The organism is Novosphingobium resinovorum (assembly GCF_036352595.1).
In the GTDB taxonomy this organism is placed as follows: domain Bacteria; phylum Pseudomonadota; class Alphaproteobacteria; order Sphingomonadales; family Sphingomonadaceae; genus Novosphingobium; species Novosphingobium resinovorum_B.
Genome location: NZ_JAZFAX010000006.1, coordinates 115,343 through 228,370 on the forward strand (window position 1 = coordinate 115,343; position 113,028 = coordinate 228,370).

At 68.0% G+C, this 113,028-nt stretch carries 90 protein-coding genes (1 of these 90 running past the window's edge); 46 read left to right on the top strand and 44 right to left on the bottom strand.

The window, feature by feature from the left end; all coding sequences use genetic code 11:
* Window positions 1-45 carry the final stretch of an SDR family NAD(P)-dependent oxidoreductase gene (locus V2S85_RS08120; protein ID WP_419198178.1) on the top strand. Its footprint begins 720 nt before the window's first position, so the window shows 45 of its 765 coding nt (coding positions 721-765); its start codon lies off the left edge, out of view; its stop codon occupies window positions 43-45.
* Between the two features lie 18 nt (window positions 46-63).
* Here V2S85_RS08120 and dmeF read toward each other — a convergent pair whose 3' ends face one another.
* Window positions 64-999 carry a CDF family Co(II)/Ni(II) efflux transporter DmeF gene (gene dmeF / locus V2S85_RS08125; protein ID WP_330702361.1) on the bottom strand — a complete coding sequence of 312 codons (936 nt, stop codon included), beginning with the start codon at window positions 997-999 and terminating at the stop codon, window positions 64-66.
* A gap of 14 nt (window positions 1,000-1,013) precedes the next feature.
* Window positions 1,014-1,289 carry a metal/formaldehyde-sensitive transcriptional repressor gene (locus V2S85_RS08130; RefSeq protein ID WP_330702362.1) on the bottom strand — a complete coding sequence of 92 codons (276 nt, stop codon included), beginning with the start codon at window positions 1,287-1,289 and terminating at the stop codon, window positions 1,014-1,016.
* A 208-nt stretch (window positions 1,290-1,497) separates the two neighbouring features.
* Here V2S85_RS08130 and V2S85_RS08135 point away from each other — a divergent pair, with 208 nt between their 5' ends.
* Window positions 1,498-2,655, top strand: coding sequence for a mechanosensitive ion channel family protein (locus V2S85_RS08135; RefSeq protein ID WP_330702363.1), 1,158 nt, complete (start codon window positions 1,498-1,500; stop codon window positions 2,653-2,655).
* 86 nt (window positions 2,656-2,741) lie between these two features.
* Window positions 2,742-4,853, top strand: a complete 2,112-nt coding sequence (locus tag V2S85_RS08140; protein ID WP_330702364.1) for a transglycosylase domain-containing protein — start codon at window positions 2,742-2,744, stop codon at window positions 4,851-4,853.
* A gap of 142 nt (window positions 4,854-4,995) precedes the next feature.
* Here V2S85_RS08140 and V2S85_RS08145 read toward each other — a convergent pair whose 3' ends face one another.
* Window positions 4,996-5,460 carry an Lrp/AsnC family transcriptional regulator gene (locus V2S85_RS08145; protein WP_330702365.1) on the bottom strand — a complete coding sequence of 155 codons (465 nt, stop codon included), beginning with the start codon at window positions 5,458-5,460 and terminating at the stop codon, window positions 4,996-4,998.
* Between the two features lie 142 nt (window positions 5,461-5,602).
* Here V2S85_RS08145 and V2S85_RS08150 point away from each other — a divergent pair, with 142 nt between their 5' ends.
* Window positions 5,603-7,942 carry a transketolase gene (locus V2S85_RS08150; RefSeq protein ID WP_330702366.1) on the top strand — a complete coding sequence of 780 codons (2,340 nt, stop codon included), beginning with the start codon at window positions 5,603-5,605 and terminating at the stop codon, window positions 7,940-7,942.
* Between the two features lie 61 nt (window positions 7,943-8,003).
* On the opposite strand, the gene V2S85_RS08155 is transcribed toward V2S85_RS08150, so the two are convergent.
* Together V2S85_RS08155 and V2S85_RS08160 are read right to left on the bottom strand one after the other, a co-directional pair.
* Window positions 8,004-9,353 (bottom strand): HAMP domain-containing sensor histidine kinase, encoded by a 1,350-nt coding sequence (locus V2S85_RS08155; protein ID WP_330702367.1) that lies wholly within the window; start codon window positions 9,351-9,353, stop codon window positions 8,004-8,006.
* Window positions 9,350-10,036, bottom strand: coding sequence for a response regulator transcription factor (locus V2S85_RS08160; RefSeq protein ID WP_330702368.1), 687 nt, complete (start codon window positions 10,034-10,036; stop codon window positions 9,350-9,352). The genes V2S85_RS08155 and V2S85_RS08160 overlap by 4 nt, the downstream gene beginning before the upstream one ends.
* 154 nt (window positions 10,037-10,190) lie before the next feature.
* Here V2S85_RS08160 and V2S85_RS08165 point away from each other — a divergent pair, with 154 nt between their 5' ends.
* The 6 genes from V2S85_RS08165 (at window position 10,191) to V2S85_RS08190 (ending at window position 17,948) form a co-directional block, all read left to right on the top strand.
* Complete coding sequence (locus tag V2S85_RS08165) at window positions 10,191-10,517, top strand: hypothetical protein (RefSeq protein WP_330702369.1); 327 nt, start codon at window positions 10,191-10,193, stop codon at window positions 10,515-10,517.
* Window positions 10,518-10,602: 85 nt separating this feature from the next.
* On the top strand, window positions 10,603-11,019 hold the full coding sequence (locus tag V2S85_RS08170; protein ID WP_330702449.1) for a DUF2147 domain-containing protein: 417 nt from the start codon (window positions 10,603-10,605) through the stop codon (window positions 11,017-11,019).
* Window positions 11,016-13,631, top strand: a complete 2,616-nt coding sequence (mprF, locus tag V2S85_RS08175) for a bifunctional lysylphosphatidylglycerol flippase/synthetase MprF (protein ID WP_330702370.1) — start codon at window positions 11,016-11,018, stop codon at window positions 13,629-13,631. Before V2S85_RS08170 ends, mprF begins: the two co-directional genes overlap by 4 nt.
* Complete coding sequence (locus tag V2S85_RS08180) at window positions 13,628-14,371, top strand: AcvB/VirJ family lysyl-phosphatidylglycerol hydrolase (RefSeq protein WP_330702371.1); 744 nt, start codon at window positions 13,628-13,630, stop codon at window positions 14,369-14,371. Before mprF ends, V2S85_RS08180 begins: the two co-directional genes overlap by 4 nt.
* On the top strand, window positions 14,368-14,532 hold the full coding sequence (locus V2S85_RS08185; RefSeq protein WP_330702372.1) for a hypothetical protein: 165 nt from the start codon (window positions 14,368-14,370) through the stop codon (window positions 14,530-14,532). Before V2S85_RS08180 ends, V2S85_RS08185 begins: the two co-directional genes overlap by 4 nt.
* Before the next feature lie 101 nt (window positions 14,533-14,633).
* The gene (locus V2S85_RS08190; protein WP_330702373.1) at window positions 14,634-17,948 is read left to right on the top strand and encodes a glycosyltransferase; all 3,315 of its coding nucleotides are present in this window, start codon (window positions 14,634-14,636) and stop codon (window positions 17,946-17,948) included.
* A gap of 393 nt (window positions 17,949-18,341) precedes the next feature.
* On the opposite strand, the gene V2S85_RS08195 is transcribed toward V2S85_RS08190, so the two are convergent.
* The 3 genes from V2S85_RS08195 to V2S85_RS08205 form a co-directional block, all read right to left on the bottom strand.
* The gene (locus V2S85_RS08195; protein WP_330702374.1) at window positions 18,342-18,668 is read right to left on the bottom strand and encodes a hypothetical protein; all 327 of its coding nucleotides are present in this window, start codon (window positions 18,666-18,668) and stop codon (window positions 18,342-18,344) included.
* Window position 18,669: 1 nt separating this feature from the next.
* Window positions 18,670-21,915: an amidohydrolase family protein gene (locus tag V2S85_RS08200; RefSeq protein ID WP_330702375.1), complete on the bottom strand. Its 3,246-nt coding sequence runs from the start codon at window positions 21,913-21,915 to the stop codon at window positions 18,670-18,672.
* 247 nt (window positions 21,916-22,162) lie between these two features.
* The gene (locus V2S85_RS08205) at window positions 22,163-24,337 is read right to left on the bottom strand and encodes a TonB-dependent receptor (protein ID WP_330702376.1); all 2,175 of its coding nucleotides are present in this window, start codon (window positions 24,335-24,337) and stop codon (window positions 22,163-22,165) included.
* Between the two features lie 288 nt (window positions 24,338-24,625).
* Here V2S85_RS08205 and V2S85_RS08210 point away from each other — a divergent pair, with 288 nt between their 5' ends.
* Together V2S85_RS08210 and V2S85_RS08215 are read left to right on the top strand one after the other, a co-directional pair.
* Window positions 24,626-26,317, top strand: a complete 1,692-nt coding sequence (locus V2S85_RS08210; RefSeq protein WP_330702377.1) for an amidohydrolase — start codon at window positions 24,626-24,628, stop codon at window positions 26,315-26,317.
* Complete coding sequence (locus V2S85_RS08215; RefSeq protein WP_330702378.1) at window positions 26,314-26,892, top strand: FMN-binding negative transcriptional regulator; 579 nt, start codon at window positions 26,314-26,316, stop codon at window positions 26,890-26,892. Before V2S85_RS08210 ends, V2S85_RS08215 begins: the two co-directional genes overlap by 4 nt.
* A gap of 271 nt (window positions 26,893-27,163) precedes the next feature.
* Here V2S85_RS08215 and V2S85_RS08220 read toward each other — a convergent pair whose 3' ends face one another.
* Both V2S85_RS08220 and V2S85_RS08225 read right to left on the bottom strand, forming a co-directional pair.
* On the bottom strand, window positions 27,164-28,630 hold the full coding sequence (locus V2S85_RS08220; RefSeq protein ID WP_330702379.1) for a PLP-dependent aminotransferase family protein: 1,467 nt from the start codon (window positions 28,628-28,630) through the stop codon (window positions 27,164-27,166).
* 82 nt (window positions 28,631-28,712) lie between these two features.
* A complete protein-coding gene (locus V2S85_RS08225; protein ID WP_330702380.1) occupies window positions 28,713-29,777 on the bottom strand; it encodes an oxidoreductase in 1,065 nt (354 codons plus the stop codon).
* A 568-nt stretch (window positions 29,778-30,345) separates the two neighbouring features.
* On the opposite strand from V2S85_RS08225, the gene V2S85_RS08230 reads away from it, so the two are divergent.
* The 3 genes from V2S85_RS08230 to rutA all read left to right on the top strand — a co-directional run bounded on the left by V2S85_RS08230 (window position 30,346) and on the right by rutA (window position 35,065).
* Window positions 30,346-32,460, top strand: a complete 2,115-nt coding sequence (locus tag V2S85_RS08230) for a TonB-dependent receptor (protein ID WP_330702381.1) — start codon at window positions 30,346-30,348, stop codon at window positions 32,458-32,460.
* A 137-nt stretch (window positions 32,461-32,597) separates the two neighbouring features.
* Entirely contained in the window at window positions 32,598-33,962 is a 1,365-nt protein-coding gene (locus tag V2S85_RS08235; protein WP_330702382.1) for an amidase, read from the top strand.
* Between the two features lie 23 nt (window positions 33,963-33,985).
* A complete protein-coding gene (gene rutA / locus V2S85_RS08240) occupies window positions 33,986-35,065 on the top strand; it encodes a pyrimidine utilization protein A (protein WP_330702383.1) in 1,080 nt (359 codons plus the stop codon).
* 129 nt (window positions 35,066-35,194) lie between these two features.
* Here the strand turns inward: rutA and V2S85_RS08245 are convergent, their stop codons facing one another.
* Window positions 35,195-36,427 carry an MFS transporter gene (locus V2S85_RS08245; RefSeq protein ID WP_330702384.1) on the bottom strand — a complete coding sequence of 411 codons (1,233 nt, stop codon included), beginning with the start codon at window positions 36,425-36,427 and terminating at the stop codon, window positions 35,195-35,197.
* A gap of 99 nt (window positions 36,428-36,526) precedes the next feature.
* Here V2S85_RS08245 and V2S85_RS08250 point away from each other — a divergent pair, with 99 nt between their 5' ends.
* Window positions 36,527-37,762 (top strand): amidase, encoded by a 1,236-nt coding sequence (locus V2S85_RS08250; protein WP_330702385.1) that lies wholly within the window; start codon window positions 36,527-36,529, stop codon window positions 37,760-37,762.
* A 13-nt stretch (window positions 37,763-37,775) separates the two neighbouring features.
* Here the strand turns inward: V2S85_RS08250 and V2S85_RS08255 are convergent, their stop codons facing one another.
* Complete coding sequence (locus tag V2S85_RS08255; RefSeq protein ID WP_419198174.1) at window positions 37,776-39,404, bottom strand: AMP-binding protein; 1,629 nt, start codon at window positions 39,402-39,404, stop codon at window positions 37,776-37,778.
* A 242-nt stretch (window positions 39,405-39,646) separates the two neighbouring features.
* Between V2S85_RS08255 and V2S85_RS08260 the strand changes: the two genes are divergently transcribed.
* The 3 genes from V2S85_RS08260 to V2S85_RS08270 all read left to right on the top strand — a co-directional run bounded on the left by V2S85_RS08260 (window position 39,647) and on the right by V2S85_RS08270 (window position 42,191).
* Window positions 39,647-40,825, top strand: a complete 1,179-nt coding sequence (locus V2S85_RS08260; RefSeq protein ID WP_330702387.1) for an aromatic ring-hydroxylating oxygenase subunit alpha — start codon at window positions 39,647-39,649, stop codon at window positions 40,823-40,825.
* A 207-nt stretch (window positions 40,826-41,032) separates the two neighbouring features.
* Window positions 41,033-41,824 carry a sugar phosphate isomerase/epimerase gene (locus tag V2S85_RS08265; RefSeq protein WP_330702388.1) on the top strand — a complete coding sequence of 264 codons (792 nt, stop codon included), beginning with the start codon at window positions 41,033-41,035 and terminating at the stop codon, window positions 41,822-41,824.
* Window positions 41,825-41,840: 16 nt separating this feature from the next.
* Entirely contained in the window at window positions 41,841-42,191 is a 351-nt protein-coding gene (locus tag V2S85_RS08270; RefSeq protein ID WP_330702389.1) for an EthD domain-containing protein, read from the top strand.
* Between the two features lie 26 nt (window positions 42,192-42,217).
* Here the strand turns inward: V2S85_RS08270 and V2S85_RS08275 are convergent, their stop codons facing one another.
* The 5 genes from V2S85_RS08275 to V2S85_RS08295 form a co-directional block, all read right to left on the bottom strand.
* Window positions 42,218-42,514 (bottom strand): hypothetical protein, encoded by a 297-nt coding sequence (locus V2S85_RS08275; RefSeq protein ID WP_330702390.1) that lies wholly within the window; start codon window positions 42,512-42,514, stop codon window positions 42,218-42,220.
* A 214-nt stretch (window positions 42,515-42,728) separates the two neighbouring features.
* Window positions 42,729-43,232, bottom strand: a complete 504-nt coding sequence (locus tag V2S85_RS08280) for a VOC family protein (RefSeq protein ID WP_330702391.1) — start codon at window positions 43,230-43,232, stop codon at window positions 42,729-42,731.
* A 117-nt stretch (window positions 43,233-43,349) separates the two neighbouring features.
* A complete protein-coding gene (locus V2S85_RS08285) occupies window positions 43,350-44,129 on the bottom strand; it encodes an SDR family NAD(P)-dependent oxidoreductase (protein ID WP_330702392.1) in 780 nt (259 codons plus the stop codon).
* An 85-nt stretch (window positions 44,130-44,214) separates the two neighbouring features.
* Window positions 44,215-45,036 (bottom strand): SDR family oxidoreductase, encoded by an 822-nt coding sequence (locus V2S85_RS08290; RefSeq protein WP_330702393.1) that lies wholly within the window; start codon window positions 45,034-45,036, stop codon window positions 44,215-44,217.
* On the bottom strand, window positions 45,033-45,812 hold the full coding sequence (locus tag V2S85_RS08295) for an SDR family oxidoreductase (RefSeq protein ID WP_330702394.1): 780 nt from the start codon (window positions 45,810-45,812) through the stop codon (window positions 45,033-45,035). The genes V2S85_RS08290 and V2S85_RS08295 overlap by 4 nt, the downstream gene beginning before the upstream one ends.
* 146 nt (window positions 45,813-45,958) lie before the next feature.
* On the opposite strand from V2S85_RS08295, the gene V2S85_RS08300 reads away from it, so the two are divergent.
* Together V2S85_RS08300 and V2S85_RS08305 are read left to right on the top strand one after the other, a co-directional pair.
* Window positions 45,959-47,404, top strand: coding sequence for an aromatic ring-hydroxylating dioxygenase subunit alpha (locus tag V2S85_RS08300; protein ID WP_330702395.1), 1,446 nt, complete (start codon window positions 45,959-45,961; stop codon window positions 47,402-47,404).
* Window positions 47,401-48,174 carry a ThuA domain-containing protein gene (locus V2S85_RS08305; protein ID WP_330702396.1) on the top strand — a complete coding sequence of 258 codons (774 nt, stop codon included), beginning with the start codon at window positions 47,401-47,403 and terminating at the stop codon, window positions 48,172-48,174. The genes V2S85_RS08300 and V2S85_RS08305 overlap by 4 nt, the downstream gene beginning before the upstream one ends.
* Window positions 48,175-48,333: 159 nt before the next feature.
* Here the strand turns inward: V2S85_RS08305 and V2S85_RS08310 are convergent, their stop codons facing one another.
* Window positions 48,334-49,455 carry an acyl-CoA dehydrogenase family protein gene (locus V2S85_RS08310; protein ID WP_330702397.1) on the bottom strand — a complete coding sequence of 374 codons (1,122 nt, stop codon included), beginning with the start codon at window positions 49,453-49,455 and terminating at the stop codon, window positions 48,334-48,336.
* 164 nt (window positions 49,456-49,619) lie between these two features.
* Between V2S85_RS08310 and V2S85_RS08315 the strand changes: the two genes are divergently transcribed.
* Window positions 49,620-50,393: a helix-turn-helix transcriptional regulator gene (locus tag V2S85_RS08315; RefSeq protein WP_330702398.1), complete on the top strand. Its 774-nt coding sequence runs from the start codon at window positions 49,620-49,622 to the stop codon at window positions 50,391-50,393.
* A 13-nt stretch (window positions 50,394-50,406) separates the two neighbouring features.
* Here V2S85_RS08315 and V2S85_RS08320 read toward each other — a convergent pair whose 3' ends face one another.
* Together V2S85_RS08320 and V2S85_RS08325 are read right to left on the bottom strand one after the other, a co-directional pair.
* Window positions 50,407-51,588 carry an SGNH/GDSL hydrolase family protein gene (locus V2S85_RS08320; protein WP_330702399.1) on the bottom strand — a complete coding sequence of 394 codons (1,182 nt, stop codon included), beginning with the start codon at window positions 51,586-51,588 and terminating at the stop codon, window positions 50,407-50,409.
* A gap of 68 nt (window positions 51,589-51,656) precedes the next feature.
* Entirely contained in the window at window positions 51,657-52,733 is a 1,077-nt protein-coding gene (locus V2S85_RS08325; protein WP_330702400.1) for a TauD/TfdA family dioxygenase, read from the bottom strand.
* 298 nt (window positions 52,734-53,031) lie between these two features.
* Between V2S85_RS08325 and V2S85_RS08330 the strand changes: the two genes are divergently transcribed.
* Genes V2S85_RS08330 through V2S85_RS08340 form a run of 3 tightly spaced genes read left to right on the top strand, consistent with a single transcriptional unit; the run spans window position 53,032 to window position 55,817 of the window.
* The gene (locus V2S85_RS08330) at window positions 53,032-53,667 is read left to right on the top strand and encodes an isochorismatase family protein (RefSeq protein WP_330702401.1); all 636 of its coding nucleotides are present in this window, start codon (window positions 53,032-53,034) and stop codon (window positions 53,665-53,667) included.
* The gene (locus V2S85_RS08335) at window positions 53,664-54,569 is read left to right on the top strand and encodes a hydroxymethylglutaryl-CoA lyase (RefSeq protein WP_330702402.1); all 906 of its coding nucleotides are present in this window, start codon (window positions 53,664-53,666) and stop codon (window positions 54,567-54,569) included. Before V2S85_RS08330 ends, V2S85_RS08335 begins: the two co-directional genes overlap by 4 nt.
* A gap of 42 nt (window positions 54,570-54,611) precedes the next feature.
* Window positions 54,612-55,817 (top strand): CoA transferase, encoded by a 1,206-nt coding sequence (locus tag V2S85_RS08340; RefSeq protein WP_330702403.1) that lies wholly within the window; start codon window positions 54,612-54,614, stop codon window positions 55,815-55,817.
* 235 nt (window positions 55,818-56,052) lie between these two features.
* On the opposite strand, the gene V2S85_RS08345 is transcribed toward V2S85_RS08340, so the two are convergent.
* The 6 genes from V2S85_RS08345 to V2S85_RS08370 all read right to left on the bottom strand — a co-directional run bounded on the left by V2S85_RS08345 (window position 56,053) and on the right by V2S85_RS08370 (window position 64,795).
* Window positions 56,053-56,694, bottom strand: a complete 642-nt coding sequence (locus V2S85_RS08345; protein ID WP_330702404.1) for a GntR family transcriptional regulator — start codon at window positions 56,692-56,694, stop codon at window positions 56,053-56,055.
* A 275-nt stretch (window positions 56,695-56,969) separates the two neighbouring features.
* Complete coding sequence (locus V2S85_RS08350) at window positions 56,970-58,367, bottom strand: TolC family protein (protein ID WP_330702405.1); 1,398 nt, start codon at window positions 58,365-58,367, stop codon at window positions 56,970-56,972.
* Between the two features lie 154 nt (window positions 58,368-58,521).
* Complete coding sequence (locus tag V2S85_RS08355) at window positions 58,522-61,701, bottom strand: multidrug efflux RND transporter permease subunit (protein WP_330702406.1); 3,180 nt, start codon at window positions 61,699-61,701, stop codon at window positions 58,522-58,524.
* Between the two features lie 265 nt (window positions 61,702-61,966).
* Window positions 61,967-63,235, bottom strand: coding sequence for an efflux RND transporter periplasmic adaptor subunit (locus tag V2S85_RS08360; RefSeq protein ID WP_330702407.1), 1,269 nt, complete (start codon window positions 63,233-63,235; stop codon window positions 61,967-61,969).
* On the bottom strand, window positions 63,232-63,624 hold the full coding sequence (locus V2S85_RS08365) for a hypothetical protein (RefSeq protein WP_330702408.1): 393 nt from the start codon (window positions 63,622-63,624) through the stop codon (window positions 63,232-63,234). Before V2S85_RS08365 ends, V2S85_RS08360 begins: the two co-directional genes overlap by 4 nt.
* 547 nt (window positions 63,625-64,171) lie before the next feature.
* Window positions 64,172-64,795 (bottom strand): TetR/AcrR family transcriptional regulator, encoded by a 624-nt coding sequence (locus tag V2S85_RS08370; protein ID WP_330702409.1) that lies wholly within the window; start codon window positions 64,793-64,795, stop codon window positions 64,172-64,174.
* Between the two features lie 191 nt (window positions 64,796-64,986).
* Between V2S85_RS08370 and V2S85_RS08375 the strand changes: the two genes are divergently transcribed.
* Window positions 64,987-66,678: a sulfatase-like hydrolase/transferase gene (locus V2S85_RS08375; protein WP_330702410.1), complete on the top strand. Its 1,692-nt coding sequence runs from the start codon at window positions 64,987-64,989 to the stop codon at window positions 66,676-66,678.
* A gap of 159 nt (window positions 66,679-66,837) precedes the next feature.
* Here V2S85_RS08375 and V2S85_RS08380 read toward each other — a convergent pair whose 3' ends face one another.
* Window positions 66,838-68,475, bottom strand: coding sequence for a GMC family oxidoreductase (locus V2S85_RS08380; protein WP_330702411.1), 1,638 nt, complete (start codon window positions 68,473-68,475; stop codon window positions 66,838-66,840).
* Between the two features lie 151 nt (window positions 68,476-68,626).
* On the opposite strand from V2S85_RS08380, the gene V2S85_RS08385 reads away from it, so the two are divergent.
* The 14 genes from V2S85_RS08385 (at window position 68,627) to V2S85_RS08450 (ending at window position 81,371) form a co-directional block, all read left to right on the top strand.
* On the top strand, window positions 68,627-69,022 hold the full coding sequence (locus tag V2S85_RS08385) for a Zn-ribbon domain-containing OB-fold protein (RefSeq protein ID WP_330702412.1): 396 nt from the start codon (window positions 68,627-68,629) through the stop codon (window positions 69,020-69,022).
* A complete protein-coding gene (locus V2S85_RS08390) occupies window positions 69,019-70,182 on the top strand; it encodes a thiolase family protein (RefSeq protein ID WP_330702413.1) in 1,164 nt (387 codons plus the stop codon). The genes V2S85_RS08385 and V2S85_RS08390 overlap by 4 nt, the downstream gene beginning before the upstream one ends.
* Window positions 70,182-71,390 (top strand): acyl-CoA dehydrogenase family protein, encoded by a 1,209-nt coding sequence (locus V2S85_RS08395; protein ID WP_330702414.1) that lies wholly within the window; start codon window positions 70,182-70,184, stop codon window positions 71,388-71,390. The genes V2S85_RS08390 and V2S85_RS08395 overlap by 1 nt, the downstream gene beginning before the upstream one ends.
* Window positions 71,391-71,541: 151 nt before the next feature.
* Window positions 71,542-72,531, top strand: a complete 990-nt coding sequence (locus V2S85_RS08400; RefSeq protein ID WP_330702415.1) for a thiamine pyrophosphate-dependent dehydrogenase E1 component subunit alpha — start codon at window positions 71,542-71,544, stop codon at window positions 72,529-72,531.
* Between the two features lie 17 nt (window positions 72,532-72,548).
* Window positions 72,549-73,562, top strand: coding sequence for an alpha-ketoacid dehydrogenase subunit beta (locus V2S85_RS08405; RefSeq protein ID WP_285018162.1), 1,014 nt, complete (start codon window positions 72,549-72,551; stop codon window positions 73,560-73,562).
* 13 nt (window positions 73,563-73,575) lie between these two features.
* Window positions 73,576-75,018, top strand: coding sequence for a 2-oxo acid dehydrogenase subunit E2 (locus V2S85_RS08410; RefSeq protein ID WP_330702416.1), 1,443 nt, complete (start codon window positions 73,576-73,578; stop codon window positions 75,016-75,018).
* A gap of 120 nt (window positions 75,019-75,138) precedes the next feature.
* Window positions 75,139-75,699: a VOC family protein gene (locus tag V2S85_RS08415; RefSeq protein WP_330702417.1), complete on the top strand. Its 561-nt coding sequence runs from the start codon at window positions 75,139-75,141 to the stop codon at window positions 75,697-75,699.
* Entirely contained in the window at window positions 75,699-76,913 is a 1,215-nt protein-coding gene (locus tag V2S85_RS08420) for an acyl-CoA dehydrogenase (RefSeq protein ID WP_330702418.1), read from the top strand. Before V2S85_RS08415 ends, V2S85_RS08420 begins: the two co-directional genes overlap by 1 nt.
* Window positions 76,910-77,971: a phosphotransferase gene (locus V2S85_RS08425; RefSeq protein ID WP_330702419.1), complete on the top strand. Its 1,062-nt coding sequence runs from the start codon at window positions 76,910-76,912 to the stop codon at window positions 77,969-77,971. Before V2S85_RS08420 ends, V2S85_RS08425 begins: the two co-directional genes overlap by 4 nt.
* A gap of 136 nt (window positions 77,972-78,107) precedes the next feature.
* Complete coding sequence (locus V2S85_RS08430) at window positions 78,108-78,287, top strand: hypothetical protein (protein WP_330702420.1); 180 nt, start codon at window positions 78,108-78,110, stop codon at window positions 78,285-78,287.
* Window positions 78,284-78,895, top strand: a complete 612-nt coding sequence (locus V2S85_RS08435; RefSeq protein WP_330702421.1) for a hypothetical protein — start codon at window positions 78,284-78,286, stop codon at window positions 78,893-78,895. Before V2S85_RS08430 ends, V2S85_RS08435 begins: the two co-directional genes overlap by 4 nt.
* Before the next feature lie 84 nt (window positions 78,896-78,979).
* Window positions 78,980-79,324: a DNA-directed RNA polymerase subunit omega gene (gene rpoZ / locus V2S85_RS08440; protein WP_008829533.1), complete on the top strand. Its 345-nt coding sequence runs from the start codon at window positions 78,980-78,982 to the stop codon at window positions 79,322-79,324.
* A 119-nt stretch (window positions 79,325-79,443) separates the two neighbouring features.
* On the top strand, window positions 79,444-80,223 hold the full coding sequence (locus tag V2S85_RS08445) for a ParA family protein (protein ID WP_330702422.1): 780 nt from the start codon (window positions 79,444-79,446) through the stop codon (window positions 80,221-80,223).
* 62 nt (window positions 80,224-80,285) lie between these two features.
* Complete coding sequence (locus tag V2S85_RS08450; protein ID WP_330702423.1) at window positions 80,286-81,371, top strand: DUF3667 domain-containing protein; 1,086 nt, start codon at window positions 80,286-80,288, stop codon at window positions 81,369-81,371.
* Window positions 81,372-81,377: 6 nt separating this feature from the next.
* On the opposite strand, the gene V2S85_RS08455 is transcribed toward V2S85_RS08450, so the two are convergent.
* Both V2S85_RS08455 and V2S85_RS08460 read right to left on the bottom strand, forming a co-directional pair.
* Window positions 81,378-82,295: a ribokinase gene (locus V2S85_RS08455; protein ID WP_330702424.1), complete on the bottom strand. Its 918-nt coding sequence runs from the start codon at window positions 82,293-82,295 to the stop codon at window positions 81,378-81,380.
* 82 nt (window positions 82,296-82,377) lie between these two features.
* Window positions 82,378-84,744, bottom strand: coding sequence for a TonB-dependent receptor (locus V2S85_RS08460; protein ID WP_330702425.1), 2,367 nt, complete (start codon window positions 84,742-84,744; stop codon window positions 82,378-82,380).
* Between the two features lie 480 nt (window positions 84,745-85,224).
* On the opposite strand from V2S85_RS08460, the gene treF reads away from it, so the two are divergent.
* Complete coding sequence (gene treF, locus V2S85_RS08465) at window positions 85,225-86,865, top strand: alpha,alpha-trehalase TreF (RefSeq protein WP_419198175.1); 1,641 nt, start codon at window positions 85,225-85,227, stop codon at window positions 86,863-86,865.
* 262 nt (window positions 86,866-87,127) lie between these two features.
* On the opposite strand, the gene V2S85_RS08470 is transcribed toward treF, so the two are convergent.
* Window positions 87,128-88,180 carry a sugar phosphate isomerase/epimerase gene (locus tag V2S85_RS08470; RefSeq protein ID WP_330702426.1) on the bottom strand — a complete coding sequence of 351 codons (1,053 nt, stop codon included), beginning with the start codon at window positions 88,178-88,180 and terminating at the stop codon, window positions 87,128-87,130.
* Window positions 88,181-88,202: 22 nt separating this feature from the next.
* A complete protein-coding gene (locus V2S85_RS08475) occupies window positions 88,203-89,321 on the bottom strand; it encodes a Gfo/Idh/MocA family oxidoreductase (protein WP_330702427.1) in 1,119 nt (372 codons plus the stop codon).
* Window positions 89,322-89,552: 231 nt separating this feature from the next.
* Between V2S85_RS08475 and V2S85_RS08480 the strand changes: the two genes are divergently transcribed.
* The 4 genes from V2S85_RS08480 to V2S85_RS08495 all read left to right on the top strand — a co-directional run bounded on the left by V2S85_RS08480 (window position 89,553) and on the right by V2S85_RS08495 (window position 94,551).
* Window positions 89,553-90,503, top strand: a complete 951-nt coding sequence (locus V2S85_RS08480; protein WP_330702428.1) for a sugar phosphate isomerase/epimerase — start codon at window positions 89,553-89,555, stop codon at window positions 90,501-90,503.
* On the top strand, window positions 90,500-91,801 hold the full coding sequence (locus V2S85_RS08485; RefSeq protein WP_330702429.1) for a glycoside-pentoside-hexuronide (GPH):cation symporter: 1,302 nt from the start codon (window positions 90,500-90,502) through the stop codon (window positions 91,799-91,801). The genes V2S85_RS08480 and V2S85_RS08485 overlap by 4 nt, the downstream gene beginning before the upstream one ends.
* Before the next feature lie 9 nt (window positions 91,802-91,810).
* Entirely contained in the window at window positions 91,811-93,436 is a 1,626-nt protein-coding gene (locus V2S85_RS08490) for a GMC family oxidoreductase (protein WP_330702430.1), read from the top strand.
* Between the two features lie 89 nt (window positions 93,437-93,525).
* Window positions 93,526-94,551 (top strand): LacI family DNA-binding transcriptional regulator, encoded by a 1,026-nt coding sequence (locus V2S85_RS08495; RefSeq protein WP_330702431.1) that lies wholly within the window; start codon window positions 93,526-93,528, stop codon window positions 94,549-94,551.
* Window positions 94,552-94,589: 38 nt separating this feature from the next.
* Here V2S85_RS08495 and V2S85_RS08500 read toward each other — a convergent pair whose 3' ends face one another.
* From V2S85_RS08500 to V2S85_RS08560, 13 genes are all read right to left on the bottom strand, one after another.
* Window positions 94,590-95,852 (bottom strand): amidase, encoded by a 1,263-nt coding sequence (locus tag V2S85_RS08500; RefSeq protein ID WP_330702432.1) that lies wholly within the window; start codon window positions 95,850-95,852, stop codon window positions 94,590-94,592.
* On the bottom strand, window positions 95,845-96,612 hold the full coding sequence (locus V2S85_RS08505) for an HpcH/HpaI aldolase family protein (protein WP_330702433.1): 768 nt from the start codon (window positions 96,610-96,612) through the stop codon (window positions 95,845-95,847). Before V2S85_RS08505 ends, V2S85_RS08500 begins: the two co-directional genes overlap by 8 nt.
* A 124-nt stretch (window positions 96,613-96,736) precedes the next feature.
* Window positions 96,737-98,575, bottom strand: coding sequence for a diguanylate cyclase (locus V2S85_RS08510; protein ID WP_330702434.1), 1,839 nt, complete (start codon window positions 98,573-98,575; stop codon window positions 96,737-96,739).
* A 78-nt stretch (window positions 98,576-98,653) separates the two neighbouring features.
* Window positions 98,654-98,926, bottom strand: coding sequence for a DUF3325 domain-containing protein (locus tag V2S85_RS08515; protein ID WP_330702435.1), 273 nt, complete (start codon window positions 98,924-98,926; stop codon window positions 98,654-98,656).
* On the bottom strand, window positions 98,923-100,482 hold the full coding sequence (locus V2S85_RS08520; RefSeq protein WP_330702436.1) for a PepSY-associated TM helix domain-containing protein: 1,560 nt from the start codon (window positions 100,480-100,482) through the stop codon (window positions 98,923-98,925). Before V2S85_RS08520 ends, V2S85_RS08515 begins: the two co-directional genes overlap by 4 nt.
* Window positions 100,479-100,802, bottom strand: a complete 324-nt coding sequence (locus V2S85_RS08525) for a hypothetical protein (protein ID WP_330702437.1) — start codon at window positions 100,800-100,802, stop codon at window positions 100,479-100,481. The genes V2S85_RS08520 and V2S85_RS08525 overlap by 4 nt, the downstream gene beginning before the upstream one ends.
* A gap of 84 nt (window positions 100,803-100,886) precedes the next feature.
* The gene (gene treY, locus V2S85_RS08530; RefSeq protein WP_330702438.1) at window positions 100,887-103,172 is read right to left on the bottom strand and encodes a malto-oligosyltrehalose synthase; all 2,286 of its coding nucleotides are present in this window, start codon (window positions 103,170-103,172) and stop codon (window positions 100,887-100,889) included.
* Window positions 103,173-103,177: 5 nt separating this feature from the next.
* On the bottom strand, window positions 103,178-104,902 hold the full coding sequence (gene treZ, locus V2S85_RS08535; protein WP_330702439.1) for a malto-oligosyltrehalose trehalohydrolase: 1,725 nt from the start codon (window positions 104,900-104,902) through the stop codon (window positions 103,178-103,180).
* The gene (gene glgX / locus V2S85_RS08540) at window positions 104,902-107,019 is read right to left on the bottom strand and encodes a glycogen debranching protein GlgX (protein ID WP_330702440.1); all 2,118 of its coding nucleotides are present in this window, start codon (window positions 107,017-107,019) and stop codon (window positions 104,902-104,904) included. The genes treZ and glgX overlap by 1 nt, the downstream gene beginning before the upstream one ends.
* A 446-nt stretch (window positions 107,020-107,465) precedes the next feature.
* Window positions 107,466-108,332, bottom strand: a complete 867-nt coding sequence (locus V2S85_RS08545; protein ID WP_330702441.1) for a sigma-70 family RNA polymerase sigma factor — start codon at window positions 108,330-108,332, stop codon at window positions 107,466-107,468.
* Complete coding sequence (locus V2S85_RS08550) at window positions 108,329-108,784, bottom strand: carboxymuconolactone decarboxylase family protein (protein ID WP_330702442.1); 456 nt, start codon at window positions 108,782-108,784, stop codon at window positions 108,329-108,331. Before V2S85_RS08550 ends, V2S85_RS08545 begins: the two co-directional genes overlap by 4 nt.
* Before the next feature lie 283 nt (window positions 108,785-109,067).
* Window positions 109,068-109,886, bottom strand: a complete 819-nt coding sequence (locus V2S85_RS08555) for a ferredoxin--NADP reductase (protein ID WP_330702443.1) — start codon at window positions 109,884-109,886, stop codon at window positions 109,068-109,070.
* Between the two features lie 29 nt (window positions 109,887-109,915).
* On the bottom strand, window positions 109,916-110,350 hold the full coding sequence (locus V2S85_RS08560) for a hypothetical protein (protein ID WP_330702444.1): 435 nt from the start codon (window positions 110,348-110,350) through the stop codon (window positions 109,916-109,918).
* A gap of 233 nt (window positions 110,351-110,583) precedes the next feature.
* Between V2S85_RS08560 and V2S85_RS08565 the strand changes: the two genes are divergently transcribed.
* On the top strand, window positions 110,584-112,857 hold the full coding sequence (locus V2S85_RS08565) for a glycoside hydrolase family 3 N-terminal domain-containing protein (protein WP_330702445.1): 2,274 nt from the start codon (window positions 110,584-110,586) through the stop codon (window positions 112,855-112,857).
* Window positions 112,858-113,028 lie beyond the last annotated feature (171 nt).

Consider the following 113,028-nt stretch of genomic DNA (forward strand, 5'->3'; position numbering starts at 1 on the left):
ACCGGAACCAGCATGATCGTGGACGGGGGTTGGACGGCTGACTAGAGTCCGTCCGGCCCGGCGTCAGTGTCGCTCGATCGAGACGTGGCGCAGTTCGTGGACGGGGGCGAGGCGTTCGCGCAGTTCGGTCTGGTCGCGCGATGTGGCGGCGGCGATGATCGCGGCATGGGCGTCAGGGCCGATGCGCCAGACGTGCAGGTCGGTGATGCGCGCGTCGCCCGGCCCCTCGATCGCCTCGCGCACTTCCTCGGCGATATGCTCGTCCGTGCGGTCGAGCAGGACGGCGGCGGTGTCCTTCATCAGCGACCATGACCACCGCGCGATGACGACCGCGCCGATCACGCCTATCAACGGATCGAGCCAGGTCCAGCCGAGATAGCGCCCGGCCAGCAGCGCGGCGATCGCCATGACCGAGGTGAGGGCGTCCGCGAGGACGTGAAGGTAGGCCGAGCGCAAGTTGTTGTCGCCATGCCCATGATGTCCGGCATGGCCGTGATGGTGGTCATGGCCGTGGTGATGACCATGATGGTGCCCGTCGCCGGAAAGCAGCAGGGCGCTGACCACGTTCACCGCAAGGCCGATCACCGCGACGAACGTGGCCTCGCCGAAGGCCACCACGCCGGGATCGAGCAGGCGCTCCACCGATTCCACGCCGATGCCGATCGCGAACAGCGCAAGCACCAGCGCAGAGGCGAAACCGGCGAGATCGCCGACTTTGCCGGTGCCGAAGCTGAAGGCGGGATTGCGGCTGTGGCGCCGCGCGTAGGCATAGGCGAGCGCGGCGACCCCCAGCGCTCCGGCATGGGTGGCCATGTGGAAGCCGTCGGCGAGCAGCGCCATCGATCCGGTGGCGTAGCCGGCGGCGATCTCTCCCACCATCATCACCGCCGTGAGCACCACCACCCAACGCGTGCGCCGGGCGTTGGCATCGTGCGACGCGCTGAGGAAATCATGGTGATGGGTGCCGGCTTGGGCGAAGGAGTGAGGCAGGGATGCCATCGGTATCGTGCTTTCTATTTCGCGTAACGGCGGATGGCGGCGATCACGGCCTGCAGGCCTTCCTCGCGCTCGGCATCGGAGAGGTCGGGGGCGGCGACGTGGGTGCGCAAGTGATCCTCGATCAGTTCGTCGATGAAGCCGTTGACTGCTCCGCGAACGGCGGCGGCCTGCAGCAGTACCTTCGCACAGTCCTCGCCCTCGTCGAGCGCGCGTTCCACCGCCTGCAACTGGCCGACCATCCGGCGTACGCGCATGACGAGTGCACGATTATCGCTGTTCAAATGTCCCATACCCATACCCCCCTATGGTATATTTTGCGGACGCGCAACATTTGACCCTGCGCGCCGGCGCCGATACGGGAACAAACCGGACGCCGGGCCGTTGCCCTTGCCCGCGCCGATGCTTCGCCTGGCCGAGCCGGGCGAGCGTCATTTTCCTGCCGGCATGGGTCGCACCGTCACGCAGCCGGCATCACAGACGCAGGATCATGAGCACGCGATGAGCGCCAGCAAGACTCTCCCCACGGCCGCCACCCCGGCGAAGCACCCGCTGCCCGACGTGCAGACGCAACTGCGCGATCTCCTGAACTCGACCCTCGCGTGGTTCCAGGCCTACTGGCTGCAGATCATCATCGCCGTGGCCATAGCGGTGGCGATCGTTTCTGCGCTCTATGCCCTGCGGCGGCTGGGCGCGCGTTTGTGCCGGGAGGAGCGTGGGCGCGGTGACTGGCTGACCATCGTTGGGCGCATAGCGAACAAGACCACCAACTATTTCATCATCATGGTCGCGATCCGGGCGGTCGATGGCTATGCGCAGACGCCGCCGATCCTCGACAAGCTGGTGACCTTCCTGTTCACCCTGGCGGCGGTCATGCAGGGCGCGATTTGGGCGCGCGAGTTCATCCTGGGCGCGATCGAGCACAAGACTTCCGCCGAGCATTTCCGGGGTGAGGCGATCATCAATGCGATGGGCCTGATCCGCCTGCTGGTGAGTGTGGCCGTCTTCGCGGTGGCTACGGTCGTCCTGCTCGACAACCTGGGCGTCAACGTGACCGGGCTCGTCGCCGGTCTCGGCGTCGGCGGCATCGCTATCGGCCTGGCCGCGCAAGGCATCTTCGCGGATCTTTTCGCGGCGCTGGCGATCATCTTCGACCGCCCTTTCAGCAAGGGTGACCAGATCAGCTTCGGGACCAGTTCGGGGACGATCGAGGCTATCGGCCTGAAGTCCACGCGCATCCGTGCCTATACCGGCGAATTGCGGATCATCGCCAACAAGAACTTGCTGGACAAGGAAATCCTGAACGTCAGCGGGCGCGATCACATCCGCCTGCCGTTCACCATCGGCGTCGCCTACGAGACCCCGCCCGAGACGTTGGCGCGTATTCCCGCGATCCTGACCGAACTCGTCGAGGCGGAAGGTGGAAAGGCCGCGAGGGCAGGGTTCGAGACCTTCGGTGCCAGTTCGCTCGACTTCTCGCTGCTGGTCGATGTGCCGGGCAGGGACTGGGCCGTTGCGCATCCGCTGCGCGATCGCCTGCTGGTCGCGATCATGAAGCGTTTCGCGCAGGAGGGGATATCGATCCCCTATCCGACCCAGACGACATTTACCGCCGCGCCCGACGGGACCATCATCATGCCCTACGCCGATCATCACTGAACGCTTCGTCGCGGGTCGGGCTATGGGCGACCTTCGTCGAATGTGCGGATGCGTTCGGTCCGAGAATCGGCTAGATGCATGGGTCAATGGAGCTTTCCCGCCACATAGCCGCAGACCCCGGCGAGCCTGAACTGGACAACGTGCTCGTCGAGACCCCGATCGCCGGTGCGAGAGGGGTGCGCGGCCATGCGGGACGGGCATGGCGCTGGGCATGGAGGCGATTGCCCTGGCACCGCTGGACGTGGCGGCAGCGGATCGTGCGCACGACCTCGGCGCTGCTGGCGCTGTTCGTGCTGACCATCGGCTACCTGGCGGTGACGGCCCCGCTCTCCAAGTCGCTCCAGCCGATCGCTCCGCCCGAAATCACGCTGCTGGCGGCCGATGGCACCCCGATCGCGCGTAACGGCGCGGTGATCGACAAGCCGGTCACGGTGAAGGATCTGCCGGCCTACGTTCCCCAGGCCTTCCTTGCCATCGAGGACCGGCGGTTCTATTCGCACTGGGGCGTCGATCCGCGTGGCATCGCCCGCGCCGCCGTAAGCAACCTGACCGGCGGCAGTACGCAAGGCGGGTCCACGATCACGCAACAGCTCGCCAAGTTCACCTTCCTCAGTTCCGAACGCAGCATGACCCGCAAGGCGCGGGAGGTGCTGATCGCCTTCTGGCTGGAAGCCTGGCTGACCAAGGACGAGATCCTCGAGCGCTATCTTTCGAACGCCTACTTCGGCGACAATACATACGGCATCCGCGCCGCCGCGATGCACTACTTCCATCGCCAGCCCGAAAAGCTGACCGAGGGGCAGGCAGCGCTGCTGGCGGGGCTGATGAAGGCGCCTTCGCGGCTGGCCCCGACCAACAATCTTGCGGCTTCGCAAAAGCGGATGCGGCTGGTGCTGCAGGCGATGGCCGACGCCGGGTACATGACGCCGCAGGCGGCCAGGGCCGTCCCGAATCCAAGGCTGGACGTGCGCAATCGCGCGGAGCTTCCCACCGGCACCTATTTCGCCGACTGGGCGCTTCCCCAGGCGCGCCAGATCCAGGCGGCCGGCTATGCCGGGCAGACCTATCGCACCACGCTCGATTCGCGTCTCCAGGCGGCGGCGCACCGGGCCACGCGGCAAGTGGGGGCGGGAAGCCAGGTGGCGCTGGTGGCGATGCGCCGCAATGGCGAAGTGGTCGCCATGGTGGGCGGGCGCGACTATGCCCAGAGCCCGTTCAACCGCGTCACCCAGGCGCGGCGCCAGCCGGGCTCCACCTTCAAGCTGTTCGTGTACCTTGCCGCCCTGAAGTCGGGGATGAGCCCCGAGGACACGGTGCCGAACACGCCGATCGATAGCGGTGCCTACCGTCCGCAGAACGCCGGGGGTGCCTATTCGCCGACGATCACGCTGGAGGACGCCTTCGCTCGGTCGAGCAACGTCGCGGCAGTGCGCCTGTTCAACCGGGTCGGCGACGAGGCGGTGATCGACATGGCGCGGCGGCTGGGGGTGACTTCGCCCTTGCCGAAGGGCGATCCCAGCCTTGCACTGGGCACCGCGACGATGACGCTGCTGGAACTGACGTCCGCCTATGCCGGGGTCGCGGCGAACAGCTTCCCGGTTGAGCCGCGCGCGTTTCCGGTGCCCGAGGCGGGTTGGTTCGACTGGCTGCTGGACGGCAAGCGCTCGTTCTCTTCGCGCGATCACGAGGCGATCGAAGGCATGCTGCGCGCGACGATCAATCGCGGGACCGGCCGCGCCGCGATGCTGCGCGGGCCCAACTTCGGCAAGACCGGTACCAGCCAGGAGAACCGCGACGCGCTGTTCGTGGGCTATTCGGGCGATCTCGTCGTCGGCGTCTGGGTCGGCAAGGATGACAACACGCCGCTCAAGGGGGTTTCCGGCGGGACGGTCCCCGCCCGCATCTGGCGCGATTTCATGAGCGAGGCGCTGGGCGAGAAGCCAGCGCCGCCGCCGCGCAAGGCGGCCGATCCGGACGGTCCGGTGCAGCCGCTCGACGTGCCCGATCTGGGGGATATCCCGGTGGGCGACGACAACCGCATCCGTATCGAGAACGGGCAGGCGGTGCTCAGCACGAAGCTGGACGGAGTACCGCTCGACGTCACGCTCGACGGGCAGGGATTGCGCGTGGAGCCGAGCGGGACGGCGTCAACCGCACCGAGATCATCGGTCACGCCGGGCGCGTCGCCGACGCCGTGATCAATTGCCACACCATTCGTCATTGCGAGCTTAGCGAAGCAATCCAGGGCAGTCTTGAGCCGCTCTGGATTGCTTCGCTAAGCTCGCAATGACGATGAGTGGGGAGCAAATGTTGCGGATTAGCAGGTGCAGCCCGGCACCATCACACCGGGATTTTCGTCCGGTACACCACCGGCCTTAGTGCAAAGCTGGTGGTGACTTGCGAGACTCCCTCGATCCGGGTCAGCTTGGTGCGCAGGAAATCCTCGAAAGTGCCCAGCGAAGGCACCAGCAGCCGCAACTGATAGTCCGCCTCCCCGGTCATCAGGTAGCATTCCATCACCTCGGGAAACTGCATGATCGCGGTCTCGAAGGCTTCGAGGTGGCGGTCGTCCTGCTGGTCGAGCCGCACGCGGACGAAGGCGGTGACGCCAAGACCTACCGTCTCGGGATCGACCAGCGCGACGTAGCGGGTGATCACGCCTTCGCCTTCCAGCTGCTTGAGCCGGCGCAGGCAGGGGGAGGGGGACAGGCCGACCCGCTCCGACAGTTCCTGATTGGTGATGCGCCCGTCCGACTGCAGCTCGTCGAGAATCCGGCGGTCAATCGAGTCCAGCGGTGATGGCATGATTATGGCGTCCATTGTGGAATTATCGGCAGGTTCTGCCAATGGATACGCGTAGAGAGGCCGAACACGCAAGGACATGCGCAGCCCGCCGAGCGTATCCTTCCGCGATGGTGCTCGAGCGCCATTCAGGGAGCATGAGCAGATGGCCGACACGATCACCCAGACCCGCGCCGACCTTGTCGCGACGCTGGAGGCACTGGAGAAGCGGCTGCTGTGGCTTTCGGCATGGACGATCCACAACGCCAACCACCTGCGCCCCAAGCGCGATGGCCTGAAGGTCGGCGGGCATCAGGCCAGCTGCGCCTCGATGACGGCGATCATGTCCGCGCTCTACTTCCATGCGCTGCGGCCGCAGGACAAGGTGGCGGTGAAGCCCCACGCGGGGCCGGTGCTCCACGCCATCCACTATCTGCTGGGCGAGCAGACGCGCGAGAAGCTGGAGCGCTTTCGCGGCCTCGGCGGCGTGCAGAGCTATCCCTCGCGCACCAAGGACACGATCCCCGTGGACTTCTCGACCGGCTCGGTCGGCCTCGGCGTCGCGGTGACGGCGTTCTCCAGCCTCGTGCAGGACTACCTCGTCGCGCATGGGCAGGTCCGCGAGGAAGACGCGGGCCGGATGATCGCGCTAATGGGCGATGCCGAACTCGACGAGGGCAACATCTACGAATGCCTCATCGAAGGCTACAAGCACGACTTGCGCAACTGCTGGTGGGTGGTGGACTACAATCGCCAGTCGCTCGACAGCACGACGGCCGACCGCATGTTCCGCCGCTTCGACGACATCTTCGAGACCTGCGGCTGGCGCGTCGTCACGCTCAAGTACGGCAAGCTGCAGCGCGAGGCTTTCGCAAAGCCCGGCGGCAAGGCGATCGAGGAATGGATCGACCAGTGCCCCAACGCCGACTTCGCGGTGCTGACCTATCAGGGCGGCGCGGCGTGGCGGGCGCGGCTGATGGCCGACATCGGCGGCAAGGCGCAAGTGCGCAAGCTGCTGGACAGCTACGACGACGATGCGCTGGCGGCGCTGATGACGAACCTTGGCGGCCACTGCATCGAAAGCCTGATCGACGCCTTCGATGCCTGCGACGACGACCGGCCGACGCTGTTCATCGCCTACACCGTCAAGGGCCACGGGCTGCCGCTGGCGGGGCACAAGGACAACCATTCGGGCATGATGAACCCGCCCCAGATGGAGCAGTTCCGCAGCCTGATGGGCGTGCCGGAAGGGCAGGAGTGGGAACCCTGGGGGGGGCTTGGCGACAATGCCGCCGCCGCGCTCGACGCCTTCGTCAAGACCAGCCCGATCGCCCGCAAGCCCGCCGAGCCCCTGGCGCCGATGGTTGCCGTGCCCGCGCTGCCGGCGCCCGAAGGCGCGGAGCAATCGACGCAGGCGGCCTTCGGGCGCATCCTGCTTGACATCGCCAAGTCGGGTGAGGAACTGGCCGACCGCATCGTCACCACCGCGCCCGACGTGACGCAGACCACCAACCTCGGCGGCTTCGTCAACCAGCGTGGGCTGTTCCGGCGGCAGGAACTGGCCGACGTGTTCCAGAAGGCGAAGATCCCCTCGGCGCAGAAGTGGTCGGCGCACGGGGCGGGCCAGCACATCGAACTGGGCATCGCCGAGAACAACTTCTTCATCATGCTCGCCTCGCTGGGGCTGGCCGGGCCGCACTTCGGCACGCGGCTGCTGCCGGTGGGGACGGTCTACGATCCGTTCATCTCGCGCGGGCTCGATGCGCTGAACTATGGTTGCTACCAGGACTCGCGCTTCCTGCTGGTGGGCACGCCCTCGGGCCTGACGCTGGCGGCGGAGGGCGGCGCGCACCAGTCGATCAATACGCCGCTGATCGGCATGGGCCAGCCGGGACTGACCGCCTTCGACCCGGCCTTCGCCGACGAACTGGCGCTCATCATGGGCTGGTCGTTCGACCACATGCAGCGCGAGGACGGCGGCTCGGTCTACCTGCGCCTCTCCACCCGCGCGATCCCGCAGGTGGAGCGCGAGGACGACGACTGGCAGGCCGATGCACTCAAGGGCGGCTATTGGCTGAAGCAGCCGGGTCCGGACGCGCAGGCGGCGATCGCCTTCTCCGGCGTCGTCGCGCCCGAGGCGCTGGCGGCGTGGGAGCAACTGGCGGAAGACCTGCCGGGTATCGGCCTGCTCAACGTGACTTCGCCGGACCTGCTCCATCGGGGCTGGTCGGCGCGGCGGGCGGCGCGCTGGAACGGGCAGAAGCAGGCGCCGAGCCATGCGGAGACCTTGCTGGGCGCGCTGGCGCCGGGGGCGGGGCTGGTGACGGTGCTCGACGGGTCGCCGGGGGCGCTGTCGTGGCTGGGCGGGGTCAAGGGCATGCGGGTCAGCCCGCTCGGCACCGACCGCTTCGGGCAGACCGGCGACCTCTACGACCTTTACCGGACCTACCGCCTCGATGCCGACGCCATCATCGACGCCGCCGCAGAGCTGTTCCTGGAGGATTGAGCGCGGGCCGTGCCGCATGGGGCTTCGACCTACTCCGCCTGAGCGGGCCGGTGGCCGTTTCCTAGCCCTCGACCAGCCTGATCCGCACTGCCAGTCCCGGCGCCGCGTCGCGCAGTTCGACGGTGCCGCCGTGGAGGTGCGCCACCGCCTGCACCAGCGAAAGGCCCAGCCCGGCGCCCCAGCCGCCGCGCGCCTCGTCGAGACGGCTGAACCGGCGCAGCGCCTGTTCGCGGCGTTCGGGGGCGATGCCGGGCCCCTCGTCGGCGACGGTGATCGCCGCACCGTCGGCATCGGGAACTGCCGTGAGGGTGATGGTGCCGGCGCCGTACTTCAGTGTATTGTCGAGCAGGTTGCCCAGTGCCTGGTCGAGCAACTGGCGATGGACGCGCATGTGCAGCGCGGCGGGGGCATTCACGACCACGGCGCGGCCCTGGTCCTCGACCAGCGGCGAATAGATTTCCGCCACCGTCTCCAGCAGTTCGGAAAGGTCGCTTTCCGCGAAGCTCTCGCGGCCCATGCCGGCTTCGGCGCGGGTGATCGAAAGCGCGGTCTCGACGATCGCCATGAGCCGTTCGCTTTCGGTCAGGGCCTGGTCGACGTAGGGCTGGGCCTGGGGGTCTTCCACCGCCTGCGCCGCCCGGTCGAGCGCGGCGCGCATGCGGGTGAGGGGGGACTTGAGGTCGTGCGCCAGCGCGTCGGTGGCGATCTTCAGCTCGGCGTTGAGGCCGGCCATGCGGTCGAGCGCCTGGTTCACCTCGCTGCCCAGCAGGGCGAAGGCGTCGCCGGTGTCGTCGGCGGGCACGCGGCGCGAGAGGCGGCCTTCGCGCACGTCGCGCAAGGTGGCGATGCTGGCGCGCAGCCGGTTGAGGATCAGCCGCGTCGAGACATAGGCGGCAAAGGCGGCGAAGACCACCGAGAGCGCCAGCGCGATCATCGCGTTGCGTTCGAGCAGGGCCAGCACCTGCCGCTCGCTTTCGACCACCGTGCCCGTCACCAGCAGCGATCCGTCGCGCAGGCGTACCGCCTGCAGCAGCATCGCCTCGGGTGCGGCATGGCCGGGCCGGGCGAACTTGAGCAGGGCGTAAGGCGCCCCCGGCGCGAGGCCCGGCGGCATGCGGTCGAGGTCGCCGGTGACGGGGGTGCCGTCGGCGCGGGCCAGCAGCAGCACCGTCGCGCGCTCGATCCGGCGCGAGGCGCGGGCATCGACGGCGTGGGCGAGGGCGCTGGTGCCGCCATCGGCATAAGCATCGAGCAGGTCGTCGCGCAGCGTCTCGGCCACCGCGACGGCATCGGCGTGGTTCTGCGAGCGCAGCAGCAGCGCCGGGCCGAGCAGCAGCACCGCCGCCGCGACGATCTGGAACAGGAAGACGAGCGCGGCGAAGCGGAACGTCGTCGAATGCCAGATCTTCACGGTTCCGCGCCGATGCGATAGCCGGCGCCGCGCACGGTATGAAGCAGGCGGCGCGCCTCGCCCTCGTCGATCTTCTTGCGCAGGCGGCTGAGGTGGACGTCGACGACGTTGGTGCCGGGATCGAAGTGGTAGTCCCACACGCCTTCGAGCAGCATCGTGCGCGTGACGACCTGGTCGGCATGGCGCAGCAGGAATTCGAGCAGGCGGAATTCGCGCGGCTGCAGCTCGATCGCCCGCTCGCCCCGGCGCACGCGGCGGGCGAGGAGGTCCATCTCGAGGTCGTCGCAGCGCAGCACGGTCTCGGCGGCGGCGGCGGGCGCGCTGCGGCGGATCAGCAGGCGGATGCGGGCGAGCAGTTCGGCGAAAGTGAAGGGCTTGACCAGATAGTCGTCGCAGCCGCTGGTCAGTCCCTTGATGCGGTCCTCGGGCGAGCCGAGCGCGGAGAGGATGATGACCGGGGTGTCCAGCCCGGCCCCGCGCAGCGCCGCCAGCACCGCCATGCCGTCCAGCCCCGGCAGCATGCGGTCGAGCACGATGCAGGCATAGCCGCCGTCGGTCGCCAGGAACAGGCCGTCGCGCCCGTTGGCGGCGCGATCGACGGTGAAGCCGGCCTCGTCGAGGCCCTTGGCGATGAATTCGGCAGTGGCCTCGTCATCCTCGACGAGCAGGATCTTCTGGCTCAACGCGGCTTCCTCATGTTCCGGTCCTGCCGCTGGTAGGGGCCGATGCCCGTCCGCGCGGTGGGGAGCGGATTAACTTTCGCTCATGTTCCCTCCAGCCGGGGGAGGGCGGGCACATCGTATGCACCTTGCAGACGTCACGACAAGGCTGCACCCCATGGAAACCGACACTTCTGGTCTTGATGAGCGGACCTGCCGCCTGATCTGCCCGATCGCGTCGGGCATGGTGGGGGTGTGCATGACCGGGATCGGCCTGCTGCGCGTCGCGGTATCGGTGCGCGGGCACGAGACGATCGCCGACGACCTGCTCTCGATCGACGCGCTGCTGTTCCTGCTGGCGACGCTGAGTTCGTACTTCGCGCTCAGGGTGCAGTCCTCGACCCGGCTGCACGGGCTGGAGCGGGTGGCGGACGCCGCATTCATCCTGGCGATGTCGCTGCTGACGGTGGCGTGCTTCGTGATTACCTATTCGCTGGGCGGATGAGCCGGGTGGGGCCGGTGACCATTGCCGATTGTTCATGTGGCGGCGAACGTCCCGCAATCCGGCCCGGTCCACAAGCGGCGGCATGATGCTGAGAACCGCCTTGCTCCTCCCGCTCCTTGCCGCGCTGGCCGTGCCGGTCGGCGCGAGCGCGGCGCCCTCGCCGGCCGAGGGCGTGTGGCTCAATCCCTCCGGCAGCGTCGCCGTGCGCACCGGGGCCTGCGGGCCCGGCCTGTGCGGCCGCGTGGTATGGGCCAGCGCCAAGGCACGGGCCGACGCGCAGGGCAGCGGCATCGCCTCGCTGATCGGCACCGAACTGCTGCAGGACTACCGCCCCGCCGGCCGGGTCTGGCGCGGCACCGTCTACGTCCCCGACATGGGCCGCCGCTTCGATTCGCGGATCGAGCCGCTTTCGCCCACGCAGCTGAAGATCAGCGGCTGCGTGCTGGGCGGGCTGCTGTGCCGCTCGCAAGTGTGGACGCGGATCGCGCAGGTGCCGGCATGACCGCGCTGGTCGCTCTGCTGTCGCGGCACCGGCGGCTGGTCGAGGCCGGCGCGGTCGTCGTGGTGATCGCGCTGGGCTTCGCCGCGCTCAATGCACTGACGCACGAGATCCGCTATTCGCAGGTGCGCGCCGCCGTCCACGCGCTGAGCCCGGGCCAGATCGCGCTGAGCCTCGCGCTGACCGCCGCGAGCTATCTGGCGCTGACGTTCTACGATTACCTCGCGCTGCGCACGATCGGGCGGCCGCTGCCGTGGCGCACGGCGGCGCTGGCCTCGTTCACCAGCTATACGCTGAGCCACAACCTCGGCCTCTCGCTGCTGACCGGCGGGTCGGCGCGCTATCGCATCTATGTCGGTGCCGGGCTCGACGGGCCGGACGTCGCCAAGGTGGTCATGCTGGCGGCGGGCAATTTCTGGGCCGGGGTGCTGGCGGTCTCGGGCGCGGCGATGCTGGTCCATCGTGGCGGGCTGGACTTCGGCGCCGTGGTTCTGGGTGCCCGGACGACGCATGCCATCGGCGCCGCCATGCTGGCGCTGCTGGGCGCGGCCGCCTTCGCGGTCGGCCGCGCGCGGCAGATGGCGCTTGGCGGCCTCCGCCTGCCGTTGCCCTCGCTGCGCGAGATCGGCATGCAAGTCGGCGTCAGCGTGACCGACCTCGCCTGCGCCGGGGCGGCGCTGTTCGTGCTGCTGCCCGGCGCCGATCCGGCGCAGCTGCCCGCCTTCGTGCTTGCTTACGCGCTGGGCATCGTGGTGGCGCTGGTGACGCACGTACCGGGCGGGCTGGGCGTGTTCGAGGCGGTGGTACTGGCGGTCGCGCCGGGGGACCGGGCGCACCTGTTCGCGGGACTGATCGCCTATCGCCTGGTCTACTACCTGCTGCCGCTGGCGCTGGCCGCGCTGCTGCTGGCCTGGCGCGAGGGTACGCGCAGCCGCCGCGTGGCGCGGCTGGTGGGCGGCGTGCAGAGCGTCGCCACCGGCCTTTCGCCGCTGCTGCTGGCCAGTTCCACCTTCCTGGGCGGGGCGATGCTGCTGCTGTCGGGCTCGCTGCCCGCGATCCACGCGCGCATGGGCCTGCTGGCCGACGTGATGCCGCTGCCCTTCATCGAGGCGAGCCATATCGCCGCCAGCCTCGTCGGCACCGCGCTGCTGCTGCTGGCGCCGGGGCTCTACCGGCGGCTCGACGGGGCCTTCCTGGCGACCCGGCTGCTGCTGGTGGCGGGCGCGGTGTTCTCGCTGACCAAGGGGATCGACTATGAGGAAGCCATCGCCTGCCTCGCCCTTGCCGGGCTGCTGCAGTTGACGCGCGGCGCGTTCTACCGCCGCACCGCGCTGACCGAGACGCCGCTGACGGCCGGATGGGTCGCGGCGGTGGCGATGGCGACCGGGCTGGCGCTGTGGGCGGGCCTGTTCGCCTATCGCCATGTTCCCTACGACGACGACTTGTGGTGGAAGTTCGCCCTGCGCGCCGACGCCCCGCGCTACTTGCGCGCGGCGCTGGCCTGCGGCGTGTTCCTGGCGGGCTTCGCGGTCTGGCGGCTGTTCGCGCCGGGCGCCGCGCGCGCCGACCGGGGGGCGACGACGCAGGACGGCCCGGCGATCCGCGCGATCCTGGCCACCAGCCCGCGCACCGAGGCGATGCTGGCGCTGACCGGGGACAAGCGCTTCCTCGTCTCGGCGGCGCGGGACGCTTTCCTGATGTACCAGGTCAAGGGCACCAGCTGGGTGGTGATGGGCGATCCGGTGGGCGCGGAAGGATCATGGGGCGAACTGCTCTGGACGATCCGGGACATGTCGCACCGCCAGCAGGGGCGGCTGGTGCTCTACGAGATTTCCGCGGCCATGCTGGACCTTGCGATCGGCATGGGCCTGCAGATCGTCAAGTACGGCGAGGAGGCGGTGGTCGATCTGACGACCTTCGAACTGGAGACCCCGCCGCTGCGCTCGATCCGCAAGTCCGAGCGGACGGCGGCGCGGGCCGGGGCGCGGCTGCGCGTGGTCCCGGCGGCGGCGGTGCCGGTGATCCTGGACGAGCTGGAGGCGATCTCCGACGAATGGATGGCGGCCAAGGGCCAGCGCGAAAAGGGCTTCAGCCTCGGCGCCTTCGACCGCGATTACCTGAGCAATTTCGACATGGCGCTGGTCATGGTCGAGGACCGCATCGTCGCCTTCGCCAACGTGTGGCGCACCGACGACTTGTCCGAGGCTTCGGTGGACCTCATGCGCCACCGCGAGGACGCGCCGCGCGGGACGATGGACTTCCTGTTCACCAACCTGCTGCTCTGGGCCAAGGCGCGCGGATACCGGCGCTTCACGCTGGGCATGGTGCCGCTTTCGGGGATCGAGGGCGGGCACCTTGCGCCGGCCTGGGCCAAGGCGGCGGCGCTGGTGTTCCGCCATGGCGAGCGCTTCTACGGCTTTCGCGGCCTGCGCGGCTACAAGGAGAAGTTCGCGCCGCGCTGGGAATCGCGCTACGTCGCCGGCCCGCACGGGATCGGGCTGCTGCAGGGCCTGCACGACGTCTCGCGCCTGATCGGCGGGGGCGGCGGAGCCGGTGAGGCGGCGGGCCGGATCGCGCCGGTCGCGGTTGCCACCGATGCGATGGTGACGGCATGAGGCGGCGCCAGCCTCCCGCCGTGCACGGCATCGCGCTCGGCCTGCTGCTGGCGGTGACGCTGGGCCTAGCCGCGCTGGCGGCGCCGGTGCTGGGTCTGCTGGGCAGTGCGCCGATCGTGATCTTTCCCTCGGCCGCGGCGCATCCGCGCGTGGCGGCGGTGTTCCTGTCGGGCGACATGGGCTTTCGCTTCGGCATGGGCGACAAGGTGGCGGCGGCGGTCGCGGCGCGGGGCATTCCCGTCGTCGGCGTCGCCTCGCCGGTGGTGTTCGCGGCGCATCGTACGCGGGACCAGGCCGACGCCGTCCTCGCCGGCGCGGTGCGGCTGGCGCTGGCGCGGACCGGGGCGAGCCGGATCGTGCTCATGGGCCAGTCCTACGGCGCCGACATCCTCGCCACCGCCGCGCCCGATCTGCCCGCCGACTTGCGCGCGCGGGTCGCCGCGATCGACCTGACGGTGCCGGCGCACGACGTCTACTTCCGCGCCGACCCGGTGGGGCTGGCCTATCTCGGCCGGCCCGACGCCTGGCCGCTGCTCGGCATGCGGCGGATCGACTGGGCGCCGGTGGTCTGCGTCTACGGCCTGGAGGAGCACGGCAGCCTGTGCCCCGCATTGCAGGGCCGGGCGCGGGTGATCGGCCTGACCGGCGACCACTACCTCGGTCACGATGCCCCGCGCCTGATCGCCACCACCTTGCGCGCGCTGCATGCGGCGGCGCCCGAACTGGACCTGCGTTCATGAGCGGCACTCTCGACGATTGCCGCCACGAGCGCCACGTCGCCTCGCGCAAGATCTTGGTCGATCCCTCGGGCGTGGAGCTGTGCCGCTGCAAGGTCTGCGGCTGCGACCTTCGGCGCATGCCTGCGATGCGGCGCTGGTTCCGCTCCGGGATGATGGGGTGATGCGCGCCAACATGACGAAAATTTAAGGCGCCGATCAGGTCGCGAAGATCGCGCCGGGCCTATTGCGCGGGCCAGTTCCCTTTCGCCGGACATGGACCGTCATGAGCAAGCCGATCTTCTACGACCCCACCGGACGCCGCAGCCGCTGGGCGCGCGGTGTCCTCGCCGTGCTGCTGGTGGCGGTGCTGCTGGGAGCGGCGGCCTTCGCCACCACGCTCGTCGCCGTGCCCGCGCAGCAGGAGCTGGAACTGCCGACGCCGCGCCTCAAGCCCTCGACGCTGCACGGCTCGCGCCTGAAGCACGAACTCAAGGCCTGGCTGCCGCGCCTGCACACGCCGGGGGCGCAGAAGCCGCTCAGCATCGGCTTCTACCTGCCGGGCAACGACGCCAGCTTCCTCTCGCTGGTCCACCACGGCAACGACCTCGACTGGGTGGTCCCGGCGCTGGTCAACGTCGCCGGGCCGCAGCACCAGGTCACCGTCGAGCCCGATGCCCGCTTCGAGCGGCTCGTCGCCGGCCAGCCGCACCGCTTCAAGGTGCTGCCGATGGTCCAGAACGTCGGCAACGAGAGCTGGGACGGCGCGGGCACGGCGGCGCTGATCCACGATCCGGCCCAGCGCGCCGCGCTCGCCCGCCAGCTCGCCGCCGTCGTCGCGCAGCGCCATGAGCAGGGGCTGGTGATGGACTTCGAGGCGCTCCCCGCGCGCGCCATGCCCGATTACCTCGCCTTCCTGCGCACGCTGCACGCGGCGCTGCCGGCGGGTTCCTCGCTCGCCGTGACCGCACCCGCAGGCGACGAGGGCTGGCCGCTCGCCGCTTTCGCCAAGGTCTGCGACAAGGTCATCTTCATGGCCTACGACCAGCACTGGGAAGGCGGCACCCCCGGCCCGATCGCCTCGCAGGACTGGTTCGTCCACGAAGTGCAGGACGCGCTGCACAAGATCGGCCCCGATCGCATCGTCGTCGCGCTGGGCAGCTACGCCTACGACTGGCATGGCGACGACACCGACGCGCTCGCGATCGAGGATGCCTGGCTCGCCGCGCATGACAGCAGCGCGAAGATCACCTTCGATCCCGCCAGCGGCAACGCCGCCTTCGCCTACGACGATGACGATGGCGACAAGCCCCGCCACCACACCATCTGGATGCTCGACGCGGCGACCAGCTGGAACGAGATGGCCGCGCTCAGGCGGCTGGGCATCCAGGGCATGGCGCTGTGGCGGCTGGGGACCGAGGATTCGGGCTTCTGGGACGACCTTGCCGCCTTCCGCAAGGGCGGCACCCCGGACCTTTCCACCCCGCGCGCGCTCAGCAGCGCCGACATCGAGGGATCGGGCGAGATCCTGCGCATCACCGCCACCCCGCGCGATGGCCAGCGCTCGGTACAGACCGACGCCAGCGGCGTGATCCGCGGCGAGACGTACGGCGCCCTGCCCACGCCCTTCGTGGTCAACCGCTCGGGCGGGGCCGATCCCAAGCGCATCGCGCTGACTTTCGACGATGGCCCGGACCCGACCTGGACGCCGAAGATTCTCAAGGAACTGGAGGCCGAGCACGTCCCCGGCACCTTCTTCGTGATCGGCGAGAACGCGCTCGGCAGTCCGGGCCTGCTCAAGCGGATCATCGCCGACGGGGGCGAACTGGGGAACCATACGTATACCCACCCCAACCTCGCCAATGCCGGGCCGCAGCAGACCCGCCTCCAGATCAACGCCACGCAGCGGCTGGTCGAAGCTTATACCGGCCGTTCGATGACGCTGTTCCGCGCGCCCTATTTCGGCGATGCGGAGCCGACCACGCCCGACGAACTCGGCCCGGCGCTGGCCGCGCAGCAGGCGGGCTACACGATCGTCGGCCTGCATGTGGACCCCAACGACTGGCAGCGCCCCGGTGAGGACGAGATCGTCGATCAGGTGCTGCGCCAGGTCCACACCGCATCGCCGCAGAACGCGACCAACGTGGTGCTGCTTCACGACGGCGGCGGCGAGCGGTCGCAGACGGTGGCGGCCTTGCCGCGCATCATCAAGGCGCTCAAGGCGCAGGGCTATCAGTTCGTGACGGTGTCGCAGCTCGTGGGCATTCCGCAGGCGCGGGCGATGCCGGCTATCTCCTCCACCGACCTTGCCGCCGTGCGGGTGGACGTGGGCGCCTTCGTGGTGCTGATGGCGATCTCCGCCGCGCTGGCCTGGCTGTTCTACGTCGCGATCTCGCTCGGCATGGCGCGCGCGGTCATCATGGCGGGCCTCGCGTGGTTCCAGAGCCGCCGCAAGCGCGCCGAGCCGCCGCACCATGAACCCTCGGTCTCGGTCATCATCCCCGCCTACAACGAGGAGCGGGTGATCGCCGCCTCGGTGGCGCGGGTGCTGGCGAGCGATTACCCGGCGCTGCAGGTGATCGTGGCCGACGACGGCTCGAAGGACGGCACCAGCGAGATCGTGCGCGCCGTCTTCGGCGACGATCCGCGCGTGACGCTGCTGACGCTGGCGAACGGCGGCAAGGCCAGCGCCTTGAACCGCGCGCTGCTGCAGGCCACGGGCGAAGTGGTCATCGCGCTCGACGCCGACACCCAGTTCGAGCCCGAGACGATCCGCCGCCTCGCCCGCTGGTTCGCCGACCCGGAAATCGGCGCGGTCGCAGGCGATGCGCGGGTGGGCAACCGGGTGAACCTCGTCACCCGCTGGCAGGCGGTGGAATACATCACCGCGCAGAACCTGGAACGCCGGGCGCTGGCGGGCTTCGACGCGATGACGGTAGTGCCCGGCGCGGTCGGCGCGTGGCGGCGCGCGGCGCTCGATTCGGTCGGCGGCTATCCGGAGGACACACTGGCCGAGGATCAGGATCTCACCATCGCCATCCAGCGCAGCGGCTGGCGCGTCACCTTCGACCCGCGCGCGGTGGCCTGGACCGAGGCGCCCGAGAGCTTCACCGCGCTGGCCAAGCAGCGCTTCCGCTGGGCCTTCGGCACGCTGCAGTGCCTGTGGAAGCACCGCGCCGTGATCCGCGATCGCAAGCCTGCAGGCCTCGGCCTCGTCGGACTGCCGCAGGCGTGGCTGTTCCAGATCGGCTTCGCGGCGATCTCGCCGCTGATCGATCTGGCGCTGGTGCTCTCGATCGTCGGCACCGCGCTGCGCGTCTCGGCGCACGGCTGGGCGCAGACCAGCGGCGACGTGGGGATGATGGCGACGTACTGGGTCGTCTTCACCGCGATCGACGTGCTGTGCGGCTGGGTGGCCTATTATCTCGATGGCGGCCGGGCGCGCTATCCGGCGCATCTGCTGGTGGCGCAGCGGCTGGTCTATCGCCAGATCATGTACTGGGTGGTGATCCGCGCCATCGCCTCGGCCGTCGCCGGGTGGTTCGTGGGCTGGGGCAAGCTGGAGCGCACGGGCCGTGTGACTGCGCAGGCGGCGGGGTGAGGGGTGGCCGCACAATTCAGCTTCGAAAGTTGAGCGGCCTTGGGCGCTTCGTTCCAAGAGCGTGAATGGCGACAAAGGGGTGGGGTGGTGTCGTAGCCTCACCCACCCCGCTCAGCCTGAGCTTGTCGAAGCATGGGGAGCACAGCGCCCAGCCTCGGTGCCTTCGACAAGCTCAGGCTGAGCGGGGTTGGAAGGACGGATTTGGGTGGTGATTGCCAATACCAAATTCGTCATTGCGAGCGCAGCGAAGCAATCCAAGGCGGCTCAAGACTGCCTTGGATTGCTTCGCTGCGCTCGCAATGACGAGCCGGGAGAAGCGCCGCAAAGGGGCGGTCACCGCCAGCCCGGAATTCGGGATCCGGGGGTTGGAAGCGGACGCTGTGCAGCTAGTCGCTATACATGCACCTGCACGCTTAAGACCTCGCCGGTAATGCGTGAAACGGAGGTGCTCGTAAGTACCACTGCGTCAGAAGGCTTCTCACCGGCAATATAAAGCTGAAAAATAAGGAGATCGTCTTCGATTAACGTTCCAAGGGTCAGGTTTCGATCACCTTTGAAACGAACCAATGCAACCGATTCTTCGAGCACACCGCGTGTTGCATCCCTAGCCACTGGCTCCAGTTCGCGAACGGTCAAACGCCTTTTCATGTCGGCATTATCCACCATCGACAAATGACCGCAAGGGGCGAAACCTGCCGCCGCGCAATTCGCCCCCGCCACCCTAAGGCTTCGCCTCTTCCGCGAACCACGGTGCGGGCTGCTTGCGCTGGCGCGGCCAGATCTCGTCTAGCGTGGCGGGATCGTAGAGCCGCCCGTTCTTCATCACCGCGCCAATCCGCCGCGTATTGCGGATATCCGCGCGCGGGTCGGCGTCGAGGATCAGCAGGTCGGCCAGCTTGCCCGGCTCCAGACTGCCGATCTCGTCCTTGCGGCCGATCACTTCGGCCGAGCCGATCGTCGCCGCGTGGAGCACTTCCATCGGCGTCGCCCCGCCCGAGGCATACATCTGCAGTTCCCAGTGGTAGCCGATGCCCTGCATCTCGCCGTGGCTGCCCATGCCGACGAGGCCGCCCGCGCGCTGCACTTTCAGCGTATCGGCGGCGAAGCGCTGGTAGGTCTGCGCCTCGGCGGGCTGCCAGTGGCGGTTGGTCAGCTTCTGCACCAGCACGCCCGGCGGCATGAAGCGGCGCACCTTGGGATCGTCCTGTGGCCGCTCGTTGACGATGTAGTCGAACAATGCCGGATAACCGCCGTAGAGCACCCCCAGCGTCGGCGTGTAGCTGGTGCCGCTGAACGCCATCAGCCGCACCACGTCGTCGCGCAGCGGGCTGACCGGCAGGGCGTGCTCGTTGCCTGCGAAGCCGTCGATGAAGTGCGTGAGGTCGAGGTCGAGGTCGCTGGCGCCCTCGGTGGTGGCCATCATGCCGACTTCGGCCGTCGCCGCGACCATCGCCTGCCGGGTGGCGCGGTCGCCAACCATGTAGGACTTGATGTTGCGGGTGCGGTAATGGTCGCGGTAGCGGCGCAGGACGGCGGCGATGTCGGCCTCGGTGGCGTTGGGGCTGTTGCGGAACACCCCAGGACCGACCGAATAGGCGCGCGGCCCCGGCATCATCCCGGCGTCGATCATGTCCTGATAGACGAACACGTCGGGGGTGAAGGCCTGCACCTCCAGCCCCGAGGTGACGCCGTAGGCGAGGTTGATCTGGAAGTCCCAGTGCCCGGCTTCCTGCACGCCCTTGCGCACCTCGAACCAGTGCGCGTGGGTATCGACGAAGCCCGGCACGATGACTTTGCCCGAGACGTCGCGCACCGCCGCGCCGCGCGGCACCCTGACGCTGCCGCTGGGGCCGACCGCAAGGATGCGGTTGCCCTGCACGACGACGTCGGCGTTCGGGATCGTCTCGTCGCCGCGCATGGTGAGCGCGGTGGCGCCGCGCAGGACCACGGTGCCGGTCGGCACGTCGCGCGGGACGGTGACTTGTGCAGCCAAAGACGTTGCGCGCACCTCGCTGGCGCCGGGCGCGCTGCGGTCGATCCTGGCGAGCGGGAGCATGCGCCAGGTCGAGCCGACCGACCACTCGACCGTGCTGCCGTCCGCGCTCCAGCGCGCGGTGTCGGCGCCCTCGCGGGTCAGGCGGATGGCGGGGGCCGAGGCATCCATCAGCAAGACCGAGGGCGCGTCCTTGCCGCCGCGCGCGGGCACGTCCACCACCGAGACCTGGAAGCCGTGGCGCACCAGCGCGTGCGTGCCCGCAGGATCGAGCGAGACTTCGTCGGCGGGCAGCGGCACGCCGACATATTGCCCGGCGACTTGCGCCAGCACGGTCAGCTCGTCGCGGCGGTCGGTGCCGTCGGGGTTCACCGACTGGACCTTGCCGTCGGCGTAGAAGCGCAGGCGTCCTGAGGCGGCATCGAGCTGGCGGGCATTGCCGGCGTGGAGGACCAGCGCCGGGGTGCCGCCACCGGCGGGGAGGCGCACGATGTCGGTGGGACGGTCGGGGCTGATCTCGTTCACCGCGCGCAGGCGGTCGTGGTGCGAGGCGCGCAGCACGGCGATGCTGGCGGCGTCCACGAAGACCGGCTCGGTGTAGAAGCCCGCCTCGCTCGTCAGGCGCGTGGGAGTGCCGCCGCCTGCGGGGATGGACCAGACCGCGCCGCCGTCCCGTGCGGTCCAGGTGACGTAGACGAGGGTGCGGCCGTCCGGCGACCAGCTCGGCTGGAACACCGCGTCGCCCGCCGCCGCCACGCGCTTCGGCTTGCCGCCCTTCACCGGCTGGAGGTAAAGCCCGCCGAGCGCGGTGAAGGCCAGCGTGCGGCCGTTGGGCGAGCGGTGCGGAGCCTGCATCATGCGCACGCGCACCGGCCCGGTCTCCTCCGGGATCGCCTGCCGCGTCCTGGGGCCGAGGCCGAGGCTGACCGGCGCGGTGAAGGGAATGTCCTGCGCGGTGCCGGTGCTCACGTCCATGCGCGCCAGCTTGCCGTTCACGCTCAGGATCAGGCTGCGGTCGTCCGGCGCGAAGGTGAAGCGGGGGGTGAGGCCATAGTAATAGCCCTGGTTCTGCGCGTCGGCATCGATCGGGCCGAGCACGCGGTCCTCGCCGGTGGTCAGGTCGCGCAGGCGGATCACGTCGCCGGAGGTGCCCTCGACGGCGATCCGCGCGGCGTAGGCGAGGGTGCGCCCGTCGTGCGAGAGCGCCGGGCTCATCGCCCCCCCTGCGCCCTCCACCACGGTTTCCTGCTTGCCGCTCGCGATCTCGCGTCGGGCGATCGACCAGACCGGCGGGTCTTTCTCGGTCCAGGTGTGGCCGAGCTTGGCGGCGAAATAGAGGTACTTGCCGTCAGGCGAGGGCGCCGTGCCCAGCGCGTTGGGGCGTGAATCCCAGTCGGGAACATTCGCCTTCGTGATCTGCGCGCCCGCACCGCCGTCAGCGGGGAACGACCACAGCTCGAACGCCAGCACCGAATGGACCATGCGCGAGACGTAGACGGTCTTCCCGTCCGGACTCCACGCGGGCAGCGACATGACGTTGAGCGAGGTTTCGGCCGAAAGCTGCTTCAGGCCGGTGCCGTCGACGTTGGCGGTCCACAGGTTGACCACGCCCGAACGGTCGCTGACGAAGGCGAAACGCTTGCCGTCAGGGGAGAACACCGGGTGCGTCTCGAAGGCCATGCCGGTGAGCACCGGCCGCGCGGTGCCGCCCGCGACGTCGAGCGCGTAGATGTCGCCGAGCAGGTCGAACAGGATGGTGCGGCCGTCGGGCGAGAGGTCCGGCTGCATCCAGGTGCCTTCGTGCGCGTCGAAGGCGAGGGTGCGGGCGGGCTTGAGGGATAGCCCGCCGCCCAAGCTGGTTTGAGTCTCCGCGCTTGCCGCCGGCGCGAGGGTGGTCAGCGCCAGGGCAAGCGCGGAGGCGATACCGATGCGCAGTCGGCCCGATGTGTTGGGAAGGTGGGCCGGCTTTCGCATCGTATCGATCCTTGGTCTGCGCGTATCCGCGGCCCTTTTCCGGGGCACGGACAGATTGGGCTACAACACCTTATCGTCTAAAACACCCTGTCGTCATTGCGAGCGAAGCGAAGCAATCCAGGGCCATATAAACCGCCCTGGATTGCTTCGCTTCGCTCGCAATGACGATTCAAAGGCCGCAATGACGATTCAGGGTAAAGTCATCGCGATCCGGAGCGGCGCTTGCCGCTCCGGATGCATGTCCCGCTCAGCGCAGCGACCAGTTGGCCTGCAGGCCGAAGGTGCGCGGGCGGACGTAGAACTGCGTCTGCCCGTTGATGTCGCTGCCGTAGCCGAAGGTCACGGCGCGCTTGTCGCCGATGTTGTTGATGAAGGCCGCCACCGTCACCGCGCCGACCTGCACCGAGGCGCGGGCGTCGAAGATGTTGTAGGCGGCGAACGTCGTGTCGTCGTTGAGGTAGCCCGGGCTTGCCGAGACGTAGCGGTGCATCAGCGTGACCGTCGGCTGGTAGTCGCCGCCCAGGTTGTAGCTGGCGGTGTTCGACAGGCGCCACTTGGCGGACGAGGGCAGGCGCTTGCCCGCCGGGATCACGCCGCTCGAGGTGTCGATCTCGTCGATGATCTTGGCGTCCAGATAAGTGCCGTTGAAGGCATAGCTGAAGCCGCCGAAGTTGGCCGAAACGCTGGCCTCGACACCCTTGATGCGCGCCTTGCCGGCATTGGCGCCGTAGGTAAAGTCGTCCGGACGGGTCAGGCGGACCTGGATGTCCTTCCAGTCGATCTTGAAGGCGGTCAGGTCGATCAGCACCTTGCGGTCGGCCAGCGAGAGCCGGGTGCCGACCTCGTAGTTCCACAGCGAGTCCGACTTCGTGCCCGGCGGGGTGTAGAAGTCCTCAAGCGGGATCAGGCCGAGGTTGGGCGAACCGAAGCGGAAGCCCTTGGACGCCAGCGAGTAGAACATCAGGTCCGGGCTGACTTCCCACTTGATCGAGGCCTTCGGCGCGAAACCGTTGTCCTTGAGCATGTAGCCCGGGGTGATGCTGTCGCCGGGGTAGAAGTAGCCATAGAGCGCCACGTAGCGCTTCTGCTGGTTGTGGAACAGGCGGCCGCCGCCGGTCACCGTCACGGGGCCGAAGTGCAGGTTGGCCTCGCCGAACAGCGCGGTTTCCAGCCCCTTGGTGTCGCCGATGCCGAGGTAGTATTCATCCGGCCCGGTCAGCTGGGAGGCATCGAGCACTGCGCCGATGCCCGGCGAGGTCAGGTGTTCCTCGAAGGTCTTGTGGGTGTCGATGTAGGTCGCGCCGACCAGCCAGTCGAAGGTCTTACCGGCCGGCGAGGCGAGGCGCGCCTCGACCGAGTAGGTGTCGCTGTAGCCCGCCTGCAGGAACGTGTGCGCCTCGCCGGGATTGAGGTAGTCGTAATAAGGCGAATAATCGAACTTCAGGTCGCCGGTCTTGCGGCTGTACGCGCCGATCATCGTGAAGTTGTAGCCGTAGAAGTCATGGTCGAGGCGCAGCGAGTGGATCTGCGTCTCGTACTTCTCGGTCGGGCGGAAGTACGACGAACGCGCCAGTTCGCCCACGTCGAGCTGGGCGTAGGAATTGTCGTCCGCCTTGGTGCGATAATACAGTCCGAGGTAGGTCAGCTTGGTATCTGCATCCGGCGTCCACACGATCGAGCCGCGCAGGCCGAGGTTGTGGATGTCGTTGGAGCCGTTGGTGCCGGTGCCGACGTTGTCGATGTAGCCCGCGTCCACGCGCTGCGTCGCGGTGAAGCGCACCGCCAGCTTGTCGCTGATGATCGGCACGTTGACCATCGCCTTGGCGCGGTAGCTCAGCTGCCCGCTGGCGTTCTTGGTCGACGAAATACCGCCCTCGGCCGCCGCGTCGATGCCGCTGGCATCGGCCATGTTGGCGACGTAGTTGATCGCGCCGCCCAGCGAGGCCGAGCCGAACAGCGAACCCTGCGGGCCGCGCAGCACTTCGACGCGCGCCACGTCGAAGGCGTCGATATCGGGCACGACGATCGCGTAGCCGGGTTCGGTCAGCGCGATCTCGTTGATGAAGTAGCCGGTCGTGCCCTGGCCCTGGTCGAGCCCGGCGGTGGTGCCGACGCCGCGGATGACGGCGGTGGAGTTCTGCGGCGGACCTTCGTTGAAGGCGACGCCCGGCGTGCGGGTCAGGTAGTCCTTGAACTCCTGCGCGCCCATCTTGACCAGCTCGTCGCCGGTCAGCGCGGCGACGCCGCCGGCGATCTCGCGCAGCTTCTCGTTGCGCTTGGTGGCGGTGACGATGATGTCGCCGTTGCTGCCGCCATTGTTGTCGGAAGAGGCGCCGTCGGCTTCATCGGCAAGCGCGGGCGCGGCCATGGCCAGGGCCATGACGGCGGCGGAACAGGAGAGCATGGTACGAACGATGGTCATGGCATTTCCCTCATCTGTGTCGCGCCGCGCGCCCTTCCCCGGGGCCTTGCGACGGACTGGACATGAACCCGGGCGGCCCGCTGTCGCGGTGCTCGCCTGAAGCTGTGAGGGTGAAGTTCGATCCTCGGGCGGTTCCCGGAAACATCCAATACTGCGAAGGCGAGGGGTCCAAGTGGTCCAATCGGGGTCCAACCTGCTTGGTCCCTTGGTCCGGTGTGATATTGGATGTTGGCGGGACCGCGTCGCCGGGCGATGGCGGATGCACAGGGAAATCGAGAAGGGACCACCATGTTCGATCGTCGTCAGTTTCTGGGCTCGGGTGCGGCCATGTTGGGTGCAGGCGCGCTCGCCGGCTCGACGTTCGCGCGCCATGCCTTCGCCGCCGACGCGCCGCTCGACGTCGCGCTGGTCGGCGGCAACGTGTGGACCGGCACCGCAGGTGGCCGGGCCGATGCGATCGGCATGATCGGCGATCGCATCGTCGCGGTCGGCGCGCGCGCGGTGAAGGCGCGGATGAAGCGCTCGACCCGCGTGGTCGACCTCAAGGGCGCCTTCGCGATGCCCGCCTTCACCGACAACCACACGCATTTCCTTATGGGTTCGGCCGCGCTGCCGCGCCCGGACCTGCTCGAAGTGAAGAGCCGCGAGGAATTCGTCGCGCGCATCGGCGCGGCGGTGAAGGCGCAGCCCGATCGCTGGCTGCTCGGCGGGCCGTGGGACGAACAGCGCTTCGGCGGCCAGCTGCCGACCCGCGAATGGGTGGACGCGGTGACCGGCGACACGCCGATCGCGCTGCCGCGCACCGACCTGCACAGCTACTTCTGCAATTCGGTGGCGCTCAAGCTGGCCGGGATCACCCGCGACACGCCCGATCCCGCAGGCGGCGTCATCGTGCGCGACGAGAAGGGCGAGCCGACGGGCGTGGTCAAGGATCTCGCCAAGGCGCTGATCGACCGCGTCATCCCGCCGCTGACTCACGCGCAGCAGGAAGACGCGGTGCGGGGCGGCATCGCCCATGGCCTGAAGAACGGCTTCGCGCAGGTCCACGTCCCCGATCCGTTCGACTGGGACTGCTTCGACACCGTCCGCCGCCTGCGCGCGAAGGGCGAGACCGACATGCGCTTCTACAACTTCGTGCCGCTGGCCGATTGGGAGAAGGTGGTCGCCCTCGTCAAGGAAGAAGGGCGCGGTGACGACTGGGTGCGCTGGGGTGCCTGCAAGGCGCTGGTCGACGGCTCGCTCGGCGCGCGCACGGCGCTGTTCCACGATCCCTACACCGACGATCCGCATACCCGCGGCGTGCGGGTGATGCCGCTTGCCGAACTGCGCGAGAAGGTGATCGCCGCCGATGCCGCCGGTGTCCACATCACCGTCCACGCCATCGGCGACGAGGCCAACGACGATATCCTCGACGTCTATGCCGAGGCGGTGAAGCTGAACGGGACACGCGATCGTCGCTTCCGCGTGGAGCACGCGCAGCATATCCTGCCCGCCACGATCCCGCGCTTCGCCAAGCAGAAGGTGATCGCCTCGGTCCAGCCCTACCACGCGATCGACGATGGCCGCTGGGCGGTGAAGCGCATCGGCGAGAAGCGGTTGGACGGCACGTATGCCTTCGCTTCGCTGATGAACAGCGGCGCGACCGTGACGTTCGGTTCGGACTGGCCTGTGGCACCCTTGAGTGCCGTCGAGGGCATCTATGCCGCCGTCATGCGCGAGACGATCGACGGCGCCAACCCGCACGGCTGGCTGCCCGACCAGAAGGTCACCGTGGAGCAGTCGCTGACCGCCTACACGGTCAACAACGCCTTCGCGGGTTTCATGGAGGACCGTTCGGGCCGCATCGCGCCGGGCATGCTGGCCGACGTCGTGGTGCTCGACCGCGATCCCACCGCGATCGATCCCGAGACCTTGCCCAAGACCGAAGTTCTGCGCACTTTCGTCGGCGGGCGCGAGCGCTACACGGCTTCCGCCGCGTGAGCCTGTTCTCTCCGAGGAATGCCGCCGAAGTGGCGGCGCTGGTCGCGCGCCATCCGCTCGCGTGGGTGGTGTCGGGCGGCCATGCGACGCCGCTGCCGCTGCTGGCGGAAGTGGACGATGATGGCGCGGTGACCGCGCTCGTCGGCCATTTCGCGCTGCGCAACCTACAGGTCGAGGCGCTGCGCGCCGATCCGCGCGCGCTGATGCTGTTCCAGGGGGCCGAGGGCTATATCTCGCCCGAGCTGGTGACGCAGGAGAAGTGGGCGCCGACGTGGAACTATGCGGTTGCGCGCTTCACGGTGGACGTGGTGTTCGAGCCCGAGCAGAACGGCGAGGCGCTCGACCGCCTGATCGCGCACATGGAAGGGGACCGTCCCGGCCGCTGGAGCGTGTCCGCGATGGGCGAGCGCTACGAGCCGATGGTGGCGCGCATCATCGCCTTCCGCGCGAACGTGCTGTCGTGCGACGCGACCTTCAAGCTGGGCCAGGACGAGCGACCGGAGACTTTCGCGCAGATTCTTGCGGCGCATCCCGACGCCGCGCTGGTCGCGGCGATGCGCGAGGCGGCAGACTGATCCGTCTCCCGTCCCCCCTCGTCACCCTGAAACACGTTCAGGGTGACGAGGGGGGAATGGAAACGTCTGATGCGATAGCCCTCCCGCTTGCGGGAGGGCCGGAAGGCTAGAGCATGATGACTTTACCTTGAGTCGTCATTGCGAGCGCAGCGAAGCAATCCAGGACGGTTTACGCGGCCCTGGATTGCTTCGCTGCGCTCGCAATGACGACGAGTGGTTCAATTTAATGTCATCTAGCTCTAGCCGCACGGGGTGCGCCGCGCGGGCGCTCTCAATCCAGTATCGAACGCAGCGCCTGCAGCGCGCGGCGCGCTTCCTGTTCGTCGAGGCTGGCGAAGCCGATGCGCAGCCCGCGCGCCGCACCCGGCCGCGTCATGAACGAGCGCGACGAGGCGAAGCGCAGACCCGCCCCGGCCGCCCCCGCCTCGATCCGGTCCAGCGTCTGTTCGGAGGCGAAGCGCAGCCAGAACGCGAGGCCGCCGGGCGGCATCTCGTAGCTCACATGGTCCCCCAGCGTCGCGTCGAGCGCTTCGGCGAAAGCCTCGCGCCGCTGGGCGTAGACCTGCCGCACCTTGCGTGCGTGGCGGCTGAGTTCGCCGCTGTCGATCAGTTCGGCGGCGGCGTTTTCGGTCAGGGTGTTGCCCATGCCGTCGACCAGCGAGACGACGTGCGCCAGAGCCTCGATCACTTCCACCGGCGCGGCGATGTAGCCCACGCGCAGCGCGGGCAGCAGCAGCTTCGACAGCGATCCGGCATAGATCACCCGCCCCGGCGCATAAGCCGCCATCGGCAGCAGCGGCTGTGAGGCGAAGTGGAATTCGTGGTCGTAATCGTCCTCGATCACCGCGAAGCCGAACTGCCGCGCGAGGTCGAGCAGTCGCAGCCGTCGTTCGGGCCGCAGCGCCACGGTGGTGGGGAACTGGTGGTGCGGGGTGACGAAGACGGCGGCCACGCGGTTGCGGCGGCAGGCGGCCTCCACGTCGTCGAGGCAGATGCCGTCGCCGTCGAGGCCGACCGGTACGATCTTCGCCCCGCGCGCGGCGAAGGCGGCGACGGCGGGCTCGTACGTCAGTTCCTCGACGATCACCGCGTCGCCGGGCCGGATCAGCAGGCTGGCGGCGAGGAAGATGCTGTTCTGGCTGCCGCGCGTGATGCAGATGTTGTCCGCCGTGACCGGCAGGCCGCGCTGGCTTTTCAGCATTTCCGCCACGCTTTCGCGCAGCGCCGGGGCGCCGCGCGGGTCGCGGTACTGCAGGCCGTTGCGCCGGGTCAGGCGCTGGGCGGCGGCGCGGTAGGCGCGCGAGAGCAGCTCGATCGGGAACAGCCGCCCGTCCGGCGCCCCCTCGTCGAGCTTGAGGCCCGGCCCCTCGGGCAGCGCCAGCGGGCTGGCAGGCGCGGCGGCGAAGCGGTACTCGGCCTGCGCGGGGGCATCGGGCTCGGCCACATCGCGGCTGGCGGGCAGGCCGGGGTCGGGCAGCGCGGTCGAGACCATCGTGCCGCGCGTCCCCGCCGAGGACAGCCAGCCCTGCGCGATCAGGTCTTCATAGGCGAGCACCACCGTCTTGCGGTTGACGCCGAGGCTGGCGGCCAGTTCGCGGCTGCTCGGCAGGTAGCTGCCCGAGGTCAGGCGGCCGCTTTCGATGTCGCGGATCACCGCCTGGATGATCTGCATGTAGACGGGTTCGGACCGCGCCGCGTCGATGCGCTGGCTGAGGCTGATCTGCCAGGGGCGCAGCATGGTCAGGCGGGTTCGCGCAAGGTCATCGCACCGGCCTAGCCAAGCCGGGGGGCGGCTGGCAACCGCCGTGTCGTGCCCGTACTCACCATGCCGCGCGTTCCGTGGCGGTCAGCGGCACCGGCATGGCGCGACCTTCGCGGGCGGAGGCGGCGCCGGCTTCCAGCACGGCCATCACCGCCAGCGCCTCGACCGGGCGGACCGGCGGCGCACTCTCGCCCCGCAGCGCGGCGGCGACGGCGGCGTAGAAGCCGCGCTGGTCGCCGGGGGTGGCGGGAACCTGCCGCTCGCCCCCCTCTCCGTAGAGCAGGAGCGCGTCGCCGTCCTCGCCCCATCCGGGCGCGCCGGGGCGCATGCCGGCCAGCAGCTGCGCCTCCTGCCCGTCCGCCGCGCGCTTCACCGCGCTGCCCGCCGTGCCGTGGACCACGAACCGCGCGGAACCGCCCGCCACCAGCATGCCCGCGTGGACCAGCACCCGCCGCTCGCCATAGGCCAGCACGGCGTGGGCCCAGTCGTCGGTGAGGGCGCCGTCACGCTGCAGGGCGAGGCTGGCGAAGACGCTGTCGGGCAGCCCGAACAGCTGCAGCGCCTGGTCGATCAGGTGCGGGCCGAGGTCGAACCAGATCCCCGCGCCGGGCACCGCCTGCTCGCGCCAGCGGTCGCGGACTTGCGGGCGGAAGCGGTCGATCTTCGTCTCGAAGTGGGTGACCCGGCCCAGGGCCCCGCTTTCGATCGCGGCGCGCACGGTCAGGTAGTCGCTGTCCCAGCGGCGGTTGTGGAACACCTGCAGCTGCCGCCCGGCCCGCTCGGCGGCGGCGATCAGCCCGCGCGCCTCGGCAAGGTCGAGCGCGAAGGGCTTGTCGACGACGACGTGTCGGCCCGCCGCCAACGCCGCATGGGCGAGCGGGGCATGGGTGCCGTTGGGGGTGGCGACGACGACGAGGTCGATCGCATCGTCGGCGATCAGCGCCTCGGGCTTGGCGTGGACCCGCACCTCGGGAAAGTCCGCATGGACCTTGCCGGCATCGCGCGAGGCGACGGCGTGGAGCGACAGGCCCTCTACCGCGGAGACGAGCGGGGCGTGGAAGGTCTTTCCGGCGAAGCCGTAGCCGAGCAGGCCGACGCGAAGGGGCCGGGAAGGAGTGGGCATCGAAGGCTCCTGACTGGGTTCGATTGTGGCTTTAGGCCCTGTGGCGGACCGATCAACCGTGGTGATGGCTCGTGGATTAATGGTAACGTTTTCATAAGCTGGATCATCGGCCGATCCCCGGCCTGGAGCCGGCGCCGATACTGCCGACGATGCTGGCGGTGGCGTGCCGCGAAAACGCCTGTTTTGTCGGAGCAGAACCCCGCGATCGCAGTCGGATCGGCGGCGATCGGGCTTGGCTGGAACACAGTACCGGCTGCATCCTGACGCTGGTGAATATCGCCCGAATCCGCTTCAGGCCGAGGAGCGGGCGACGGGATCGCGCATCCACCGAGCGAAACGCCCTTGCTTCCAAAGGCGGTGTATAAGGCGCGGGAAAACCGTCGGGATGGTGCTTTTTGTCGGAAATGAAAACGTTATCTATCGAAATGCCATCAAAAAACCTTTATTATTCAATCATATAAAATTTACGCATCAGCATGGCCCAAACGACCCGCTTGCAATCATCCGCGAATCGGTCATTGTAATGAAAACGTCAATCATTCAGAACGGGTCACAGGGAGTTTTCATCTTGCTCAAGCGTCTTTCGCTCACCGCCAGCGCGTTCTCGATCGCTGTCGCATTTGTCCAGCCTGCATTCGCGCAGGACACCGCCGCCCCGGCCGCCGAGGGACTCGGCGAGATCGTCGTCACCGCCACCAAGCGCGAGACGAGCGCCCAGAGCACCCCGATCGCGATGACCGTCGCGACCGGTGAGGAACTGTCCAAGCAGGGCGTCGCCGACGTCAACGCGATTTCCAACATCGCGCCGACCGTCAACATCGCCCAGAACAACGCCAACACCATGATCACCATTCGCGGCGTGTCCAGCCGCGACTACTCCGAAACGGGTGATCCGGCGGTCGCGGTCTCGGTCGACAACTTCTACCTGCAGCGCGCCTTCGCCCTCAACGCGGCGATGTTCGACGTCGAGCGCATCGAAGTGCTGCGCGGCCCGCAGGGCACGCTCTATGGCCGCAACGCCACGGCGGGCGCGGTGAACATCGCCACCGTCAAGCCGACTGACGACTGGAAGCTCGATGCCGCCGCCGAGATCGGCAACTACGGCACGCTCAACCTCGACGTCGGCGCGACCATCCCGGTCAGCGACACGCTGAGCTTTCGCGTCGCCGGCACCCGCAAGACGCACGAAGGCTACCGCAACAACCCCGGCCTCAAGGACGGCGACGATGCCGACGTGACCGGCGGCCGCGTCCATGCGCTGTGGACCCCGACCAGCCGCCTGTCGATCCTGCTGACCGGCGAGATGACCCGGGTGGACGGCGTCGGCTCGACCATCAAGGCGGTGCCCTATTCGGACGTCAACGACGACGGCTCGCTCGACATCGGTTCGTCCAAGACTTACGCGCTGAACAACCAGGGCTACACCCATATCCGCACCAAGGCGGTGCGCGCGGCGGTATCCTACGACATGGACTTCGCGACGCTGAGCTTCTTCGGCGGCTTCCAGAAGTCCACCCTGCATCGTGACAACGACCAGGACGGCGGCACCTCGTACAGCTACGGCTTCCAGCAGAACGAGGCGGTCAAGGACCAGAACTACGAACTGCGCCTCAGCTCGAACAACAAGACCGGCTTCACCTGGCAGGTCGGCGGCTACTTCTTCAAGGAAACCGACGCGCTCGACACCTACTTCCAGGTGCATGGCGAGGCGGGTACGACGCCTTACAACTACTATACCTTCGACTACGACGTGGGCAGCAAGTCCAAGGCGGTCTTCGCGCAGGTCGCCTACGACCTGACCGACCAGCTCAAGGCCGAGGCCGGCGTTCGCTATACCAAGGACAACAAGTCCCAGGTCGGCTACAACATCATCGCCGGTACGTATTCGGACCTCGACAACCACTATTCGGGTGATCAGGTCACCTGGCACTTCGGCCTGAACTACCAGGTTACGCCGGACAACCTGATCTACGCCAAGGTCGACAAGGGCTACAAGGCGGGCGGTTACACCACCAACAACTCGTTCGGTCCCGAGACGATCATCGCCTACGAAGTCGGCACCAAGAACCGCTTCTTCAACAATGCCCTTCAGGTCAACCTGAGCGCGTTCCTCTACGACTACTCGGACCTGCAGACCCAGCAGGAAGATCCCGACACCGCGCTGGTCTACACCCTCAACGCGGGCAAGGCGCGCGTGAAGGGCGCCGAGCTTGAAACCATGTGGCTGGTGACGCCCGATACCAAGATCGACGCCAATGTCGCCTGGCTCGACGCCAAGTACACCGACTTCTGCGAAGTGACCGCGGACACCTGCCCGGCCGCGTCCGACCTGTCGGGCAACCGTCTGGTCCAGGCGCCGGAGTGGACGCTGTCGGCCGGTATCCAGCATGACTTCCACCTGCTGGGCGGCACGCTGACCCCGCGTCTGCAGACCCGTTACCAGACCAAGACCTACTTCACCTTCTACAATACCGCCGCCGAGCAGATGGGCGCGTACTGGAAGAGCGACGCGCAGATCACCTACACGCCGGACAACGGTCCCTTCTCGATCACCGCCTATGTGCGCAACATCGAGGACAAGACCATCCTCACCGCCAATTCCGAGGCCGGCTACGCGGGCGGTTACCTGCTGCAGTTCGCGCCGCCGCGCACGTACGGCGCCCGCCTCAGCTACGCGTTCTGAGGAACTGCGGGGTGGTCCTTCTCTCCTCCGGACCGCCCCGCTCCCCCTCCCGCCCCGTGCGAGCGCAAGCGCGCGGGGCGGGAGGAACCACCATTCCCACTGCCGACCCCGGCGCGATTTTCGCGAGCAGGACAGCCATGCCCCATGATCTCGTGGAACTCGCCCGGGCCATCGCCACCGGCGCCCTCAGCGCCGAGGAGGCGGTCACCGACGCCCTCGAACGCGCCGAGGAATGGGCCGGGCTCAACGCCTTCGTCGCGATCGAGGCCGATGCGGCGCTGCGCGCGGCCCGCGCCTGCGACGCGCAGCGGCGGCAGGGCGCGCTGCGCGGGCCCCTCCACGGCGTGCCACTGGCGCACAAGGACATGTTCTTCCGCGCCGGGGTGCCGACCGAAGCCGGATCGAAGATCTGGCGCGGCCACGTTCCGGCCGAGACCTCGCCGCTGATGGCGCGGCTGGCGGCGGCGGGTGCGATCACCATCGGCCGCCTGCACATGGCCGAATTCGCGATGGGCCCGACCGGGCACAACGCGCAGCTCGGCCGCTGCCGCAATCCGTGGAACGCCGAGGCGATCTCGGGCGGTTCTTCGTCCGGGTCGGGCGCAGCCGTCGGCGCGCGGATCGTCACCGGCGCGCTGGGATCGGACACCGGCGGCTCGGTGCGTCTGCCCGCCGCGTTCTGCGGCGTCGCGGGGCTCAAGCCGACCAACGGGCTGCTGCCCGATACGGCGATGATGCCGCTGTCGCACACCCTCGACACCGCCGGGCCGCTGTCGACGTCGAGCCGATCGCTGGCGCGGCTGATGAGCGTGCTGGCCGAACGCGACTACGAAAGCGCGCTGACGGCCGACTGCGCGGGCCTGACCATCGGCGTGCCGACCCGCTACTTCACCGAGGATCTCGACCCGCAGGTCGCCGGGGCCTTCGCCGCCGCCCGGCAGGTCTTCACCGACCTGGGCGCGCGCGTGATCGACGTCGCGATCCCCGACCATGCAGACTATCCGCAGATCGCCGCCGAGATCTGGGCGCCCGAGGCCGCCGCCTTCCACGCCCGCCACCTTGCCGAGCGGCCGCAGGACTTCGGCGAGCAGGTGCGTAACCGCCTGCTGGCGGGCGCGGCGGTCACGGCGCACGCCTATCTCGCCGCGCTGGGGCGCCGCAAGTCGGCGCAGTCGGACATGCTGGCGGGGCCTTTCGCGCAAGTGGACCTGCTGCTGACCCCGGCGGCGCGCTTCCCGGTGCCGCTGGCCGATGATGTCGGTGCGACCGGCGGCGCCGCGATGCAGGCGATGGTGGCCGAGCTTTCGGCACTGACGCGCACGATCTCGATGCTGGGCTTCCCGGCGCTCGTCACCCCGATGGGCTTCGACGCACGCGGGTTGCCGCTGGCGCTGCAGCTGATCGGCCGCCCGCATTCCGAGCAACTCCTGCTGCGGGGAGGCTTCGCCTACGAAGCGGCGACCTCCTGGCTGGCCCGAGTACCTTCTCCTCCTCTCCCTTAACCTCTCTCTCCCAGGAGCAATGCATGGATATTGGTCTGTTCATCCCCATCGGCAACAACGGTTGGCTGATTTCCGAGAACGCTCCGCAGTACAAGCCCAGCTTCGCCATGAACAAGAAGCTGGTGCAGACGGCCGAGAACTACGGCTTCGACTTCGCGCTCTCGATGATCAAGCTGCGCGGCTTCGGCGGCAAGACCGAGTTCTGGGACTACAACCTGGAAAGCTTCACCCTGATGAGCGCGCTGGCTGCGGTCACCAGCAAGATCAAGCTGTTCGCCTCCACCGCGATCCTCACCCTGCCGCCGGCGATGGTCGCGCGCATGGCCGTCACCATCGATTCGGTGGCGCCGGGCCGCTTCGGCGTCAACATCGTCACCGGCTGGGCCAAGGGCGAATACGAGCAGATGGGCGTCTGGCCGGGCGATGCCTATTTCGGCTATCGCTATGATTATGCGGGCGAATACGTGCAGGTGATGAAGGACTTGTGGAACGACGGCAAGTCGGACCTCAAGGGCGCACACTTCCAGATGGAAGACTGCCAGATGCTCCCCAGGCCCGAAGGCAAGATCGAGATCGTCGGCGCCGGCCAGTCCGCCAAGGGCATGGATTTCGTGTCTAACTACGGCGACTACAACTTCATCACGGCGGGCGGCATCAACAAGCCGACGCAGCACCGCGCCCAGGTGGAAACGCTGGTCGAGGCGGCGGCGAAGACCGGCCGCGACGTCGGCGCCTACATCCTGTGCATGGTCATCGCCGACGAGACCGACGAAGCCGCCTTCGCCAAGTGGGAAAGCTATCGTGCGGGTGCGGACGTCGATGCGCTGGCATGGATGAGCGACCAGGGCAGCGCCGACACCACCGCCGGGGCGGACTCGACCGCGCGCCACATCAACCTGCCCGAGGGCGCGGTGAACCTCAACATCGGCACTTTCGTCGGTTCCTATGAAACCGTCGCCAGGCTGCTGGACGAGGCCGCCGCGATCCCCGGCACCAAGGGCATCATGCTGACCTTCGACGATTTCCAGCAGGGCCTGGAAGACTTCGGCGAGAAGGTGCAGCCGCTGATGGCCTGCCGCCAGGACCGCCTCGTCGCGGCGTGAAGCGCATGATCTGACGGACTGGCCGGCCACGCACCCCTCGCGCGGCCGGCCTTTTTCGTATCGGGGCAGGGCGCGTCCACGCCATCATTTCCTTCATCGCCACCCGCGAGCGAAGGGTGCGGCCAAGCTTCAGCCCGCCATCGCCGCGCGCGCCGCCAGCAGCGCGCCCAGCCCGGCGACCCAGCTCACCAGCAGGAAGCTCGTCCCGTAATCGCCGCAAAGCGCGTAGATCGTCGCCATCGCGGCGGGGCCGATCATCACGCCGATGAAGGTGTAGACCAGCGCTCCGCCGATCACCCGGCCGGCATCCTCGGGCGCGCAGTGCCGCGTGCATTCCGCCATCACCACCCCGTTCCAGCCGCTCATGCAGAAGCCGAACAGGCACAGCACGGCGACCTGCACGGCGGCGGGCAGGGCATCGAGTTGCCACAAGGCAATCATACAGGCCATCGATATGGCGCCGATCACCGCCAGCACCGTGAAGCCGCCGAAACGGTCGCCCAGGCCGCCCCACGACACGCGGCCCAGCGCACCGCAGCCCTGCAGCGCCCCGGTGACGAGCCCGGCCGCGACCAGCGACCAGCCATGCTCGACCAGCATGACCACCGCGAAGGCGGAGAGCGAGAGCTGCAGCGAGGAATAGAGCATGCCCAGCAGCGCCAGCACCCGCAGCGGCGCCTTGCCCCAGACCAGCCGCTGTTCGTAGAGGAAGCCGCGCCATACCGAGAGCGCCGCCGGCGCCGTGCGGGGCGGGCCATCCTTCAGCGCCAGCACCCCGATCATCGCGAAGCAGGGCACCGCGCCGATCACCAGCGTCGTGCGCCAGCCGATCGCCGCCGCCAGCGCGGGCACTGCCAGCGCCGCCAGCACGCCGCCGATCGGCACCCCCGCCTGCTTGATCGAGAAGATCAGCGAACGCCGGTGCGGCGGCGTCACCGCGCCCAGGATCTGCGCCGAGGCGGGGTTCTGCACGCCGTAGCCCAGCCCGATCACCATCGAGGCCAGCAGCGCCGCCCAGGGGCTGGCGCTGGTCAGCAGCAGCAGCGCGATGCCGAAGCAGGCGAGCGCCATCTGTTCGACCTGCACCGGCCCGCGCCGCTGGATCAGCGTCCCCGCCATCGCCGATGCGAACGTGCCGGCGGCATAGATCACGCTGATCTGGTAGCCGACATAATGCGGCGCCAGTCCGAATTCGCGCGCCACCACCGGCGCGATGCCGGTGAGCGCGAGCGCGGTCATCGTCGAGAGGATCTGGATCGTCGTCGTCGTCGCCAGAACCGATGCGATCGAGGGCTGGGCGATCGAGGGTTGGGCGATCGGGGGCTGTACGGCGGGATCGGGGCGTGGGGCGGTTTCACTCATTGCTGCCCTGCATAATGTAAAGCTTTACATCGGCCAAGCGGGAAGTCACAATCCCGCTGCGCCGCCGGATGCGGCGATCGTTCAGGAGCCGAATTTTCCATGGTGCAGCCCTCCTACGCCTCCGCTGCCGCGAATGTCCATGCTGCACTGCAGCGCATCGGCGCCCGTGACGCCCAGGTGCGGGCCTGGCTCCATGTCGACGACGCCGGGGCGCTGGCGGCCGCGCGCGGTCTCGATGCCGCGGAGCCGGGGCCGCTCCACGGCATCTGCGTGGGTGTGAAGGACGTCATCGCCGCCCGCGGCATGCCGCTGACGCACAATTCGCCGCTGTTCTCGGGCTTCGTGGCCGGTGCCGACGCGCCGTGCGTGGCGACGCTGCGCGCGGCCGGGGCGGTGATCCTGGGCAAGACCGATACCACCGAATTCGCCGCCGCCGGCCGCAATGCCGCCAGCGCCAACCCGCACGACCTGTCGCGCACGCCGGGCGGCTCCTCCGCCGGATCGGCGGCGGCGGTGGCGGATGGGCACGTCCCGCTGGCGCTGGCCACGCAGACCGGCGGCTCGACTATCCGCCCCGCCAGCTTCTGCGGCATCCACGGCTTCAAGCCGAGCTGGGGCCTCGTCAGCCGCGAGGGGGTGAAGACTTATGCCAACAGCCTCGACACGGTGGGCTGGTATGCCCGCGACCTCGACCTGATCGAGCGGGTCTGCGCCGTCTACGGCCTGGCAGAGGCACCGCCGCGCGCCGCCGGCCGCTTGCGCATCGGCCTGTTCCGCACGCCCTGGTGGAACGAGATGAGCGCCGCCGGGCAGGCCGCGCTGGAAGGCGTCGCCGCGCGGATGCGGGTGGCGGGCATCGATCTGGTCGAGATCCCCGAACTGCCCGAATTCGCGCACCTGAACGACGACCACCGCGCGATCCTGTTCCGTGAAGGCGCGGCGGCTTTCCTCGACCTCGCGCGGACGCAGCCGGACCTGCTCCACGCCGACTTTCATCTGCGGGTCGATGCACTCTCGCAATACTCCGACGCGCGGCTGCGCGAGGCGCATGATCGCGCGGCGGCGGCGCGGACCGGGTTCGAGCGGGCGGTGGCCGGGCTCGACGCGGTCATGGCTCCCAGCGCGCCGGGCATCGCCCCGATCGGCCGCACGCCCGGGGAGCCGAAGTTCAACCAGCCCTGGACGCTGCTGCATGCCCCGGTGGTCAACCTGCCGCTGGCGCAGGGCGAGGGCGGGCTGCCGATCGGCGTCTCGCTCGTTGCCCCGCGCTATGACGACCGGCGGCTGATCGCGGCCGCGCGCGAAGTCGAGGCGCGGCTGGCGACAGGGGACTGAGGCGCGGCGTTCGCTAGACCGCCTCGACCAGCGCCTTGACGTCGGCGCGCAGCATGTCCTTGCGCACCTTGCCGGAGGCGGTGCGGGGGAAGTCGGCGCGGAATTCGAAGCGTTCGGGGATCTTCTGCCGCGCCAGCCCGCTGGCGGCGACGTGCTCGGCGAGTTCCTGCGCGGAAGGCAGCGCGTCCCCGGCGATCACGTAGGCGCAGACCCCTTCGCCCAGCCGCGCGTGGGGCATCGCCACCACCGCCGCCTCGCGCACGAGCGGGTGGGCGTGGAGCACGTCCTCGATCTCCTTGGCGGAGATGTTCTCGCCGCCCCGGATGATGAGATCCTTCTTGCGGCCGGTGATGGTGATCGCGCCGTCCTCGCTGCGCACGCCGAGGTCGCCGGTGCGGAAGAAGCCGTCGGGAGTGATCGCCTCGCGCGTCTGGCCCTCGTCGGCATAGCCCAGCATCATGCCCGGCCCGCGCGCCAGGATCTCGCCCTCGCGGCCGTTTGGCAGATCGTGGTCCTCGTCGTCGACGATGCGGATCTCGTAGTCGACCACGGCGCCGTCGGTGGTGGCGGCCAGGCTCTCGACATTGGGCCAGCCGAAGGTCACCAGCGGCACTTCGGACGCGCCGAAGACGCGGAAGGCGCGGCAGTGGTCGAAGGCGGCGTTGGCGGCGGGGATCAGGTCCGCCGGAACCGCCGCGCCGCCGCAGGCGAAGAAGCGGAAGCTGTGCAGGCGGTTGCCGCTCTCCCTTGCTGCTGCCGCCAGTTCGACGAGGAACGGCGTCGCCGCCACCGTGCCCACGCATTGGTGCCGGTCGATCAGCGCCAGCGCCTGCTGCGCGTCCCAGCTTTCCATCAGCACCGTGCGGGTGCCGCAGATGAACGGCGCCTCCAGCCCGTTGGCATAGCCCGAGACATGCGTGACCGGAGAGGGCATCAGCGTCGCCTCGCCCTCGGTCAGGCCCCAGTAGGCGCCGCTCTCGCGCAGGATGCGGGCGATCGAGACGTGGCTGTGCAGCACGCCCTTGGGCCGCCCGGTGGTGCCCGAGGTGTAGAGCACCATCTTCACCCCCAGCGGATCGACCGTGGGCCGCGCGAAGGCAAGGCCGCGCCCTTCCGCCACCAGCGCGGCGTAGTCGTCCGGTCCGTCGCCGCGCACGGTGAAGACATGGGCGAGGGCGGGCAGCGCATCGGCCAGCCGCCGCGCCATCGCCGCATAATCGAACTTGCGGAACGAGGACGCCACGAAGAACGCCCGCGCGCCGCAGTCCGCCAGCATCAGCGAGACTTCGTGGTCGCGGTAGATCGGCACGATCGGGTTGACCACCAGCCCGGACATCGCCGCCGCCAGGTTGATGACCATCGCCTCGCGCCAGTTGGGCACCTGGAAGGCGATCACGTCGCCGGGCCGCAGCCCGCGCGCGTGGAGCGCCGCGCTCAGCGCCTCGGCATCGGCCACCACTTCGGCACGGGTGACGGTCACGTCCCCCTCGACCAGCGCCACGAAGCCGGGGTCGGCCTCGGCCAGCGCGCTTGCCTGCTGGGCGATGGTGCGTTCGTCCCAGCACCCCGTCCCGGCATAGGCCGCGAGGTGGGCGGGGGGTGTCTCAAGCCATGCCCACGGGGGGCTTATCCTCTCCATCATGGTTCCTACTTGCTACCGGGAGGACGCAAAGGCCAACTGGCGAAAGTGCCAAGACGCAGCTCTGGTTCGCCGGCGCCGGCCCGCTCCCCCACCCGGCCTCCCAACGATAGTACCCTATGGGAGGCCGGGTGGGGGAGCGGGCCGGTGCCGCCAACAGACAATGTCTCCTATCACCTTGCGCAGGTTGCCGCCACGGGGCCACTCGCGCAGGATCACGCTCATAAATTTAACGGGAGACGACCGTGGAACGGGTGAAGCGCATCGGCGACGTGGCCGAGATCATGCTCGATTACGTGGCGAACAAGAAGACGTTCCAGACCGACAAGCCGCTGCGCGTGCCGACCAGCAGCTACACCGACAAGGACCAGTTCAAGGCCGAGCTGGAGCTGGTGTTCAGGCGCGTGCCGCTGATGCTGGCCTTCACCGCCGAACTGCCGAACCCCGGCGATTACAAGGCGATGGATGCGGTCGGCTCTCCGGTGCTCATCAACCGCGACAAGGCGGGCAAGGTCCGCGCCTTCCTCAACGTCTGCTCGCACCGCGGCGCGCCGGTCGCGCCCGACGGCAAGGGCAACTGCGCGCGCTTCACCTGCAAGTACCATTCGTGGACCTACGGCGCCGACGGCAAGCTGATCGGCATCTCGGAGGCGAGCACGTTCGGGCAGGTCGACAAGAGCGAGATGGGCCTGCGCGAACTGCCCTGCGAAGAGCGCGGCGGCATGATCTTCGTGTGCCTGACGCCCAATGCGCCGATGGACCTCGACCACTATTTCAAGGACTTCCTGGAGGATTTCGACGCGCTCGACTTCGCCAACTGGACGTACCTGGGCAACCGCACGATCCACGGCGCCAACTGGAAGATCGCCTTCGACGGCTATCTCGAAGGCTATCACTTCAAGTCGCTCCACCCCGAGACGATCTTCCCGCGCACCCCGTCGAACTGCACGCATTACGAAGGGTTCGGGCCGAACATCCGCATCGGTTTCCCGCAGCATTCGATCGCCGACCAGCTCAAGGACGTCCCGCGCGAGGAGTGGGGCAACCGCGAGAACTACGGCTACGATTTCGTGCGCATCTTCTTCCCCAACGTCTCGATCTTCATCGCGCCCGAGATCACGCAAGTGGCGCAGCTGTTCCCCGGACCGACGCCGGCCGAGAACCGCACCGTGCTCAACTACCTGCGCCGCGCGCCGGTGACGGACGAGGCCGACCGCGAGGCGGTGGAAGGCGCGATGAACTTCTTCCGCGACGTGACGTACGAGGAAGACTACGTGATCGGCCTCGAGATCCAGAAGGGCCTCGAATCGGGCGCGCACGATGACCTGACCTTCGGCAGGAACGAGCGCGGCAACCAGTACTTCCACGAATGGCTGAACTGGTATCTGGCCGACGACGCCTCGCTGCCCGAACCGGTGCTGTGACAGCGGGGCGGTGCTCGCAAGCTGCCGCCGCCTTGTTCTTTACCGTCATCCTGAACGTGTTTCAGGATCCATCGGGCAGTTGGTGCCGGAAGGTCGTGTCGCCAACGGCCCCGTCGGTTTGCTGATTGAGAAACGCGCTTGGTGCACGATGGACCCTGAAACACGTTCAGGGTGACGCGGTGTGATACGCGCGGTTTGGGAGATGGAATGAGCCACAAACTATCCCTCGCCTCCGGCGTGCTGCCCGAATTCGGCGCCGTCGACGTCATCGAGGCCGGCGCAGCAGCGGGCTATGATGCGGTGGGGCTGTGGGTCGATCCGCTGGAGTGGACGGCGCAGCATACCCGCGATGCGCACGCGGCATTGCAGCGCACCGGCCTGCCGGTGCTCGACGTCGAGGTGGTGTGGATCCGGCCGGACACCGCGCTCGACGATCATCGCAAGGTGCTGGACGTGGGCGCGCGGCTGGGCGCCGCGAACGTGCTGTGCGTGTCCTCGCACGGCGAGGCGGAGACGATCGAGCAACTGACAGCGCTGTGCCGCCATGCCGAGGGGTCCGGGATGCGCGTGGCGCTGGAGTTCGGTATTTTCACTGAGGTGAAGACGCTGGCGCAGGCGCTGGGCGTGCTCGACCGGGTGGGCCATCCGCTGCGCGCGGTGCTGGTCGATCCGATCCACGTCGATCGCTCGGGCACCACCGCCGCGCAGATCGCGGCGATCGATCCCGCGCTGCTGCCTTACGCGCAGTTCTGCGATGCGCGCGCCGCACGGCCCGATCCGGCCGACTTCGATGCGATCATCCTCGATGCGGTGGACTTGCGCGAACAGGCGGGGGAGGGCGCGCTGCCGCTGGCGGCGATGCTGCAGGCACTGCCGCAGCATATCCCGCTCTCCATCGAACTGCGCTCGGCCGCCCTGCGCGCGGCATTCTCGCACCCGGCGCTACGGGCGAAGGCGGTGCTGGACGCGACGCGCGGCTGGCTGGAGACGCTGTCATGAAAAGGAAGCCGGGGGCGTGACGGTCACCGTACTCACCCTGCTCAAGCGGCGCGAGGGGATGAGCGCCGAGTTTCGCACCTATTACGAAAGCCGCCACCGGGTGATCGGCGAACAGGTGCTGGCGGGCTATGCCACGCGCTATGTGCGCCGCTTCCTGACGCCGCTGGACGGCGCCGACCAGCCGGGCGATTTCGATGTGGTGATGGAGATCGATTTCCCCGACGCCGCCACGCGCGACGCCTGCTTCGCCGCACTGGGCGAGGGGCCGACCCATGCGATGATCGTCGCCGACGAGGAAAAGCTGTTCGACCGCAGCCGGATCAGGGCCTTTTCAGTGACTGAAAGCGCCTCACGGATGACCCGTTAGGAGCAGGCCGAAACGCGAGGCCGCGTTCAGTTCTGCCGCGTCGGGCGGAAGCCGATTTCCGAGAGCAGGTCGATCAGCCGCTGGCCATCGGCCCGCACCCGGTCGCGCCATTCCTGATGGTCGAGGTGGCCCAGCACCGAGCGCTGGAACAGCCCTGCCTCGCGCACCGCATCGCGCAGCATGCGCGCGGAAAAACCATCGGTGTCGAGTTCGCGGGCGGAGATTTCGGGCACCAGCCGCACGACCGCCGTGCGCTCCTTGGCAATCGCGTCGCGGCGGGGCGGGGTGGTGTCGGGCCGGCGGTTGAGGGTATCGGTGTTCACGTCCCAAGGCTCCCGAAGAGGCGGCGGCTTTGCCCGCGCTGCTGGATGGCTACATCCGGGGAACACGGTTCGCCGGATTAAGTTGCCGTTCAGGTCGCCTTTTGCGGTGAAGCGTGGATATTTTTTCCTTTGCGTTCAAATGTGAACGCGCGAACGGGGTGGGGGCGTGGGCCGGTGCCGCGAAATTCGCTTTCGCGAATTTCCAGACAGTTCTTCAGATCGGCAGGATCTCCGGCGTCTGGTGGATCTCCAGGATCTCGAAGACGTTGCCGAAGAAATCGCGGCAATAAGTACCGGCATAGCCGTGCTTCACGCCGTTCGCGTCCACGGTGATCCCCTCCATCGGCGGCGGCGCGTGGACGGGCAGGCCGGCGGCGACGATGCGCTCGTGGACCCCGGCGATGTCCTCCACCTGCAGCGCGATATGGGTATAGCCGTATTCGTTGACGCCCCGGCGCGGATCCTGCGGCGCCTGGCGCGGCGCGTCGTACTGGAACACCTCGATCTGGACGTTGCCCAGGCGGCAGAAGAACTGGTTGGCGGCGCTCCCCTCCAGCCCGACGATGCGGTCGATGAAGGGATTGTCCGACCAGGTCAGCGGTTCGACTTCCTCCACCGCGCCAAGGATGTCGATGTAGAACGTCCGCGCGCGGGCGAGGTCGGGCACGGAAATCCCGATGTGGTGGACGCCGATGACGCCCGGAATTCGTTCCGCCATGCCCGTGCTCTCCTGCAAGATCTGTTTGAAGTGTCAGAGGCCGTTTGAGAATGCGCCTTTCGGCGCATTGCGGTACCGCTCATGAAATCGCTCTTCCGCGCTTTCTCAAACGCTCTCTCAGACCTGGCTGAAGCCGCCGTCCATGACCAGTTCGTCGCAGGTCATGAAGCTCGATGCCGAGGAGGCGAGGAACACCACGCCGCCGGCCATCTCGTCGGGCGTGCCGAGGCGGCCGATCGGATGGGTCGCGTGCATCCCCGCGATCGCGGCCTCGCGTGAGGGCGCGGCGCCGAGTTCAATGTAGCGGTCGATGATCGAGTTCAGCATCGGCGTGTCGATGCCGCCGGGGTGCACGGAGTTGACGCGGATGTTGTACTTGAGCGCGGCGAACTCGGCGCCCAGGCACTTGGACAGCATCTTGATCGCCGCCTTGCTGACGCAGTATGCCGCGTTGAACGCCGCGCCCTTGAGCCCGCCGACGCTCGAGAAGTTGATGACGGAGGCGCCCGACTTGCGCGCCTTGCCGCCTTCCCTGAGCAGGCCCAGCAGCACTTGCGTACCGATGATCGCGGAATCGACGTTGATCGCGTTGACCTTGTGGAATTCGCTGAGCGGGGTGTCCTCGAACTTCGTGACGATCGAGAAGCCGGCGTTGTTCACCAGCACGTCGAGGCGGCCGTAGGTGTCGCGCACCAAGGCCTCCAGCGCGCGCCAGTCGGCCTCGCTGGTGACGTCGTGTTTCAGGTAATGGTCGGCGCCTTCGATGTCTGCGCTGTCCTTGAGGTCGGTGGCGACCACGGTGGCGCCGGCGGCCTTCATGGCCTTGACGATCTCGCGGCCGATGCCGCCGGCAGCGCCGGTGACGACGGCGATCACGTCGGGAAGGGCTATGGTCATGGTCTTGTCTCTCCCAAGGGCCTCTGTGTGCCGCTGTGGTGGGGTTGTGGTATCGCTAGGTGCCGTTGAGTGCCGCTTTGTGCCGCTATTGCGCGGTCCATCCGCCGTCGATCACCAACTCCGCTCCGGTCATGTACGAACTGTCTGAAGACGCTAGGAAATAGACCGCGCTTGCCAGTTCGGCGGGGTCCGCCAGGCGCCCGATCGGGGTCTTGCTGGACATCAGATCGACCAGATCCTGCGCCTTGCTGGCGACGCCCTTGTCGACCCAGCGCTGGAATCCTTCCTTGAGGAGGGGGGTCAGAACGAAGCCGGGATGCAGCGAATTGGCGCGGATCGGCATTGATTTTTCAGCGAATTCCAGCGCGATCGACTTGGTGAACAGCCGCACCGCGCCCTTGCTGGCGTTGTAGCCCGAAACCTCGCTCAGGCCGACGAGGCCCATGATCGAACTGACGTTGATGATCGAGGCGCCGCCCCGGAAATCCGCCCCGCTCGCGGCCATCAGCGGCACGAAAGTCCGCACGCCGAGGAACACGCCATCGACGTTGATGCTCATGATCCGGCGCCAGCCTTCAAGCGAGGTCTCGGCCACCGGGCCGGTCAGGTCGATGCCCGCATTGTTGACCAGGATGTGCAGTTTTCCGTGCCTTTCGGTCACGGCGGCGAGCACTTTTGCCCAGTCGTCCTCGCTGGCGACATTGGCGCTGACGTAGCTGGCGGCCTGCCCCAGACGGGCGAGCGTGGCGCTGGCATACTCGGTGTCCGGCGCCTCGAGGTCGGTCAGGACCACTTCGGCGCCTTCGGCCAGGAAACGCTCGACGCAGGCGAGGCCGATGCCGCGAAGCCCGCCGGAAACCAGCGCTACGCGGCCCTTCAGCCGCTGCGAACCCAGTTCTTCGCTCATACGCCGTTCATCCCTGCAGTGGACGCGCCGTCCATGGTGAATTCGCTTCCCGAACAGAACCTTGCCTCATCGCTCGCAAGCCAAGCGACCATGCCGGCGACTTCCTCCACGGCGGCCATGCGGCCCATCGGAGACAGCCCCTCGTAGGCGGCGCGGGTGGCGACGGGGTCGCCCGATTTCTCGATCAGGCCCACGATCAGGGCGGTCTCGACGACGCCCGGCAGCACGGCGTTGACGCGAATGCCGTACTTCTGGTTGCCCGAGTGCACCGCCGACGCCTTGACCAGCGCGATCACGGCGGCCTTCGACACCGAATAGGCCACGAAGTTGCCCATCGCCCGGTGCGCGTTCATCGAGGAGTTGACGATGATCGAACCGACCGGCCCCTCCGGATTCTTCGCCATGGCCCGCATCGCGTGCTGCACGGTGAGCATGACGCCGGTGAGGTTCACCCCCATGACGTTGTTCCAGCCCTCGATCGAGATGCTCTCGATGCTGCCGTCGCCGCTTTCTGTCCCGGCGTTGGCGAAGGCGATGTCGAGGCGCCCGTGCTTTTCGAGGATCTGCGCGATCAGGCCGTCCCACGCCGCCGCGTCGGTGACGTTGTGCTTCACGAACTCGGCCCCGGTCGCGGCGCACAGCGCATCCGCTGCCGCCTGGTTGGAGCCGGTGAAAATGACTTTAGCCCCGTCGGCGCACAGACGCTCGACAGTGCCGGCGCCGATGCCGGAGGTTCCTCCGGTGACCAGCGCCACCTTGCCTTCAAGCCGCTTCACGGCATTCTCCCAATAACCATTCGGAGCCAACATGGCCCATCCGCGCCGCTCCACAACCTATGATTTTGAGCAAGGTGACTTGTGGTGCAGCGGGGTGCAGAAATGGCGACAAACAGGGAAATGCGTTCTTGGGAGATTGAACGACCATGGCCGATCGAGATCCGGAAATCGCCGGAAAGCTGGGTGAAGACCGCAGCGAAGGCATCAGCTGGGCGGAACTGATGGCGCAGGATTCGCGCACTCCGCCTGCGATTCTGACTGACGAGAGCTATACCTACCGCGGTTCGGAGGCGATTCCCGCCGAGCGCTACACCAGCGAGGAATTCGCGAAGCTCGAACGCGAGCGGATGTGGCCCTACGTCTGGCAGTTCGTCGCGCGCGAGGAAGACCTGCCCGATCCGGGCGACTTCATCGTCTATGAGAACGCCGGGCGTTCGTACCTCGTCAGCCGTCAGGGCGACGGTTCGATCCGGGCGATGCACAACGTCTGCCTGCATCGCGGCCGCAAGCTGCGCACCGAGGAAGGTGCCGCAGACAAGTTCGTCTGCCCGTTCCACGGCTTTGCGTGGAAGAAGGACGGCAGCTTCGATTCGATGCCCTGCCAGTGGGACTTCCCGCACCTTGCCGAAAAGGACCTCGACCTGCCCGCCGCCGAAGTCGGCCGCTGGTCGGGCTACGTCTTCATCCGCGAGGAATCAGGCGGCCCCAGCCTTGAGGAATTCCTTGCCCCGCTGCCCGAGCACTTCAAGCGCTGGCGGCACGAGGAATGCTCCAGCGTCATGCGCGTGGCCAAGGAAGTCCCGGCCAACTGGAAGGTCACGATGGAGGCCTTCATGGAAGCCTGGCACACCATCGTCACGCACCCGCAGCTGCTGCCCTTCACCGGCGATTCCAACGCCGCGTACTGGACCTGGGGCGACAACGTGAACGTCAATCTCGTGCCCTTCGGCGTGATGAGCCCGCACATCGCCGAAGGTCAGGGCGAGCAGTGGATCGTCGACGAGTTCATCAAGTACAACGGCCGTTCGGGCGACAACTACGAAGGAGAGGCGCACGCCAACCCGATGGCGATCAAGGTGCCCGAGGGCATGACCGCCCGCGCCGCGCTGGGCGCCGCCATGCGCGCGGCCTACACCGAGAGCACCGGCTATGACCATGCCGACGCGACCGACGCCGAACTGCTTGACGGGCTGGTCTACAACGTGTTCCCGAACTTCGCGCCCTGGGGCGGGTACATGCCGAACATCGTCTACAACTGGCTGCCCGGCAAGACGCCCGACACCTGCATCATGGAAGTGCGCATCCTCGCGCGTATTCCCAAGGGCCAGCCGATCCCGCGCGGCGCCCCGCTCAAGATGCTGCGGCTCGACCAGAAGTGGACCGAGGCGCCGGAACTGGGCATCCTGGGCGACGTGTTCGAGCAGGACATGGATAACCTGCCTTACGTGCAGGACGGCCTCCATGCCTCGAAGAACGGCAAGGTGAACCTCGGCAACTACCAGGAAATCCGCATCCGCCAGTTCCAGGACACGATGATGAAGTACATCAACGGTGATCTTGGGGGCGACCTCGGCGGGGCTCCGAAGGCATGAGTGAAGCTGAAGGCGCGCATCCGCCGCGCATCAACTGCGTCCTCATCTGCGGCGGCGTGTGGCATGACATGGACTTCGCGCGGCTGGAGCTTCTCAAGCTCCTCGCCGAAGACCCCAGCGTGCGCACCCGCGTGTTCGAGGATTACGAGAACCTCGACGCGCTGCGGCAGGCGGACATCCTCATCACCTATACCTGCGACGTCACGCCCTCGCTGGCGGCGCAGGAGGTGTTGCGCGACTGGCTGCAGGCGGGCGGCCGCTGGCATGCGCTGCACGGCACCAACTCGGTGCTGCGCCTGCTGTCCGAAGGGCCGGACAAGGGCCTGTGGGACGCCCCGCGCTGGGCGCCGCTGTTCATGGACATGCTGGGTTCGCAGTTCATCTCGCACCCGCCGATCGCGCCTTACACGGTGACCGTGGCCGACCCCGAGCACCCGCTGGTGGCGGGCATCGAGCCGTTCGAGACGACCGACGAACTCTACCACATGGAGACGCACGGCCACCTGCACGTCCTGCTGGAAACCGATTGCACGGTGGAGGGCACCGGCTTCGTCGAAGCGGCCGATGCGCTGGGCAAGCAGCCGGTGATGTACCTCAAGGACCACGGCAAGGGCGCTGTGCTCTACAACACGCTGGGCCATTGCCGGGGGCACTACGACCTTCAGCCGATGCTCGACTGGTGGCCGACGGTGGACCGCTGCGCCTGGGACTTGCCGGTGTTCTATGAGCTGCTGCGGCGCGGGATCGCGTGGCTGAAGGCGGGCGGCTGACCCTTCGACAAGGCTCAGGGCGAGCGGGAGTAGAGTAGCCCTCCCGAACCCGTTCAGGCTGAGCTTGTCGAAGCCCCCGGCGGCAAGGCGCATCATGCGAATAAAAAGAGGGGCGGCTCCGTTACCGGGGCCGCCCCTTTCGTCAGGTTGTGGTTTCGTTCAGTTCAGCAGCCCGGCATAGCGATCGAGCGCCGCCAGAGGCCCCTCGGGCCAGCGCGAGAGCACCAGCAGGCGCTTGTGGCCGCCGCCGATGGCGAGTTCGTCGGTCACGCCCATGCCGCCGTGGAACTGGATCATCTCGTGGCCGAGCGTCACCGAGGCCTCGGCGATGTAGGCCCGTGCGCCGTGCACCGCGCTGGCGAACCCGTCGCTTGCCCATGACACCAGCGCGAGGTTCAGCAGCGCGCGGCTCTGCTCGATCGCGGCGTATTGCGCGACCATGCGGTGCTGGATCGCCTGGAACGATCCGAGCGCCGAACCGAACTGGTCGCGGGTGCGCAAGTAGTCGATGGTTTCGGCGAAGATGCGCTCCATGATGCCGAGCGCCTCGGCGCTGCGGGCCAGGGCGGCAAGGTCGCCGGCGGCGGCGATGGCGGCAAGTCCGTCGCCGGACAGCTTGTGATCGGCCGAAACCGTGACCTCGTCCAACGTCAGCGAGGTCGCGACGCTGCCGTCGGCCATGTGCCAGTCATGGGTGGAAACCCCCGGTGTCCCTGCGGGAACGAGGAACAGCGCGATGCCTGCCGTATCTCCCGGCGGACCGGATATGCGGGCCGAGACGATGAATGCGTCCGCCCCGCCGCCCGCCGCGCAGTATGGCTTGGAGCCTGCGAGCAGCCAGTCGCCGTCCTGCGCCGTGGCGCTGGTCTCCACCCAGGCCAGCCCGCCGCGCGCTTTCGCCTCGGCATGGGCAAGGGCGAGGCGTCGGCCGCCGGTCAGCAGGTCGCCGAGCCATTCGTCCTTCAGCGCATCGGATGCGGTGGCGGCGAACAGTCGGCCGGCCATCACGACGGCCTCGGCCAGCGGTTCCACGACCAGCCCGCGCCCCAATGCCTCGAAGACCGTGGCGATGCCCGTGGCGTCGAGGCCCAGCCCGCCGAGGTCTTCGGGGAAGGGCGCGGCGATCAGCCCGAGTTCGCCCAGCAGTTCCCAGTTCGCGCTGGAGAAACCGCCCGGCTCGGCCAGGAAGGCGCGGCGGCTGTCGTGGTCGTAATGATCGGTGACGAAGCGCTCGGTCAGGGCCTTGAGCATTTCCTCGTCTTCGTTGAGGTCGAAATTCACAATCCGCTCCCCACGGGTCGTTCCCGGTTATGAGCCTTGCTCTATCACCGGGGACGCAGCGTCGCCGCTGGGCAAAAGACTAGTCATGAAAACGTGATATTTCCGGGCTTCAAGCGATTGTGCGCCCCGATGGCGCGGGCTAAGAAGGGGGCGAGAGGACATCAATGCAACTTCTGTCACAGGAAAACATCGACGCCGTCCGCGTGACGTCGCCCGAGGGTATCCGCCCTGCCGCCGAGGCGCTGCACCGCATCGCCATGGACTTCGGCATGCGCGCCGCGCCCGCGCACGACATCGCCGACAAGCGCACCCCGGTCGATGCCGAGGGCAACCTGCTCGCCACCACGGTGTTTGGCTGGGAAGACGAGGCACGGGTGTGGTGGCGCAATTCGCGTATCGCGCTCGACAGCCCGCTGACCACTGCCTGTCGTTTCGAGAGCCAGCCGTTCTGGGCCAACGCCCAGGGCTTCCGCACGCGCGAGCCCAATGGTTACCTGTCCTCGATCGACATCGCCAACTTCGAGACCCGCGCGCTCACCCGCGCCGCGATCGGTGTGCCGGTGCACCTGCCGTTCGGCCAGATCGGCGCGGTGAGCTTCAACCCGCTGGACCGCGACCAGACAGACCTTTCGGAAGAGTTCGCACGGCTCGGCGACGCGCTGGGCCTCTATGCCCGCACGTTCATCGCCACGTATGTGCAGGTCATGGGGTCCACCCAGGCGCTGCCGCCGGAATCACGCCTGTCCAAGCGTGAGGTCGAATGCCTGCGCTGGGCCGCGATCGGCAAGACGGACCTGGAAATCAGCATGATAATGTCGCGCAGCCGTGCCACGGTGCGGTTCCACATCCACAATGCGGCGACCAAGCTGAACGCGGTGAACCGCAGCCAGACCGTCTTCAAGGCAGCGCAGCTCGGCTACATCTCGCTGCAGAATTGACGGCGTCGGCGCGTTAGAGGCCGCGGCGCAGCAGCGACAGGTCCACCGCGTCACCCATCGCGCGAAGCCCCGCGTCGTTGGGATGGAGGTGGTCGCCCGGATCGAACTCCGCGCGCAAGTCTCCTGCGGCTGCGGGATTGCGCACCGCCGCGTCGAAATCGACGATTCCGTCGAAGATCTTGCCGCTGCGGATCGCGGCGTTCACTGCCTGGCGCACGCGCTCTTTCGTCGGCGACATATAGCCGGCCCGCAGCGCCGGCGTCATGGTGCCGCCGATGACCTTGATCCCCAGCGCATGGGCGCGCTCCACGAACTGGCGATAGCCGTAGACGAGCTGTTCGGCGGTCACCGCGTCAGGCCCGGTTTCGGCGCCGGCGCCGATATCGTTGATGCCCTCCAGGAAGATCACATGGGTGACGTTCGGCACGCTCGCCACGTCGCGCCAGAAGCGGTCGAGCGCCGAGGTGGCGCGGCCTTGCCGGAGTACCTTGTTGCCGCTGATACCCATGTTGACGACACCGCAGCGCTGCGGCGCCGGCAGTGCGGCCAGGCGCTCCGCAAGCCGTCCCGGCCAGCCACGGGTCTGGGGCGAGAGGCCGAGAAAGCCGTCGGTGATCGAATCCCCGAAGGCGACGACCGTGCAGGGCGCCTGCGCCGACCGCACCGAGACCAGCGAGAGATAGGACCGCACCTTGATCGGCGTGAAAGTCGCGCCCGGCGTGGCCGGGGCGAAGGCCATCTCGAGACCGAGGTTGGTCCGTCCGGGCCGGGTGGGGGTAGCGAAAGTGACGCTGACGATTATGTCCTGGCCGTTGTGGAACGGTGCCTGGATCGGATCGCTGACGACGGTGCCGCCCTTGGGCAGCGCGACAGCCTGCAGGCCGGAGAAGCGGATCGCGTGGACCGGATTGGTGCCGATCTCGGTTCCCACCGGGTCGGAAGGGCTGGCGATCGTCACCGCGCCGATGCCGAGCGGTCTGTCGCCTTCCGCATTGCTGAAGCTGAGTTGCAGGGCATCGCCCGCCTGGGTCAGCCGCACGCGATAGCGATAAGTGCCGGCGGGTTGTTCGGGCTCGCTGGCGCCGCTGTCGGCCGGGGCATAGCCCCAGGCACCGGCCCACTTCGGGGCCGCATGGGCAGGAACGGAGATCAGCGCCGCGCAGCAGAGGGCGGCAAGCAGAGTGGGGGACTTCATGGCTCCTCTCTTGTCGGAGCAGCCGGCCGGTTGTCCAGCCCCACTTCTGCCTCCACGGGCTGAATCCGCTACGAAAGCAGGCGCGGCACCGACATCGTTCGGATCGAGAATCGCGCGTCGGCATGCTCCAGCCCGTCGCGATGAGCGGAGCGGTGCTGGACGACGCCGTTCTTGCCGAACCCCTCGACCACCGGGCGGTCCGTCCTGCTCGACAGCCACAGGCGCAGCAGGTGGCGCTTGCGCTGGGGTTCGGGCCAGTCGAAGAACTCGGTGCGCGAATGCAGCGCGGCGTAGTTGGAGAGCCACTGGATGTCGCCGGGGCGGAAGTCCATGGCGATCGCCATGCCCGGCTCGTACGTGATCTCGTCGAAGAGGCGCAGCACTTCCAGCTGGTCCCCGGTCAGCTTGGGGACGCCCGGATAGTCCTGCGCCGTGACGATGTAGAGAGAGCCCGCGTACATCGAGAACACCCCGTCCTCCACGCTCACCACCGGCGAGGTGTACGTGTCCGCCGGGGCTTCCTGGTCCTGTCGTCGCCAGTCCCAGTGGAACGGCTCGAGCAACAGATGCGCCAGGTCCGGGCGGCGCCGCAGGATCTCGTTGTAGATCTCCGCGCCCGAGACGAGGCACGACAGCCCGCCCTCGCGCGCGCCGCGCAAGCACATCAGCGCGACGATGTCCGAGCTGTCGGAATGGTAGACCAGCTTGTCGCGCACCTTGGAGGACTTGGCGGTGGGATCGTCCATGGTCTTGTCGCTGGTGGCGTAGACATGGTCGAGCAGGTCGCCCATCTCGTTCTGGCGGATCGGATCGCCCATGTGCAGGCCCAGCACGTAATAGATCGCGCTCGACAACGCGTCGGAATAGCGGTCCGAGCGCAGTCCGCGCACCAGCACGAAGCCGCGTCCGAAATCGACGTCGTCGCGCCAGGACTTCACGGCATCGGCGCAGGCGACGAGGGGGTACTGTTCGGCCTGGACGAAGCGCAGGTCGGGATCCTCGTCGAGGAAGCGCTTGCCGAGTTCCTCCAGTTCGGCAAGCTGGGCGGCGTCGAGTTCGTAGACCCATTCCTGTCCTTCCATCAGCCGGTCGCCACGCCAGGCAGCGGCGGTCAGGACGGGGGACGGGACTTCGGCGACGGTCATGCGGGAATCTCCTGGGCTGCTGCAGCCGACCCTAGCGTCTCGTGAAGTCCCGGTCTTGATGCTGGACGCACGGGAACGTGCGTGCGCCACGCCGGGCAAGAGCGCTTGCACGTAAGTTCTGCATACAAAATGGAATTTGAGCAAGCGGCGCATCGAGCGGAATTTGCCAGATAACAGCCATGAATTCGCTTCTGCAATGGAGTGGTGGGATTGACCACTTTGCATTCTGTATACTAAAAAAGTAAAATTGCCGCTCGATCGAATCGGGCATCATGCGGACATGGGGGCCGGGCCGGACATGAGTGAAGAGCTTCAGCAGAACTATGCCGCCGCGTTCGGGGGGTGGGCCGGGTTCGGCCGCTCGCCCGCGCTGATCCTCATCGATTTCGTCGAGGCCTATTTCGCGCCTGAAAGTCCGCTCTATGCCGGCGTCGAGGCGGCGCTGGCCTCGGCGCTGCGCGTGCGGGAGGCGGCGTGCCGGGCGGGCGTGCCGGTGATCCTGACCAACGTCGTCTACCATCCCGGCGGCATCGACGGCGGCCGCTTCTTCGAGAAGGTGCCCGCGCTCAAGGCGTTCGAGGCGGGCAATCCGATGGGCGCCTGGCCGCAGGGGCTGGAGCCGCAGGCCGACGAGATCGTCCTGACCAAGCAATATCCCAGCGCCTTCTTCGGCACCTCGCTGGCGGCCATGCTGACCGCGTGCGGGATCGACCAAGTGATCCTGACCGGCCTGTCCACCAGCGGCTGCGTGCGCGCCAGTTGCGTCGATGCGATGTCCCACGGCTTCCGCACCGCCGTCGTCGCCGACGCCTGCGGGGACCGTCACCCGGGGCCGCACGAGGCCAACCTGTTCGACATGAACGCCAAGTACGCCGACGTCGTGTCCGAAGAGGCCATCATCACGTACCTCACCTCGCTGGAGCCGCGCGCATGATCGAAATCGTCGAGGTCGCCCCGCGCGACGGACTGCAGAACGAGAAGGTGCTCGTCTCGCTGGAGGACAAGGCGCAGCTCGTCACCCGCGCGATCGACTGCGGCGCCCGTCGGATCGAGGTCGGTAGCTTCGTCAATCCGAAGAAGGTGCCGCAGATGGCCGGCACCGACGAACTCGTCCCCATGCTGCCGCGCCGCTCCGACGTGACCTACATCGGCCTCGTCCTCAACCGCCGGGGGCTCGATCGCGGGCTTGCCGCCGGGATCGACGAGGCGGGCGCGGTCTGCGTCGCCACCGATACCTTCGCGATGCGCAACCAGGGCCAGACCAGCCTCGAATCGCTGGACATCGCCGCCGGGATCGTGCGCGAGGCGATCGCGGCGGGCAAGGGCGGGCAGGCCACCATCGCCGCCGCCTTCGGCTGTCCGTTCGAGGGCGAGGTCGATTCCGCCCACGTCGTCGAAATGGCCCGCAGGCTGGCCGAGGCGGCCCCGCGCGAGATCGCCCTGGCCGACACCATCGGCGTCGCCGCACCCGCGCAGGTCGACCGGCTGGTGCGGCAGGTGGCCGAGGTGATCGCGCCGATCCCGGTGCGCGTCCACTTCCACAACACCCGCGGCACCGGCCTCGCCAATGCCTGGATCGCGGTCGCGGCGGGCGCCACGGTGGTCGATACCGCGCTCGGCGGCCTCGGCGGCTGCCCCTTCGCGCCCAAGGCCACCGGCAACGTCGCGACCGAGGACGTGGTCTACATGTTCGAGCGTTCGGGGATCGCCACGGGGCTCGACCTCGACCGTCTCATCGCGGCCTCGCAGTGGCTGGAAGGCGTCATGGGCAATCCCCTGCGCGCCATGGTCACGCAGGCCGGCAATTTCCCCGCCGTCGCCCTCGGCCAGTCATAACATCGGGCGGCAAGTCATAACATCATGCAGGACAACGCAAAAATGACCAACAACGGCGCGCTCAACGATATCCGCGTCCTCGAACTGGGCCAGCTGATCGCCGGTCCCTTCTGCGGCCAGCTGCTGGGCGACATGGGCGCCGAGGTCATCAAGGTGGAGCCCCCGCAGATCGACGGAAAAGGCGGCGGCGATCCCATGCGCAACTGGGGCCACGGCGACGCCAAGCTGTGGTGGGAAGTGGTCGCACGCAACAAGAAGTCGGTCAGCGCCAACTTGCGCGTGGCCGAGGGGCAGGAGATCGTGCGCCGGCTGGTCGCCCATGCCGACATCCTGATCGAGAACTTCAAGCCCGGCACGATGGAGAAGTGGGGCCTCGGCCCCGATGCACTGCACGCCATCAACCCGCGCCTCATCATCGTGCGCGTCTCCGGCTACGGCCAGACAGGCCCCTATTCCTCGCGCGCGGGCTTCGGCGGCATCGGCGAGGCGATGGGCGGCTGGCGCTACATCGTCGGCGACCCCGACCGCGCGCCGAGCCGCATGGGCGTATCCATCGGCGACAGCCTTGCCGCGACGTACGGCTGCATGGGCGCGCTGGCCGCGCTGCATGCGCGAGAGCGCACCGGCAAAGGCCAGGTGGTCGATAGCGCGCTCTACGAGGCGGTGCTGCAGGTGATGGAGAGCCTGGTGCCCGAATACATGGTCTCCGACCATGTCCGCAAGCGCTCGGGTTCGATCCTGGAGGGTATCGCGCCTTCGAACGTATATCCCACCAGCGACGGCGAGTACCTGATCGGCGCCAACCAGGATGCGGTGTTCAAGCGCCTCTGCGCGGCGATGGGCCAGCCGGAACTTGCCACCGATCCGCGCTATGCCACGCACGTCGCGCGCGGCGAGAACCTGCGGGAACTGGACGCAATCATCGCCGAATGGACCCGCACGCTGACGGTCGACGAGCTGGAAGCGAAGATGATCGAGTTTTCGGTCCCGGCGGGCAAGATCTACCGCGCGCCCGAGATGCTCGAAGACCCGCACTTCGCCGCGCGCGAGGCGCTGGTGGACGTCGAGCATCCGCAGTGGGGTTCGTTCAAGATGCAGAACGCCTTTCCCAAGCTGTCGGACACCCCTTCCTCGGTCCGCCGCCGCGCGCCGCTGGAGATCGGGCAGGACAATGCCGAGGTCTACGGCGAACTGCTGGGCATGAGCGAAGCGGACATCGCGGCGCTGAAGGGCAGTGCGGCGATCTGAGTGGGGTGAGGGGGCTGTGGCAACGCCCCCCTTCTTCGTCATCCCGGCGCATGCCGGGACCGTGGGCGATCTTTAGAAGCGACCTCACGTCAGGGGCCTTGACGCGAGCTATCGCCGCAAGACTTGCCCCCGGTCCCGGCATGCGCCGGGATGACGGATGACCGCTTCCCACCCGATCCGGACCTCCCAACCCCGTCAGGCTGAGCTTGTCGAAGGCCCCGGGGCGGGATGCCTTTCACCCCTCCAGCGGCTCCAGCCTGGCGTGCAGCGCGCGGCGGATATGCGCCGTCATCAGCGCCCCGGCCCAGTCGGGATCGCCCTGCGCCATGGCGGCGGCGATCTCGACGTGTTCGCGGTAGCTGCGCATCAGTTGTTCACGGCTGTAGGCGCGCACCGTCTGCTGGACCACCGGCTGCAGCACCAGCTTGCCGAGCAGCGCGGCGAGGCGGTCGGAGGCCGCCGTCTCCAGGATCAGCGCGTGGAAGCGGGCATTGGCGGCGAGGTAGGCGGGCAGGTCGAAGTCGAGCGCTTCGATCACCTTGCGCATCGCCTCGTTGGCGGCGTTCAGTTCGGCGATGACGGCCGTGTCGGCGCGGGCGGCGGCGCGGCGCACGGCGTAGGCTTCCAGCATGCCGCGCAAGGTGAAGACTTCCTCCAGATCCTCCGCTTTCCATTCGGCCACGAAGGAGCGCTGGCTGTCGGTGCGGCGGACGAAAAGCTCGGCCTCCAGCTGGCGGATGGCGGCGCGGACCGGGGTGCGCGAGACGCCGCAGAGCGCTGCCAGCTCCTCTTCCTTGAGCTGCGTGCCGGGGGCGAGTTCGCCCGACAGGATGCGGCCGCGCAGTTCCAGATAGGCCTGATCGCTGGCTTTCGACACGCAAAACCTTCCCGGTACATAGCGGCACTCAACGGCACTCAAGGGGTGCACAGCGCCACCTGACCGTCCGATAACGACGGCTTCGATGCGCCCAGCACCCCCATTGCGAAGTTGCGATGATAGGCCAGCGCGAGCGAGCGGGGAAGTCATTTGTATACTAAACCATCACCCATTCGTCATTGCGAGCGTAGCGAAGCAATCCAAGGCAGTTCAGCGCCGCCCTGGATTGCTTCGCTACGCTCGCAATGACGGGAGTGGGGGTTACGGACCGGGGTTTACCAGCGCCCTCCCAGCGCGCGGAACAGGTCGACTTGCGCAAAGGCCACCTCGCGTTTCGCCGCTGCCGAGTCCGCTTCGGCGCTCGCCAGCGTGCGCTGGGCGTCGAGGACGTTGAGGGCGTCGATCTGGCCCCGGCTCTGGCGGGCAAGGCTGACGTTGGCCGCGCGGTTCGCCGCATCGCGCGAGGCGGCGAGGCGCTCCTGCCGGAGCAGGGCGTTGCGGTAGGCGGACAATGCCGTTTCCGTTTCGCCCAGCGCGGTCAGCACGGTGCCGTCGAAGGTGGCGAGATCGGCCTTGGCGTCGGCCTTGCTTTCGTTGATGCGGGCGCGGATCGCTTCCTGGTTGGGGAAGGCCCACGAGATCAGCGGGCCGAGCAGCCAGCGCAGAGGGCCGCCGCCGAACACGTCCGTAGCGCCGACCGCCGTGGTGCCGATCGAGCCGCCCAGCGTGATGCGCGGGTAAAGGTCCGCCGTCGCCACGCCGATGCGCGCGGTATCGGCGGCGAGGCGGCGCTCGGCGGCCTTCACGTCGGGGCGGCGGGCGAGCAGCGTGGCGCCGTCGCCGACCGGGATGGGGGTGGCGACGTTGGGGGTGGTGTCGCGGGCGATCACGCTGTCGGGCAAGTCTTGCGGGGTGCGGCCGGTCAGGACGGCGATGCGGAACAGGGCCGCGTCGCGGCGGGCCTGAAGCGTCGGGATGGCGGCGGCCTGTGCCTCGCGCAGTTGGGTGACGCGGATGACGTCGAGCTTCTGGTTGAGGCCGCGTTCGAAGCGGGCATTGGTGATACGCTCCGAGCGGGCGAGCAGGTCCACGGTGCGCGTGGCGACGTCGATCTGTTCGTTGGCGCTGGTGGCGTCGACATAGGCGCGCACGGTGTCGGCGACGACGGTGACGCGCACCGCGTCGGCGTCCTCCTGCGCGGCGGCAAGGTCGGCGCGCGAGGCTTCAATGCCGCGCTTGACGCGGCCGAACAGGTCCACCTCGTAGTTCACCGAGAGCCCGCCGTCGACGCGGCGGCCTTCACGGTCGTAGCCGGGGAGCACCTGGCTTTCCGACACGCGGCCGTACGTGCCGGTGGCGCTGAGGTCGGTGGAGGGCAGGCGGTCGGCGCGCGATCCGCGCAAGGTGGCGCGGGCCTTCTCGATGCGCGCCACGGCGACGCGGATGTCGGTGTTGGCGGTCAGCGCGTCGGTGACGAGGGCGTTCAGTGCCGGGTCGTTGTAGAGCTTCCACCAGTTGTCGTCCGGTGCCGCCGTCGTGACGTCCGCGCTCTGCACGCCGACGAAAGGCGCCTCGGCCGAAGCGGGCGGGGTGGGGCTCACATGGTCCGGCCCGACGGCGCAGGCGGAAAGGGCGGTGGCGGCGAGGAGGGCCGCTAAAGTCTGCTTCATCATCGGATATGTCCTGTCATTCTTGGACGAGAGGGTGTGCGCGGCCCTTCGACAAGCTCAGGGCGAGCGGGTTTGGGAAAGCGGATCGGATCAGGACCGGATCGCCCCCCACCTCCGCTCATGCTGAGCCTGTCGAAGCATCACGCGCGGCCTCTCCTCACTCAGCCGGAACCGCGTGCATCTCGGCATGCCCGCGCGGACGGCGGCGCAGCTTCTCCGCCAGCCCCCGGCACACCACGTAGAACGTCGGCGTGAACAGCAGGCCGAAGCCGGTGACGCCGGTCATGCCGAAGAACACCGCCGTGCCCAGCGCCTGCCGCAGTTCGGCGCCGGCGCCCTGCGCGATCACCAGCGGGACTGCGCCCAGGATGAACGCGAAGCTGGTCATCAGGATCGGGCGCAGGCGGGTCTGCGCGGCGTAGACGGCCGCCTCGACGATGCCCATGCCCTGTTCCTCCTCGGCCTGCTTGGCGAATTCGACCACGAGGATCGCGTTCTTGGCCGCCAGCGCGATCAGCACGACGAGGCCGATCTGCGTGAGGATGTTGTTGTCCATGCCCCGCAGGTTCACGCCCGCCATGGCCGCGAAGAGGCACATCGGCACGATCAGCACGATCGCCAGCGGCAGGGTCAGGCTTTCATACTGCGCGGCCAGCACGAGGAAGACGAAGACCACGGCCATGCCGAAGACGATCGCCGCCGTGTTGCCCGCCGTCACCTGCTGGTAGGCGATGCCCGTCCACTCGAAGCTGTAGCCCGACGGGAGCGTCTCGTTCGCGACCTTCTCCATGGTGGAGAGGGCCTGTCCGGTCGAGAAGCCCGGCGCCACGCTGCCGTCGACTTCCACGGCGGGGTGCAGGTTGTAGCGCACCACGCGGTAGGGGCCGGTCTTGTCCTGGAAGGTGGCGACCGAACCGATCGGCACCATCGCGCCGGAGTTCGAGCGGGTCTTCAGGTTGGCAAGGTCGGCGATCGAGCCGCGGCTGCCCTGATCCGCCTGCGCGGTGACGCGGAAGGTGCGGCCGAGCAGGTTGAAGTCGTTCACGTAAGCCGAGCCGAGGTAGACCTGCAGCGTCTCGAACACGCGCTCGGGCGGGATGCCGAGCATGTCGGCCTTGCGGCGGTCGATGTCGGTGAAGACGCGCGGGGTGTCCTGGTTGAACAGGGTGTAGACCTGGCTCAAGTCCTTCTGCTGGTTGGCCTTGCCGATCACGCCGCCCGCCGCCTTGGCGAGTTCACCGTAACCGCGACCTTCGTTGTCTTCCACGATCATGCGGTAGCCGCCCGGGGGGACGATGCCGTTGATGGTCGGCGGCGGAATGACGAGGACCATGGCCTTGTCGTAGCCCTTCAGGGCGTCCTGCGCCTGCGCCATGATTTCCGCGCCGGTTACGCCCAGTTCCTTGCGCTCCTCGAAACTCTTGAACGGGAAGTAGATCGCGGCCGAATCCGGCGAAGCGGTGCGCGAGGGGCCGTGGAAGCCGGCGAACATCACCGCGCCGCGAATGCCCTTGATCGGCAGGAGACGCTTGGCGATGTCCTTGGTCACCTCGTCCGTGCGCTCCAGCGAGGAGCCCGAGGGCAGGAACGCGGCGGCAAGAAAGTAGCCCTGATCCTGCTGCGGGATGAAGCCGGTCGGCGTCGCCCAGAACAGGCCCACGGTTCCGGCGATGAGGGCGGCATAGGTCGCCATCATGCGCGTGGGGGCCTTGACCAGACGCAGGGTGAGGCGCGCGTAGCTGGCGCTCATCCGGTCGAAGCCGTGGTTGAACTTGTCCGCGCCCGACTGGAGCGCGCGGCGCCAGCGGGGGGCTTCGGGTCCGACCCGCTCCTTGTGCTTGAGCAGCAGCGCGGCCATCGCGGGCGAGAGCGTCAGCGAGAGCACCAGCGAGATGACCGTGGCGGTCGAGATCGTCACTGCGAACTGCTTGTAGAACTGGCCCGAAATGCCGGTGATGAACAGCGTCGGCACGAACACCGCGCAGAGCACCAGCACGATCGCCACCAGCGCGCCGGACACTTCGTCCATCGAACGGCGGGCGGCTTCGAGCGGGGTCAGGCCCTCCTCGATGTAGCGCTCCACGTTCTCGACCACGACGATCGCGTCATCGACGACGATGCCGATGGCGAGCACGAGGCCGAACAGCGAGAGGTTGTTGAGCGAATAGCCCACCGCCGCCAGCATGATCGCGGTGCCGACCAGCGAGACCGGGATCGCGAGGATCGGGATGATCGCCGCGCGCCAGTTCTGCAGGAACACCAGGATCACGAGGACGACGAGGATCACCGCCTCGAACAGCGTGTGGTACACCGCGTCGATCGACTGGCCGATGAACTCGGTGGGGTTGTAGATGACCGAGTATTCAAGCCCCTTGGGGAACTTGGCCTGCATGGCGTCCATCTCGGAACGCACCAGCTTGGCGGTTTCGAGCGCGTTGGAGCCGGGGCGCTGCATCACCGCCATGACGACGGTGGGATTGCCCGAAAGGTAGGTGTTGGTGGTGTAGTCCTGCGCGCCCAGTTCCACGCGGGCGACGTCGCGCACGCGGACCTGATGGCCGTCCGCATCGGTGCGCACGATGATGTCGGCGAACTGCTGCGGCTCGGTCAGGCGGCCCTGTGCCTCGACGCCGATCTGGTAGGCGTTGCCCTTGTCGAACGGGGGCGCACCGATGGCACCCGCCGAAATCTGCACGTTCTGCGCGCGCAGGGCGGCGACGATCTCTCCGGCAGTCAGGTTGAGCTGCGCGGCGCGGCCGGGATCGATCCAGATGCGCATGCCGTAGTCGCGCGCGCCGAAGGTCTGGACATCGCCCACGCCGTCGAGACGGGCGAGGCGGTCCTTCACCTGGGTCAGTGCATAGTTGGAGATGTAGTCGCGGTCGTAGGTGCCGTCGGGCGACTGCAGGTTGACCACCATCAGGAAGTCCGGGCTGGCCTTCTTGGTGACGACGCCCATCGAGCGCACCGCGTCGGGAAGGCGCGGTTCGGCGATGGCGACGCGGTTCTGCACCAGCACCTGCGCGGCATCGAGGTCGGTGCCGATCTTGAAGGTGACGGTGATCGTCACCTTGCCGTCGCCGGTCGACTGCGAGTCCATGTAGAGCATGTTGTCGACGCCGTTGATCTCCTGCTCGATCGGAGCGGCGACGGTGTCGGCAACGGTCTCGGCCGAGGCGCCGGGATACTGCGCGTTGACCGTGACGGTGGGCGGAACGATGTCCGGGTACTGGCTCACTGGCAGGCCGATGAACGCGATGGCGCCGACGATGGTGATGATCACCGCGACGACGCCCGCGAAGATCGGACGGTCGATGAAGAAGCGGGAAAGTCGCATTGGGAGTGCCCCTGATGGGCGCGCGTCGGTCTGGGCTGCGGGCGGTGTGCCTGCAACTTGGGGAGCCGGGCGCGCCGGTTGGCGCGAAAATGTGCAAGAACGGTTGCGGGCTTACGAGATGCCCGCCCACCACTCACCGTCACCCTGAACTGGTTTCAGGGTCCATCGTGCCGATCGAACTGCCGTGTGACCGGCGCAATGGATCCTGAAACAAGTTCAGGATGACGGCGGGGTATTTATGGTACGTCTGTGTGGTGATTTGTCGTCAGTTGAACGTCGCCTGCGCAGCCGCCGGTTCGGCCGGCGCGGGTGCGCTTTCGACCTTGCCGCGCGTGATGGTGCCCGCCTTGGTCGTGACCCTGGTGCCCGGGATCGCCGCCTGGTAGTTCGAGACGATCACCGAATCGCCCGCATCCAGCCCGGAGCGGATCACGCGCAGGTCATCGACCAGCGGCCCGACCTCGACCGGCTTGGCGGCGACGGTGCCGTCCTTGCCCACGACCATCACCACCTTGCGGGTCTGGTCCGAACGCACGGCGGCGTCGGGAACCAGCGTCGCCTTGACGGTGCCCCCATTGGCGAGGCGCATGTTGCCGAACATGCCCGGCGTCAGGAAGCCGTCCTTGTTGTCGAGGCTGGCGCGGATGCGGATGGTGCCGGAGCTGGGGTTGAGCCCGTTGTCGGTGAAGTCCAGCTTGCCCTTCCAGCGATAGGCGGCTTCGTCCTGAAGACGAACCTCCACGTCCGAAGTCGCGCCCTTCGCCTTGTCGCGCTGGGCCTTGAGGAACAGCGATTCAGAGGCGTCGAAGGTGAAGTAGATCGGGCTGACGGCGTTGATCGTGGTCAGCAGCGTGGCGTTCGCCCCGGCATCGCCGGAAACTAGGTTGCCCGCGTCCACCCGGCGATCCGACACGCGGCCCGAGATCGGCGCGCGCACCGTGGCGAATTCCACGTCGAGGCTGCGCGACCGCACCCGCGCCTGAGCCGCCGCAAGAGCGGCCTCGGCAGCGCGGACGCGCGAGCGCAAGTTGTCGACTTCGCTGGCGGCCATCGCCTCGTCCCCGGTCAGGCCGGCCACGCGGGCATAGTCCGAACGGGCGAGTGCGAGGGTGGCACTGGCCGAAGCCGCATCCGCCCGCGCTTCTGCGAGCGAGGCGGCGTAAGGGCGCGGATCGACCACGAACAGCGCCTGTCCGGCCTGCACGTAGTCGCCGTCCCTGAACAGAACCTGGGTGATGGCGCCCGAGACGCGCGGACGCACCTCGACCGTCTTGCTGGGGGCGAAGCGGCCGACATAGTCGTCCCATTCGGTGACGTCCTTCACCAGCGGATGGGCCACCTGCACCAGCGCGGGCGGGGGCAGGGCGGCGGCGGGCTCCGTGCCGCCGATGAACTTCCAGCCAAGCCCGGCGACCGCGACGAGCGCCAGCGCGCCGATGGCGAACTGGGCACGTCGTGATCCGGTGCGCTGCTCGGTGGTCTGTTCGCCGGAAGCGTATTCGGAGGGGATTTCGAGTTTGGTCGCGACTGTCACGCGGCGATGCTCCGGAAGGGGGCGCGGGTGCGCCCGATGGTGTCGATGACGGCGCCGATCTTGGCCTCGGAATACCCGGCTTCGCGGGCTTCCTTCAGCGCCGAGACCGGCAGGGTGTAACCATGGTGCCAGGCGCGCACGGCCAGACGGCGCAGCGCTTCGAGGCGTTCGTTCGCCAGCGTGGGCGAAGGCGGGGTGGGGCCGAGGACGAAGCGCAGGAACCAGCTGCGCTTGCGCGCCGGTTTCAGCGATTGCATCCCGTCGGTCCGCGCAAGAGCGAGGATGCGCCGCTCGGTAAGGGTCAGCGGCTCGCTGGCGGTGTTGGCCGAAGGGGCCAGCGAGATCGGCAGCGCCTGCAGCGCTGCATCGGAGAAGTCGATGAAGGCCATATCCGTGCTCCTGCGTAAGTAGGGCGAGTTCGGGTGTGCCCCGGCACGCACCCCGGGACAGGGGGAAGGGTGCGCGCCGGGGCGGCTTCCGGCTTGGGGCAGCCGGAAGGGTGCGGGTAAGGCTCTCCCGAGGCCGGACACGCGAATGTCCAGTCGTCGGCAGGAGCCGGATGTGTGCCATCGCGCCGCGACCCGCGTGGGTCTGCAACTGTCAGGCGGCCGGTCAGGACCGGTCGGTGATGGGAATACCCGAGGCCGGGGGGAGGCGATTCGGGCGGTTCGTTTCTATACCAGTCGGTATATATTCAGGTCCGGGTCACGTCAAGCGGGTTTCTGTACCGCCCGGTAGATTAGGACTCTGAAGAGCGTTTCAAGAGGCTGAATGCCTGTTGAACGAAATTTTTTCCGCAAGTGCGAAGTCGCTCGTATCGGGCTTTGCGCCCTGCCGCCGGGGCTTCGACAAGCTTAGCCTGAGCGGATTTGAGAACCGGTCTTTAGATACCGCTCAGGCTGAGCTTGTCGAAGCCCCCGCCGAGTAGAGCCCTGTTCAGCGCCCCGGCCACATCGCCAGGAACGTATCCGCCGTGCCCTGCAACTCTTCGGGCCCGGCACCGCCCTGCGCCTTGACCGAAAGGCCCTGCAGCACGGTGGTCAGGCAGCCCGCGAGCTTGGCGGGGCAGACGCTGTCGGGCAGGTCGCCTTCGTCGCGCGCCTGCTCGAAGCGCTTGATGACGGCGGCTTCCGAAGAGGCGCGGCGCTTGATGACGTCGGCGCGGATCGAGTCCGCTTCGGTCGAGCAGGCGACGGTGCTGATGACGCCGAGGCAGCCGTGCGGATCGCTTTCGCCGCAGTGAGTCGCCAGCGCGCCGGTCAGCAGCCGTTCGGCCACGCCGCGCGCGGTGGGGGCTTCCAGCGCCTTGCCCATGTAGGCCAGCTTGTCGCGCTCGTAGAGGTCCAGCGCCTTCTTGAACAGCGCTTCCTTGTTGCCGAAACAGGCGTAGAGGCTGGGCTTGGTGATGCCCATGGCCTCGGTCAGCTCCGCCATCGAGGCCGCTTCGTAGCCGCGAGTCCAGAATACCCGAAGCGCGGCCGCAAGGGCCTCGTCGGGATCGAATTCGCGGGGACGGCCCCGGGCGGCTGGGGGCACCGCAGTTGGTGCTGAACATTTCATACCGGGCGGTATATAGGTTGGGGGTGTGGGAGAGTCCAGTGTGACGCAGCTGTCATTTATGCGAGGCCCCGCCGTCGTCGTTGCCGTTTCGGTAACCACTGTCGCCGTCCCATCGGGCGCCGTCCCGCCCGGCGCCGTTCAGCCAATCTTAGCATCTTGCCGATAGGTCCGTCGCGGCTTTCGGAGGGAACATGGGCCTGCGCGAAATCAAGATTGCACTGATCGCCGCCTATCTGCTGTGCGATCACCAGACGGTGGCGGAGCGCTTCGCCTCGCTCGGGATATCGGCCTCGCTGGTCGTCTACCTGGTGCTCTATGCGGGGCTGGCGGCGGCCTTGCTGCTGGCGGCGCAGATCCGCAATGCGCCGGTGCGCATCGGCGTGGCGCTGCTGCTGGCGGCGGCCTCGGTCATGCAGCAGTCGTTCGAATGGACCACCAACGGCCCGCTGACGTACGAGGCCTTCCTCAACATGGCCAATTCGCGCGGCCAGGTGGGCGAGGCGCTGGCGCAGTATGGCGCGGTGCTGCTGCGGGTGGTGCCGATCGCGCTGCTGCTGCTGCTGGGCATCGCCCTGCCGCCGCGCAAGGCGCCGGTACCGGCCAGGGTCGCGCTCGCCGCGCCCTTCGCGGCGCTGCTGCTGCTCTCGGCGATGTTCTACGTGCGCGGCGGCGAGGGATCGCGCGCGCTGCCCGCCGCCTTCGCGCCGCTCTCGTTCGCGGGGCTGATGGTGGTCGAGGACATGGTGACCGACCACGGCCCGCGCCAGAAGGTGAGCATCCTGCGCGGCAAGGCCCCGGTCGGCCGCGATATCGTGCTGCTGGTGGACGAGAGCATCGTCGCCAACTACCTCGACATCGACAACCCGCACGGCGTGCCCACCGGCCTCTCGGTGCCGCATCCCGGGGTGCGGATGGTCAACTACGGCTATGCCGCCTCTATCCACACCTGCAGCCTCAATTCCAACCTCGGCCTGCGCTACGGCGGGACGCGCGCGAACTACCAGGACACGATCGCGCGGTTGCCCTCGATCTGGGCCTATGCCCATGCGGCGGGCCTGCGCACCGTCTACATCGATGCGCAGTCCACCGGCGGGCGCCTGCAGAACCTGATGAGCGCGGACGAGCGCCGCGAGGTCGACGACTTCATCCAGTTCGACGACGTCCCCGTGCGCGAGCGCGACATGGCGATCGCCCGCGTGCTGGCCGAGCACATCAACAACGGCCGGCGCGAGTTCATCTACGTCAACAAGCTGGGCGCGCACTTCCCGGTGCAGGACAAGTACCCCGACGCGCTGATGCGCTATCGCCCGGCGATGGCGCGCGGGCAGGCGCTGGACCTCAGCTGGTCGAGCGACCGCACCGGTTTCAACGGCACCCCGCCCGAATGGGTCCGCTATCGCAACAGCTACCGCAACACGCTGCTCTACAACGTCGGCGAGTTCTTCCACCGCCTGCTCGCCACCGCCGACCTCGAGAAGGCGACGATCGTCTACACCTCGGACCACGGGCAGGATCTGCACGAGCGCGGCAATCCCGGCAACAACACCCATTGCGGCAGTGGCCGGCCGCTGCAGGAGGAAGGGCTGGTGCCGCTCGTCGTGTTCGAGGGGGACAAGAGCCGCACCCTCGACTGGAACCGCGACCTTGCCGCCAACAAGGACGGGATGAGCCACTTCCGCATCTTCCCCACGCTGCTGGCGCTGATGGGCTACGACCGCGCGGCGACGCGCCCGGTCTACGGCGCGCCGCTCGACGATCCGGCGAAGGACGACTTCTCGTTCAACCTCGTGTTCAACACGCGGCTGGGCCGCAAGCCCGAGTGGGAGACGATCGACAAGGCGACGATCGTGACCCCGCCGGACAGCGATTTCAGGGCACGATGACGTTCCCCTGAATTGCCCTCATTCGTCATTGCGAGCGAAGCGAAGCAACCCAGGGCAGTTCAGTGTTGCCCTGGGTTGCTTCGCTTCGCTCGCAATGACGAAAGTTGCTTCAATCCCCTCCCAATGTGGTTCAACGGGCGGAATGGATGACGGCTACCCTCACCCTCGATCCTCCAGCATCAGCTTGGCGCCGCGCAGGCCGAGCGCCATGGCCGGGGCATTGGTGTTGCCGGTGACGTGCCACGGCATGACCGAGCAGTCCGCCACGCGCACGCCCTGCACCCCGTTCACCCGCAGGCGCGGATCGACCACCGCTTCCGGGTCCGAGCCCATGCGGCAGGAGCGGATGGCGTGGAGGCCGCAGCTCGACAGGCGGCGGAACATCGCCAGGATGTCCGCGTCGCTCTCCACTTGCGCTCCGGGGACGAGTTCCTCGCCCACCATGCGGTCGAGCGGGGCGGCGCGGACATAGGCGCGCATCGCCCTGACGAGCGCGATGGCGGAGCGCTGGTCGTGTTCGGTGGTCAGGAAGTTGTGCAGGATGTCGGGCGCGTCGGCGGCGTCCGGACCGGTGGCGCGCACGCTGCTCTCGCTGGTGAGGCGCAGCAGCTGGCCGTAGATGGTGACGCCGGGCTTGGGGTCGATCTTGTCGAGCGGCACCGGATCCTTGTCGTCGCCGACCTTGAAAGTGTAGCCGCCGAGGTAGAACTGCGCGTCGGTGCGGCCGTCGGGATGGGCGACGTTGCTGAAGGCGCCGACCTCGAACGGCCCGGTCGCCAGCACGCCGTCGCCGCGCAGCAGGTAGCGCAGCATGGCGAAGGCCGCGCCGATGCCGAAGAAGCTCTTGTTCGTCCCCTTGCCCTGGTCCAGCCGGAAGGGGATCGAGAGCGAGAGGTGCTCGATCATCTTCTCGCCGACGTCCGGTGAGTGCGCGACGAGCGGGATGCCCGCCGCAGCCAGCCGCGCCGCATCGCCGATGCCGGATCGCTGGAGGAGCAGCGGGCTTTCCATCGCGCCCGCGCTGACGACGATCTCTCCGCCTGCGGTCAGGGCGAAGTGCTCGGGCTTGCCGTTCACCGTGGCGTCGAGGCCCACCGCGCGGATGCCGTCGAAGACGATGCGATCCGCCATCGCGCCGGTGACGACGGTGACGTTCGCCCGCTTGCGCGCCGCCGCCAGATAGGTGCGTGCCGAGGAATCGCGCTTACCCTTGCGGATGTTGTGGCTGTAGTAGCCGACGCGTGGGCCAGGCGTGCCGTTGAGGTCGTCCACCCGGCGCAGGCCCTGCGATTCGCCCGCCTCGATCATGCGTTCCGCCAGTGGGTAGGTGTAGCAGGCCGGGTCCACGCGGACGAGACCGCCGCTGCCGCGCATGGGCGCAGGGCCCGCCTTGTGGTCCTCCAGTTCCTTGAACGCCTCGGTCATGCTGGCGCCGTTCCAGCCGGTGGCGCCGGCCTCGGTTTCCCAGGCGTCGTAGTCGGCCGGTTCGCCCCGGCTCCATATCATGCCGTTGATCGAGGAGGAGCCGCCGAGTCCCTTGCCGCGAATCCAGACCTCGCCCGCGCCCTTGTCGTTGGCGCCGGGATCGCGGGGCTGGGCGACGTGATAGGCCCACATGTGCTCGGGCTTCTTGACGAGCTTGGCGACGCCCTTGGGCAGCGTGACCCAGAAGCTGTCGTTCTCGCCGCCCGCCTCCAGTACCAGCACTTGCGCGCGGCCGTCCGCGCTGAGGCGTTCGGCCATGACGCAGCCCGCGCTGCCCGCGCCGACGATGATGTAGTCCCACTGCTTCGGCATGTCTGTTTCTCCCGGGGCCATGCCTCGCACGAACTAGCGCAATGGCTATCCTATCGTTTTGGTGAGTCACAAATGCTGCGGGGACGCGCTTAAACCGATTCCATGACCGGGCCTGACCAACGGGCCGAGCGATCTGAGGATTGGGAGCAAGATGAAACCGATAGCCGATGGCCTGTTCACCGAAGAGACGCCCCCGCGTCTGCTCGGCGGCAAGGACCGGGAAACCGGCCGGATCGTCTTCCCGTGCCCGACTTCGCCGACTTTCGAGCCGGTGCCGCTGTCGAGCGAGGGCACGCTGTGGTCCTATACCGTGCAGCGCTTCCGCCCCAAGTCGCCGCCTTACGCCGGGCCTGAGGCGTTCGCGCCCTGGGTCGTGGCTTATGTCGAATTGCCGGGGCAGGTGATCGTCGAGGCGCGGCTGAACGATGTCGCGTTCGAGGACGTGAAGGTCGGCATGCCGGTGCGCTTCGCGCCGTCGCCGCTGAACCCGGACCTCTCGGACAGTCCTTATATCCCCGCCTACGTACCCGCAGGAGGCGCAGCATGAGCGGCGACGTGTGCATCGTCGGCATCGGTATCCACCGCTTTGGGCGGACCGATGGCCTGTCCGGCGTAGATCAGGGCGTCTATGCCGTGCGCGAGGCGCTGGCCGACGCGGGCGTGGAGTGGCCGCAGGTCCAGTTCGCCTATGGCAGCTCGGATGCGGCGGGCAATCCGGACACGATGGTCGATCGCCTTGGCCTGACCGGGGTTCAGTTCATCAACGTGCGCAATGGCTGCGCGGCGGGCGGCTCGGCGCTGTTCTCGGCGCAGATGGCGATCAAGTCGGGCGAGTTCGACCTCGGCCTCGCGGTCGGCTTCGACAAGCATCCGCGCGGCGCCTTCAACGCGCTGCCGAGCGAATACAACCTGCCGGACTGGTACGGCGAGGTCGGCCAGATGGTCACCACGCAGTTCTTCGCCGCCAAGATCATGCGCTACATGAGCCTGTTCGGCATCTCGCAGAAGACGCTGGGCATGGTGTCGGAAAAGGCATTCCGCAACGCCGTCCACGCGCCGCATGCCTGGCGCCGCCAGCCGGTGTCGCTGGAGGAAATCCTCGAAGCGCCGCTGGTGAGCGATCCTTATACCAAGTACATGTTCTGCTCGCCCGCAGAGGGCGGCGTGGCGCTGATCCTCGCCAGCGAGAAGAAGGCGCGTGAACTGGGCAAGCCGCTGATCCGGCTCAAGGCCGCGACCATGCGCACCCGTCCGCCCGCCAGCTTCGAGGTCTTCGCGCCTTCGGTGGATGTGGTGGCCGATGACACCCGCCCGCGCGGCACCGCCTCGCGCATCGCCTCCGCCGACGCCTATCGCCTCGCCGGGATCGGCCCGGGCGACATCGACGTCGCCCAGCTGCAGGATACCGAAGCGGGCGCCGAACTGATGCACATGGCCGAGAACGGCTTCTGCGCCGATGGCGAGCAGGAGCAATGGCTGGCCGAGGGGCGCACCGAGTTGGGCGGCGCTCTGCCCGTCAACACCGACGGCGGCTGCCTCGCCTGTGGCGAGCCGATCGGCGCATCGGGTCTGCGCCAGGTCTACGAAAACGTCGTGCAACTGCGGGGAGACGGCGGCGGCCGTCAGGTGCCGAATGCGCCCAAGACGGCATACAGCCATGTCTATGGCGCCCCGGGCGTCTCTGCAGTCACCATTCTGGAACGCTGATGGATATCGAACTTTCCCCTCAAGATGCTGCCTTCCGCGATGACGTCCGCACCTTCCTGCGCGACAATCTGCCTGCCGAGGTGAAAGCTGGCGCGGCGGCTACCCCGTCCGTCTTCGTCGAGCCGGAGATCGGGCAGGCCTGGAACGCGGTGCTGAACAAGCAGGGCTGGCTGGGCTACCAGTGGCCCGCCGAGCATGGCGGCACCGGCTGGACCCCGCTGCAGCGCTACCTGTTCGAAAAGGAATGCGCCGCTGCGGGCGCGCCGAACCTGACGGTGCTCGGCCTCAAGCTGCTCGCCCCGGTGATCTACAACTTCGGCACCGATGCCCAGAAGGCGCAGGTTCTGCCGCGCATCCTCTCGGGCGAGGACTACTGGTGTCAGGGCTTCTCCGAGCCGGGCGCGGGGTCCGACCTCGCCAGCCTCAAGACCCGCGCCATCCGGGAAGGTGACCACTACCGCGTCAACGGTTCCAAGATCTGGACCACCCACGCGCACCACGCCAACCGCATGTTCACGCTGGTCCGCACCAACACCGAGGTGAAGAAGCAGGCGGGCATCTCGTTCCTGCTGATCGACCTCGACACACCCGGCGTCTCGGTGCGCCCGATCCTGACCAACGCGGGCGACCACGAGGTCAATCAGGTGTTCCTCGAAGACGTCATGGTCCCAGCCGAGAACCTCGTCGGCGGCGAGGGCGATGGCTGGACGATCGCGAAGTTTCTGCTTGAAAATGAACGCGGTGGTTCTTGCCACGCGCCCAAGCTCGGCTACGATCTCGACCAGATCGAAGCCGCCGCGAAGGACGAGAGCGATGGGAAGGGCGGTATCCTCGCCGACCAGACCGACTGGCGCCGCCGCGTGGCGAAGGCCCGTCTCTCGGTCAACGCGCTGGAGATGATCGAGCTGAAGATCATCTCGGAGATCGCCAAGGGCCGCAAGGCCGGTCCGCAAACCTCGCTGACCAAGCTGCTGGCGTCCAATCTGCGGCAGGAGATCGACCTGCTGGCGGTGGACCTCTACGGCCCGGCGGGCCTCCAGTTGGAAACCGCGCGCCCGCTCTATGGCGACAACGCGCCCGCCGCCGTCCATTCCAAGGCCGCGCAGGTCGCCTCGGCCCGCTATCTCAACAGCCGCGCGTGGACCATCTTCGGCGGCACCAACGAAGTGCAGAGCACCATCATCGCCAAGTCGGTGCTGGGTCTGTGAGCATTCTCCTCCACCCTTCCTCGTCATTGCGAGGCCCGCAGGGCCGCGGCAATCCAGAGCGGCATGACTCCGCCCTGGATTGCTTCGCTTCGCTCGCAATGACGAACGGGGGGTGTCCCGAAATCAACATCATCAACGAGAGGAATCCCTGATGCAGCTGAACCGCGAGGCGCTGACCCGCGCCTATCGGCAGATGAAGCTGATCCGCGAATTCGAGGAACGGCTCCACGAGGAGATCCAGACCGGCGAGATCGCGGGCTTCACCCACCTCTATTCGGGGCAGGAAGCGGTCGCGGTCGGCGTGTGCGAACACCTGACGCCGCGCGACAAGATCGTCTCCACCCACCGCGGCCACGGCCACTGCCTTGCCAAGGGCTGCGACCTTGACGGCATGATGAAGGAAATCTGGGGCAGCCAGGACGGCCTTTGCAACGGCAAGGGCGGATCGATGCACATCGCCGACATCAACAAGGGCATGCTGGGCGCCAACGGCATCGTCGGCGCCGGCGCGCCGATCGCGGTGGGCGCGGCGATCTCCAACAAGATCGACGGTCCGGACGAAAACGGCAAGCTGGCCGTCTCGATCGCCTTCTCGGGCGACGGCGCCTGCAACCAGGGCACCACGTTCGAGGCGATGAACCTCGCGGTCGTCACCAATGCGCCCGCGATCTTCGTCTTCGAGAACAACCACTATTCCGAGCACACCGGCGTCGATTACGCGGTCGGCACCACCAAAGACATCGCCAGCCGCGCCGAAGCGTTCGGCATGAAGGTGTGGCGCGGCGACGGCACGGACTTCTTCGCCGTCTACGACACCTTCCGCGAAGTGCTGGAATATGTCCGCACCCCCGGTAATGGCCCGGCCGCCGTGGAATTCGATACCGAGCGTTTCTTCGGCCACTTCGAAGGCGATCCGCAGCGCTATCGCGGCGACGGCGAACTCGATCGCCTGCGTGCCGAGCGCGATTGCCTCAAGATCTTCCGCGCCAGCGTCACTGGCGCCAAGCTGTTGGAAGACGTGGATCTCGATACGATCGACACCGAATCCCTCAAGGCCATCGAGGATGCCGTCCAGGCTTCGCGCGCCGCACCGCGCCCGCAGCCTGAGAACGTCCTCGAAAACGTCTACATCAGCTACTGACGGCAGGAGCGAGACCCATGGCAAAAATGATGTATCGCGATGCCATCCGCAACACGATCTTCCAGGAAATGCAGCGTGACGAGCGCGTCGTCGTGCTGGGCGAGGACGTCGTCGGCGGCAACGGCACGGCCGGTGGCCCCGAGGCGATCGGCGGCATCTGGTCCACCTCGACCGGCTTCTACGAGGCGTTCGGCCCGGGCCGCGTGATCGACACCCCGATCAGCGAAAGCGCCATCATGGGCGCGGCGGGCGGTCTGGCCCTCGCGGGCAAGCGCCCGGTGGCAGAGATCATGTTCGCCGACTTCATCGGCGTGTGCATGGACCAGCTCTGGAACCAGATCGCCAAGTTCCGCTACATGTTCGGCGGCAAGTCGGTCTGCCCAGCGGTGATCCGCATGCCGGTGGGCGCGGGCTATAACGCCGCCGCGCAGCACAGCCAGATGATCAGCCAGTTTGTCACCAACATGCCCGGCATCAAGGTGGTCATGCCGACCACCCCGGAAGACGCCTGCGGCCTGCTGCGTCAGGCGATCCGCGATGACGATCCGGTCGTGTTCCTCGAACACAAGTTCCTCTACGCGATGAGCGGCGAAGTGAACGAGGATCCGGATTTCTGCATCCCCTTCGGCCACGCCCGCCTTGCCCGCGCCGGTCAGGACGTGACGATCGTGGCCAGCGGCATGATGGTCCGTTATGCCGAGACGGCAGCGGACGATCTGGCGCAGGACGGCATCGGCTGCGACGTGATCGACCTTCGCACCACTTCGCCGCTGGATGAGGAAGCGATCCTCGACTCGGTCGAAGTGACCGGCCGGCTGGTCGTGGTGGACGAAGCCCCGCCGCGCTGCTCGCTGGCCACCGACATCTCCGCGCTCGTCGCCCAGAAGGCTTTCGCCAGCCTCAAGGCGCCGATCGAGATGGTGACCCCGCCGCACACGCCGGTCCCGTTCGCCCGCGAACTGGAAAGCGCCTACCTGCCGAGCCCGGCCAAGGTCGCCGCTGCCGTGCGCAAGACGCTCGAATACCGCTAAGGGGAGCGCTGACATGAGTCGCATCCGCGCATTCACGATGCCCAAGTGGGGCATCGAAATGACCGAAGGCACGATCGCCGAATGGATGGTGAAGGAGGGTGATACCTTCAAGCGCGGCCAGACGCTGTGCCTGATCGAAACCGCCAAGATCACCAACGAGGTCGAGGCCGAATACGAAGCCACCGTGCGCCGCATCATCGTGGGCGGCGGCGCGGGCGAGGAACCCGTCGGCGCGCTGCTGGCGGTGTTCGACGAGGGTTCGCACTCGGATGCTGAGATCGACGCTTTCGTGGCCGATTTCAAACCCGCCGAAGGCGGCGTCGCGAAAGGTGCCGAGAAGACCAAGGCTCCGGAACCCGTTCCGGCCGCAGCCGCTGCGCCTGCTCCGGAAAAGCAGCGCATCAAGATCGACACCAACCGCCCGATCAGCCCCGAGGCCCTGCGCCTCGCGGAAGAAGAGGGCATCGATATCGCCGGTATCGAGGGTTCCGGCCGTGGCGGCCGCATCACCCATCAGGACGTGGTGAAGGCGCTGCGCGGCGAGGGTGCTCCCTCGCTCAAGGGCACGGTTCCCGTCGAGGCGGACGACCTCAAGGTCCTCGCCTCGCCGCTCGCCCGCCGTATCGCCGCGCTGCACGGCCTCTCGCTGCAGGGCCTGACCGGCACCGGACCGCGCGGCCGTATCTCCAAGGCCGATGTGCTGGCGCTCGTGCCTGCGCCGAAGGCTTCGGCCGGCGGCATCGGCACGCCTGAATTCGTGGCCGGTGAGAACCGCCCCGAAGTCGTGCCTTTCGACCGCGTCCGCAAGGTCGTCGCTCAGCGGCTCACCCAGGCGAAGCAGGAGCTTCCGCACTTCTATCTTCGCATGTCGGCCAGTGCCGATGCGCTGATCGCGATGCGCAAGACCGCGAACGTCGTGCTCGGTAGCAAGGCTTCGGTGAATGACTGGATCGTCAAGGCTTCGGCCATGGCGCTGGCGAAGCACCCGGACGTCAACGTGCAGGTCCACGGTCAGGAAATTCACCGCTTCCCGCACGCCGACGTCTCGATCGCGGTCGCCAGCCCCAAGGGCCTCGTCACCCCGGTGGTGCGTCAGGCCAACCTGATGCGGATCGACCAGATCGCGGTGGAAACCCGCCGCCTGATCGACAAGGCGCAGGCCGGCAAGCTCAGCATGGACGATATGGACGGCGGCACCTTCTCCGTCTCCAACCTCGGCATGTTCGGGATCGAGAACTTCGATGCGATCATCAACCCGCCGCAGGGCGCGATCCTCGCCGTCGGCGCGGCGCTGCGCCAGCCGGTGGAGACGGATGACGGCGACGTGGCGTTCGAAACGCGCATTTCCTTCACTCTCTCGGTCGACCACCGGGCCATCGATGGCGCTGCGGGCGCGCAGTTCCTGCAGACGCTCAAGGGTCTGATCGAGGCGCCCGAGGGACTGTTCGGCGCGTGATTGCACACTTCCCCGTCATTCCCGCGAAGGCGGGAACCCATCTCCTGAGGGTGCAGGTTGCACCGTCATCAGTTGGGTCCCCGCCTTCGCGGGGATGACGAAGTTTTGAAGGGACAGAAAATGACCGGAGAGGCCACCCAAACCGTCGCGAGACCCGGCCCGCTCAAGCGGCTGGGCGATGTGATCCAGCTCGCCTATTTCCCGACCGATTTCGATGCCACGATGAAATACTGGATCGAAACGGTCGGCGTCGGCCCGTTCTTCGTCCTCAACGACGTGCGGCTCGACGACATGAAGTACAAGGGCCAGCCCACCGACGCCACGTTCACCATGGCCATCGGCTACTGGGGGGACATCCAGATCGAGCTTATCAAGACCGATTCCGATGCCCCCTCGCTCTATTCGGGCGAGTATGCGGTGCGCGATAGCCTGCACCACGTCTGCGTCTTCGTTGAATCGATCGCCGAAGCCCGCAAGGCCTGCGCCGAAGCCGGCGCCGAGGTGATCGTGGAGGGCAAGGTCGGCGCCGATGGCGAGGTGATCTATGTCGATCCCGGTCAGGGCCCCGGCCACGTAATCGAATACCTTCAGCCGCTTACCGGCACCGAAGGTCTGTTTCAGATGATGAAGGATGCCGCCCGCGACTGGGATGGCTCCGATCCGATCCGGGTGCTGCAATAATGAGCGAGATTTCCCAATACGCCCTCGACATGGCCGACAAGGTCGAGGCTTTCGTCCGTGAAAAGGTCGTCCCTTACGAGAAGGACCCGCGCCGCGATCACCACGGCGCGCCGACCGACGAACTGCTGATGGAACTGCGCGGTCTGGCCCGCGAGGCCGGCGTGCTCACCCCGCACATCCGCGCCGACGGATCGCACCTAAACCAGCGCGAGACGGCGGTTGTGCTCATCAAGTCGGGCCTGTCGCCGCTGGGCCCGCTGGCCTGCAACACCATGGCGCCCGACGAGGGCAACATGTACCTCATCGGCCACGTCGGCTCGCCGGAACTGAAGGAGCGCTTCCTCAAGCCGCTGGTCGAGGGCAAGGGCCGCTCCGCCTTCTTCATGACCGAGCCGGCCGAATGGGGCGGCGCCGGTTCCGATCCGTCGATGATGAAGACCTCCTGCCGCAAGGACGGCAACCACTGGGTCATCAACGGCCGCAAGACCTTCATCACCGGCGCGCAGGGCGCGATGGTGGGCATCGTCATGGCGGCTTCGGCGGAGGAAGACACCAAGGGCGGCGCCTGCATGTTCCTGGTGGACCTGCCCGACGATGCCATCCGCATCGACGAGGTGCCGAACACCATCGACAGCTCGATGCCGGGTGGCCACGCCACCTTGACCATCGACAACCTGCGCGTGCCGGCCGAACACATGCTGGGCGACCCGGGCGAGGGCTTCAAGTATGCCCAGATCCGCCTGTCCCCGGCGCGCCTCTCGCATTGCATGCGCTGGCTGGGCTGCTGCATCCGCGCGCACGAGATCGCCAGCGACTATGCCTGCCGCCGCATGGCGTTCGGCAAGCAGCTGATCGAGCACGAAGGCGTCGGCTTCATGCTGGCGGAGAACGAAATCCTCATCAAGCAGTCCGAACTGATGATCGACTGGTGCGCCTCGGTGCTCGACACCGGCTCGCTCGGCACGGTGGAAAGCTCGATGGCGAAGGTCTCGGTCTCCGAGGCGCTGATGAAGATCGCCGACAACTGCGTGCAGGTCATGGGCGGCACCGGCGTTACCGAGCGCACGATCGTCGAGCAGGTGTTCCGCGAAATCCGCGCCTTCCGCATCTATGACGGCCCCACCGAAGTCCACAAGTGGAGCCTCGCCAAGAAGATCCGCCGCGACTGGCGCAAGGCGCAGGAAGCGGCTGCAAAGGAAGCCGAACCCGCATGAGCGACGTCGCTGAAGCCAACTCGGGCACCACCGCCGTGCGCGAGGGCTATGCCTTCGACGAGGCGGCGCTGACCGCCTGGCTGGAAGCCAATGTCGAGGGCTTCGCCGGTCCGCTGAGCGTCGAGCAGTTCAAGGGCGGGCAGTCCAACCCCACCTACAAGCTGGTGACGCCCTCGCGCAGCTACGTCCTGCGGCGCAAGCCGCCGGGCCAGCTGCTCAAGGGCGCCCATGCGGTGGAGCGCGAGGCCAAGGTGCTGTTCGCGCTCCACGGTGCGGGCTTCCCGGTGGCAAAGGTCTATGGCCTGTGCGAAGACGATGGCGTCATCGGCACCTGGTTCTACGTCATGGAAATGGTGGAAGGCCGCATCTTCTGGGATGCGACCGTCCCCGGCGTTTCGAATGAGGAACGCGCCGCGCTGTTCGATGCGATGAACGCGACGATGGCGCAGCTCCATTCCTATGATCCCGAAGCGATCGGACTGGGCGATTACGGCAGGCCGGGCAATTACTTCGCCCGTCAGGTCGGCCGCTGGTCGAAGCAGTATTTCGAGGACGAGGCGGCAGGCCGCAATCCGGACATGGACGCGGTGATCGCTTGGCTCGAAGCGAACATGCCTGCGGACGACGGCGCGTCCAGCGTGATCCACGGCGATTTCCGCATCGACAACATGATCTTCCACCCCACCGAGCCGCGCGTGCTGGCGGTGCTGGACTGGGAGCTGTCGACGCTCGGCCACCCGCTGGCGGACTTCGCCTACAACGCGATGATGTACCACATGCCGCCGCACATCGTGGCGGGGCTGGGCGGCGCGGACATCGCCGGATTGGGCATCCCGAGCGAGAAAGACTACGTCGCCGCCTATTGCCGCCGCACCGGGCGGGATGGTCTGCCCGATTATCGCTACTACATGGCGTTCAACTTCTTCCGCCTTGCTGCGATCTTCCACGGCATCAAGGGCCGCGTGATCCGGGGCACCGCCTCCAACGCGCAGGCGAAGGAGCGGGCCGAGGCATTCCCGGAACTGGCGCGGCTGGCGCTGGGGTTCACGCGGGGGTAAGAGCGAAGCGATTGCATAATTGCAATTTGCCACCCTCGAATTTTTCGCCCATTCAGAACTTGGAAATTCACACGACGTTATATCCGTGTCGTTGGATTCGTATCCAGCGTATTTTCGGCAACAGGAGGCCGCAATCATGACGCTCAAGCAGCGAAATGCGGATATTGCAAAAATCCTGAAGGATCAGACAAAGGCGAATACGGCCTCGCGCGCATCCGCTCGCGCCTCGTTGATCGCTGAAGGGATTTATACGAAAAGCGGCAAGATTCGCGCCGAATTCGGTGGCGAGCCCAAGAAGGCGAACGCTCGAGCTTGAGCCGGTTGGCCACGTCATTCGTCCTCGCCTACCACGGTTGCGAAGACGGTGTGGCCAGGCGGGCCGTGGCGGGCGAAATAGATATCCTCCAAAGCGAACGCGCCTTCGACTGGTTGGGTCCGGGCGCCTATTTCTGGGAAGCCGACCCTCAAAGAGCTCTGGAATGGGCGCAGGCCAAAGTTTCTCGAGGGCAATATCGGACCGCCGCAGTGATCGGGGCGGTCATCGATCTTGGGCATTGTCTCGATTTGTCCAACCGGGAAAATCTCGACCTGGTCCGGCTCGCCCACAGGGCCTTCAAGGCGGAGCAGCAAGCGGCCGGCTTCACTTTGCCGCAAAATCGCAGTGCAAAAGGCCAGCCTGATCAGGATCGTGTTCTCCGTTTCCTGGACTGCGCAGTGATCCGGCATTTGCATGCCGCCATCGATCGGATTCCTCCCGAGCGTCGGATCGTCCAGCCGTTCGACACCGTGCGAGGCATGTTCACCGAGGGCAAACGGCTCTACCCGGGATGCGGCTATCGCGAGAAAACCCATGTCCAGATCGCGGTTCGCAATGCCGAGTGCATCAAGGGCATCTTCTATCCGCGAAATTTCGACTTGGGGTGAGGCGGCCCATTTCCTTGACTTTCCCCGCCTCCGGCCCTAACTGCCAGCCTTTCCGATCCCACAGATTCTTTACCGGGAGTGCCCATGGCGCGCGTTACTGTCGAAGATTGCGTCGACAAGATCCCCAACCGCTTCGACCTCGTCCTTCTCGCCGCGCAGCGCGCACGTGAGATTTCGGGCGGCGCGGAACTGACCATCGATCGCGACCGCGACAAGAACCCCGTCGTCGCCCTGCGCGAAATCGCCGAGGAAACCGTGGTTCCCAAGAACCTCAAGGAAACCCTCGTCACCTCGATGCAGCGCGTCCTGCCCGACGACGACGACGAGATGGACGATGTCGGCTCGCTCAGCCAGTCGGCCGAGGCCCTGCGCATCACCGCGTCGGCCCCGACCCGCAACACCTCGCTGGGCGGCGATTACGACGGCTGATCGTAACCGTTGACTGCGGCTCTGCTGCAGGCAACGATACGGGCGTGCCCGGAAAATCGAAACTGCCTCGTATTATCGGATTGACCGGGGGACCGCCCAAGAGGGCCGGTCCCCTTGCCGTGTCCGTGGAAGACGCTTCCGAAGCGGCCACGATCGGCGCCGGGGCGACCATCGCGATCTACAGCGTCAAGGGCGGCGTCGGGAAGACGACCTTCGCCGCCAACCTCGCCTGGTGTTCGGCGGCGCGCGGCGGGCATCGCACCCTGCTTTGGGATCTCGACGCGGCAGGCGGCTCGGCGTTTCTCTACGGGCTGGAGCCGCAGGAGGCGCAGCTTGCCGAAGAGGTGTTCGCGCGCGAACGCCCGGCGACGCGGCTGATCCAGCGTACCGGGTTCGACCGGCTCGACGTGCTGCCGGCGGACGAATCGATCCGTGCGCTCGATGCCCAGCTGGCGCGGATCGGCAAGCGCAAGCGGCTGGCCAAGCTCGCCGGCGAACTCGCGGCCGACTATCCGCGCATCATCCTCGATTGTCCGCCGGTGATGAACGAGCTGTCGGCGCAAGTGGTGCGCGCGGCGGACCTGGTGATCGTGCCGCTGCCACCATCGCCGCTATCGGCCCGCGCCTTCGACCTGGTGGTGCGCGAGATCGCCGGCAATACCAAACATCACCCGCCGATCCTGCCGGTGCTCTCGATGCTCGACATGCGCCGCTCGCTGCATCGCCAGGCGCACGAGGCGAATCCGAACTGGCCCGCCGTACCTTACGCCAGCGTGGTCGAGCAGTGCGCGGTGCAGCGCCAGCCGGTGGGCGTGCTCGCCCCGCAGAGCCCCGCCGCGCAGGCCTTCAGCCGGCTGTGGAGCGCGATCGAAAAGAAACTGGCCCAGCGCACGGGGTGATACGCCCGATTGCACCCGCAGCGGTCCCGACATAGTCTCCGCCCGTTCAGGCGGGGGCTTCGATGAGTGCGATAGGCGAAGGATTGGCGGAACTGGGGCAAGGGGCGGCCGTGGCGGTGGCGCTGGAACCGGCGCACGGGGCCGCGGTGGATGACGGTCATACCCACGAGACCAGTTGCCTCAACTGCGGCACGCGGCTGATGGGCGCGCATTGCCATGCCTGCGGGCAGGGCGCGCACGTCCACCGCACGCTTGGCGCGTTCTTTCACGACCTGCTGCACGGCGTCTTCCATTTCGAAGGCAGGATCTGGCGGACGCTGCCGCTGCTCGCCTGGCGGCCCGGGCGGCTGACGCGCGCGTACATCGACGGTCGCCGCGCCAGCTACGTCTCGCCGATCGCGCTGTTCCTGTTCTGCGTATTCCTGATGTTCGCGGTGTTCCACGCGACCGAGGGGCATGAGGAGCCCACCGTGCACGGCGGCACGCATGCGGGCGTCTCGGCGAACATCACCCGCCTCGAAGGCGAGATCGCCGGCATCGAGGGGAAGAGGAAGGCCGCCGTCGCCAGGCAGCAGCCGACCGCCGCCTTCGATGCCGAACTCGCCGGCCGTCGTTCGGCGCTGGAGACTCTGCGCGAACTCAAGGCCGCCGGGGTGGAGAACGGGGGCGAAGGATCGGAAGACGCCAGGGCGGTGTCGGCGGACCTCGACCGCAAGGTGAGCGATATTCCCGCACTCGACCGCGCGATCAAGACCTTCCGCGCGAACCCGGAGCTGGCGAGCTACAAGCTTCAGACTTATGCCTACAAGTACAGCTGGGCGCTGATCCCGATCTCGGTGCCGTTCCTGTGGCTGCTGTTTCCGTTCAGCCGCCGCTTCCACCTCTACGACCACACGGTCTTCGTGACGTATTCGCTGTGCTTCATGACGCTGCTGGTCATCGTGGGCATGCTGGCGGGAGCGGCGGGCGCGGGCGGCCTGCTGGCGCTGCTGTTCCTGGCGCCGCCACTGCACATGTACCGCCAGTTGCGCGGGACTTATGCGCTGGGGCGGCTGGGCGGCTTGTGGCGGACCGGGCTGCTGCTGGTCTTCGCCGGCTTTGCGCTGGGCCTGTTCTTCGTCATGATCATGGCGCAGAGCAGCTTCTGAGCCTCGTCACGTCCGGGCATCCACCTCGGCGCGCGTGGGCATGGACGGGGCGGCCCCGCGCCGGGTGACCGAGATCGACGCGGCACCATTGGCCAGTCGCAAGGCGTGGTCCAGCCCGATGCGCTGGTCTATGCCCTGGTCTAGGCAGGCGGCGAGCACACCGCAGAAGCAATCGCCGGCGCCGCTGGTGTCCACGACGGCATCGGCGGGCAGGGCCGGCGCGAAGATGGTCCGGTCGGCCAGGATCGCCGCCGATCCGATTGCTCCCAGCGTCACCACCACGGCCTGGCCTGGCCGGCGCAGCAGGCGCCGCGCGGCGGTTAGGTCTTCCGGCGCCTCGGGCTCTCGATCGAGCCCGAGATAATCGGCGAACTCGCTCTGGTTGAACACGAGCATGTCGGCGAGGTCGAACAGCCGGGCCCCGCCCGGGATCGCGGGGGCTGCATTGAGGATGCGGCACAATCCCGCGGCCGGCTCGCTGGAGAACAGGGCGGCGATCTGGTCGATGTCGGTTTCGAGCTGGGCCAGCAGCACGCGGGTCTCGCCGTCGAGTGCGCCGGTCGCCTGCCGGGCATCGGCAGAGAGGTTAGCGGCGGCCTCGACCGCGATCATGTTTTCGCCGCCAGGCTCGATCAGGATCGTGGCGCGGCCGCTGGCCTGCCGCGCGAGTACTTCGACATGGCGGGCATCGACACCTTCCGCTGCCAGTGCGGCCAGCAGCCGGGCCCCGGCGGCATCGTCCCCCACTGCCCCGGCCATGCGCGTGGCGGACCCGAACCGCGCCGCCGCGATCGCCTGGTTGAGCCCCTTGCCGCCGACCGCCTCGTCGCTTTCGGCGACGAGCAGCGTCTGGCCCCAAGCCGCCCTTGCGGGAAGCCGCAAGGCGACGTCGAGATTGAGGGAGCCGAAGACCGTGACACTCATGACCGTTCTCGCATGACCCATTCCACGCTGTCCGCCGGCCGGGACCTGACGGACTGGCCCGGCCGACGGTACGCGATGATGGTCAGAACTTGTAGCCGACCGAGAAGATCGCCTGTCGCGGCGGGATGTAGGTGTCGGAAATCTGTCCGCTGCCGTAGGGATCGGTGAAGCGCGAGTTGACCCCGTTGGTGTCGAACAGGTTGGTCACCGTGGCCGAGATGCTGAAGCCGCTATCGGCGAAGGCGTAGCTCGCGAAGAGGTTGACCTGCGAATAGTCCGGCGTGTCGTCCTGCCCCGGTGTGTTGAAGACGCGCGACTGGAACTTGCCGCGATAGATGTACTGGGCGCGGGCCGAGAACTCGCCGGGCCCGACCTCGCCGGTCCACGAGATCGCCGCCGAACCCTGTACCGAAGGCATCTTGGGGATCCTGTTGCCGTTGATGTTCTCGCGCGCGGCTTCGCGGGCGAGTGCTGCGGGATAGAAGTTCGCGAAGAATTCCTGGACCGTCCCGTATCCGGCGGCGACCTGGGCGGCATCGGCGGCGGTCGCGTTGAGCGCGTCGTAGTCCTTGGTGAACTTGCCGTGGAGCAGCGAAAGCGAACCTTCGAAGCGCAAGTGCCGGGTGGCGTGCCAGTCCATTTCGAATTCGGCGCCATAGACTTCGGCTGCGGGCGCATTGCTGATGCCCTCGCCGAACAGGATCGCGTCATCCTCCAGGAACTGCAGATCCTTGTAGAAGTAGTAGAACGCCGAGGCGTTGATCTGCAGGCTGTCGTCGAAGAAGCGGTTCTTGGAGCCGATCTCGATCGAATCGAGCGTCTCGGGCTTGTAGGTGGGCTTGACGCCCGAGTCCCAGCCGAGGGCGAGGTAGGAGCTGTTGGCGCTGGCGGCGGCGCTGTTGATGCCGCCCGGCTTGAAGCCGCGCGTATAGCTTGCATAGACCATGTTGTCGGGCGTCAGCTGGTAGTCGAGCGCGAACTTGCCGGTGACGCGGCCGGTGCTGGTGCCGACGGTGGGAGCCGGCTGGAGGTAGGCGCCCGAAGTCTGGCCGCTTGCCCCGCCCGACATGCTGTCGGACACGCCGGTGTACTTGTCGTGGTTGTAGCGGATGCCGGCGGTGACGGTCAGCGCGTCGGTCAGTTCCAGGCTGCCCTGCGCGTAGCCGGCATAAGCCTCGCGCGTGATCGCCGAGAGTTCGGCGTAAGTCAGCGCCTCGACCAGCGGATCGTCGTAACCCGCATCGACGGGCAGCGGGGCGTCGAGCCCGTCGCCGCTGTCGGAGCGATACTCGTTGATGTAGTTCTTGTTCTTCGATCGCAGGTAGACGCCGCCGACGATCCACCGGAAGGGCCCGTCGCCGTTGGAGGCAAGGTTGTACTCCTGCGTCCAGGAACTGGTGTTCTGCTGCCAGGTGGCGATGTGATCGTAAGTGGCGATGCCGCCGGAGGCCTCGTAGAACAGTTCGCGGTTCAGCCCGTCGCCGTCCCACGACAAGTCGCTGTGCAGCTTCTGGTAGCTGGTGATCGAGCTGAACGTCGCCCCGCCGAGGTCGAACTTGACCACGCCGTAGTAGAGCTGGGTGCGGATATAGGTCTTGCCGGGATAGTCCTGCGTCAGCTCGCGCGGGTCGGGGTTGGGATCGAGCAGGTTCTTCTGCGCGGTCGCGTTCTGGTCGCCCTTGTACTGGATCGTCGAGAGCAGCACCGAGATGCGATCGGTCGGCGTCCACTTGGCGGCAAGCTTGCCGCTCCATTCGTCGGCATCGTCGAGTTCGTAGTCGGAATCGCCGGCGACGTCGGTGGCCTTGGCGTAGCCGTCATGGCGGAAGCGCTGGCCGGCGGCGCGGATCGCCAGGGTATCGGTGATCGGCACGTTGAGCGTCGCGTCGGCCTTGAGCAGGTTGTAGTTGCCGTAACCGACGTTGGCCGACCCGGAGAGCGCGCTGGCATCGGGCTGCTTCGAGACGACGTTGATGGTGCCGCCGGTGGAGCCCTGGCCGTACATCGTGCCCTGCGGCCCGCGCAGCACTTCGACCTGGGCGACGTCGATGAAGGCGGCGTTCGCCGCGATCGAGTTGAAGATGTAGACGCCGTCGATGTGGAACGAGACGCCGGGCTGGGTAGAGGGGTTCTCCGGGGTCTCCGAACCGATGCCGCGGATCGAGATCATCCGCTCGCCGCCGCCGCTCTTGGCGACGACGAGGCCAGGCACGCTGCCGTTGAGGCCGGTGATCTCGGTGATGTTGGCCTGCTTGAGGGTCTCGTCGGTCACCGCCGTGACCGAAAGCGAGGCCTTCTGCAGCGTGACGTTGGTGCGTTCGGCCGAGACGACGATCTCGTCGATCGGACCGCCGCCACCTGCTGCGGCTTCGGCTGCGGCCACATCGGCGGCATCGTCGGCCAGGGCCGCCACCGGGCAGGTCGCGGCCAGCAGGGCCAGTGCGGACACGCCGCAGCTTGCCGGGAATCGAGCTCTCGTCATCACAATAACCCCCATCGTTGCAGGCGCACCGCATGGATGCGCTTGTTGGCACCGCCTTTCCGCTGCCGATGATCCCCATCCCGTAAAGAGGTCCGATGCCGGTCGTGCCGGTTCGCCCTTGCGGTCGCCCTGCGCGGTCGGTCCTGTGTCCGCCGCGCGGCTCCGCACGCTTTTCCCTGAACGTCTCCGGGCACGGCGGCGAGGCCGTGTCCCTGTGTTTTCGATCCTTCGTGCCGATCTTCCACGAAACCGGCTGCCTCGTGAAGGTTCGGCGAAACCGGCGCCGACGCAAGCCTCAACTGGCCGCGTGCGCTCGCGATCAAACGGCGGGGCACCATGCGCAAAATGCCATGCCCTCCCGCTTCCGTCCGGCAACCCCGCGCCGCCTCGCTCGTTGCCTTCGTGGGCGCTAGGGCCATAGCAGGGGAATCGCATGATGGAAGTCGCGTGGTAGGCAGCATCGTTCCGGACAGGCCCGCCGTTCTGGACAGGGCCGGCAAGGTGCTGCTGGCGCCGCTCCTGGCGTTCACCCTGGTCGCCGCCGGTGCGCCGCCCTCGCCGGCAGACCGGTTCGGCCCTCTCTTCGCCGCCGTGCAGGAAGGGCGGGTGTTCGAGGACGGCAAGACTTTCGCCGACGCCGTGCCCAGGCGCTCCCCCGACGCGATCATGGCGGACTACACCGCCGCGCCTCCGGCCAGCCCGGCGCAGCTGCGCGCCTTCGTGCTCGACAATTTCACCGTGCCCGGCGTCAACGACCGGCCGCTGGCGCCCTTGCGGGAGCATATACGCACGCTCTGGCCGCAGCTGGAGCGCAAGGACGCGGCGGCGGCGCCCGGAAGTTCGGCGATCGCGCTGCCCGCGCCCTATGTCGTGCCGGGCGGTCGGTTCCGCGAGATCTACTACTGGGATTCCTACTTCACCATGCTCGGGCTCGTCGCCGATGGGCGGGGCGATCTGGTCGAGGGGATGATCGACGATTTCGCCAGCCTGATCGAGCGTTTCGGGCACATCCCCAACGGCACCCGCAGCTATTACCTCAGCCGCTCGCAGCCGCCCTTCTTCGCGCTGATGCTGGACCTCTCGCAGCAGACCGACGGCACGATCCGCGCCCGTCGCCTTGCAGCGCTGCGCCGCGAGCATGCCTTCTGGATGGCGGGCGAAGCCTGTGCCGCGCCCGGCAAGCCCTGCGGCCGCGTGGCGCGCATGCCCGACGGCAGCGTGCTCAACCGTTACTGGGACGATCGCGACACCCCGCGCGACGAAAGCTTCGCCGAGGACCGTGCCACCGCCGCCAAGGCACCGGGCCGCGCCGCCCCGGACGTCTATCGCGACTTGCGCGCCGGGGCCGAGAGCGGCTGGGACTTCAGTTCGCGCTGGCTTGCCGATCCCAGGGATCTCGCGACGATCCGCACCGCCGGGGTGATCCCGGTCGATCTCAACGCGCTGATGTGGGCGATGGAGAAGCGGATCGAGACCGGCTGCCGCCAGGCGGGGGACCAGCCCTGCGTGCGCGAATTCTCGCGCCGCGCCGCCGCCCGCAAGGCTACGGTCGTGCGCTATATGTGGCGGTCCCGCGAGGGGCGCTTCGCCGACTGGCTGGTGGCAGAGGGCAAGCCGGGCGAGGTCCGCTCCGCCGCCGCGCTGTTCCCGCTGTTCGTCGGCATGGCCACGCCGGCGCAGGCCCAGGCGTCCGCCGCCGAGACCCGGCGCGCTCTCCTTGCCCAGGGGGGACTGCGCACGACGACTTTGGCGACCGGGCAGCAGTGGGATGCGCCCAACGGCTGGGCGCCGCTGCAGTGGATCGCGATCGCGGGGCTGGAGCGCTATCGCCAGGATGCGCTGGCTCGCGACATCGCCTCGCGCTGGATCGGCACGGTCAACTGCACGTATCTCGAAACCGGCAAGATGCTGGAGAAGTACGACGTCGAGGAACGCCGGGCCGGCGGCGGCGGCGAGTATCCGCTGCAGGACGGTTTCGGCTGGACCAATGGCGTCACCGCCGCGCTGCTCGACCGCTATCCGGCGCTGGTGCCGGGGCAGACGCTACAGTCCTGTGCCCCGCAGGCGCCCCGAAACGGGACTCGCTGATCCTTCGTACAGCTTGCGGATGATATCGTTTACATCTATAGCGACCTCACGCGCCGGCCCGAAGGGGCCGCAGACCGGGCGGATGCTCTCCTCCCTCCACCGTCCGGTGCAGCAGCGCAGAGCCTTCTCGGGTCGCACCGCAGTCGGCATAAACGAAACCCCGGGAGCTTCCGCACTCCCGGGGTTTCAATTTGCCCGCGGTCCAGGAGCGGGCCGGTGCCGCAGAATCGGCGAATGCCCGCTCTCAGACGAATCGCGGGGCTCAGGCCATGCCCATCCGGCTGAAGTCGGGGATCGCCCCATCGCTCGCGGCGAAGTCGTCGAAGGCATGCTCGGTGACGCGGATGATGTGCTTCTCGATGAAGGGTGCGCCTTCCGCGGCGCCGACCTGCGGGTGCTTGAGCGCGCATTCCCATTCCAGCACGGCCCATCCGGCGAAGTCGTACTGCGCCATCTTCGCGAAGATCGCGCCGAAATCCACTTGCCCGTCGCCCAGCGAGCGGAACCGGCCCGGCCGCTCGACCCAGCCCTGATAGCCACCGTAGACGCCGGCCTTGGGCGAGGGACGGAATTCCGCGTCCTTGACGTGGAAGCACTTCACGCGGTCGTGATAGATGTCGAGGAAGCCCAGGTAGTCGAGCTGCTGCAGCACCATGTGGCTGGGATCGTAGAGGATGTTGGCGCGCGGGTGGTTGCCGGTCGCCTCCAGGAAGCGCTCGAAGGTGACGCCGTCGTGCAGGTCTTCGCCGGGATGCAGCTCGAAGCCGATGTCGACGCCGCATTCGTCGAAGCGGTCGAGGATCGGCTGCCAGCGGCGGGCGAGTTCGGCGAAGGCCTCGTCGACCAGCTGCGCCGGGCGCTGCGGCCAGGCGTAGAAGTACGGCCACGCCAGCGCGCCCGAGAAGCTTGCCTGCGTGGTCAGGCCCAGCCGCTCGCTGGCCTTGGCGGCAAGGTGCATCTGGCGCACCGCCCACTGCTGCCGCGCGCCGGGGTTGCCGCGCACCGCTTCGGGGGCGAAGGCATCGAACGCGGCGTCGTAGGCCGGATGGACGGCGACGAGCTGGCCCTGGATGTGAGTGGACAGTTCGGTCAGCGCCAGCCCGTGACTGGCCAGGACGCCGAGCACTTCGTCGCAGTAGTCCTGGCTGTCGGCCGCCTTTTCCAGGTCGAACAGGCGCGCGTCGTTGCTGGGCACCTGCACGCCCTTGTAGCCGAGCGAGGCCGCCCAGGCGGCGATCGAATCGAGGGAGTTGAACGGCGCCTCGTCGCCGGCGAACTGGGCGAGGAAGATGCCCGGCCCCTTGATGGTCTTCATGTCCTGCGAACCTTCTTTTGTCTTATCCGGTGAAATCGACCCAGCCGCGACCCTCGCGGCTCGCGGTAACGGCGGTGGCGACCAGCGCCATGCCGCGCAGCCCGTCCTCGGCGCCCGGAACCAGCGATCCCGGTTCGCCGCGAAGCTGCATCGCGAAGTCCCGATAGAGGTTGGCAAGCGATTCGAGGAGCCCCTCGGGATGGCCGCCGGGCAGGCGGGTGCCCCGCATCGAGACGGCCGAGAGGCCGGGATCGGCGGCGCGCACGATCTCCATCCCGCCGTCCCCGCGCAGCCATTCGAAGCGGTTCGGGTTCTCCTGGCTCCAGCGCAGCGCCCCCGTCTCGCCGTAGATGCGGATCGCGAGGTCGTTGCCCTCGCCGGTCATCACCTGCGAGGCCATCAGCAGTCCGCGCGCGCCGCCCGCGAAGCGCAGGAACATCTGGCAGTCATCATCGAGCAGGCGGCCCGGCACCACGGTGCCGAGGTCGGCGTTGATGCGATCGACCCTGAGGCCGGTGACGAATTCGGCGAGATGGAATGCATGGACGCCGATGTCGGCGATGCAGCCGCCCTCGCCCGAGCGGGCCGGATCGAGGCGCCATTCGGCCTGCTTGCCCGCACCTGCGCCGGCGAGCCAGCCCTGGTTGTATTCGACCACGACCTTGCGCACCGCGCCGATCGCCCCGGCGGCGACGCGCTCGCGCATCTCGCGCACCAGCGGGTAGCCCGAATACGTGTAGGTCAGCCCGTAAGGCACCGGCGCGTCTTCCAGCAGGCCGGCCAGTTCGCGTGCCTCGGCCAGCGTCGCGGTCATTGGCTTGTCGCTCATCACCGCGACACCTGCGGCGATCGCCGCGCGGGCGGCGGGCAGGTGGTGGAAGTTGGGCGAGGCGATGGTGACGAACTGGATGCCGTCGGCGCGCGCCGCCTCGGCCGCGAACATCGCCTCGACCGAAGGGTAGGCGCGGTCGGGATCGATGCCGTAGCCGCGCCCGGCCTCGGCGCTGCGCGCGGCGTCGCGGCTGAACGAGCCGGCGACCAGCGCGATCTCGCCGTCGAGTTCCGCCGCGATTCGATGGACGGGACCGATGAAGGAGCCCGGCCCGCCGCCGATCAGGCCCATGCGAATTCGACCAGTCATGACTTCTGCTCTCCTTGGCTGCTTTGCCCCCGTTTCCCGAGGCTTGCGTCTGCGTCAAATGAAAACGTTACCATTGAGACCTTACCCGGAAAGCCGCCATCCCGGCAAGCCTTGAGCATCGATCGCTTGACAAGGCATGATCCTTCAGGCTTTTTCAAAAAAGAAAAGGTTTACATTCGCGGTCCGCGCCTAGCGTCGCATGCACCGCAGCAGGTCAAGGTACGCATCAGAATGCTTTCGTTCGGGGTCGATCTCATTACATTCTTCCATTCCGGTTTCTGGGGGATGGCGGACGAGGCGGCGGTCGTCGCCCATGGGCGCGACAACCCGCGCGCGTTCTGGGACCGCATGCTCGACACCCTGCAGGAAAGCGGCGTCACCGGCATCGAACTGACCTTCGATCCGTTCGGCCCGGATAGCCTGGTCGCCGCCTACGGCTCACTGGAGGTCGCCAGGACGGAGCTGGACCGCAGGGGCCTGGCCATCGCCAGCGGGTTCTTCGCCGACGTCGCCATCGAAGGCGGGCTGGGCGATCCGCAGGTCGAGGCGCGCTGGCTGGAGCGCGGCGAGGTCTATGCCCGCGCGCTGGCGGCCTGGGGCTCGGACATCATGGTCATGGGCCTGCCGATGCGCACCAGCTGGGATGCCGAGCCGCCGGTCTTCGTCGATCTCGACATGGCGCGCCTCGCCGCCGACTTCTGCAACCGCCTGGGCGCGGTGACGCTGCGGCACGGCGTGCGTCTGGCGCTGCACACCGAGGCGCACTCGATGTTCTGCCAGCCGCGCGACATCGACCTGTTGCTGATGCTGACCGATCCGGTCTACGTCGGCTTCTGCCCCGACAGCGCGCATATCCTGCTGTCGGGCGGGGATCCGGCGGCGGTGGTCGCGCGTCATATCGAACGGGTGGTCACCGCCCACTGGAAGGATGCCACCGGCCCGATGCCGATCAACATCCCGATCGACGACGGCATCCATCACGCCCACCGCGCCTATTTCTGCGCGATCGGCGACGGCGTGGTCGATTTCGATGCCTGGGCCCGGCTCATGGTGACCGGAACCGACCAGCGCTGGGTCATACTGGAGATCGACGCCGTGCCCGATCCGCTTACCGAAACCCGCAAGTCAATCGCTTTCGCCGCCGGGGTCATCGACCGGCTGAAAATGGAAGCGGGGGCATGAGCGCCGCGCTGACCTGGCGCGAGAAGCTCAGCTACGCGCTGGGCAATTTCGGCATCAACCTGCCGTTCGGCATGACCAATGCCTACCTGCTCTATTTCTACACCGACATCTACGGCGTCAGCGCCGGCACCGTCGCCTCGCTGTTCCTGATCGCGCGCTGCGTCGATGCGGTGTTCGATCCGCTGATGGGCCTGCTGATCGACCGCACCGAGACCCGCTGGGGCAAGCACCGCCCGTTCCTGCTGTGGCTGGCGGTGCCTTTCGCGATCTGCGGCGCCATCGTGTTCTGGGCCCCGCCGCTGGAGGGCTGGCAGAAGATCGCGTTCATCTTCGCGACCTATACGCTGATGGGCATTCTCTATTCCGCCGTCAGCCTGCCGCTGAATTCCATGCTGCCGACGCTGACCCGCGATCCCAAGCAGCGCAACACCGTCAACGCGCTGCGCGAATTCATCGGGTCTTCCGCCACCGTCGGCATCGGCTATGCCGCGCTGCCGCTGGTGAAGGCCTTCAGCAACGGTGACGAGGCGCATGGCTTCCTCGTCCTTGCCGCGATCACCGGCGCGATCACGCTGGTCTGCATGCTCAATGCCTTTGCCAACACGCGCGAGCGGGTCGAGGTGGACCATTCGGTCGCTAGGCTCACCACCGCGCAATCGCTGCAGGCGACCAGGGGCAACTGGCCCTGGATCGCGACGATGCTGGTGAACTTCTTCTTCTGGATCGGCTTCACCGGCCACATCCAGTCCTTCGTCTACTTCGCGCAGAACGTGCTGGGCGAGGCGGAATTCACGTCCACCCTGATGCTGACGATGCTGGCGGTGCTGGTCGGCACCGGGTTCGCGGGCGTCTGCGCCAATGCCATCGGCAAGCGCATGACCGGCGCGATCGGCGCGACTATCGCCACCGTCTTCACCGCGATGATGCCGCTGTCCAACGATCATACCTGGCTCATCGCCACCAACTGCGTCGCCTATATCGGACAGGGCCTGATCGGCGGCCTGCTGTTCTCGCTGATGGCCGATGCGGTGGACTACGGCGCGTGGAAATCGGGCTACCGCGCACAGGGCTTCCTGTTCGCCGCCTCCAGCTTCGGCGTGAAGCTGGGCATGAGCGTGGGCGGAGCGGCGGGCGCGTGGTTCCTCAGCCTTGCCGCCTATGACGCCAAGGTCGCGGCGACACCGCAGGTCGTCACCGCCGTCATGGCCGGGCACGTCTGGCTGCCTGCCGCAAGCTATGTCGCGATGGGCCTCTCGCTCATCCTGTTCCGCTTCCTTCCCGCCTACAAGACCGCCTGAGGGCCGACCATGCGCACTGAGTTCGATTACATCATCGTCGGCGCCGGCAGCGCCGGCTGCGTCCTCGCCGAGCGCCTCAGCGCCGACGGTTCCAAGCAGGTGCTGCTCCTCGAAGCGGGCGGCCGGAACGAGGAGCTGATGGTCCGCATGCCGCGCGGCATGATAAAGATCTGGACCAGGCCCAAGTGGTACTGGCCCTTCCCCGCCGAACAGCAGGGCGAGCGGCCCGCCGGCGAGACCTGGTTCTACGGCAAGGGCCTGGGCGGCTCCAGCGCGGTCAACGGCACCTGGTACTTCCGCGGCCAGCCCCGTGACTACGACGCATGGGAAGCGCAGGGCAATCCCGGCTGGAACTGGGCCGAGATCGAGCGCTGCTACGAGGAACTGGAGGACTTCCACGGCGGAGCGCGCGGCAAGGGCTACGGCCGTCGCGGCAAGCGCGGCCCGCTCGAGGTCACCGAGGTGCCGAAGGGCGATCCCGTCATCACCGACGCGATCCTCGCCGCCGCGCGGCAGGCGGGCATTCCGGTGCTCGACGACGTCAACACGCCGGGTACCGAGGTCGCCGGACGCACCCAGCAGACCGTGGACCCGCGCGGCAACCGCGTCACCGCCTATACCGCCTTCCTCAAGACGGCGGCCAAACGCCCCAACCTCACGATCCTGACCGGCGCGCTGGTGCGCCGCGTCACGTTCGCGGGCAAGCAGGCCACCGGCGTGCTTGCCGCGGTTGGCGGCAAGGACGTTTCCTTCACCGCAGGCCGCACGATCCTGACCGCGGGCGTGCTGCAGAGCCCCAAGCTGCTCCAGCTTTCCGGCATCGGCCCGGTCGAGGTGCTCGCGCGTCACGGCATCGCGGTGGTGCACGAGAACCCGCACGTCGGCCGCAACATGAACGAGCACATGATGGTGGCGCTGTCGTGGCGGCTGAACAAGGCGCGCGGCCTCAACCACGAGTTCCGGGGCTGGCGCGCCTACTGGCATGGCCTGCGCTACCTGCTGACGGGGAAGGGGCTGATGGCCTCGCTGCTGCCGGAAGTCTCGATCATGGCCTCGCTCGAGGCCGATGCCGACTGGCCCGACCTGCAACTCGGCATCTCGCCTTATTCGATGGCGGCGTCCGAGGACGACAAGCCCGAGGCGGGTCGCGGCCAGACCGAGGCGGTGCCGGGCATCACCGCCACCGCCTTCTGCCTGCGGCCGGGCAGCCACGGCTACGTCGAGATCGCCGGCACCGATCCCGCCGCGCCGCCGCGCCTCGTGCCCGAGTGGTTCACCGCGCCCGAGGACCGCACCACGATCCTGCGCGCGATCCGCAAGGTGCGCGAGATCATGGCCCAGCCCGCGCTGGCGCCCTACGTCGGCGCGGAGACGGTGCCCGGCCCCTCGGTGCGGACCGACGAGGAGATCCAGCAGGCGGCGAACTGGATGGTCTCGACCGGTTTGCACGGCACCGGCACCTGCCGCATGGGCTCGGCCGAAGCAGGCGTGGTCGATGCCGGGCTCAGGGTGCACGGCGTCTCGGGGCTCTACGTGGCGGACTGCTCGGCGATGCCGACGGCGATCTCTGGCAATACCAATGGCCCGGCGATGGCGTTCGCCTGGCGCGCGGCGGAGGTGATCGCCGGGGCGTGAACCCCCATCGTCAAATCGCCGCCACCCCGTTTGCATCCCGTGCAACTTCGCTTGCCGCGCAGCCTGCCGATATGTAACGTTTACATACAATGGCGAACATCAAGGACATCGCCCGCGTCGCGGGTGTATCGGTAGCGACGGTATCGCGCGCGCTCAGCACCCCCTCGCTGGTGCGCCCGGCGACGATCGAGCGGATCGAGGCGGCGATCGCGGACCTCAACTACGAGCCCAACCACCTTGCGGCGGGCCTGCGCCGCCAGCGCAGCGACAACGTGATCGTTGCGGTCCCCAGCATCTACAATCCGTTCACGTCCGCCTTCGTCGAGGGGATCGAGAACGTCGCGCGCGCCAACAAGATGCGCGTGCTGCTGGGCATCACCGAGGGCGACGTCGATGCGCTCAACAAGTTCACCTCGATGATCGCGGGCAAGCAGGCCGACGGGCTCATCCTGCTGGAAAAGAATCTTCCCGACATCGTCCTCAATCCCCCGGCCAAGAGCAAGCTGCCGCCGATGGTCGCGGCCTGCGAGTATCCGCCGGACCTGAACCTGCCGCGCGTGCGTACCGATAATCACGAGGCCAGCGCGCTCGTCGTGGGACACCTTGCGGAACTGGGCCACCAGCGGATCGCCGCGATCGCCGGGCCGCTCGACCAGTTCATGTCGAAAGACCGCCTGTCCGGCTACAAGCTGGGCCTGCTGCGCGCGCGCATCGAGTTCGACGAGGCGCTGGTGGCGCAGGGCGATTTCTCGCTGCAGTCCGGCTATGACGCGATGGTGCGCCTGCTCGACGGCGGGGCCGATTTCACGGCCGTCGCCTGTGCCAACGACGAGATGGCGCTCGGCGCGTTGAGCGCGCTGCAGCAGCGTGGGATCAGCGTGCCGGACGAGATGTCCGTCGCCGGCTTCGACGACTTGCGCTTCGGTGCCTTCGCGATCCCGCCGCTGACCACGGTGCATATCCCCACCGTCGAGATCGGCGAGGCGGCGATGCGCCTGATGCTCGATTCGCTGCTTCAGCAGGACCGCGAGGGCCCTGCGCGCGAAGTGGTGCTGCCGCATCGCCTGATCGTGCGCCAGTCCACCGCCGCGCCGAGGAAGCGCCGCAGGAAGTAAGCCGTCGTTCCGGACTTCCTGCGGGCCGTGCGTGGTCTTCAGGTGCCCGCGCCGCCTTCCATCGTCCGGGCGAGATCGAACAGCAGCCCTTCGCGCCCTGCCGGCACGAGCAGTTCGACGCCGACTGGCCGCTCGTCCGGTGCCGTCGGAGCGGGCACGCTGATCGCGGGCCAGCCGGTGCGGGCCGCCAGTTCCGGGGCCCAGCCGCCGCTGGGGTTGCCAAGGCCCTCCGGGATCACGCGCATGGTCGGATGCACCAGTCCGTCGAGGCGATGTGCGGCCATCGCCTGCACGAGCGTCGCGGTCAGTTCCCCGTGGCGCTCCAGGATGGCGGCGGCTTCGCCGGGTTTTCGGACGAGCCGCTCGGTGATCGCCTTGCGGTGATCGGGCAGGAAATCGCCGCCGGCCAGGATCGCTGCCAGGTTCGCGGGGGCGGTGCCGGGCAGGAAGTTGCGCGCAAGGTAGTCGTCGAACGCCGCCGCGAACTCGGCATCGACGATATGTGGCCCGGCCAGCAGCGCCTCGATGTCCGGGATCGTAAAGGGATCGACCAGTTCCATGCCTGCCTGCGCGAGGCGATGGAGGGTTCGCTCGCAGGCGGCGACGATACGGGGATCGTCGCCGAACGCCTGCCGCAGCACCCCGAGGCGCGGGGGTGCGGCCGGGATGGCGGTGGCCGCGATGGTGCCGCCCATGGCGCGATAGAGTCGTTCGGCATCGGCCACGGTCCGCGCGATCGGGCCGATCGTGTCGGTCGAGGGCGCGAGTGGGGCGACGCCGCCGAGCGGCAGCATGCCGTGGGCGGGCCGCAGTCCGACGAGGCCGTTGCAGGCGGCGGGGATGCGGATCGAGCCGCCGGTGTCGGTGCCGATCGCCGCCCAGGCGAAGCCGCGCGCGACCGCCACCGCACTGCCGCCGCTGGAGCCCCCGGCACTGGCATCGGGCGCGAAGGGACAGCGCACGTCGCCGCCCAGCGAACTGCGCGATCGCACTTCGAAGGAGAACTCGGACAAGTTGGTCTTGCCGATCACCACGGCCCCGGCGGCAAGGAGGCGGTCCATCACCGCCGCGTTCGCGCGCGGCATCGCCCCGGCCATGGCCCGGCACCCCGACGTGGTCGCCATCCCGGCGACGTCGATGTTGTCCTTCACCGCCAGGGTCAGGCCATGGAGCGGACCGGCTGCCGGTCGCCTGTCGCCGTCATCGGGTGCGAGCACCAGCATCGCGTTCCAGCGATGGTCCTCGGCGGCGATCCGCGCGCGGCAGGTGGCGGGATCGAGACGGGACGCCGGGTCAGGCATTCCCGCCATGCACCCTGGCAAGCAACTGTGCCGCGCCCTGCAGCAGGAAGCCGTGGTCGGACCCCAGCAGGAACAGGCTGGCGCCGCGTTCGCGCCAGTACGGCACATCCTCGATACGGTTGAGGAACATGCCGACCGGGCGGCCTTGTGCCCGGCCTGCGGCGCAGACGCGCTCGACCGCCGTTACGACCCGGGCATCGTCCTGGTCGCGCACGCCGTAGCCCACCGTCAGGTCGACGCGGCCGACGAAGAGGCAATCGATACCTTCGACCGCAGCGATCGCCTCGATGTCCTCGATCGCCTCGGGATCCTCGATCTGCGCGATGGCAACGGTTTCGCGCGTGCTGGCGTCGAGGTGCTCGGCCATCGGGCGGGTCGTGTAGCGGGCGGCACGCGTCGAGCCGGCATAGCCGCGCCCCCCCGCCCCGAAGCGGCAGGCGCGGGCGAACAGCATGGCGTCGGCGGCGCTGCGCACATGCGGCGCGACCACGCCAGTGGCGCCGCAATCGAGCGCGTTCAACACCTGCTCGGGACTGGCGACCGGCAGGCGCACCAGCGTCGGCATGGCCAGGCCCCGTGCCATCGCCACGCAGCCGTCGATGGCGATGCGGTCGAACGGCGCGTGCTCGGCGTCCAGGCACAGGCAGTTGAACCCGGTCAGCGAGAGCACTTCGGCCACGATCGGCGACGGTGTCTTGACGAAAGTACCGACCAGCAGTTCACGCGCCAGCAGGCGTTCGCGAAAAGGCACGGGGCTCACCAGGCGGCGCCTTTGCCGATGCTGCCGATGTTCAAGGGCCTCTCCTCCGTTGCGATTTGAATTCGAATGCAACGATAAGCCGGGCCGAGCGGGCGGTCAATGCCTGCGGTGTGTCAGGACGAGGTCAGGCGGCGAGGGACTCGGAGCGCGCGTCCACCAGCACCCGGTTGCGGCCTTCGCGCTTGGCGCGGTAGAGCGCGGCGTCTGCGGCCTTGATAAGGGTCGAGCCGTCGCGCTCCATGTTCTCTTCCCAGGTGGCGATGCCGAAGGACATCGTCATCGATCCCAGCGCGCGGCCGCCCTGGTGGACGATCAGTTCGCTGATCGACTGGCGCACCGCGTCCACCCGCGCTGCCAGCGTGACCGCCGAGGTGCCGGGTGCGATGATCGTGAACTCCTCGCCCCCGAAGCGGCAGACGACGTCGCCGTCGCGGAACCGGCTGCGCATCTCGGCCGCGACCGCTTGCAGCACCGCGTCGCCGGCATCGTGGCCGAATTCGTCGTTGAAGCGCTTGAAGTGATCGACGTCGCACATGACGAGGCTGAGCGGGCTGCCCGAGCGCGAGGTGCGGGCGATCTCCAGCGCCAGCGTCTCTTCCATGTAGCGACGGTTGAACAGGCCGGTCAGCGGATCGCGGATGGTCTGTTCGCGCAGGCCGCGCTGGAGGCGGTGGTTCACGAGGGCCGAGGCGATGTTCTCGGTCAGCACCGTCAGGCGGAAGCGGTTCTCGGTGCCGACCACGCCCTTGAGATAGAGCACGCCGATCACCTCGCCGCCGGCCAGCAGCGGTTCGCAGTGGTAGTGATCGGCCTCGTCGCCGACATGAGCGCAGACGATGTCGGAATCGGGCTCGATCACGAAATGACTCTGGCCCCGGCGTAGCGCCCAGCACTGGTCGGGCGCGAAGCCGGCGGAGGAAACCTCCAGCCCGCCCCAGGCCGCGATCGGCACCAACAGGTTGCGCGAGTTGTTGTGCGCGTAGAGCGCGCCGGGGATCTCGGGCAGCACCCGCGGCACGAAGACGCGGATGATCGAGGCCAGTTCCTCGTCGGTGCGCGCGGCCTGCATGCGGTGCGCCATGCCGCCGAGAAGCTCGATCACTTCGCCGCGTTCGCGCAGGACTTCGGTGTTGCGGCTGAGTTCGGCATTGGCGAGGTGGAGGCGGTCCTGGCTCTCGTGCTGGTCGGCAACGGCGGCCTGCAACTCGCTGGCCATCACGTTGTAGCCACTGGCGAGGCGCTCGAACTCGCTCGATTCCATGTACGTGTCGATGCGGGCGCTGCGATCTCCGGAGCCGAGCTGGCCCATCACCGTCATCATCGCGTCGACCGGCCGGCGGATGCGGCGGATCAGCGAGGCGGCGGTATAGGCGATCACCACCATGGTCAGCGGCACGCCGCCCAGGACCAGCCAGGTGATATAGTTCAGCCGCGTATCGACCGCCTCGGTGCGGGTGGTGGAAAGCGCGCGCTCCTCGTTGAGCAGGTCGCCGACGCGGGCCTCGACCAGCAGCATGAGATTGCGGCCGCGTCCCGATGCCACCGCCGCCTGCGCGCCGGAGAAGTCGCCCGCGCGGGTCTGGCGGGCGATGCTTTCGAGCAGGTCGGCGCGCTGCCCGATCAGGGTGCGGATCTGCACTGCGCGTTCGTTCTGGACCGGGTTGTCCTTGGTCAGCACCACCAGTTCGGCGGCTGCGGCGCGGGCGCCGCCGACTTCGCTCTCGACCGTCTCGCCGAATTCGGCCTGGTGGGTGAGGGCGAAGCCGCGTTCGCCGGATTCCGCCTGCTGCAGGTGGCTCATCGCGCGGTTGGCGGTCTTGAGCACTTGCGAGGAGTGCGTTACCCAGGCGAGGCTGCTGCGCGTCTGCGCCGAGCCTTCGAGCAGCAGGCCCGCCAGCAGCGCCAGCAGAAGGCACAGCACGCTGCACAGGATGACGATACGACGTGACAGCGACCCGACCAAGGGAATCTCCGTAATTCGGGAGCTTCAGCCCTCGGTCAAATGCCGCCGCGTTGCAACTGAAATTACAAACCTGAAATCCTAGCGCGCGGCTTTCCAGGTGATCGCGGCGACGGTCAGCCAGGCGCCCATGCTGGCCTCGCCGATCCAGACCAGCGTGCCCATGGCCGGACCCAGCAGCGCCGCGTCGATGGCCCAGACGACGCCGAGCAGCAGCCAGCCGGTCACGCGCGCCAGCCGGGCCTGCGGCTCCGGCAGGAGGCGCCCGACGAAATCGCGCTGGTGGCGCTTCATCGAGACGGCGAGCGCGACGAACGCGGCGATCGCGATGGCGAGCGGGAGCAGATGGATCATGAGCTTGCCGCCCGGCGCGCGGATGGGGCGCGGCGGTTGCCGACCCTGGCGCGCGCCTTCGCGGCCTTCGCCGATGCGAGCACAAAGCCGGCGGCCAGTGCCAGCATGACGAGGTCGAACCCGGCGAAGGTCCAGTCACCCGCCAGGAGGCTCGGCACCAGGCCGCGACCGGTGGTCAGGGCGTTGACCACCGGGATGGCGGCGAAGCAGGCGCCGGCCAGCGCGAGCGTCTCGGCCCAGGCGCGCGCGGCCGGGCGGACCATGCCCCACAGGCCGACGGCCAGCCAGGCCAGGAACATGCAGTCGATCTCGCGCTCGGCCCGGTCCGCCATCTCCAGCGGGAGCAGGCGGTTGGCGAGAAAGTAAGCGGCGATGCCGGTGGCCAGCCCGGCGATGGCGGCGATGTTGAGTCGCTCGACTAGGAGGAAGCCGAAATGCGGGCGGGCCGGGTCTGGCAGGCGGGCGCGGCGCTTGACGGTCCACAGTACCAGCCCGCTGCCGACCATGATGGTGCCGCCGATCCCGCTCAGGAAATAGAGCCAGCGCAGGCCCCACCGGGCGAAGCGGCCGGTGTGCAGGCCGATCATCACGCTCTCGGTCGCGAGCGCCGCTCCGGTGGCGTCATGCGCGCCGGTCATGCGGCCGGTGGCGCCGGCGAAGGTCACGCTCTCACCGCGTGCGCCGAACGCGGCCTCGGGCGCGCGGGACATGTCGACCTGCGCGGCGGCGTCGTTGGGGTTGGAGATGCTGATGTAGCCGACCCGGCGTCCCTGCCACTGCGCCGAGGCGGTGCGCACCATCGTGCCCAGGTCGGCGAGCGGCACGGTCTTGCCGCTGGCCTCGGCCGTTTCGCTGCGACCGAGGAACGTCTCGTAGAAGGTGTCCTGGGAGGCATAGTTGGCGGCGATGCCCCAAGGCATATACATAACCGCCAGCGTCACCAGGCCGGTGAAGGTAATCATCAGGTGGAACGGCAGCGCCAGCACGGCAGTGACGTTGTGCGCGTCGAGCCAGCTGCGCTGCCCCTTGCCGAAGCGCAGCATGAAGAAGTCGGCGAAGATCTTCTTGTGCGTGATGACGCCCGAAAGGATCGCCACCAGCATGAACATCGCCGCGATCCCGACCAGATAGCGGGCCCACAGCACCGGCATGTAGTGCAGGTCGAAGTGGAAGCGGTAGAGGAAGAAGCCGCCGCGTGTCTCGCGCGTGGTGATCTCGTGGCCGCTCTGGTCGAGCAGGGCGCTGGTCTCTCCACGTTTCGCGGGGCGCTCGCCGCCCGGCTGCCAGTAGACCTGGGTGGTCGCCGCCCGGCTGTTGGGCAGCGAGATGTACCAGCTCTTGGCATCGGGCGCGACGGTATTCAGGAAACGCACCGCGCCTTGCGCGGAGGCCGCCGGATCGGCCGGGCCGGTAACCTCGGGCTGCATCCAGCGAGTGATCTCGTCCTGGAAATAGGCGGCGGTGCCGGTCGCGAACATCGCGAAGAGCAGCCAGCCGATGAGCAGTCCGCTCCAGGTGTGGAGCAGGGCCATGGACTGGCGCAGGCCGTCCTTCACAGCCGCCCTCCCGATGCCAGCGACAGCCACAGCGCGCCGCCGAGCACCGCGCCTGACGCCACCATCCACAGCCATAGCCGGGCCGCCGATCGCATCGCGAAGGCGACCAGCGCGAGCACCGCGAAAAGCGCGAAGGAGGTCAGCGTCGCAGCGGTGCTGGCATTGGCGGGATCGACCCCGAAGCCGCGCCACAGCAGCCGGGCGAGGCAGGCCGTGGCGAGCGAGGTCAGCAGGTAGTTCGCCGGGATGGCCGCGACGATTCGCGCTGCGACCTCACCGCGTCCGATGCCTTGCCTGTTGCCGGTAGTCCGTCCTGCCATGGCCCTTGCTCAATCGATCCGCGAATGCGTGCCGCGCGGGATCGGCAGGGCGTCGGCACTATTGCGACGCACTCGCAGGTTTCGCTAGGCGGCGGGCCGGGCAATGTCAACGCCGGGGGCGGGCCATGCGGGCGCCGGATCGGGTAACCGCGCCGTCCTCTCCTGGCCGGAGAGCCGCGGCGCGAGGATCGAGAGGCTGAACGTCTGGCCCTGCCATTCGCGGGTGACGAGCCAGTGGCCGCCCGCCTCCTCCAGCCGATAGCTGCCGAAAGCGAACAGTTCCGGCATGGCGCGGCGCCGGGCGAGCAGTGCGCGGGTAAGCGCCAGCTTGCGGGCCGCCAGCGATTCGGCAGGCTGCACCCGCAGCCTGTCCCAATCGACGGGGCGGCGGTTGTCGGGGTCGGTCAGGCCGACCAGCAGCGCCTCGCTGCCGCGATAGATGTCCGGGATGCCGGGCGCGGTGAGCTGGAGGGCGACTTGCGCGAGCGTCACCGTCTCCACCATGGCAGCGAAGCCGTCGGGCAGCAGACCGGGGCCGGCGAGATCGCGATGCCAGTCGCGGCACAGGCCGGTGACGGTGGCTTCGGCCTCGGTATCCGGCGTTTCGTGGCGGGAGGCGTCCTTGCCTTCGCGCATGGCCTTGGCGATGTGGTCGGCGATGCGGGTCTCGGCGTCCTGCTCCGCGCGCAGGACCAGCGCGGTCTGCAGGGCGTAGAGGCCCCAATGCTCGGCGATCCCCGAATCGCCCGCCCGGCCGCGGGCCTCGGCGTAGAGGGCGCGAGCGGTCTCCGGGAAGTGCGCCAGTGCGATCAGCACTGCCCGCGCATCGGCGGTGCGCTTGGTGTCGTGCGTGGACAGCGTGCTCAGGGCCAGCGGGGCATGTGCGGTCCTTGCCGACATGGCGGCGGCGAAGCCCTCGGCTGGAAGCGCGCCGAGATCGGGCTGGGCGCCGACTTCGCACAGCGGCAGGAAGGCGACGCTGCGGAAGAACACGGTGTCTTCCTCGGACTTGGCGGTCAGCGCGCCGGTGAGCTGTTCGAAGCGCGCCGCGAAGCTGCGTGCGAGCGAGTCGTCGGGCGCGCGCAGGAGGTCGAGCAAGGCCGCCACGAACGGCTCGCCGGTGTGCTCGACCACCGGGCCGGGCGGGCACAAGTCGGCCGCGTAGGAGCGATAGACCGGCCAGGCGGCGGCGAGCGTGCAGACCGCCTCGGTGATGGCGGGCCGCTCCGCCGTCTCGGTCGCCAACGCTGCCATCGCCGCTCCGACGACGCGCTCGCGCTCGGGCACGAAGACCTCGACGAGCAGTTCCCGGCGCACCTTGCGCACTTCCTGCGCGGTGGTTGCGGGCACGGCGCCTGCGGCTGCCTCGCGCATGGCCGCCAGGCCCTGGGCGGGGGTGAGCAGGCGGGTCACCGGGGTCATGAACTCATAGCCGCTCATTCCTTCCACCGGCCAGGCGGGGGGGAGGGTCTCGTCGATGTCGGGCTTGACGATCTTCTCGACCCAGACCGGAATCGCCCCCACCGCCTCGCGCAAGTGGTGCAGGTAGCCGCCGGGGCGGGCGAGGCCGTCGACGTGATCGACGCGCAGGCCCTGCACGTGCCCGGCCCGGACCTGCTCCACGATCCAGCGATGAGTCAGCGCGAAGACCTCCGGGTCTTCCTGCCTCACGCCGATGAGGTCGGTGATGTTGAAGAAGCGCCGGTGCGCGATCCGCTCCGCATCGCCGCGCCAGTGGCCGAGCGACCAGTGCTGCTGCGCGAGCAGGGCGTTCAGGGTGGCGAGGTCCAGCGTGCGCGAGGTGCCGGCGAGATAGGCGGACAGGTCGGTCAGCCGCAGCGGGTAGGCGCGGTCGTAGACGGTGAGCCGCGGGTCTTCAGGCGGGCCGGAAAGGCTGATCCGGCCCTCCGCCAGCAGGTCTTCGATATTGCCGTCGAGAACCGGGAAATGGATGCGCTTGTTCCCCCGCGCCACTGCGTCCCAGTCGATATCGAAGACCGGGGCGAAGCGGCCGTCCGCACCATGGCGCAGCACTTCCGCCAGCCAGGGGTTCTCGGGCGTGAAGGCCATGTGGTTGGGCACGATGTCGAGAACGATGCCAATCCCGGCGAGCCGGGCCGCTTCGGCCAGCCGGACGAAGGCTTCGTCCCCGCCCAGTGCCGGGTCGATCCGGGTGGGGTCGATCACGTCGTAGCCGTGAGTCGAACCGGACGCGGCGTGGAACGGCGGCGAGAGGTAGAGGTGGCTTGCGCCCAGCTCTCCCAGCCAGGGCAGCAGCGCCCGTGCGGCGTCGAGGTCGATCCCGTCACGAAGTTGCAACCGGTAGGTCGCGACGAGCGGGAGGGGTCCGGGAAACAGGCCTTCGGTCATCGCGCTCACTCCGGTGTCGTGGCCACCGAGAGCGCGAAGGGACCGGGCGCGTCGGCAAGCTGAAGGATGGGGCGGGGGAGGGGGGCGAAATCCGCCGTGCCCGCACCCAGCCGGATACGCATGTGCAGCGTGCCGGGGGCGAAGGACCAACTGGCCTCGATCTCCTCTCCTTCACGCCGAACGATGCAGGCAGGCTGCCGGTTCCACGCCAGCAGCGGCGTGACGTGTTCGCGGCGCAGGGCCAGCAGGTGGCGCACGAAGGCGGCATGCTCGCGCTGCGCGTCGTGCTGCGGGCGGCCGATCCGCGAGGCGAGGAAGGTCTCGCGTGCGACCGGGTCGGGCACCTCGCCGGCGAAGCTGCTGAAGCGGGCGAACTCCTGCGCGCGGCCCTTGCGGACCGCCTCGGCGAGTTCGCCTTCGAAATCGACGAAGAACTGGAACGGCGCCTCGGTCAGGAACTCGTCGCCCATGAACAGCATCGGCGTGAACGGCGCCAGCAGGGTGAGCGCGGTCATCACCCGGTAGGCGTGGGGATCGGTGGCGATCTGGTGCAGCCGTTCCCCGCGCGCCCGGTTGCCCACCTGGTCGTGGTTGCCGAGGAAGTTGACGAAGGCGGTGCGCGGCAGGTGGCCAGAGCGCTCGCCGCGCGGCCGTTCGTCGCCGTCCGGCCGGGGCTGGCCCTGCTCGACGTAGCCATCGGCAAGGGCGGTGGCGATGTCGCCCACCGGGTCCACCGCGAAGGGGGCGTAGTAGCTTTCGGCCTCGCCGGTCAGCAGGCAGTGGACGGCGTGGTGCCAGTCGTCGTTCCAGGTGCTGTCGTAGGGCGCATCGGCGGTGAAATAGCGGGCGAGGTTGCGCTCGTCCTCGGTGACGAGATGGATCGGGCGGCCATGCTCCCGCGCCCGGATGCGGTGTCCCAGTTCGTCGAGGAAATGCACCGGCGAATGGTCCTCGATGGCGTGGACGGCGTCGAGGCGCAGGCCGTCGAGGCGGTATTCCCCGATCCAGTGGAGCGCGTTGGCGATGAAGTATTCGCGCACCGCCGGAATCTCGAAGGCGATGCCCGCGCCCCAGGGTGAGGCGTGCTCAGGGTGGAAGAACGAGGGGCACCAGGCGCCGAGGTAGTTCCCCGAAGGGCCGAAGTGGTTGTAGACCACGTCCAGCAGCACCCCGATGCCCAGGCCGTGCGCGGCATCCACCAGCGCCCGCAGATCGTCCGGCGTGCCGTAGGCCGGATGCGGCGCGTAAGGCAGCACCCCGTCGTAGCCCCAGCCGCGCGATCCTTCGAACTGCGCGAGGGGCATCAGCTCGATCATGGTGATCCCCAGCGCGGCTAGGCGCGGCAGTTCGGCGCTGGCGGCGGCGAACGTGCCTTCCGGCGTGAACGTGCCGAGGTGCAGTTCGTAGACCACCGCTTCGTGCCACGGCCGGCTGGGCCAGTCGTTCCGCCAACGATAGGCGGCCGGATCGACGAGCACCGACGGGCCATGGACGTCGGCGGCCTGCGCGCGCGCCGCCGGGTCGGGATAGGGGGTACCGTCGATCACCCAGCGATAGGCGTCGCCGGCCTGCGCCTCGGTCTCGAAGGACCACCAGCCGTCGCCGGACGGCCGGGCGGGCAGGGCGATGCCGCCGATCTCTAGCCGGGCCTCGCCGATATCCGGCGCCCACAGGCCGAAGCGCCAGCGGCCGTCGCCGACCGGCTGCGCGCCCCAGGATGCAGCGCCCATCAGGCGGGGCGGAACAGGCAGAGGCTGGCGGGCGAGATCGCCGCACCCTCGCGGTCCACCGGCTCCTCGGTGAAGGGATCGTCGCGCGCGGTGTCGAGCACGCGGACCCATTCGCCTTCGGGCAAGGTGAAGTCGAGGCCGTCACCGGCGTTGACGACGGTGAACAGCGGCCGTCCGCCGTCGAGGAACACCTCGCGCGTCGAGTAGTCGAGCAGCATCCCCAGCACCCGCAGGCCCGACTGGCTCCACAGTTCCTGGTCCATGGCGCGGCCGTCCGGCTGGAACCAGCCGATCTCGACGCGCTCGTTGTCGCCGGTCTCGCCCATCAGGAAGTTCTCCTGGGCCAGCACCGGATACTGGCGGCGCAGCGCGATCATCTTCGCGCAGAAGTCGAGGAACTGGTCGTCCTTCGCCTGCCAGTCGAGCCAGCCCAGTTCGTTGTCCTGGCAGTAGACGTTGTTGTTGCCCTGCTGGCTGTTGCCGATCTCGTCGCCCGAAAGCAGCATCGGCACGCCCTGGCTGACCATCAGCGTCGCCACCATGGCGCGTCGGCGGCGGGCGCGGGCGGCGGTGATGCCCTCGTCGTCGGTAGCCCCTTCGGCGCCCATGTTGTCGGACAGGTTGTTGTCGTGCCCGTCGGCGCCGCCTTCGCCGTTCGCCTCGTTGTGGCGGTCGTTGAACGAGACGGTGTCCATCAGCGTGAAGCCGTCATGCGCGGCGAGGAAGTTGATCGAGGCGGTGGCGCCGCGATCCGAATGGTTGAACTGGACCGGAGAGCCGATCAGGCGCTGGGCGATGTCGCCCACCAGCCCCTCGTCGCCGCGCCAGAAGGCGCGCACGTCATCGCGGAACTTGTCGTTCCATTCGCGGAAGGGGTGGGGGAAGCCGCCGACCTGATAGCCGCCCATGCCGATGTCCCAGGGCTCGGCGATCAGCTTGACGCCCGCCAGGATCGGATCCTGCCGGATCGCGTCGAAGAAGCCGCCCTCGCGGTCGAACCCGGTCACCTCGCGGCCCAGCGTGGAGGCGAGGTCGAAGCGGAAGCCGTCGACGTGCATCACCTGCACCCAGTAGCGCAGCGAATCGAGCACCATGCGCATGACCATCGGATGCGCTACCGCCAAGGTGTTGCCGGTGCCGGTGTTGTCGAAGCTGAAGCGCGGGTTCTCGGGGCTCAGCATGTAGTAGGCGGCGTTGTCGAGACCGCGGAAGCTGAGCGTCGGACCCTTCTCCGAGCCTTCGGCGGTGTGGTTGTAGACCACGTCCATGATGACTTCGATCCCGGCCTTGTGGAACCGCTTCACCATGTCCTTGAACTGGCGGATGGCGCGCGGGGCGACGTCGCCGCCGCGCAGGAAGCGCGGCTCCGGCGCGAAGAAGCCGAGCGTCTGGTAGCCCCAGTAGTTCGACAGGCCCTTGTCCAGCAGCATGCGGTCGTCGAGGAAGAACTGGCTGGGCAGCAGTTCGATGGCGCTGACGCCCAGCTTGCGGAGGTGGTCGAGGATCGGCTCGCTGGCCATGCCCTCGTACGTGCCGCGTAAGGCTTCGGGGACGTCGGGGTGGGTCATCGTCAGGCCGCGTACGTGGGCCTCGTAGATCACCGTCTCGGTCCAGGGGCGGGAGAGGGACTTGTCGCCCTCCCAGTCGAAATCGGGATCCTGCACCACGCTCTTGACCATGAAGGGGGCGGAATCGCGGGCATCGAAGGTGGTGTCGTCGCCGGTGGTCAGGTCATAGCCCCACAGCGCGTCGTCCCACTTCACGCTGCCCGAAACCTCGCGGGCATAAGGATCGAGCAGCAGCTTGTTGGGGTTGAAGCGGTGGCCGCTCGCCGGATCGTAGGGTCCATGGGCGCGCAGCCCGTAGAGCTGGCCGGGCTTCACGCCGGGCAGGTAGCCCGAGAACACCGAGCCTTCGCGGGAAGGCAGTTCGAGGCGGGCGGTCTCCTCGGCGCCGTCCTCGGAGAACAGGCATAGCTCGATGGCTTCGGCGTTCTCGGAGAATACCCCGAAATGCGTGCCTTCGCCGGTGAATTCCGCGCCGAGTTCATGGATCATCCGCTCGGGGCGGGAGAAGGATATGTCGGCCGACTGGTCGGATGCGGTGCCCTGCGTCACGTACTGCCTCCTGCATGATGCTGCATCCGCTAACACGCATCGGGGCAGGGCGTTCCCGGCGAGGTTTACACGGTTTACACGGTCCAGGGGGAAAAGGTGTCACCTTGCGGCCGGATATGCCGGAAATGGCGGATTTGCGTGTCACCTTGCGAACGCGATGTGTCACCTTGTGCGTGAAAGGTGTCACCTTGAAGGTTACAGGTGTCACCTTGCGAGCCCGACGCCGGATGCGGCTGGTGACAGGGTGGAGGCGGCGGCGGACCATGCGCCGACGATACTGCGCGGGCAGGCTTGTAGGAAAGCGCTGCGGCAAGCGTCAGATCACGATGAACGCGCCTCGTCCGTCATTGCGAGCGAAGCGAAGCAACCCAGGGCGGTGTAATGCTGCCGTGGGTTGCTTCGCTGCGCTCGCAATGACGAAGGGTTCGGTCCACCCAGAGCGGTACTCAATGGACCGCGCCGGCCACCTGCCGCAGCTTGTCGGGATTGCGCATGACGTAGATCGCCCTGATGCGCCCGTCCTCGATCAGCAGCGCGGTCGTCTGCACCATGCCGTCGGCCTCCCGCGTCACGAAGCCGGGCAGGCCGTTCACGAAAGCGTGCCGCACCAGTTCGGGATCGCCGCGCCGCAGGCGGAAGATCGCCGCGAGCCCGCGTAGCACTTCGGTCGCACCGTCGAGGATGCGGCCCGCGGCAGGGCGCTTGCCGCCACCGTCGGAATGGAAGCGGACGTCCTGCGCCAGCAGTGCGCCCAGCCTGGCGGCGTCGCCATCGCGCGATGCCTCGAAGAAGGCTGCCGCGATCGCCAGCCCGTGATCGCGGTCGACCGGGAAACGTGTCCGCTCGCCGCGCACATGCTCGCGCGCCCGCGCGGCAAGCTGGCGGCAGGCGGCGGCATCGCGGCCGATCGCGCGAGCGACCTCTTCGAAGCTCTCGCCGAACACGTCATGGAGCAGGAAGGCGGCCCGCTCCAGCGGCGACAGCCGTTCGAGCGCCAGCATCAGCGGCAGGGTGACGTCCTCCACCGGTTCGGCCTCGACGATCGGTTCGGGCAGCCATGGACCGACGTACTCCTCGCGCCGGACCCGGGCGGACTTGACGTGATCCAGGCACAGGCGCGTCACCATGCGGCGCAGGAAAGCGGCGGGCACGCGGACCGCATCGCGGTCCGCCCCGGCCCAGCGGATGAAGGCTTCCTGCACCACGTCCTCGGCATCGGCCATCGAACCGAGCATGCGATAGGCGACGCGCAGCAGGCTGGCCCGCTGCGCGTCGAACACGATGGCGCCGGAATCGTCCGTGCCTTCGGTCATGCCGGCCAGCCGAGCGACGGATCATAGAGATGGAAGCCGACCGCCAGCCGGTTCCAGCCGTTGATGATGTTGATCGCCAGCGTCAGCTGCACTTGCTCCTCCGCGCTGAACTGCGCTGCCAAGGCGGCATATACGTGCTCCGGTGCCCGCTTGCTGGCGACTTGCGTAAGATGATCGGTCCAGTCGAGCGCGGCGCGTTCGCGCGGAGTATAGCACGGCGCTTCTTCCCACGCAGCCAGCAAGTGAATGCGCTGCTCGGTCTCGCCGGCCTTGCGGGCATCGGCGGTGTGCATGTTGAGGCAGTTGGCGCAGCCGTTGATCTGCGATGCGCGGATCTTGACCAGTTCCAGCAGGTTCTTTTCCAGCCCGGACTTCTCGACCTGCAGCGACAGGTCGTACCACGCCTTGAACAGCGGGCCGCCGGCGGTGTAGATATTGGTGCGATCGTTCATGTGTCGGTTCCTTTTCGTGGGAGGATACCGACTTGACGAGACAGCGACCGGCCATGTGACATCGTGCGTCATGCGGGCCGCATTTTTTTTCGAAGCCCTTGCGAAAAGGCCGCTCCCGCATGGGGATGGTCGGGGCTTGCCAGCTTCAATCCGTCATTGCGAGCGAAGCGAAGCAACCCAGGGCGGCGTAGTGCTGCCATGGGTTGCTTCGCTTCGCTCGCAATGACGGAGGAATGGTGTGATCCAACGCTGAATTACCCGACGCTGAATTACCCGACGCCAATTACCCCACGAACGCGCGCTCGATCACGAAGTCGGCGGGCTTGTTGTTCGAACCTTCCTCGAAGCCCAGGCCTTCGAGCTTGGCGGCGATGTCCTTGTTCATCGCCATCGAACCGCACAGCATCACGCGGTCGGTCGCCGGGTCCATGCGGGCTTCGCCCTTCAGGCCCTCGAACAGGCGGCCGGTGTCCATCAGTACGTTGATGCGGCCGGTGGTGTGGAAGTCCTCACGCGTGACGGTCGGCACATACGTCAGCTGCAGCAGGGCCTGGTCCTCGACCAGCGGATCGCCGGCCAACTGGCTCTCCAGCTCCTGGCGGAAGGCGAGGTCGGCGACGGTGCGGACCGAGTGGACGACGATCACCTGCTCGTACATCTCGTAGACGTCCGGGTCGCGGATCAGCGACAGGAACGGCGCCAGGCCGGTGCCCGAACCGAACAGGAACAGGCGCTTGCCCGGCGTCAGCGCGTCGGTGACGAGCGTGCCGGTGGGCTTGCGGCCAAGGTAGATCTGGTCGCCGGGCTGGATCAGCTGCAGCTTGGAGGTCAGCGGGCCGTCCTCGACCTTGATCGAGAGGAACTCGATTTCCTCGGCCCACGAGGGGCTGGCGATCGAGTAGGCGCGCAGCAGCGGCTTGCCGTTGTCGCCGCGCAGGCCGATCATGATGAACTCGCCCGAGCGGAAGCGGAACGAAGCCGGGCGCGTGATCTTGAAGCTGAAGAGGTGCTCGTTCCAGTGGTGGACCGACAGCACGGTCTCCACGCTCAGCGCGCCGGTCGGTTCCAGCGGGGTGGGTTCCAGAACGGTGCTCTCGCTCATCAACGTCAGTCCTTGATTCATCTGTATGGTCACGCAGGCGGGTTTATCAGTGCAATGCCGAAGCCGGCGATGGTCATTGCGGCGCTGGCGCGGCTCATGGCCTGTGCGACCGCGGCGACCGTGTCGCATGGCACGACATGCGCCAGAGTCGCGCGCACGTTTTCGCGGCGGCCTATACCGACATCGCGCCAAAGTGCAAGGAGCAAGGCCTCGTGCTCGCTGATCCGGTGGCAGCCCATCGGCGCCACGGCGAGCCGCTCGTTCGCGCGGCGCGAGAGCAGCGCCATGGCCATGTGGAAGTCGGGCAGCACGGCGGCGGCGTTATGCCCGGCGAAGGCGCGTCCCAGCGACTGCGCGGGACAATTGCCCTTCGAAGCCGAATGCGCCCATCCCCGCATCGCCCAGAGCAGGAAGCGACCGTCGTTGTCGAGTTCGGTGACGGGACGGTCGAGGAAGTCGTACATCGCGCCTTGCTCCTGAAGCTTGCGGGTGTCGTCGGCGATCAGCCGGCGGCCTCGCTCATCCGCTATTGCGAATTATTCTCATAAATATTTATGACCATCGGTCAACCCTCCGATTGTCCCGACGGCCCGTCCCTCGGGTGCGCCGGACCGAGCCGTCGGTTCTTGTCGCAATGCAACAAAATGGCCTAGTGCGGGTTCTCGGGACAAGTCGACGCACCAGCCACATCGAGTTCATGAACCCAGACCGCCGCACCGTTCTCTCCGGCATCCTTGCCAGCGCCATCGCATCCGGACTGCCCCTCAGGGCACTCGCCGCCGACGAGGTGGCGCGGGTGGACGACCTCATCAAGCGCATGACGGTCGAGGAGAAGGCCGGGCAGATGACTTGCCTTGCCGATGCCTTCCGCCCCTTCAACCCGCCCAACCCGGCGGCCGGCATCCAGGACGTGAAGCGGCTGTCCGAGGAGATCCGCAAGGGCCGCGTCGGCTGCCTGTTCAACGGCATCGGCGTGGCCGGTGGTCGCAAGGCGCAGGAGATCGCGGTCAACGAGAGCCGGCTGGGCATCCCGCTGCTGCTGGCCGGCGACGTGATCCATGGCCTCAAGACCATCTTCCCGGTGCCGCTGGGCGAGGCTGCCGCCTTCGATCCCGGCCTGTCGCAGCGCACCGCACGCGCCATGGCGATCGAGGCGACGGCGGCGGGGCTCCACCTCACGTTCGCGCCGATGGCCGACGTCGCGCGCGACCAGCGCTGGGGCCGCGTGGTCGAGGGCGCGGGCGAGGACGTGACGCTGACGGCACTGCTGACCGCGGCGCGCGTGCGCGGCTTCCAGGGCCGCGACTTGCGGCGCGACGACTCGCTGCTCGCCTGCCCCAAGCACTTCGCGGCCTACGGCGCGGTCGCGGGCGGGCTCGAATACGGCAGCGTCGATATCAGCGACGAGACCCTGCGCGAGACGCACCTGCCGCCGTTCGCCTCCGCCTTCGCGGCGGGCGCGCTGACGACGATGGCCGCCTTCAGCGAGATCAACGGGGTGCCCGCCACCGCCGACCGTTCGCTGTTGACCGATACCCTGCGCGGCGAGATGGGCTTTCGCGGCTTCGTCTTCTCCGACTACACCGCCGACGAGGAACTGGTCGCGCACGGCTATGCCGAGGATGACCGCGACGCCGCGCGTCTCGCGGTGCTGGCCGGGGTCGACATGTCGATGCAGAGCGGCCTCTACATTCGCTATCTCCCCGAACTGGTGAAGAGCGGCGCGGTGCCGATGGGGACGATCGATGTCGCGGTGCGGCGCATCCTGTACGTCAAGATGGCGATGGGGCTGTTCGAGAATCCCTGGCGCTCGCTCGATCCCGCCGCCGAAAGGAGCCGCATCGCCACGCCCGGCCACCGCGAACTGGCGCGCGAGGCGGGCGCTCGCTCGGTAGTGCTGTTGCAGAACGACGGCGTGCTCCCGCTCGATCCGGCCAGGAAGCGCAGGATCGCGCTGATCGGACCTTTCGCGGAGGACAAGGCGAACCTCTACGGACCCTGGGCGTTCTACGGCGACCCGGACAAGGGCATCGACATCGCCACCGGCCTGCGCGCGGCGATGCCGGACCCGGAGGGCCTGGAGGTGGTTGCCGGCTCCGGCATCCGTGCCCCGATCGACGGCGGCATCGAGGCGGCGGTGAAGGCGGCGCGCGCGGCGGACGTCGTCGTGCTGGCGCTGGGCGAATCGCAGGACATGTCGGGCGAGGCGCAATCGCGCACCACGATCGAGATCCCGCCCGTGCAGCAGGCCTTGGCCGATGCGGTGGCGGCGGTGAAGAAGCCGACCGTCGTGCTCCTGCGCCACGGCCGCGCACTGGCGCTTCACGATGGCGTCGCCAATGCCAATGCGGTGCTCGCGACGTGGTTCCTCGGCTCCGAGACGGGCAATGCGATCGCCGATATCGTGTTCGGCAAAGTCGATCCCTCTGGCAAGCTGCCGGTCAGCTTCCCCTGGGAGTCCGGGCAGGAGCCGTTCTTCTACGATCGCAAGTCCACCGGCCGTCCGACCGTTCCCAACGGCAGCACCGAATACAAGGCGCGCTATGCCACAACCGACAACAGCGCGCGCTACCCGTTCGGGCACGGACTGAGCTATACCGACTTCGTGCTCGACCGGCTGGCCCTGTCCGACCCGGCCCTGCGCTGGGACGGCTCGGTCACGGTGTCGGCGCGGCTGACCAACAAGGGCAGGCGGCGCGGCAGCGAGACGGTCCAGCTCTATACCCGCGACCGTGTCGCCAGCCGGACCCGTCCGATCCGCGAATTCAAGAAGATGGAGCGCGTGACGCTGGAGCCGGGCGAAAGCCGCACCGTGCGCTTCACGCTGGTGCGCGCGGACCTGCAGTTCGTCGGCGACGGCAATCGCTGGCTGGCGGAGCCCGGTGTGTTCGACGTCTGGGTGGGGCAATCCTCGGAAGACGGGCTGCATACGCAGATCACCTTGTACGCCGCACCGCCGCCGGGGCCTTGAGCGCCTGGTTTCCGGCGCCACCCGTTGAAAATGAACTTTTTTTGAAAACGGTGTTGACCGAATCAGAAGCCCCCCTTAGAGGCCGCTTCACCGCAGCGGAGCACGCTTCTGCTACGGTCGCCAACACAGACGGACAGCTAGTTCCCCCGGTCGCAAGAGCGAGGGACGCTT

Coding starts and splice junctions, on each gene's coding strand:
- V2S85_RS08190 (WP_330702373.1), top strand. CDS start 14,634: ATGAGCAAGCCGATCTTCTACGACCCCACCGGACGCCGCAGCCGCTGG.
- V2S85_RS08210 (WP_330702377.1), top strand. CDS start 24,626: ATGTTCGATCGTCGTCAGTTTCTGGGCTCGGGTGCGGCCATGTTGGGT.
- V2S85_RS08365 (WP_330702408.1), bottom strand. CDS start 63,624: ATGGCCTTCATCGACTTCTCCGATGCAGCGCTGCAGGCGCTGCCGATC.
- V2S85_RS08185 (WP_330702372.1), top strand. CDS start 14,368: ATGAGCGGCACTCTCGACGATTGCCGCCACGAGCGCCACGTCGCCTCG.
- V2S85_RS08425 (WP_330702419.1), top strand. CDS start 76,910: ATGAGCGACGTCGCTGAAGCCAACTCGGGCACCACCGCCGTGCGCGAG.
- V2S85_RS08265 (WP_330702388.1), top strand. CDS start 41,033: ATGAGCCACAAACTATCCCTCGCCTCCGGCGTGCTGCCCGAATTCGGC.
- V2S85_RS08225 (WP_330702380.1), bottom strand. CDS start 29,777: ATGCCCACTCCTTCCCGGCCCCTTCGCGTCGGCCTGCTCGGCTACGGC.
- V2S85_RS08130 (WP_330702362.1), bottom strand. CDS start 1,289: ATGGGACATTTGAACAGCGATAATCGTGCACTCGTCATGCGCGTACGC.
- V2S85_RS08450 (WP_330702423.1), top strand. CDS start 80,286: ATGAGTGCGATAGGCGAAGGATTGGCGGAACTGGGGCAAGGGGCGGCC.
- V2S85_RS08245 (WP_330702384.1), bottom strand. CDS start 36,427: ATGAGTGAAACCGCCCCACGCCCCGATCCCGCCGTACAGCCCCCGATC.
- rutA (WP_330702383.1), top strand. CDS start 33,986: ATGGATATTGGTCTGTTCATCCCCATCGGCAACAACGGTTGGCTGATT.
- V2S85_RS08300 (WP_330702395.1), top strand. CDS start 45,959: ATGGCCGATCGAGATCCGGAAATCGCCGGAAAGCTGGGTGAAGACCGC.
- V2S85_RS08235 (WP_330702382.1), top strand. CDS start 32,598: ATGCCCCATGATCTCGTGGAACTCGCCCGGGCCATCGCCACCGGCGCC.
- V2S85_RS08525 (WP_330702437.1), bottom strand. CDS start 100,802: ATGGCAGGACGGACTACCGGCAACAGGCAAGGCATCGGACGCGGTGAG.
- V2S85_RS08400 (WP_330702415.1), top strand. CDS start 71,542: ATGCAGCTGAACCGCGAGGCGCTGACCCGCGCCTATCGGCAGATGAAG.
- V2S85_RS08555 (WP_330702443.1), bottom strand. CDS start 109,886: ATGAGCGAGAGCACCGTTCTGGAACCCACCCCGCTGGAACCGACCGGC.
- V2S85_RS08485 (WP_330702429.1), top strand. CDS start 90,500: ATGAGCGCCGCGCTGACCTGGCGCGAGAAGCTCAGCTACGCGCTGGGC.
- V2S85_RS08500 (WP_330702432.1), bottom strand. CDS start 95,852: ATGCCTGACCCGGCGTCCCGTCTCGATCCCGCCACCTGCCGCGCGCGG.
- V2S85_RS08355 (WP_330702406.1), bottom strand. CDS start 61,701: ATGCGACTTTCCCGCTTCTTCATCGACCGTCCGATCTTCGCGGGCGTC.
- V2S85_RS08385 (WP_330702412.1), top strand. CDS start 68,627: ATGAAACCGATAGCCGATGGCCTGTTCACCGAAGAGACGCCCCCGCGT.
- V2S85_RS08470 (WP_330702426.1), bottom strand. CDS start 88,180: ATGAAGACCATCAAGGGGCCGGGCATCTTCCTCGCCCAGTTCGCCGGC.
- V2S85_RS08315 (WP_330702398.1), top strand. CDS start 49,620: ATGCAACTTCTGTCACAGGAAAACATCGACGCCGTCCGCGTGACGTCG.
- V2S85_RS08480 (WP_330702428.1), top strand. CDS start 89,553: ATGCTTTCGTTCGGGGTCGATCTCATTACATTCTTCCATTCCGGTTTC.
- V2S85_RS08220 (WP_330702379.1), bottom strand. CDS start 28,630: ATGCTGCGCCCCTGGCAGATCAGCCTCAGCCAGCGCATCGACGCGGCG.
- V2S85_RS08455 (WP_330702424.1), bottom strand. CDS start 82,295: ATGAGTGTCACGGTCTTCGGCTCCCTCAATCTCGACGTCGCCTTGCGG.
- V2S85_RS08515 (WP_330702435.1), bottom strand. CDS start 98,926: ATGATCCATCTGCTCCCGCTCGCCATCGCGATCGCCGCGTTCGTCGCG.
- V2S85_RS08320 (WP_330702399.1), bottom strand. CDS start 51,588: ATGAAGTCCCCCACTCTGCTTGCCGCCCTCTGCTGCGCGGCGCTGATC.
- V2S85_RS08340 (WP_330702403.1), top strand. CDS start 54,612: ATGACCAACAACGGCGCGCTCAACGATATCCGCGTCCTCGAACTGGGC.
- V2S85_RS08205 (WP_330702376.1), bottom strand. CDS start 24,337: ATGACCATCGTTCGTACCATGCTCTCCTGTTCCGCCGCCGTCATGGCC.
- V2S85_RS08150 (WP_330702366.1), top strand. CDS start 5,603: ATGGCCGACACGATCACCCAGACCCGCGCCGACCTTGTCGCGACGCTG.
- V2S85_RS08370 (WP_330702409.1), bottom strand. CDS start 64,795: ATGAAATGTTCAGCACCAACTGCGGTGCCCCCAGCCGCCCGGGGCCGT.
- V2S85_RS08545 (WP_330702441.1), bottom strand. CDS start 108,332: ATGACCGAAGGCACGGACGATTCCGGCGCCATCGTGTTCGACGCGCAG.
- V2S85_RS08405 (WP_285018162.1), top strand. CDS start 72,549: ATGGCAAAAATGATGTATCGCGATGCCATCCGCAACACGATCTTCCAG.
- rpoZ (WP_008829533.1), top strand. CDS start 78,980: ATGGCGCGCGTTACTGTCGAAGATTGCGTCGACAAGATCCCCAACCGC.
- V2S85_RS08350 (WP_330702405.1), bottom strand. CDS start 58,367: ATGATGAAGCAGACTTTAGCGGCCCTCCTCGCCGCCACCGCCCTTTCC.
- V2S85_RS08335 (WP_330702402.1), top strand. CDS start 53,664: ATGATCGAAATCGTCGAGGTCGCCCCGCGCGACGGACTGCAGAACGAG.
- V2S85_RS08475 (WP_330702427.1), bottom strand. CDS start 89,321: ATGACTGGTCGAATTCGCATGGGCCTGATCGGCGGCGGGCCGGGCTCC.
- V2S85_RS08380 (WP_330702411.1), bottom strand. CDS start 68,475: ATGCCGAAGCAGTGGGACTACATCATCGTCGGCGCGGGCAGCGCGGGC.
- V2S85_RS08170 (WP_330702449.1), top strand. CDS start 10,603: ATGCTGAGAACCGCCTTGCTCCTCCCGCTCCTTGCCGCGCTGGCCGTG.
- V2S85_RS08280 (WP_330702391.1), bottom strand. CDS start 43,232: ATGGCGGAACGAATTCCGGGCGTCATCGGCGTCCACCACATCGGGATT.
- V2S85_RS08290 (WP_330702393.1), bottom strand. CDS start 45,036: ATGAGCGAAGAACTGGGTTCGCAGCGGCTGAAGGGCCGCGTAGCGCTG.
- V2S85_RS08165 (WP_330702369.1), top strand. CDS start 10,191: ATGGAAACCGACACTTCTGGTCTTGATGAGCGGACCTGCCGCCTGATC.
- V2S85_RS08560 (WP_330702444.1), bottom strand. CDS start 110,350: ATGTACGACTTCCTCGACCGTCCCGTCACCGAACTCGACAACGACGGT.
- V2S85_RS08180 (WP_330702371.1), top strand. CDS start 13,628: ATGAGGCGGCGCCAGCCTCCCGCCGTGCACGGCATCGCGCTCGGCCTG.
- V2S85_RS08415 (WP_330702417.1), top strand. CDS start 75,139: ATGACCGGAGAGGCCACCCAAACCGTCGCGAGACCCGGCCCGCTCAAG.
- treY (WP_330702438.1), bottom strand. CDS start 103,172: ATGACCGAAGGCCTGTTTCCCGGACCCCTCCCGCTCGTCGCGACCTAC.
- V2S85_RS08200 (WP_330702375.1), bottom strand. CDS start 21,915: ATGCGAAAGCCGGCCCACCTTCCCAACACATCGGGCCGACTGCGCATC.
- mprF (WP_330702370.1), top strand. CDS start 11,016: ATGACCGCGCTGGTCGCTCTGCTGTCGCGGCACCGGCGGCTGGTCGAG.
- V2S85_RS08495 (WP_330702431.1), top strand. CDS start 93,526: ATGGCGAACATCAAGGACATCGCCCGCGTCGCGGGTGTATCGGTAGCG.
- V2S85_RS08390 (WP_330702413.1), top strand. CDS start 69,019: ATGAGCGGCGACGTGTGCATCGTCGGCATCGGTATCCACCGCTTTGGG.
- V2S85_RS08565 (WP_330702445.1), top strand. CDS start 110,584: ATGAACCCAGACCGCCGCACCGTTCTCTCCGGCATCCTTGCCAGCGCC.
- V2S85_RS08550 (WP_330702442.1), bottom strand. CDS start 108,784: ATGAACGATCGCACCAATATCTACACCGCCGGCGGCCCGCTGTTCAAG.
- V2S85_RS08395 (WP_330702414.1), top strand. CDS start 70,182: ATGGATATCGAACTTTCCCCTCAAGATGCTGCCTTCCGCGATGACGTC.
- V2S85_RS08490 (WP_330702430.1), top strand. CDS start 91,811: ATGCGCACTGAGTTCGATTACATCATCGTCGGCGCCGGCAGCGCCGGC.
- V2S85_RS08250 (WP_330702385.1), top strand. CDS start 36,527: ATGGTGCAGCCCTCCTACGCCTCCGCTGCCGCGAATGTCCATGCTGCA.
- V2S85_RS08375 (WP_330702410.1), top strand. CDS start 64,987: ATGGGCCTGCGCGAAATCAAGATTGCACTGATCGCCGCCTATCTGCTG.
- V2S85_RS08430 (WP_330702420.1), top strand. CDS start 78,108: ATGACGCTCAAGCAGCGAAATGCGGATATTGCAAAAATCCTGAAGGAT.
- V2S85_RS08420 (WP_330702418.1), top strand. CDS start 75,699: ATGAGCGAGATTTCCCAATACGCCCTCGACATGGCCGACAAGGTCGAG.
- V2S85_RS08305 (WP_330702396.1), top strand. CDS start 47,401: ATGAGTGAAGCTGAAGGCGCGCATCCGCCGCGCATCAACTGCGTCCTC.
- V2S85_RS08410 (WP_330702416.1), top strand. CDS start 73,576: ATGAGTCGCATCCGCGCATTCACGATGCCCAAGTGGGGCATCGAAATG.
- treZ (WP_330702439.1), bottom strand. CDS start 104,902: ATGGGCGCTGCATCCTGGGGCGCGCAGCCGGTCGGCGACGGCCGCTGG.
- V2S85_RS08330 (WP_330702401.1), top strand. CDS start 53,032: ATGAGTGAAGAGCTTCAGCAGAACTATGCCGCCGCGTTCGGGGGGTGG.
- dmeF (WP_330702361.1), bottom strand. CDS start 999: ATGGCATCCCTGCCTCACTCCTTCGCCCAAGCCGGCACCCATCACCAT.
- V2S85_RS08145 (WP_330702365.1), bottom strand. CDS start 5,460: ATGCCATCACCGCTGGACTCGATTGACCGCCGGATTCTCGACGAGCTG.
- V2S85_RS08255 (WP_419198174.1), bottom strand. CDS start 39,404: ATGATGGAGAGGATAAGCCCCCCGTGGGCATGGCTTGAGACACCCCCC.
- V2S85_RS08285 (WP_330702392.1), bottom strand. CDS start 44,129: ATGACCATAGCCCTTCCCGACGTGATCGCCGTCGTCACCGGCGCTGCC.
- V2S85_RS08325 (WP_330702400.1), bottom strand. CDS start 52,733: ATGACCGTCGCCGAAGTCCCGTCCCCCGTCCTGACCGCCGCTGCCTGG.
- V2S85_RS08140 (WP_330702364.1), top strand. CDS start 2,742: ATGGAGCTTTCCCGCCACATAGCCGCAGACCCCGGCGAGCCTGAACTG.
- V2S85_RS08135 (WP_330702363.1), top strand. CDS start 1,498: ATGAGCGCCAGCAAGACTCTCCCCACGGCCGCCACCCCGGCGAAGCAC.